General features: G+C 72.1%; 92 protein-coding genes and 10 pseudogenes (2 of these 102 only partly in view). 40 read left to right on the top strand and 62 right to left on the bottom strand.

Annotated features, from left to right (window positions below):
* From rfaE2 to KWI83_RS12435, 9 genes are all read right to left on the bottom strand, one after another.
* Positions 1-1,118, bottom strand: the 5' portion of a protein-coding gene (rfaE2, locus tag KWI83_RS12475; RefSeq protein ID WP_218514389.1) for a D-glycero-beta-D-manno-heptose 1-phosphate adenylyltransferase. Its footprint begins 292 nt before the window's first position; the window shows 1,118 of its 1,410 coding nt (coding positions 1-1,118); the start codon lies at positions 1,116-1,118; its stop codon lies beyond the left edge, outside the window.
* Complete coding sequence (locus KWI83_RS12470; protein ID WP_374106296.1) at positions 1,115-1,777, bottom strand: SIS domain-containing protein; 663 nt, start codon at positions 1,775-1,777, stop codon at positions 1,115-1,117. The genes rfaE2 and KWI83_RS12470 overlap by 4 nt, the downstream gene beginning before the upstream one ends.
* Before the next feature lie 131 nt (positions 1,778-1,908).
* Entirely contained in the window at positions 1,909-3,180 is a 1,272-nt protein-coding gene (locus tag KWI83_RS12465) for a glycosyltransferase (protein WP_218514388.1), read from the bottom strand.
* Positions 3,177-4,142, bottom strand: a complete 966-nt coding sequence (locus KWI83_RS12460) for a glycosyltransferase (RefSeq protein ID WP_218514387.1) — start codon at positions 4,140-4,142, stop codon at positions 3,177-3,179. Before KWI83_RS12460 ends, KWI83_RS12465 begins: the two co-directional genes overlap by 4 nt.
* Positions 4,139-5,305: a glycosyltransferase family 9 protein gene (locus KWI83_RS12455; RefSeq protein WP_218514386.1), complete on the bottom strand. Its 1,167-nt coding sequence runs from the start codon at positions 5,303-5,305 to the stop codon at positions 4,139-4,141. Before KWI83_RS12455 ends, KWI83_RS12460 begins: the two co-directional genes overlap by 4 nt.
* On the bottom strand, positions 5,302-5,934 hold the full coding sequence (locus tag KWI83_RS12450; RefSeq protein ID WP_218514385.1) for an HAD-IIIA family hydrolase: 633 nt from the start codon (positions 5,932-5,934) through the stop codon (positions 5,302-5,304). The genes KWI83_RS12455 and KWI83_RS12450 overlap by 4 nt, the downstream gene beginning before the upstream one ends.
* Complete coding sequence (locus KWI83_RS12445) at positions 5,931-7,022, bottom strand: glycosyltransferase family 2 protein (protein WP_218514384.1); 1,092 nt, start codon at positions 7,020-7,022, stop codon at positions 5,931-5,933. The genes KWI83_RS12450 and KWI83_RS12445 overlap by 4 nt, the downstream gene beginning before the upstream one ends.
* Positions 7,023-7,281: 259 nt before the next feature.
* Entirely contained in the window at positions 7,282-8,943 is a 1,662-nt protein-coding gene (locus tag KWI83_RS12440) for a carbamoyltransferase C-terminal domain-containing protein (RefSeq protein WP_218514383.1), read from the bottom strand.
* A 293-nt stretch (positions 8,944-9,236) separates the two neighbouring features.
* Positions 9,237-10,202: an NAD-dependent epimerase/dehydratase family protein gene (locus KWI83_RS12435; RefSeq protein ID WP_218514382.1), complete on the bottom strand. Its 966-nt coding sequence runs from the start codon at positions 10,200-10,202 to the stop codon at positions 9,237-9,239.
* 571 nt (positions 10,203-10,773) lie between these two features.
* Here KWI83_RS12435 and KWI83_RS12430 point away from each other — a divergent pair.
* The gene (locus KWI83_RS12430) at positions 10,774-11,997 is read left to right on the top strand and encodes a polysaccharide pyruvyl transferase family protein (protein ID WP_218514381.1); all 1,224 of its coding nucleotides are present in this window, start codon (positions 10,774-10,776) and stop codon (positions 11,995-11,997) included.
* A gap of 89 nt (positions 11,998-12,086) precedes the next feature.
* Positions 12,087-13,538: an FAD-dependent oxidoreductase gene (locus tag KWI83_RS12425; RefSeq protein WP_218514380.1), complete on the top strand. Its 1,452-nt coding sequence runs from the start codon at positions 12,087-12,089 to the stop codon at positions 13,536-13,538.
* 440 nt (positions 13,539-13,978) lie between these two features.
* Here KWI83_RS12425 and KWI83_RS12420 read toward each other — a convergent pair whose 3' ends face one another.
* The 4 genes and pseudogenes from KWI83_RS12420 to xylB form a co-directional block, all read right to left on the bottom strand.
* Positions 13,979-14,578 carry an N-acetylmuramoyl-L-alanine amidase gene (locus KWI83_RS12420; RefSeq protein ID WP_218514379.1) on the bottom strand — a complete coding sequence of 200 codons (600 nt, stop codon included), beginning with the start codon at positions 14,576-14,578 and terminating at the stop codon, positions 13,979-13,981.
* A 151-nt stretch (positions 14,579-14,729) separates the two neighbouring features.
* Positions 14,730-14,855, bottom strand: a pseudogene (locus KWI83_RS40250) (acetamidase); the annotation flags it as partial.
* Between the two features lie 364 nt (positions 14,856-15,219).
* A complete protein-coding gene (locus KWI83_RS12415) occupies positions 15,220-16,443 on the bottom strand; it encodes an ROK family transcriptional regulator (RefSeq protein WP_218514378.1) in 1,224 nt (407 codons plus the stop codon).
* Between the two features lie 18 nt (positions 16,444-16,461).
* Entirely contained in the window at positions 16,462-17,907 is a 1,446-nt protein-coding gene (gene xylB, locus KWI83_RS12410) for a xylulokinase (RefSeq protein WP_218514377.1), read from the bottom strand.
* 131 nt (positions 17,908-18,038) lie between these two features.
* Here xylB and xylA point away from each other — a divergent pair, with 131 nt between their 5' ends.
* Both xylA and KWI83_RS12400 read left to right on the top strand, forming a co-directional pair.
* A complete protein-coding gene (xylA, locus tag KWI83_RS12405; RefSeq protein WP_218514376.1) occupies positions 18,039-19,205 on the top strand; it encodes a xylose isomerase in 1,167 nt (388 codons plus the stop codon).
* 67 nt (positions 19,206-19,272) lie between these two features.
* Complete coding sequence (locus tag KWI83_RS12400; protein WP_308122037.1) at positions 19,273-19,743, top strand: hypothetical protein; 471 nt, start codon at positions 19,273-19,275, stop codon at positions 19,741-19,743.
* Between the two features lie 180 nt (positions 19,744-19,923).
* Here the strand turns inward: KWI83_RS12400 and KWI83_RS12395 are convergent.
* From KWI83_RS12395 to KWI83_RS12385, 3 genes and pseudogenes are all read right to left on the bottom strand, one after another.
* Positions 19,924-20,302, bottom strand: a pseudogene (locus tag KWI83_RS12395) (esterase-like activity of phytase family protein); the annotation flags it as partial.
* Between the two features lie 68 nt (positions 20,303-20,370).
* The gene (locus KWI83_RS12390) at positions 20,371-21,636 is read right to left on the bottom strand and encodes an SWF or SNF family helicase (RefSeq protein ID WP_218514375.1); all 1,266 of its coding nucleotides are present in this window, start codon (positions 21,634-21,636) and stop codon (positions 20,371-20,373) included.
* The gene (locus tag KWI83_RS12385; protein WP_218514374.1) at positions 21,633-24,482 is read right to left on the bottom strand and encodes a DEAD/DEAH box helicase; all 2,850 of its coding nucleotides are present in this window, start codon (positions 24,480-24,482) and stop codon (positions 21,633-21,635) included. Before KWI83_RS12385 ends, KWI83_RS12390 begins: the two co-directional genes overlap by 4 nt.
* A 242-nt stretch (positions 24,483-24,724) precedes the next feature.
* On the opposite strand from KWI83_RS12385, the gene KWI83_RS12380 reads away from it, so the two are divergent.
* Positions 24,725-24,904 (top strand): hypothetical protein, encoded by a 180-nt coding sequence (locus KWI83_RS12380; RefSeq protein ID WP_218514373.1) that lies wholly within the window; start codon positions 24,725-24,727, stop codon positions 24,902-24,904.
* A 4-nt stretch (positions 24,905-24,908) separates the two neighbouring features.
* Here KWI83_RS12380 and KWI83_RS12375 read toward each other — a convergent pair whose 3' ends face one another.
* The 4 genes from KWI83_RS12375 to KWI83_RS12360 form a co-directional block, all read right to left on the bottom strand.
* Entirely contained in the window at positions 24,909-26,300 is a 1,392-nt protein-coding gene (locus KWI83_RS12375) for a tannase/feruloyl esterase family alpha/beta hydrolase (protein ID WP_218514372.1), read from the bottom strand.
* Positions 26,301-26,519: 219 nt separating this feature from the next.
* Positions 26,520-27,344, bottom strand: a complete 825-nt coding sequence (locus KWI83_RS12370; protein WP_218514371.1) for a hypothetical protein — start codon at positions 27,342-27,344, stop codon at positions 26,520-26,522.
* 170 nt (positions 27,345-27,514) lie between these two features.
* Positions 27,515-27,811 (bottom strand): hypothetical protein, encoded by a 297-nt coding sequence (locus tag KWI83_RS12365; RefSeq protein WP_218514370.1) that lies wholly within the window; start codon positions 27,809-27,811, stop codon positions 27,515-27,517.
* Positions 27,812-27,927: 116 nt separating this feature from the next.
* Positions 27,928-28,527, bottom strand: coding sequence for a class I SAM-dependent methyltransferase (locus KWI83_RS12360; RefSeq protein WP_218514369.1), 600 nt, complete (start codon positions 28,525-28,527; stop codon positions 27,928-27,930).
* 151 nt (positions 28,528-28,678) lie between these two features.
* On the opposite strand from KWI83_RS12360, the gene KWI83_RS12355 reads away from it, so the two are divergent.
* From KWI83_RS12355 to KWI83_RS12335, 5 genes are all read left to right on the top strand, one after another.
* Positions 28,679-29,452: an MHYT domain-containing protein gene (locus tag KWI83_RS12355; RefSeq protein ID WP_218514368.1), complete on the top strand. Its 774-nt coding sequence runs from the start codon at positions 28,679-28,681 to the stop codon at positions 29,450-29,452.
* Positions 29,453-29,501: 49 nt separating this feature from the next.
* A complete protein-coding gene (locus KWI83_RS12350) occupies positions 29,502-32,015 on the top strand; it encodes a nitrate- and nitrite sensing domain-containing protein (RefSeq protein ID WP_218514367.1) in 2,514 nt (837 codons plus the stop codon).
* Positions 32,012-32,485: a roadblock/LC7 domain-containing protein gene (locus KWI83_RS12345; RefSeq protein WP_218514366.1), complete on the top strand. Its 474-nt coding sequence runs from the start codon at positions 32,012-32,014 to the stop codon at positions 32,483-32,485. Before KWI83_RS12350 ends, KWI83_RS12345 begins: the two co-directional genes overlap by 4 nt.
* Positions 32,486-32,507: 22 nt before the next feature.
* Positions 32,508-32,921 carry a DUF742 domain-containing protein gene (locus KWI83_RS12340; protein WP_218514365.1) on the top strand — a complete coding sequence of 138 codons (414 nt, stop codon included), beginning with the start codon at positions 32,508-32,510 and terminating at the stop codon, positions 32,919-32,921.
* Between the two features lie 249 nt (positions 32,922-33,170).
* Complete coding sequence (locus tag KWI83_RS12335; protein WP_218514364.1) at positions 33,171-33,776, top strand: ATP/GTP-binding protein; 606 nt, start codon at positions 33,171-33,173, stop codon at positions 33,774-33,776.
* Between the two features lie 15 nt (positions 33,777-33,791).
* Here the strand turns inward: KWI83_RS12335 and KWI83_RS12330 are convergent, their stop codons facing one another.
* Complete coding sequence (locus KWI83_RS12330; RefSeq protein WP_218514363.1) at positions 33,792-34,220, bottom strand: PPOX class F420-dependent oxidoreductase; 429 nt, start codon at positions 34,218-34,220, stop codon at positions 33,792-33,794.
* A gap of 94 nt (positions 34,221-34,314) precedes the next feature.
* Between KWI83_RS12330 and KWI83_RS12325 the strand changes: the two genes are divergently transcribed.
* Together KWI83_RS12325 and KWI83_RS12320 are read left to right on the top strand one after the other, a co-directional pair.
* Complete coding sequence (locus tag KWI83_RS12325) at positions 34,315-34,725, top strand: roadblock/LC7 domain-containing protein (RefSeq protein WP_256362138.1); 411 nt, start codon at positions 34,315-34,317, stop codon at positions 34,723-34,725.
* Between the two features lie 132 nt (positions 34,726-34,857).
* On the top strand, positions 34,858-35,802 hold the full coding sequence (locus KWI83_RS12320) for a DUF6397 family protein (RefSeq protein ID WP_218514362.1): 945 nt from the start codon (positions 34,858-34,860) through the stop codon (positions 35,800-35,802).
* A gap of 30 nt (positions 35,803-35,832) precedes the next feature.
* On the opposite strand, the gene KWI83_RS12315 is transcribed toward KWI83_RS12320, so the two are convergent.
* Together KWI83_RS12315 and KWI83_RS12310 are read right to left on the bottom strand one after the other, a co-directional pair.
* On the bottom strand, positions 35,833-36,699 hold the full coding sequence (locus KWI83_RS12315; RefSeq protein ID WP_218514361.1) for an acyl-CoA thioesterase II: 867 nt from the start codon (positions 36,697-36,699) through the stop codon (positions 35,833-35,835).
* A gap of 19 nt (positions 36,700-36,718) precedes the next feature.
* Entirely contained in the window at positions 36,719-39,232 is a 2,514-nt protein-coding gene (locus KWI83_RS12310; RefSeq protein WP_218514360.1) for an RNA helicase, read from the bottom strand.
* A 145-nt stretch (positions 39,233-39,377) separates the two neighbouring features.
* On the opposite strand from KWI83_RS12310, the gene KWI83_RS12305 reads away from it, so the two are divergent.
* Positions 39,378-40,172 carry a metal-dependent hydrolase gene (locus KWI83_RS12305; protein WP_218514359.1) on the top strand — a complete coding sequence of 265 codons (795 nt, stop codon included), beginning with the start codon at positions 39,378-39,380 and terminating at the stop codon, positions 40,170-40,172.
* Positions 40,173-40,204: 32 nt separating this feature from the next.
* Here the strand turns inward: KWI83_RS12305 and KWI83_RS12300 are convergent, their stop codons facing one another.
* The 4 genes from KWI83_RS12300 to KWI83_RS12285 all read right to left on the bottom strand — a co-directional run bounded on the left by KWI83_RS12300 (position 40,205) and on the right by KWI83_RS12285 (position 45,069).
* Positions 40,205-40,468, bottom strand: a complete 264-nt coding sequence (locus KWI83_RS12300; RefSeq protein ID WP_218514358.1) for a type B 50S ribosomal protein L31 — start codon at positions 40,466-40,468, stop codon at positions 40,205-40,207.
* A 45-nt stretch (positions 40,469-40,513) separates the two neighbouring features.
* Entirely contained in the window at positions 40,514-40,984 is a 471-nt protein-coding gene (locus KWI83_RS12295; RefSeq protein ID WP_218514357.1) for a DUF5709 domain-containing protein, read from the bottom strand.
* Positions 40,985-41,389: 405 nt separating this feature from the next.
* Positions 41,390-43,171: an ABC transporter ATP-binding protein gene (locus KWI83_RS12290; RefSeq protein ID WP_218514356.1), complete on the bottom strand. Its 1,782-nt coding sequence runs from the start codon at positions 43,169-43,171 to the stop codon at positions 41,390-41,392.
* On the bottom strand, positions 43,168-45,069 hold the full coding sequence (locus KWI83_RS12285; RefSeq protein ID WP_218514355.1) for an ABC transporter ATP-binding protein: 1,902 nt from the start codon (positions 45,067-45,069) through the stop codon (positions 43,168-43,170). The genes KWI83_RS12290 and KWI83_RS12285 overlap by 4 nt, the downstream gene beginning before the upstream one ends.
* 268 nt (positions 45,070-45,337) lie before the next feature.
* Between KWI83_RS12285 and KWI83_RS12280 the strand changes: the two genes are divergently transcribed.
* On the top strand, positions 45,338-47,002 hold the full coding sequence (locus KWI83_RS12280) for a peptide-N4-asparagine amidase (RefSeq protein ID WP_218514354.1): 1,665 nt from the start codon (positions 45,338-45,340) through the stop codon (positions 47,000-47,002).
* Between the two features lie 159 nt (positions 47,003-47,161).
* Complete coding sequence (locus KWI83_RS12275) at positions 47,162-48,526, top strand: cation:dicarboxylate symporter family transporter (protein WP_218514353.1); 1,365 nt, start codon at positions 47,162-47,164, stop codon at positions 48,524-48,526.
* A gap of 80 nt (positions 48,527-48,606) precedes the next feature.
* On the opposite strand, the gene KWI83_RS12270 is transcribed toward KWI83_RS12275, so the two are convergent.
* Complete coding sequence (locus KWI83_RS12270; RefSeq protein ID WP_218514352.1) at positions 48,607-49,056, bottom strand: MarR family winged helix-turn-helix transcriptional regulator; 450 nt, start codon at positions 49,054-49,056, stop codon at positions 48,607-48,609.
* A 94-nt stretch (positions 49,057-49,150) separates the two neighbouring features.
* On the opposite strand from KWI83_RS12270, the gene KWI83_RS12265 reads away from it, so the two are divergent.
* Positions 49,151-50,953: an ABC transporter ATP-binding protein gene (locus tag KWI83_RS12265; RefSeq protein ID WP_218514351.1), complete on the top strand. Its 1,803-nt coding sequence runs from the start codon at positions 49,151-49,153 to the stop codon at positions 50,951-50,953.
* A gap of 43 nt (positions 50,954-50,996) precedes the next feature.
* Complete coding sequence (gene mltG / locus KWI83_RS12260; RefSeq protein ID WP_218514350.1) at positions 50,997-51,851, top strand: endolytic transglycosylase MltG; 855 nt, start codon at positions 50,997-50,999, stop codon at positions 51,849-51,851.
* 108 nt (positions 51,852-51,959) lie between these two features.
* Here mltG and KWI83_RS12255 read toward each other — a convergent pair.
* A pseudogene (locus tag KWI83_RS12255) lies at positions 51,960-53,059 on the bottom strand (NAD(P)-binding domain-containing protein).
* Between the two features lie 231 nt (positions 53,060-53,290).
* Between KWI83_RS12255 and KWI83_RS12250 the strand changes: the two are divergent.
* Together KWI83_RS12250 and KWI83_RS12245 are read left to right on the top strand one after the other, a co-directional pair.
* A complete protein-coding gene (locus KWI83_RS12250) occupies positions 53,291-53,713 on the top strand; it encodes a secondary thiamine-phosphate synthase enzyme YjbQ (RefSeq protein ID WP_218514349.1) in 423 nt (140 codons plus the stop codon).
* Positions 53,714-54,366: 653 nt separating this feature from the next.
* Complete coding sequence (locus KWI83_RS12245) at positions 54,367-54,867, top strand: tetratricopeptide repeat protein (protein WP_218514348.1); 501 nt, start codon at positions 54,367-54,369, stop codon at positions 54,865-54,867.
* Here KWI83_RS12245 and KWI83_RS38440 read toward each other — a convergent pair.
* The 6 genes and pseudogenes from KWI83_RS38440 to KWI83_RS12225 all read right to left on the bottom strand — a co-directional run.
* Positions 54,768-55,482: pseudogene (locus KWI83_RS38440) on the bottom strand (hypothetical protein); the annotation flags it as partial. The gene KWI83_RS12245 and the pseudogene KWI83_RS38440 sit on opposite strands and share 100 nt — an antisense overlap.
* Before the next feature lie 300 nt (positions 55,483-55,782).
* Entirely contained in the window at positions 55,783-56,085 is a 303-nt protein-coding gene (locus KWI83_RS12240) for a muconolactone Delta-isomerase family protein (protein WP_218514347.1), read from the bottom strand.
* Positions 56,086-56,158: 73 nt separating this feature from the next.
* Positions 56,159-56,524: an SgcJ/EcaC family oxidoreductase gene (locus KWI83_RS12235; RefSeq protein ID WP_218514346.1), complete on the bottom strand. Its 366-nt coding sequence runs from the start codon at positions 56,522-56,524 to the stop codon at positions 56,159-56,161.
* A gap of 151 nt (positions 56,525-56,675) precedes the next feature.
* The gene (locus tag KWI83_RS39950) at positions 56,676-57,059 is read right to left on the bottom strand and encodes a nitronate monooxygenase (RefSeq protein WP_308122036.1); all 384 of its coding nucleotides are present in this window, start codon (positions 57,057-57,059) and stop codon (positions 56,676-56,678) included.
* A gap of 124 nt (positions 57,060-57,183) precedes the next feature.
* Positions 57,184-57,630 (bottom strand): annotated as a pseudogene (locus KWI83_RS39945) (nitronate monooxygenase); the annotation flags it as partial.
* 114 nt (positions 57,631-57,744) lie between these two features.
* Positions 57,745-58,458, bottom strand: a complete 714-nt coding sequence (locus KWI83_RS12225; protein WP_218514345.1) for an SDR family NAD(P)-dependent oxidoreductase — start codon at positions 58,456-58,458, stop codon at positions 57,745-57,747.
* Positions 58,459-58,758: 300 nt separating this feature from the next.
* On the opposite strand from KWI83_RS12225, the gene wrbA reads away from it, so the two are divergent.
* Entirely contained in the window at positions 58,759-59,385 is a 627-nt protein-coding gene (gene wrbA, locus KWI83_RS12220; protein ID WP_256362181.1) for an NAD(P)H:quinone oxidoreductase, read from the top strand.
* A gap of 129 nt (positions 59,386-59,514) precedes the next feature.
* Positions 59,515-60,135 carry a TetR/AcrR family transcriptional regulator gene (locus KWI83_RS12215; protein ID WP_218514344.1) on the top strand — a complete coding sequence of 207 codons (621 nt, stop codon included), beginning with the start codon at positions 59,515-59,517 and terminating at the stop codon, positions 60,133-60,135.
* 277 nt (positions 60,136-60,412) lie between these two features.
* Here KWI83_RS12215 and KWI83_RS38435 read toward each other — a convergent pair.
* Positions 60,413-60,546: pseudogene (locus KWI83_RS38435) on the bottom strand (5,10-methylene tetrahydromethanopterin reductase); the annotation flags it as partial.
* Positions 60,547-60,988: 442 nt separating this feature from the next.
* Here KWI83_RS38435 and msrA point away from each other — a divergent pair.
* Positions 60,989-61,501, top strand: coding sequence for a peptide-methionine (S)-S-oxide reductase MsrA (gene msrA, locus KWI83_RS12205; protein ID WP_218514342.1), 513 nt, complete (start codon positions 60,989-60,991; stop codon positions 61,499-61,501).
* A gap of 362 nt (positions 61,502-61,863) precedes the next feature.
* Here the strand turns inward: msrA and KWI83_RS12200 are convergent, their stop codons facing one another.
* On the bottom strand, positions 61,864-62,112 hold the full coding sequence (locus tag KWI83_RS12200) for a hypothetical protein (protein WP_218514341.1): 249 nt from the start codon (positions 62,110-62,112) through the stop codon (positions 61,864-61,866).
* 396 nt (positions 62,113-62,508) lie between these two features.
* Here KWI83_RS12200 and KWI83_RS12195 point away from each other — a divergent pair, with 396 nt between their 5' ends.
* Positions 62,509-62,982, top strand: coding sequence for a VOC family protein (locus KWI83_RS12195; RefSeq protein ID WP_218514530.1), 474 nt, complete (start codon positions 62,509-62,511; stop codon positions 62,980-62,982).
* A 26-nt stretch (positions 62,983-63,008) separates the two neighbouring features.
* Positions 63,009-64,454, top strand: coding sequence for an NAD(P)/FAD-dependent oxidoreductase (locus tag KWI83_RS12190; protein WP_218514340.1), 1,446 nt, complete (start codon positions 63,009-63,011; stop codon positions 64,452-64,454).
* Between the two features lie 1,363 nt (positions 64,455-65,817).
* On the opposite strand, the gene KWI83_RS12185 is transcribed toward KWI83_RS12190, so the two are convergent.
* A complete protein-coding gene (locus KWI83_RS12185) occupies positions 65,818-66,537 on the bottom strand; it encodes a hypothetical protein (RefSeq protein ID WP_218514339.1) in 720 nt (239 codons plus the stop codon).
* Positions 66,538-66,904: 367 nt separating this feature from the next.
* On the opposite strand from KWI83_RS12185, the gene KWI83_RS12180 reads away from it, so the two are divergent.
* Both KWI83_RS12180 and KWI83_RS12175 read left to right on the top strand, forming a co-directional pair.
* Positions 66,905-67,477: a TetR/AcrR family transcriptional regulator gene (locus KWI83_RS12180; protein ID WP_218514338.1), complete on the top strand. Its 573-nt coding sequence runs from the start codon at positions 66,905-66,907 to the stop codon at positions 67,475-67,477.
* Positions 67,478-68,403: 926 nt separating this feature from the next.
* Positions 68,404-69,840, top strand: coding sequence for a serine/threonine-protein kinase (locus KWI83_RS12175; protein WP_308122035.1), 1,437 nt, complete (start codon positions 68,404-68,406; stop codon positions 69,838-69,840).
* 31 nt (positions 69,841-69,871) lie between these two features.
* On the opposite strand, the gene KWI83_RS12170 is transcribed toward KWI83_RS12175, so the two are convergent.
* The 4 genes and pseudogenes from KWI83_RS12170 to KWI83_RS12155 form a co-directional block, all read right to left on the bottom strand.
* Entirely contained in the window at positions 69,872-72,772 is a 2,901-nt protein-coding gene (locus KWI83_RS12170; RefSeq protein ID WP_218514337.1) for an AAA family ATPase, read from the bottom strand.
* 188 nt (positions 72,773-72,960) lie between these two features.
* A complete protein-coding gene (locus KWI83_RS12165; protein ID WP_218514336.1) occupies positions 72,961-73,968 on the bottom strand; it encodes a (-)-alpha-amorphene synthase in 1,008 nt (335 codons plus the stop codon).
* A gap of 28 nt (positions 73,969-73,996) precedes the next feature.
* Positions 73,997-75,409, bottom strand: a complete 1,413-nt coding sequence (locus KWI83_RS12160; protein WP_218514335.1) for a cytochrome P450 — start codon at positions 75,407-75,409, stop codon at positions 73,997-73,999.
* Positions 75,410-75,634: 225 nt separating this feature from the next.
* Positions 75,635-75,955 (bottom strand): annotated as a pseudogene (locus tag KWI83_RS12155) (TetR/AcrR family transcriptional regulator); the annotation flags it as partial.
* Here KWI83_RS12155 and KWI83_RS12150 point away from each other — a divergent pair.
* Positions 75,954-76,406, top strand: a pseudogene (locus tag KWI83_RS12150) (molybdopterin cofactor-binding domain-containing protein); the annotation flags it as partial. The pseudogenes KWI83_RS12155 and KWI83_RS12150 sit on opposite strands and share 2 nt — an antisense overlap.
* Positions 76,399-76,948, top strand: a pseudogene (locus KWI83_RS12145) (XdhC family protein); the annotation flags it as partial. The pseudogenes KWI83_RS12150 and KWI83_RS12145, both read left to right, overlap by 8 nt.
* A 61-nt stretch (positions 76,949-77,009) precedes the next feature.
* Here KWI83_RS12145 and KWI83_RS12140 read toward each other — a convergent pair.
* Positions 77,010-77,390, bottom strand: coding sequence for a DUF5997 family protein (locus KWI83_RS12140; RefSeq protein ID WP_218514334.1), 381 nt, complete (start codon positions 77,388-77,390; stop codon positions 77,010-77,012).
* Between the two features lie 73 nt (positions 77,391-77,463).
* Here KWI83_RS12140 and KWI83_RS12135 point away from each other — a divergent pair, with 73 nt between their 5' ends.
* Positions 77,464-78,210: a LysR family substrate-binding domain-containing protein gene (locus KWI83_RS12135; RefSeq protein WP_218514333.1), complete on the top strand. Its 747-nt coding sequence runs from the start codon at positions 77,464-77,466 to the stop codon at positions 78,208-78,210.
* Positions 78,211-78,219: 9 nt separating this feature from the next.
* Here KWI83_RS12135 and KWI83_RS12130 read toward each other — a convergent pair whose 3' ends face one another.
* From KWI83_RS12130 to KWI83_RS12120, 3 genes are all read right to left on the bottom strand, one after another.
* Positions 78,220-81,024, bottom strand: coding sequence for a beta-L-arabinofuranosidase domain-containing protein (locus KWI83_RS12130; protein WP_218514332.1), 2,805 nt, complete (start codon positions 81,022-81,024; stop codon positions 78,220-78,222).
* Positions 81,025-81,157: 133 nt separating this feature from the next.
* Positions 81,158-81,844 carry an HAD family phosphatase gene (locus tag KWI83_RS12125; protein WP_218514331.1) on the bottom strand — a complete coding sequence of 229 codons (687 nt, stop codon included), beginning with the start codon at positions 81,842-81,844 and terminating at the stop codon, positions 81,158-81,160.
* A 4-nt stretch (positions 81,845-81,848) separates the two neighbouring features.
* On the bottom strand, positions 81,849-82,340 hold the full coding sequence (locus KWI83_RS12120; RefSeq protein WP_218514330.1) for an Lrp/AsnC family transcriptional regulator: 492 nt from the start codon (positions 82,338-82,340) through the stop codon (positions 81,849-81,851).
* A gap of 257 nt (positions 82,341-82,597) precedes the next feature.
* Here KWI83_RS12120 and KWI83_RS12115 point away from each other — a divergent pair, with 257 nt between their 5' ends.
* Together KWI83_RS12115 and KWI83_RS12110 are read left to right on the top strand one after the other, a co-directional pair.
* Complete coding sequence (locus KWI83_RS12115; protein WP_218514329.1) at positions 82,598-84,094, top strand: FUSC family protein; 1,497 nt, start codon at positions 82,598-82,600, stop codon at positions 84,092-84,094.
* 179 nt (positions 84,095-84,273) lie between these two features.
* A pseudogene (locus tag KWI83_RS12110) lies at positions 84,274-84,718 on the top strand (lactonase family protein); the annotation flags it as partial.
* A 95-nt stretch (positions 84,719-84,813) separates the two neighbouring features.
* Here KWI83_RS12110 and KWI83_RS12105 read toward each other — a convergent pair.
* The 4 genes from KWI83_RS12105 to KWI83_RS12090 all read right to left on the bottom strand — a co-directional run bounded on the left by KWI83_RS12105 (position 84,814) and on the right by KWI83_RS12090 (position 88,797).
* Complete coding sequence (locus KWI83_RS12105; protein ID WP_218514328.1) at positions 84,814-85,737, bottom strand: sirohydrochlorin chelatase; 924 nt, start codon at positions 85,735-85,737, stop codon at positions 84,814-84,816.
* 189 nt (positions 85,738-85,926) lie between these two features.
* The gene (locus KWI83_RS12100) at positions 85,927-86,934 is read right to left on the bottom strand and encodes a BadF/BadG/BcrA/BcrD ATPase family protein (RefSeq protein ID WP_218514327.1); all 1,008 of its coding nucleotides are present in this window, start codon (positions 86,932-86,934) and stop codon (positions 85,927-85,929) included.
* Positions 86,931-87,608: a uracil-DNA glycosylase gene (locus KWI83_RS12095; protein ID WP_218514326.1), complete on the bottom strand. Its 678-nt coding sequence runs from the start codon at positions 87,606-87,608 to the stop codon at positions 86,931-86,933. The genes KWI83_RS12100 and KWI83_RS12095 overlap by 4 nt, the downstream gene beginning before the upstream one ends.
* A gap of 103 nt (positions 87,609-87,711) precedes the next feature.
* Positions 87,712-88,797: a sialidase family protein gene (locus KWI83_RS12090; RefSeq protein ID WP_218514325.1), complete on the bottom strand. Its 1,086-nt coding sequence runs from the start codon at positions 88,795-88,797 to the stop codon at positions 87,712-87,714.
* Between the two features lie 258 nt (positions 88,798-89,055).
* On the opposite strand from KWI83_RS12090, the gene KWI83_RS12085 reads away from it, so the two are divergent.
* Positions 89,056-89,640: a hypothetical protein gene (locus tag KWI83_RS12085; RefSeq protein WP_218514324.1), complete on the top strand. Its 585-nt coding sequence runs from the start codon at positions 89,056-89,058 to the stop codon at positions 89,638-89,640.
* On the opposite strand, the gene KWI83_RS12080 is transcribed toward KWI83_RS12085, so the two are convergent.
* Positions 89,628-91,352, bottom strand: coding sequence for a DNA alkylation response protein (locus KWI83_RS12080; RefSeq protein ID WP_256362134.1), 1,725 nt, complete (start codon positions 91,350-91,352; stop codon positions 89,628-89,630). The genes KWI83_RS12085 and KWI83_RS12080 overlap by 13 nt on opposite strands.
* Before the next feature lie 75 nt (positions 91,353-91,427).
* Between KWI83_RS12080 and KWI83_RS12075 the strand changes: the two genes are divergently transcribed.
* On the top strand, positions 91,428-92,174 hold the full coding sequence (locus KWI83_RS12075; RefSeq protein WP_218514323.1) for a PaaX family transcriptional regulator C-terminal domain-containing protein: 747 nt from the start codon (positions 91,428-91,430) through the stop codon (positions 92,172-92,174).
* A gap of 61 nt (positions 92,175-92,235) precedes the next feature.
* On the opposite strand, the gene KWI83_RS12070 is transcribed toward KWI83_RS12075, so the two are convergent.
* Complete coding sequence (locus KWI83_RS12070; RefSeq protein WP_218514322.1) at positions 92,236-93,024, bottom strand: pectate lyase; 789 nt, start codon at positions 93,022-93,024, stop codon at positions 92,236-92,238.
* Positions 93,025-93,784: 760 nt separating this feature from the next.
* On the opposite strand from KWI83_RS12070, the gene KWI83_RS12065 reads away from it, so the two are divergent.
* Both KWI83_RS12065 and KWI83_RS12060 read left to right on the top strand, forming a co-directional pair.
* Positions 93,785-94,288 carry a hypothetical protein gene (locus KWI83_RS12065; protein WP_218514321.1) on the top strand — a complete coding sequence of 168 codons (504 nt, stop codon included), beginning with the start codon at positions 93,785-93,787 and terminating at the stop codon, positions 94,286-94,288.
* A gap of 60 nt (positions 94,289-94,348) precedes the next feature.
* Positions 94,349-98,671 (top strand): cation-translocating P-type ATPase, encoded by a 4,323-nt coding sequence (locus tag KWI83_RS12060; RefSeq protein WP_218514320.1) that lies wholly within the window; start codon positions 94,349-94,351, stop codon positions 98,669-98,671.
* A 441-nt stretch (positions 98,672-99,112) separates the two neighbouring features.
* Here KWI83_RS12060 and KWI83_RS12055 read toward each other — a convergent pair whose 3' ends face one another.
* Positions 99,113-100,192, bottom strand: a complete 1,080-nt coding sequence (locus tag KWI83_RS12055; protein WP_218514319.1) for an NADH:flavin oxidoreductase/NADH oxidase — start codon at positions 100,190-100,192, stop codon at positions 99,113-99,115.
* Between the two features lie 120 nt (positions 100,193-100,312).
* Between KWI83_RS12055 and KWI83_RS12050 the strand changes: the two genes are divergently transcribed.
* Complete coding sequence (locus KWI83_RS12050; protein WP_218514318.1) at positions 100,313-100,678, top strand: helix-turn-helix transcriptional regulator; 366 nt, start codon at positions 100,313-100,315, stop codon at positions 100,676-100,678.
* Here KWI83_RS12050 and KWI83_RS12045 read toward each other — a convergent pair.
* Both KWI83_RS12045 and KWI83_RS12040 read right to left on the bottom strand, forming a co-directional pair.
* On the bottom strand, positions 100,595-101,986 hold the full coding sequence (locus KWI83_RS12045; protein ID WP_218514317.1) for a nucleobase:cation symporter-2 family protein: 1,392 nt from the start codon (positions 101,984-101,986) through the stop codon (positions 100,595-100,597). The two genes, KWI83_RS12050 and KWI83_RS12045, sit on opposite strands and share 84 nt — an antisense overlap.
* 128 nt (positions 101,987-102,114) lie before the next feature.
* Positions 102,115-103,455, bottom strand: coding sequence for an FAD-dependent oxidoreductase (locus tag KWI83_RS12040; RefSeq protein WP_218514316.1), 1,341 nt, complete (start codon positions 103,453-103,455; stop codon positions 102,115-102,117).
* Positions 103,456-103,677: 222 nt separating this feature from the next.
* Here KWI83_RS12040 and KWI83_RS12035 point away from each other — a divergent pair, with 222 nt between their 5' ends.
* Positions 103,678-104,187: a DUF6214 family protein gene (locus KWI83_RS12035; RefSeq protein WP_218514315.1), complete on the top strand. Its 510-nt coding sequence runs from the start codon at positions 103,678-103,680 to the stop codon at positions 104,185-104,187.
* A gap of 215 nt (positions 104,188-104,402) precedes the next feature.
* Here KWI83_RS12035 and KWI83_RS12030 read toward each other — a convergent pair whose 3' ends face one another.
* Positions 104,403-105,083, bottom strand: a complete 681-nt coding sequence (locus KWI83_RS12030) for a DUF305 domain-containing protein (protein WP_218514314.1) — start codon at positions 105,081-105,083, stop codon at positions 104,403-104,405.
* A 63-nt stretch (positions 105,084-105,146) separates the two neighbouring features.
* Here KWI83_RS12030 and KWI83_RS12025 point away from each other — a divergent pair, with 63 nt between their 5' ends.
* Positions 105,147-106,661 carry an LVIVD repeat-containing protein gene (locus KWI83_RS12025; RefSeq protein ID WP_218514313.1) on the top strand — a complete coding sequence of 505 codons (1,515 nt, stop codon included), beginning with the start codon at positions 105,147-105,149 and terminating at the stop codon, positions 106,659-106,661.
* Here the strand turns inward: KWI83_RS12025 and KWI83_RS12020 are convergent.
* The 4 genes from KWI83_RS12020 to KWI83_RS12005 all read right to left on the bottom strand — a co-directional run bounded on the left by KWI83_RS12020 (position 106,637) and on the right by KWI83_RS12005 (position 109,637).
* Positions 106,637-107,314, bottom strand: coding sequence for a TetR/AcrR family transcriptional regulator (locus tag KWI83_RS12020; RefSeq protein WP_218514312.1), 678 nt, complete (start codon positions 107,312-107,314; stop codon positions 106,637-106,639). The genes KWI83_RS12025 and KWI83_RS12020 overlap by 25 nt on opposite strands.
* 163 nt (positions 107,315-107,477) lie before the next feature.
* Positions 107,478-108,167: an HAD family hydrolase gene (locus KWI83_RS12015; protein WP_218514311.1), complete on the bottom strand. Its 690-nt coding sequence runs from the start codon at positions 108,165-108,167 to the stop codon at positions 107,478-107,480.
* An 82-nt stretch (positions 108,168-108,249) separates the two neighbouring features.
* Complete coding sequence (locus KWI83_RS12010; protein WP_218514310.1) at positions 108,250-108,921, bottom strand: phosphatase PAP2 family protein; 672 nt, start codon at positions 108,919-108,921, stop codon at positions 108,250-108,252.
* Between the two features lie 161 nt (positions 108,922-109,082).
* Complete coding sequence (locus tag KWI83_RS12005; protein WP_218514309.1) at positions 109,083-109,637, bottom strand: DUF5134 domain-containing protein; 555 nt, start codon at positions 109,635-109,637, stop codon at positions 109,083-109,085.
* A gap of 288 nt (positions 109,638-109,925) precedes the next feature.
* Here KWI83_RS12005 and KWI83_RS40245 point away from each other — a divergent pair, with 288 nt between their 5' ends.
* Positions 109,926-110,060, top strand: a complete 135-nt coding sequence (locus KWI83_RS40245; RefSeq protein ID WP_374106295.1) for a hypothetical protein — start codon at positions 109,926-109,928, stop codon at positions 110,058-110,060.
* A 1,193-nt stretch (positions 110,061-111,253) separates the two neighbouring features.
* Positions 111,254-111,925 (top strand): MarR family transcriptional regulator, encoded by a 672-nt coding sequence (locus KWI83_RS11995; RefSeq protein WP_218514528.1) that lies wholly within the window; start codon positions 111,254-111,256, stop codon positions 111,923-111,925.
* 23 nt (positions 111,926-111,948) lie between these two features.
* Here the strand turns inward: KWI83_RS11995 and KWI83_RS11990 are convergent, their stop codons facing one another.
* Positions 111,949-113,001 carry an aldo/keto reductase gene (locus KWI83_RS11990; protein WP_218514308.1) on the bottom strand — a complete coding sequence of 351 codons (1,053 nt, stop codon included), beginning with the start codon at positions 112,999-113,001 and terminating at the stop codon, positions 111,949-111,951.
* A gap of 88 nt (positions 113,002-113,089) precedes the next feature.
* Positions 113,090-113,678, bottom strand: partial view of a VOC family protein gene (locus tag KWI83_RS11985; RefSeq protein ID WP_218514307.1) — the 3' portion only. Its footprint extends 176 nt past the window's final position; only the last 589 of its 765 coding nucleotides appear in the window; its start codon lies beyond the right edge, outside the window — the gene reads right to left on this strand; its stop codon occupies positions 113,090-113,092.

The following is a 113,678-nucleotide window of genomic DNA, read 5'->3' as shown; positions in this document are numbered from 1 at the left end:
GCGACGGAGGCGTCCGAGTTGACGCACACGATGAGGCAGTCGCCGATGCCGCGGGCGCTGTCCAGCAGGCCGACGTGACCGGCGTGCAGCAGGTCGAAGCAGCCGCCGGTGGCCACCACCGTTCCGCCGCGCGCCCGGACCTGCTCGGCGAGGGCAAAGGGATCGGTGCTGGGCGCCTCGGTGGCGGTGGAGGCGGGGACGGTGCGCCACAGCGCCGGGTTTCCCGCCCCGCCCTCCGACACGAAGGCGGCCGCTTCGGCCACCGCCCGCTGGAGGGCCTCCTCCGGGAGCGCGCCGTCCGCCAGCGCGGCGGCGGTCGCGGCGGCGAAGCAGTCACCGGCGCCGCACGGGTCCCCGGTGGCCCGGTAGGGCGGCGGGATCAGCATCGGCGTACCGTCGCCCGGCCGGGCCAGCAGGACCCCCCGGTCGCCGAGCGTCACCGCGACGCCCGCCGCCTGCCAGCGCTCCGCGAGCGCCATCCCGCGCTCGGCGTGGGCGCGCAGGGAGTCGCTCCTTGGGCCTCCCGAGCCCTCGGATGCTCCGGAGGGACACAGGGCGCACGCCTCCGCCACGTTCGGGGTGACCAGCCGCGCTCCCGGGACGGGCTCCTCGCCCTTCGGGTGCGGGTCCCACACCAGCGGGGTACGCGGCACGGCCGCGGCCAGATGCTGCCGGACGGCGCTCGCCGTGTGCCGCCCGTAGTCCGCGACGAGCACGGCGTGGGCCTGCGCGAGCGCCTCCCGCACCGCGTCGTCGGGTTCGCCCGGGGTGCCGCCGCCCCGGTCGATGCGCACCAGCGGGCGTCCGCCCGCCAGCACCCGGGTCTTCACCGGCAGGCTGCCGGTCAGCGGAATCTCCACCAGCCGGACCCGGCCGCGCAGTTCACGGCGTACCGCCTCGCTCGCCTCGTCGTCGCCGAGCGCGGTCACCAGGACCACCTCACGCCCGCCCCGGGCGGCCAGCGCGGCGGCCAGACCCGCTCCGCCGGGATGCGTGCGGTCCTGGGTGACGTCGACGACCGGCGCGGGCGCGTCGGGGGCCAGGCGGGTGGCGACGCCCTCGATGTCCTCGTCCAGCAGCACGTCCCCGACGACCACCAGCGGCTTCGGCCCCGTCACGACGCCCTCCCGTGGGCGGCGACGGCACGGGACGCGGCACGGGGGGCGAGCGCCGCGTCGAACGCCTCGCACAGCAGGTGCACGGCGACCAGATGGGCCTCCTGGACGGTCGCCGCGGTGTCGGCGTCGATGCACAGTGCCTCGTCGGCGGCCTCGGCGAGCGGGTTGGGCCGCGGCCCGGTCATCGCCCACACCCGCAGCCCCGCCGCCCGGCCGGTCACGGCCGCGCTGATCAGGTTGGCGCTGCGGCCCGAGGTGGACAGCAGCACGAGGACGTCCCCGGGCCGGCCGTGGGCGGCCACCTGACGGGCGTACACCTGGTCGAAGCCGTAGTCGTTGCCGAGCGCGGTGAGGCTGGAGGTCTCGGCGTGCAGGGAGATGGCGGAGTAGGCGGGCCGCTCCCTGCGGTACCGGCCCACGAGTTCGGCGGTCAGGTGCTGGGCCTGGGCGGCGCTGCCGCCGTTGCCCGCGGCCAGCAGGCGGCCGCCGGAGGGCAGGACGGCGGCGAGCCGGCCGCCCCAGTCGGCTATCCGGCCCAGCCCGTCCCGGCGCAGCCGGACCAGCGCCTGCTCCAGGGACCGGCAGTGTCCCTGCGCGGCCTCCAGCGCGGCAGGAGCGGGGGACATGGATGACGCGGGGGTTGCGGAGAGTTCGCTCATGCTGGTCGGGCGTACCGCGTCGCACGGGACGGCGGCCGGACCCGCACCTCCTTCGGGCGTCGGTGCTGTGCGATGGGTCGGAACGCTGTCGAAGGCCGGGCGGTCCGCCCGGACCGGCGGGCGTCGATGGCTCACACCACCTCCGTCACGGCGTGGCGGGCCTCCAGGACGGCGCAGTACACCGCCTCCGTCTCGGCCGCGACGCGGTTCCAGCCGTAGCGGCGCAGCGCGCGACGGCGCCCGGCCGCGCCGCACGCCTCCCGCGCCTCGGGCCGGGCCAGCAGATCGGCGACGGCCCGGGCCAGCGCCTCGGGGTCGCGGGGCGGCACCAGCCGTCCGGTGGCCGGGTCGGCGACGGTGTCGAGGTGGCCGCCCACCGCGCTGGCGACGACCGGCCGGCCGCAGGCCATCGCCTCCAGCGGCACGATGCCGAAGGGCTCGTAGTCGGCCGGGCACAGCACCACGTCGGAGCCGCGCAGCAGCGCGGGCACCTGGCGGCTGGGCACCCCGCCGGTGAAGTGGACCCGGTCGGCGACCCCGGCCCGGCGGGCGAGGTCACGCAGGCGCCGTACCTCCGGGTCCTCGTCGAGCCGGTCCTTCGCAGGGCCGCCGACGATGAGGAGTTCGGTGTCCGGCAGCCGGGCCAGCGCGGCGACGGAGACCGCCGCGCCCTTACGGGGCACGAGGCGGCCCAGCTGGAGCAGCCGGTAGCGCTGGGTCCGGCGCTTCGCGGCCGGGCCCCGGGGCGTGAACAGTTCGGTGTCGACGCCGCACGGTACGACGCTGACCTTGTCGGCCGGGATGCCCATCCGGGACAGCTCGTGGACCTCGTCGCGGCAGGTGGCGACGACCCGGTCGCAGCCGAGGCCGACGTCCGTCTCGTGGCCGATCCGCTGCGGCGGGCTGGTGTCCGCGAGCTGCTGGTGGCGCCGCTTCACCGTGCCCAGCGCGTGGTAGGTGTGCAGCAGGGGCAGGTCCAGCGGGCGCACCGCGCGCAGCGAGGCGAGTCCCGACATCCAGAAGTGGGAGTGCACGAGGTCGGGGGGCCGACGCCGCCAGACGCGGGTCAGATGGCGGGCGAAGTCGCCCATGTGGGGCAGCAGTTCGTCCTTGGGTATGGGCTGCGCCGGTCCCGCGGGAACGTGGTGCACCTCCACCCCGTCGCGCAGGGGCACGGTGTCGGGCAGGTCGGGATCGTCGCGGCGGGTGTGCACGGTCACGCGGTGGCCCCGGTCGGCCAGCGCGCTCGCGAGGCAGGCCACGTGGACGTTCTGCCCGCCCGCGTCGACTCCGCCCAGCGCGGCCAGCGGGCTGGCGTGTTCGGAGACGAGCGCGATGGAGAGCGAGCCCGGCCCGTCGGCGTCGAGGTGGGTGTGCGGCAGGGATCCGACCGATGACGTCATGAGCGCACCTCCGTCAGCAGGCGCTCCCAGTCGTCCAGGAAGCGCTTGAGCCCGTACCGTTCGAGGGCCGCCTGACGCGCGCGGGCGCCGTCCTCGGCGGCGGCCCCGGGTTCTTCGAGGTAGCGCCGGGCGGCCCGGGCCAGCACGTCGGGGCGGGTGGACAGCGTGCCCGCGTCCGGCGGGACCGCCTCGACCGCCTCCGTGGTGGCGAGCGCCACGACCGGCATGCCCAGGTGCATGGCCTCAAGGAGCGACAGACCGAGGGACGTCCAGCGCACCGGGTGCAGATACAGCCGGCGTTCGGCCATGGCCGCGTGGAGTGCGCTCTGCGGCAGGTCGGCGGAGCGGCAGCGCTCCTCCGGCAGGTCGAGGTGGTCGGCGAGGCCCTCGGTGCGCATGCCGAACACGTCCAGTGGGGCGGCGCGGGCCAGTTGGGGCAGCAGGTCGGTACCGGTGTAACGGCCGCGCCGCACCGGTTCGTTGACGACGACGGCCGCGCGGGGAAGGCGACCGGTGTACAGGTGGCCCGGGTCGACGATGCCGTGCTCGATCACCTCGGTGCGGGTGCTGCCGCAGTCCCAGAACAGGCGGTTGAAGTGGGTGACGTGCACCAGGGTGAGGTCGTCGCGGTCGGCGAAGGGGTGCCGGGTCGTGGGCACGTCGCCGTCCGGCGCGTTGTGCTCAAGGTAGACGGCGGGCAGGTCACGGCCCGGCCGCCGGCCGCCCAGCCAGCGTTCGGCCAGCCCCATCTCGTGCGGGCGCTGGAGGACCACCAGGTCCACCTCCGCGTCCCGCAGCTGGGCGGGCGTCAGCTCCCGCACCGAAGGGGGCCAGGTGAACGTGCGGGCGCGGCCGAGGCCGTCCGCGTCGCGGTCCGGGGTGACAGGAACGAGGTAGGTGTGCGGTCCCTGGACGAACGCCGTCGTCCAGGAGCCGTGCACATGCCACAACAGGATGTTCATTTGGACGCTCCTCGTTCCGTTTCGGCCCTGCCGCCCGGTCCGTACGGGGCGGCGGGCCTGGGCGACGGGCCCTGGTCCACCACAGGGCCCGCCCGCTTCGTCTTCCTTGTCTGCTTGAAGTCATTCATCCCAACTGGTTGGTTTGCGCAGAGTGCGGTGACCGCGGCCAGCACTTCCGCGTCGCCGATCCCGTCGAGACAGGGGTGGCCCGGCGTGGGGCAGTTCCGCGCCCGGGTGCCCGCGCAGGCGGCCTCCTGGTCCCCCAGCAGCACGTGCGGCACGCCGTACGGCCGCCAGCGCTCCGCCGGTACCACCGGCGCGAACAGGGACACCACCGGTGTGCCGACGGCGGCGGCCAGATGCGCGGGACCGGTGTTGCCGACCACCGCGACCCGCGCCCCGGCGAGCACCCCGGCCAATTGCTCCAAATGGGTGACCCCGCCCAGGTCGAGAGCGTGCGCCCCGGCCACCCGGGCCGTCAGCTCCCGCTCCCCGGGGCCGCCGGTGACCACGACGCGGTACCCGGCGGCGGACAGCGCGGCCGACGCCCGGGCCGCCCGCTCGGGGCTCCACGCCCGCGCGGGCACGGCGGCGCCGGGATGCAGCACCACATACGGCTCGGAACCGGTCAGGTGGGTCATGTCCGGTGGGGGCGTGATGCGCAGCGTGCCGTCGTCGCCCGGCGGCAGCGCGAACCCCGCGTCCCGGGCCAGCTCCAGGGCCGCGAGCACCTCGTGCCGGTGCGCCTGCCGGTGGTGGCGCAGGTCGAGCAGGGCCCCCGGGTAGTCCTCGCTATCGGCCGCCGTCCAGCCGACGCCCGCCAGCTTCAGCAGCAGGGCGGCCGGCAGCGGGCTCTGGTGGTACGACACCAGCACCAGGGCCCGGTCGAAGCGACGGGCCGCCAGCGCGTCCAGCAACCGCCGGGTCGCCTGCCGGGAGACCGGCGCCGGTTCCAGCCCCACCCACGGCGCGTCGTGCACCAGGACCTCGTCCACGCCCGGCAACAGCCGTCCCGCGCTCGCCCCTTGCGGCCCGCACAGCAGCGCCGTGTACGACGATCCGGCGGCCACGGCCCGCACGGCGGGCCCGGCCAGCAGGACGTCGCCGGCGCTGTCCAGGCGTACGACCAGCGAGCGGGGCAGGGTTCGGGAATCGGCCGTCATGACTCTCCCGGGACGAGATCGGGTGCCGGGGCCAGCGCGAGGCGGACCGCCGTGCGCAGGTCGGGGGCGGTGGCCTCGGCCTCGGCGGTCTCCTCGGGGCGGGTCACCGGGGTCGGCACCAGCACGCCCCGGGCGCCGGCGGCGCGGGCGGCGGTCACGTCGGCCCCGATGTCGCCGATGACGACCGTGCGGTCCGCCGGGGCGCCGAGCCGTTCGCACGCGGCCAGCACCAGACCCGGCGCGGGCTTGCGGCAGCCGCAGCCGTCGTCCGGGCCGTGCGGGCAGACCGCCCACACCCCGAACGGGCCGAGCAGCTCCTCCACCCGCCGCCGCACGGCCGCCACCTGGCGGTACGTCAACATGCCCCGGGCGACGCCGGACTGATTGCTCACCACGCCGACGGGGATGCCCCGCGCCCGGAGCGCGTCGACGGCTTCCCGGGCCGTCGGCATCGGCACGACCCGTGCCGGGTCACCGTTGTAGGGGACGTCGACGACGAGGGTGCCGTCCCGGTCGAACAGGACAGCAGCCGGGAAGCCGCCGGGCACGGCCTGCGGAGGACCGTCGAACAGCCACGGTCGCGGTCCCGGTGCCCGGCGCGGCTCGCGGGGCGTCGTGAGCGGCGTCATGAGGGCACCCGCTCCCGGTCCGGCGCCCGCGTGGGCCTCGGCGGCTCACCGGATTCGTGGGCGGTGACGGGCGGCGCGTTCCGGTGCACGATCTGCCCGCGCAGCCAGTGCCAGACGGCGGCGGGCGGGATGGCGACGCTGGTCAGCGCCATCGTGACCACCTCGTCGCGGGTACGCGGCCCCGGCACGATCCGGGCCAGCGCGAACTCGGCCGTCCCGGCCAGCCACAGCCCGGCGCACGCCGATGCCGCGCGGCGTCGGCCCAGGGCCGCGCAGGCCACGGCCGTCACCGCCGCCCCGGTCAGTGCCAGATGCCGGGGCAGCCGCCCGCGCGGCGCCCCCGCCCGGCCCCACCACGTCCGCCCGTGCAGCCGGGTCATCAGCACGTCGTCCGCGTTGCCCGCCTGGAGCCGTACCGAGACCCAGCGGTCGGCGGGCCGCACCGGATGCGTGGTACGGCGGCACCCGGCCGCCACCGTCCAGCCCGCCGCGAGCACCCGCAGGGCCAGGTCCGCGTCCTCCCGGAAGGCTCGCCGGAAGCGTTCGTCGAAGCCGCCGACCGCCTCCAGGGCCGCCCGGCGGTAGGCCATGTCGGCCGTGATCCAGCGGGCGGTGGCGAGTCCGGCGGTGTTGCGCTCCCAGTCGGTGGGGCGGCGGTCCGTCGGCAGCGGGACGTCGATCCGCGCGGTGACCGCGCCCGTCCGGTACGTCGCCCCGGCCAGGTCGAGGGCCAGGTCCTCGCCCCAGGAGGGGCTGGGCACCACGTCGTCGTCCAGGAAGACGATCCAGGGCACGCGTCCCGCCGCCCGCCATCCGGCGTTGCGGGCGGCGGCGGGACCCCGGGCGCCGCCCCGGACGACCGTGGTGAGCGGGCGCAGCTGCTCGGGGACCTCGTCCGTGAGCGCGGCCACCGAGGCGTCGGGGCGGTCGTCGACGAGGACCAGCCGCACGGGGCGGGGGCCGCCGGAGCGGGCCAGGGCGCGCAGGCAGGCGGTCAGGCTGGGGCGGCCCAGGGTGGGGATCACCACCGCGTAGGCGTCGTCGGCGTACTCGGATGCGGTGGCGGCCGACGGTGCTGCCTGGGTCATCGGGGCCTCCGGGGGGCGTGCTCGGGGTGCTCGGTGTGCGCGATGGGGGCGGCATGGGCGGCGGACGGGGCCCTTGGGCCATCGGGGCGGCGGTGGGGCCATTCGTCGGCGGCTGGCTGGTGGACGGCCCCGGCGGGTGCCGCCCGAGACGTGGGGTCCTGCCGTCGCCGTACTCCGTGCGCCGCCCACGGCGTGGTCTCCGGCACGGAGCCCCGCAGGTGTCGTACGTGATGTGCCGCCCGAGCCGTGTGCTCCCGCATCAGGCCCTCCCGTTCCCCGTCGCGCGGAAGAAGTCGCCGCGCCGGACCGCGTACGGGCCGATGGCGAGCAGGTCGACCGGTGAGGAGCCGAAGCACTCCAGGGCGTCGCGTGGATCGTCGACCATCGGCCGGCCGGCCGTGTTGAGGCTGGTGTTGACCACCACCGGCAGCCCGGTGCGGCGCTCGAACGCGGTCAGCATGCGGGCGACCAGCGGCTCCTGCGCCGGGTCCACGGTCTGGATGCGGGCCGTGCCGTCGACGTGCACGACGGCCGGGATGCGTTCCCGCCAGGACTCGGCCACGTCGTGCACGAACAGCATGTACGGACTCGGCAGCGGGCCGTCGAAGATCTCGGCGGCGCGGTCGGCCAGCACCATGGGCGCCACCGGCCGGAACTGCTCACGGCCCTTGACGTCGTTGAGCCGTTCCAGATTGCCCGCGTGCCCGGGATGCGCCAGCAGCGAGCGGTGGCCGAGCGCCCGGGGACCGTACTCGGAGCGGCCCTGGAACCAGGCGACGATCCCGTTGTCGGCGAGGGCCTCGGCCACGGTCTCGGCGATGTCCGCGGGCCGTTCGAAGGGTACGGCCGCCGTCTTCAGCCATGCGCCCAGCTCCGCGTCGGTCCAGTCCCGGCCCAGGTCGGCGCCCGCCATCGGCTCCGGCGCGTCCCCCGCGCCCGCCGCCAGCAGCAGCGCACCGCCCAGCGCCGTGCCCGCGTCACCGGCCGCCGGCTGCACCCACACCTGCGAGAAGGGACCCTCACGGGCGATACGGGAGTTGGCGACACAGTTGAGCGCGACGCCCCCGGCGAGCGTGAGCACGCTGTGATGGGTCCGCCCGTGCAGCCAGCGCACCAGGTCGAGCAGCGTCTCCTCCAGTACGGCCTGCGCGCTCGCGGCCACGTCCGCGTGCTCCTGGGTCCACGGCTCGTCCGCGCCGCGCGGCGGGCAGAACTCGTGCCAGGGGACGCCGGTGGCGTGGAACCCGCCGTCGCCGGTCGGGTACACGTACCGGCGCAGCTCCGGCAGCATCCGCGGGCTGCCGTGCGAGGCCAGGGCCATCACCTTGAACTCGTCCGAGGAGCGCAGGAAACCCAGATGGTCGGTCAGCTCCTCGTAGACCAGGCCCAGGGAGTGCGGCAGCTCCTGCGCGTGCAGCGCCTCCAGCCGGTCCCCGACCCGCCGCGCCGCGAGGTGCGAGGCGCGTTCCCCGCGGCCGTCCAGGACCAGCACGGAGGAGTCGCCGGCGTCGGGTGCCGCGAAGGCGCTGGACGCCGCGTGCGCCATGTGGTGCGGGACGAAACGGACCTTGTCGGCGTCCAGACCCGGCAGCGCGGCCCGCAGGAAGCCGGGGGCCTCACGGGCGTACGTCTGCCGCAGGTGGTCCCAGGGGTCGTCCAGGCCCATCGCCTCGGCGGGGCGGGCCAGCTGCGGGTCGTAGGAGTAGGCGACCGCGTCGAGGTCCTGCGGGCGCAGGCCGGCCCGGCGCAGACACCACGCGGCGGCCTTCTCCGGCAGCTCCCAGGCGGAGAACGGCACCGGCCGCTTGCCGTGCTTGCGGCGGGAGAACCGCTCTTCCTCGGCGGCGGCCACGGTGCGGCCGTCGATCACGAGGGCGGCGGCGGGGTCGTGGAAGAGGGCGTTGATTCCGAGGATGCGCATGGGGGTCCTGGGGGTGCGGTGGGTTGAGTGGGGTTCGGTGGCTGGGTGGCGCTTGGGTGGCCGGGTGGCGCGTGGGCGGTGGGCGGTAGCGGTGGGCGGTGGGTCGGTGACTGGGGGTCGGTGGCCGCGTGGCGCGTGGCCGGTGGGTCGGTGGATGGAGGCCGGTGGCCAGGGCGGTGGGTCGGTGACCCGGGATAGGTGACCGGGGAGCGGTGGGCCGGTGACCCGGGATAGGTGACCGGGGATCGGTGACCGGGCGTTCTGCCTCGGCGCGGCGTCGGACCCGGTGCGCCTCAGCGTTCACCGGCCGTGGCGCGGAACCAGTCGATCGTGCGGCGCAGCCCTTCCTCCGCGTCCACCTCGGGCTCCCAGCCGAGCTTGTCGCGGGCCAGCGTGATGTCGGGGCAGCGGACCGCCGGGTCGTCGGTCGGCCGTTCGACGAAGCGGATCTCCGAGGGGGAACCCGTGAGCCTGATGACCAGGCGAGCGAGGTCCAGCATGGTGATCTCACCCGGATTGCCGATGTTCACGGGGCCGCGCATGCCGTGCGCCGCCGCCGCGAGGATGCCCCGGACGGTGTCCTCGACGTAGCACAGTGAACGCGTCTGGCGGCCGTCGCCCGTGACCGTGAGCGGTTCGCCGTCCAGCGCCTGGCGGACGAAGGTCGGCACCGCCCGGCCGTCGTGGCCGCGCATCCGCGGACCGTAGGTGTTGAACAGCCGCACGATGCAGGTGTCGGTGCCCTCCGCCTCCGCGTGCGCCGTGGTGAGCGCCTCGCCGAACCGCTTGGCCTCGTCGTACACGCTGCGCGGGCCGACCGGGTTGACGTTCCCCCAGTACCGCTCGTCCTGCGGGTTCTGCTGCGGGTCGCCGTACACCTCGGACGTCGACGCGAGCAGGAAGCGGGCGCCGTGGTCATGGGCGAGTTCCAGGGCGTTGCGGGTGCCGAGACTGCCGGTCTCCATCGTGTGCAGGGGCAGCCGCAGATAGTCCGCCGGGGACGCCGGGGAGGCGAAGTGCAGGACGAGATCCGGGGGCCGCTTGACGGGTATCTGCTCGGCGACGTTCGCGTGCACCAGCGTGAATCCGGGGCGGTCGAGCAGCGGGGAGACGTTCTCCGGCCGGCCGGTGCTGAAGTCGTCCACGCAGGTGACCGCCGCGCCGGAGTCCAGCAGGGCGCCGCACAGATGCGAGCCGACGAAGCCCGCGCCACCGGTGACGACGGCGTGCTCCCAGGTACGTGATGATGCGGTGGTCATTCAGGTCTCCTCTGCACATGACGACGACGGCCTGTCGGATGCCTGGCGCCGACCCGGGACCCTGGTTCCTGCCTTGTCGACCCCGCCTTCTCTGCCTTCTCTGCCTTCTCTGCCTTCACTCCGACGCGGGCCGCGGGCGCCGCGAGGGCACCCAGTACCTAGATCAGCGTCCTCCGTCCGAGCCCAGGAGGCTCGGAGGCATACGGCATCCGGGTGATGCACGCAGCGTGAGCCCCTCGGCGCGTGGGGATGGAGAGGTTCGGGCGATGACATGAGACGCCGGTTTCCCAACTGGCAGAGACCCAACCTCCGGAGCCGGCACCTCTGATCACTGCCCGGTGACGCGGCGCTGCGATGGTGGCGGACCCGATCCCGTGAAAGGATGACGCTGCCTGTCGGAACGTACCTGGTCGGGGGTTTCTCCCCGCCCGAGGGTTTCTCCTGCGCGGGGACGGCAACCCGGGCCCAGCCCGCGGCAGCGACCCATGAGGCCCCCACCCGACCCCCGCCGCGCCCGCGCCGCTGTCCCGGACCCCGCACCGCTCGTCAGCTCCTTGGACAGGAGTTCCGGATGACCACCACCACACAGCCTCGCCGGACCGCAGGGCCGGGGCCGCGCATCGGCCTGCTCGGCTCCTACGGCGGCTTCAACCTCGGCGACGAGGCCATCCTGACCTGCGTCCTCGGCTGCCTGCGCGCCCACCGCCCGCAGGCCCGGCTCGTCGTCTTCAGCCGGAACGCCGAGCACACCCGCGCCCACCAGCCCGCCGCCGACCAGGTGGTCGACTGGGAGGGCGTCCCGCAGAAACAGATCCTCGACGTCCTGTCGGGCCTGGACCTGCTGGTGCTCGGGGGTGGCGGCATCCTCTACGACGGTGAGGCGCGCCGCTATCTGCGGCTGGTCGGCGCCGCGCAGGCCCGCGGGGTGCGCACCTTCGCGTACGCCGTCGGCGCGGGCCCGCTGCGTGAGGCGGAGGACCGGGAGGCGGTACGTGCCGTACTGCCGGCGATGGACGAGGTCGTCGTACGGGACGAGGAGTCACGGCTCGTGCTGGAGGAGGCCGGGCTCGACCGCGACCTCACCGTGACCGCCGATCCGGCGCTGCTGCTGCCGCCGGAGCCCTTCACCGACCAGATGATGCGGCAGGAGGGCATCCCCGCCGATACCCGGCTGGTGGGGATGTCGGTCCGCGAACCGGGCCGCGCGGCCGAGAAACTCGACGAGAGCGACTACCACGCCCTGCTCGCCGACGTGGCCGACTTCCTGGTACGGCGGCTGGAGGCCCATGTGGTCTTCGTGCCGATGGAACGCCAGGACGTCCACCACGCCCACGGCGTGCTCTCCCGGATGACCGCACCCGACCGGGGGCGCATCCTGCACAGCGTCTACAGCCCCGGCCAGGTCCTCGGCTTCATGAACCACCTCGACCTCGCCGTCGGGATGCGCCTGCACTTCGTGATCTTCGCCGCGCTCTCCGGGCTGCCCGTGCTGCCGCTGCCGTACTCCGGCAAGGTCTTCGACTTCTCCCGCCGTATCGGGGCGCCGGCGCTGGTCGGCGTGGCGCGCGAGCAGGCCGGGCTGCTGCTGGCCGAGGTGGACCGGTTGTGGGACGAGTTTCCGCAGCGCCGGGACGATCTTGACGCACGCGTGCGGGCGTTGCGAGGCGTCGCCCGGGAGACCTGCGTCCGGTGCGCCGTGGTCCTCGACTCCCTGGAGGAGCAGACCGGCGTCGCGCCCGACACCGAACGCCCGGGCCTGCACCTGCTACGGCCGGGTACCGGAACGGCGACCTGAACGACCGGGCCATGGACCCCGGCAGGGGGGCACGGGTACGGGGCCCGGGAGTCCGACCGCCTTCGGAACACCTCCGACGGGAAGAACCGATGCCGATCCTGCAACGACCTCCACAGTCACGGACCGTCACCCTGCCGCCGCGCGACGCCCACCACGGGGGCCGCACGGAGGTCCTGGTCGTCGGCGGAGGCCCGGCCGGCACCGCGGCCGCGTACGCCGCGGCCGACGCCGGCGCCGATGTGGTGCTCGTGGAGCGGTACGGCTTCCTGGGCGGCAACGCCACCGTGGCGCTCGTCATGCCCCTGATGTCGTTCCACAACGAGCAGAAGCAGGCCGTCTTCACCGGCCCCGGCCAGGAAGGCGACTCGCTGCTGCCCACCGACCACGGCGAGGGCGAAGCGGTGGTCGCCGGTTTTCTGTGGCGCCTGCTGGACCGGCTGAACGAGCGCGGCGGCTGCATCCCGCCCTCCCTCGAAACCGGCTACACCGTCCCCTTCGACCCGGAGATCTACAAACTCGTCCTCCTCGACCTGCTCGACGAGGCCGGCGTCCGCATGCTGTTCCACTCCTTCGCCTCCGCCGCCCTGCCGCTCGACGACGGCTGGCGGGTCGTCTTCGAGACCAAGTCCGGCCCGGTGGTGATCGACGCCGACGTCGTCGTCGACGGCACGGGCGACGGTGATGTGGCCGCCGCCTGCGGAGCGCCGTGCGAGATCGGCCGGCCCGAGGACGGGCTGGTGCAGCCGATGACGCTCATGTTCCGCGTCGTCGACTTCCTGCGGCCCCGGTTCGCCGAGTACGTCCACGAGCACCCCGACCAGTGGCGGGGCGTGCACGGCCTGTGGGACCTCGTCGAGGAGGCCACCAAGGCGGGCGAACTGCGCCTGCCCCGCGAGGACATCCTCTTCTTCGGCACCCCCCACCCCCGTGAGGTCAGCATCAACAGCACCCGCGTCACCCGGGCCCTCGGCATCGATGTGTGGGACCTGAGCCGCGCCGAGTACGTCGCCCGCCGCCAGATGGAACAGATCGATCGCTTCCTGCGCCTGCACGTCCCCGGCTTCGAGGAGTCATATGTGGTGCAGAGCGGCACCCAGATCGGCGTACGGGAGACCCGGCGCATCCTCGGCGACTACCACCTCACCGGTCACGACATCCTGGCGGCACGCTCCTTCCCCGACGTCATCGCGCACGGCGCCTACCCCGTCGACATCCACAACCCCAGGGGCAGCGGCACCGTCCTCAAACGCGTCCCGCGGGGCCGCTTCTACGACATCCCGCTGCGCTGCCTGCTGCCCCGCGACACGGAACACCTGCTCGTCGCGGGCCGCTGCATCTCCGGCTCCCACGTGGCGCACTCCTCCTACCGTGTCATGCCCATCGCCATGGCGACCGGTCAGGCGGCGGGCGTCTGCGCCGCGTTGGCCACCCGGATCAACCGCAGCCCACGGGAGGTGCCGTACGCCCTGGTCCAGCAGGAGCTCACACGCCAGGGGGCGCGGCTGCACCTGGCGGCTGGGGCGGCGGCGGGGCTCGGTTGAGGTCGTCCCAGGTGTCGTTGTCGCGCCACCGGCCGCCGCTGGGCGCGGTGTCGAAGCGGGTGGCCGCCGACGCGTTGCTGCGTCTGTGTCCTCCTCGGCTGCTGGTCGTCCCCATTCGGTTTCCCGTCCACCGGCGGGCGGGAGACAGCGGCCGCGACGGCGATCCCGGCTCGCACCTCCGGGGGATCCCGCAGGTGGTAGGAAGCGCCTGGCTTCGGCGGGCCGTCGCTCCAGGCCGACCGTGCTCACGGGCATCCACCGTCAACGGCATCGACAACGGCATCGACATGGGCAGCTCCTCACTGGAAGGGCGCGCAGGCGGCCGCCCGGACTGTCGGCCGGTGGCACCGTCGAGCACCGAGTGCCAGTGATCGGCTGGGCCCAACCATGGGCCTGTCGGGCGTCGACCTGGGGGGTCTCGCGTGGACGTGGTGTCCCGGTCAGGCGGAGTTGACGAGCCCTATGTAGCGCGTCCAGTCCCAGTGCGGGCCGGGGTCGGTGTGGTCGGTGCCCGGTATCTCGTGATGGCCGATGATGTGCGCGCGGTCCTTGGAGATGCCGTACTTCGTGCAGATCGCCGCGGTGAGCGTGGCCGACCGCTCGTACATGGCGTCCGTGAAGTAGCCGGGCCGGTCGACCCACCCCTCGTGTTCGATGCCGATGCTGCGTGTGTTGTGCTCCCAGCTCCCGGCGTGCCAGGCGATGTCGGACTCGCGGACGCACTGCGCCACATGTCCGTCGGCGGACCGGACGACGTAGTGCGCGGACACCTTCTTGCTGGGGTGCTGGAAGACGGCCAGGGTCCCGGAGTAGTCCGTCTGCGTGACGTGGATGACGACGAGGTCGACGGGGTGGGTGGCCGGACGGTTCGCCGACGTGGAGTTGGCGGGGGTCGCAGGCTGCCATTCCGCGAGCGGGTAGTCGGGAGCCGGTGTCCGCGCGTCGGCCCTGGGGCCGGGCAGCAGTGCGTAAGGGACGGCGGCCAGGGCGGCGCCCTTGAGGACCCGTCGCCGGTCGGGGAGTGGTCTTGCCCGTTGCATGGAGGGTCGCCTCTCAGCTGGAAGGACTTTGAAGGAGGTTGAAGGAGGTTGAAGGAGGATGGAGGACGGGTTGGAGGGGGGAGGGCCGGAGAAGGCCGGGATGGCGGAGGGCGGTCCACGCCCAGATCGGGTCGGGATCAATCCGTAGCGCCGCCGCCGACTCGCGCAGCCGGGCGTGGACCACGGTGTTCATCGCGCACTCGAGGGCGACACCGCAGGTCCCGCCCTCGCCCTGCCGGGCGTGCCCGTCGCCGAGGCTGAGGCGCGCGCCCTCAAGCACGTCCAGGCGTACTCTCCCGGTTGGGGCCGCACGGTCAGGATGTCTGGGTCGCTCATGAGCACACCCCTGCCTTCTGGGCGTCGGCACCTGCGTGGCGCCGACGTAGTTCAGCCGTTTCCACCGACATCGTTCGTCCCCCCTCGAATCATCGGTCCCGCACAGCCGATCGGTCGGTCCAGCTCAGCCGACGTCGTCTCCGCACACCGGCTGCGCCTCGCGTGAATCACGGTACGGCGCTGGGCGTTGGGCTGAAGGTCGTCGCGCCTTTCCGTGGATCACCGAGGAGTTGTGGATAACTCGCTCACCCGAACGGGTGGTGAGCAGGGCTTTCGGAGGGACGCCGGAGGGCTTGCAAACACCTTCAGCCCCGCGCCCTCACCTCAGCCACCCCCGCCGGATCGTCCAACACCCCGCGCACCACCCAATGCGCGGCCCCCAGCAACGGCCCCTCAGGACCGAGCCGTGACACGGACACAGGGCAGGCCCGCCCCGCCGTGCGTCGGGCCAGCTCGGTTCGCAACGACGGCAGCAGCCAGGGTGCGAGCCCGGCCAGCGCACCGCCCAGCACCACGCTCTCGGGGTCCAGCAGATTCACCGCCCCGGTCAGCGCCACACCGAGCGCCTGGCCCGCATCGCTCAGCGCCCGCCGTACGTCCTCGTCACCCTCCGTGGCCCGCCCCGCGAGCAGTCCGACACGGTCCTCGCCCGGCTCCAGACCGGCAGCGCGCAGCACCGCCTCCTCACCGGCGTACTGCTCCAGGCAGCCGCGTCCACCGCAGGCGCACTCCGGCCCGTCCGGCCGGACCGGGACATGCCCCAACTCGCCCGCGAAGCCGCGTGTTCCGCGCAGCAGCCGACCGTCCACGATCACGCCCGCGCCGATACCGATCTCGGCCGACACATGCACGAAGTCCCGCGGGGTGCCCTCGCCGAGCCAGAGCTCGGCCAGCGCGCCGAAGTTGGCCTCGTTGTCCACGGTCAGCGGCAGCTCCGCGGGCAGCAGCGACCCGAGGTCGGTGTCGTGCCAGCCGAGGTTGGGAGCGCGTACGACGGTCCGGGCGTCGCGCGCCACCAGACCGGGAACCGCCACCGCGAGCCCCGCCGGCCACAGCCCCTCACGTTCCGCATCGGTGACGACCCGGCGCACCAGCCCGGTGAGTTCTTCGATCACCGGCTCGGGGGAGCGGCCGCGGTTCGGGCCATGCCGTACGATCCGCGCCCGTACCTCTCCCCGTAGATCGACCGCGCAGACCGCGAGATGGTCGACGCCGACCTCCGCGCCGATCCCCGTGGGGCCGCGCCCGCTGACCGCGAGCGCGGAACCGGGACGGCCCCGGCCCACCCGGCCGGGACGTTCGGGGCCCAGTTCGTCCAGCAGGCCGAAGCGGATGAGTTCGTCGACCAGGGTGGAGACCGCCGCACGGGTCAGTCCGATGCGGGAGGCCACCGCCGCACGGGACAGCGGGCCCTCCGCGCCGACCGTGTGCATCACCCGGGCGAGATTGCGGCGCCGCATGCCCTGCTGGGTGTCCGGCAACGCGCGCCCGGGACCGGCAGGGTGGCCCTTGTGCAGCGGTGCGGTCATGCCTCCGTCCTCGGTGGCTCAGCGGCTCTCGGGGCTCCGCTCCAGCAGCGGGGCCGCGTCGGAGAGTACCCCGGAGATCCTGGCCAGCGTCTCCTCGTCCCGCTCGACCGCGTCCAGCACCGGCCCGCGCGCGGTGTTCCAGCGCCGGGCCACTGCGGCGGGGTCCTCGCCGGTGAGCAGTCCGGCTGCCTGGGCCGCCGCGCCGAGCGCGACCAGTTCCCTGGCCTCGGGGACCTGGACGGGGCGCCCGGAGAGTCGTCGTACGGTCTGCTGCCAGGCCGTTCCCCGGGCGCCGCCACCGATCAGCAGCAGCGGCGCCGAGGGGTCGGCGTCCTCGTCGAGGACCAGGTCCAGCGCGCCCAGCAGCGCGTGCACGGCACCGTCGTACGCCGCCTGGAGGAGCTGACCGGCGGTGGTGTCGTGACGCAGGCCGTGCAGCAGTCCCGAGGCGTTCGGCAGGTCGGGGGTGCGTTCGCCGTCCAGGTACGGCAGCAGGGTCACGCCCGTGCCGGGCTCGACGGCCTCGCGGTCCAGGCCCAGCAGGGCCGCGACGCGGTCGACGGCGAGCGTGCAGTTCAGGGTGCAGGCCAGCGGCAGCCAGTCCCCGCGCGCGTCGGCGAAGCCCGCCACGGTGCCGGTCGGGTCGGCAGGGCGCCGCCGGGACACCGCGTACACCGTGCCGGACGTGCCCAGGCTCATGACGGGAGTGCCGGGGCGCAGCCCGAGGCCCAGCGCGGCGGCGGCGTTGTCGCCGGTGCCGGGTGCGACCAGGGTGCCCTTGGAGAACGGCAGGTCGTGGCTGTCACGGACGGTGCCCGCCACCTCGCCGGGCCGCACCACGCGCGGCAGGAGCGCCGGATCTAGCCCCACGCGCGCGAGGATCTCCTCGTCGTACGACTCGCTGCCGGACGCCCACCAGCCCGTACCGGAGGCGTCGCCGCGGTCGGTCGTGCCCTGCCCGGTGAGGCGTTCGGTGAGGTAGTCGTGGGGGAGCCGCACGGCCTTCGTGGCGCGGACCGCCTCCGGCTCGTGCTCGGCGAGCCAGGCCCACTTGGTGACCGTGAAGGACGCGCCGGGCACGCTGCCCGTGCGGTCCGCCCAGAACTTGGCGCCGCCCAGCTCCTCGACCAGCCGACGCGCCTGCGGCGCCGAGCGCACGTCGTTCCACAGCAGGGCGGGGCGTACCGGCTCGCCCCGGTCGTCCAGCGTGACGAGACCGTGCTGCTGCCCGCCGATGGACACCGCGGCGGCCTCGTGGGCGGGCTCGCCGCACTGGCGCAGCGCCTCGCACAGTGCCTTCCACCACTGCCGCGGGTCGCTCTCCCGCCCGGCCCCGGACGTGACGGTGTGCGGCGCCTGGCCGCTCGCGACGACCTCGCCGGTGGTCGCGTCGACGACCAGCGCCTTGGTGGACTGGGTGGACGTGTCCACGCCGACGACGAGCGGACCCTCGGCTGCTGACATCGGGCTCTCCCTTTTCCGCGGCTCTGCGGGACAGTGGGACAAAGACATCTTGTCTCTTCCCAGACGTGCGACCGCATACTAATTTGTAAACGGCCATGACGAAATAGTCGTACGCAGCAAGGAGCCGCGGCATGAACTACCAGCCCACCCCCGAGGACAGGTTCACCTTCGGCCTGTGGACCGTCGGCTGGCAGGGAAGGGACCCGTTCGGCGACGCCACGCGGCGTGCCCTCGACCCGGTCGAGACGGTGCAGCGCCTGGCCGAGCTCGGTGCCCACGGGGTGACCTTCCACGACGACGACCTGATCCCCTTCGGATCCTCGGACACCGAGCGCGAGTCGCACATCAAGCGCTTCCGCCAGGCCCTGGACGCGACCGGCATGACCGTCCCGATGGCCACCACCAACCTCTTCACGCACCCCGTCTTCAAGGACGGCGCGTTCACCGCCAACGACCGTGACGTACGCCGGTACGCGCTGCGCAAGACCATCCGCAACATCGACCTGGCGGTGGAGCTGGGTGCGAGGACGTACGTCGCCTGGGGCGGGCGCGAGGGCGCCGAGTCCGGTGCCGCCAAGGACGTACGCGCCGCGCTCGACCGCATGAAGGAGGCGTTCGACCTCCTCGGCGAGTACGTCACCTCCCAGGGCTACGATCTGCGCTTCGCGATCGAGCCCAAGCCGAACGAGCCGCGCGGCGACATCCTGCTGCCCACCGTCGGCCACGCCCTGGCGTTCATCGAGCGGCTGGAGCGGCCGGAGCTGTACGGCGTCAACCCCGAGGTCGGGCACGAGCAGATGGCCGGGCTGAACTTCCCGCACGGCATCGCGCAGGCGCTGTGGGCGGGCAAGCTGTTCCACATCGACCTCAACGGCCAGTCCGGCATCAAGTACGACCAGGACCTGCGCTTCGGCGCCGGTGACCTGCGCGCCGCCTTCTGGCTGGTCGACCTCCTGGAGAGCGCCGGCTACGACGGCCCCCGCCACTTCGACTTCAAGCCGCCGCGGACCGAGGACCTCGACGGTGTGTGGGCGTCGGCCGCGGGCTGCATGCGCAACTACCTCATCCTGAAGGAGCGTTCGGCCGCCTTCCGCGCCGACCCCGAGGTCCAGGAGGCCCTGCGCGCCTCCCGCCTCGACGAACTGGCCCGGCCCACGGCGGCGGACGGCCTGCAGGCCCTGCTCGCCGACCGCACGGCGTTCGAGGAGTTCGACGTCGAGGCGGCCGCCGCGCGCGGGATGGCGTTCGAGCGGCTCGACCAGCTGGCGATGGACCATCTGCTGGGTGCGCGCGGCTGAGGCCGTACGCGGCGGCGTGACCTCCGCGTGGAATGCCACGGAATCGTGCGATCCGTGACATGAGTCCGTGCCAACCACCGCGTGGGGGTCGCGGTCCGGCGGCTGTTCCGTGAACCTGGTCGCCATGGCCATGCCGCCCGCACCGCCTCAGCCGCCCGGACCGCCGGGTGACACGCCGCCCCCGGGCGGCGGTTTCGGACCTCCCACCACGGAATTCGGACCCGTACCCCCACGACGGCGGCGCAGCCCCGTCCTGCTCGCCCTGGCCGTGCTCGTTGCCGTCGCGGTCGTCGTCGCTGTGGTGGTCTGGACGGGATCCGCAAGCGACCAGTCACCGGACGGGAAACCGCCCGTCGGTAGCAGCACTTCCGCGGAGCCGAGCTTCGGCATCCCCACCGAGCTGCCCACCAGGCTGCCGAGTGGATTGCCGTCACTGCCGTCGCAGTTCCCCACGGAACTGCCGAGTGAGATGCCCAGCGAGCTACCGAGCGATCTGGAATCCCTGATCCCGGACCTCCCGCTCGACACGCTGCCCTAGGGAACCGGGGCGCCTCAGATGTGTCGTTGATCAGCGCCAGCGTGTCACGGTCCACGCGCGCGATGCCTTCATCGAGCCGGGCACACCGGTGACCGCGCCCCCACTTCGGCATGACGGACGGCGCGGAGGCGTTCGACGCGCAGGGTCGGCTGGTCGACAGCGGGGTCCAGACGACGGTGGTCCACGTGCGGCTGCCGCACGGGACTCGGTGTCCAGCCCGTTCGGGTCGTACGTCAGCGGCGTCCGCACGTCGTAGGAGGACGGTGCCTCGTCGTGCCCCTCATGGTTCGACAGGCCGGTGACGGGCTTACCCGAGGACGTGGTGATCGGTATCGCGTCCAGCACCCGCACGGAGCCGCCGGAGATCCGGATCTTCACGATCGCCGGGCCGAAGCCCGGCACCGGGAAGGGACGGCGGTCCTTGCCATCCACCGTGCCGAGCGGGGTGTCACCCAGGGTCGCCGTGCGGATCACCCGCGCGTCCTGGGAAGGGGCGCCCGTGGCCGGGGGCCGCCGCCAGCAGCGCGGCTACCACCGCGAGGGGACGCCCGCTCACCAGGTCTTGCTCGCGGCCGACCCCGAGGCCGACTCAGCAGGCCTTGGTCGCGGCCGACTCCGACGCCACCTTCAGCGGGCGTCGTCCCCACCCGTTGCCTCCGTCGCGGCCAGCGCCGTCGCCGGGTCCTGGTCCCCGCCTCCCACGGGCACCCAGCGGTCGCCTGCCTCCCGATACGGCCACCAGCGGCCGTCGCGCCCCAGACGCAGCTGGCTCGGTGCGCCGACGACCGTCCACCGGTTGGCCTGCGCGCGCAGTTCCGGCCGCTCGTCGTCGTCCCAAGCCGCCTCCAGGGCAGCACGCGCGCGTGCGAGGGTCTCGGCCTCGACCGTCCACTCCTCTTCGAGTACGGACAGCCCGGCCACACCGCCGTATTGCCAGGCCTGCACCGCCAGAGCCAGCTCCTCCGGGCTGCGTCCCGAGCCCTTGGCGAGCCGGTCGGCCAGGGCCCGTACGGGAGCCCCGGCAGCAAGCCGTACGGCGTCCTGAGCCACCGTCAGCTCCTCCTCGGCAACGCCTCCCCGCAGCGCCTCGGACAGCAGGCGGTGCGCCGCCACCGCCGTCCGTGCAGCCAGGAACTCCAGTGCGGCCGGTTCGACGCCGGGCGCGGGCGGGGCCTCGGTGTCCAGGGAGGGTGGCAGGCCGGGCTCCGCCGGGAGTTCGGGCGGGGCGGGCAGCGGGGGCAGGATGTCCCCAGCCGCATACGCCTCCACGGCGTCCACTCCCTCCGGTTCGGACGGCCCTTCGGCGGGTTCTTCCATGGGCGCCGCGCTGCGGGTCTGGAGGTCGTCCAGCAGGGCGCGTTCACCGCGCCCGCGCAACAGCAGCAGGACGAAGGGATCCTCGTCGAGCAGACGGGCCACCTGGTAGCACAGTGCCGCCGTGTGCCCGCAGTGGTCCCAGGCCCCGCAGTCGCACGTGGGCTCCAGATCGCCCATGCCCGGCAGCAGTTCGACACCGGCCGTCGCCGCGTCCTCGACGAGGTGCGGCGGCATCTCCCGGTCGAGCAGTGCCGCGACATGCCCGGCCCGCTCGACCGCCATCTCCAGGAAGCGGTCCCACCGCTCCGCCGACAGCTCCTCCAGCAGCACATCGGCCCGGTGCGCCGTACCGTCCCGGTCCTGGACGACCGCGGTGAGCCGCCCCGGCCGCACCGACACCGCGCCCACGGCACCCGCGCGCGCGAGCCGACGGCCCGCCTTCACCTGCTCCGCGTCCAGCGCCGTGTCCTCCAGGGCCTTCAGCCAGGCCCGGCCCCACCAGGTGACCGCGAAGCCCCTCCCGCGCGCGGGAGGCAACGCGGCGAACGTGCGCTCTGTCTCGTCGTACGGATTCATCGCGTCGCCCCTCGCAGCTCCACCAGATCGGCCAGTTCGGCATCCGTCAGCTCCGTGAGCGCGGCCTCGCCGGGGCCCAGCACCGCGTCGGCCAGCTCGCGCTTGCGATGCAGCATCTCGGCGATACGGTCCTCGATCGTCCCCTCGGCGATCAGCCGGTGCACCTGCACCGGGCGGTCCTGGCCGATGCGGTAGGCGCGGTCCGTGGCCTGCGCCTCGACGGCGGGGTTCCACCAGCGGTCGTAGTGCACGACATGCTCGGCCCGCGTGAGGTTCAGGCCCGTGCCCGCCGCCTTCAACGACAGCAGGAACACCGGGACCTCACCGTCCTGGAAGCGCCGCACCATCGCCTCGCGCTCGGGGACCGACGTCCCGCCGTGCAGGAACTGCGAGGACACGCCACGGCCCGCCAGATGCCGTTCGATCAGCCTGGCCATGCCCACGTACTGGGTGAAGACCAGAACGCTCGCCCCCTCGGAGAGGATCGTGTCGAGCAACTCGTCGAGCAGCTCCAGCTTTCCGGAGCGCCCGGCGATCACCGGCCGCTTCTCCTTGAGGTACTGCGCCGGGTGGTTGCAGATCTGCTTCAGACCGGTCAGCAGCTTCACGATCAGTCCGCGCCGGGCCATGCTGTCGGCCTCCGCGATCTCCGCGAGCGTCTCGCGCACCACGGCCTCGTACAGCCCCGCCTGTTCCGTGGTGAGGGACACCGCGCGATCGGTCTCGGTCTTCGGCGGCAGCTCGGGCGCGATGCCCGGATCCGACTTGCGCCGGCGCAACAGGAACGGCCGTACGAGCCGGGCGAGCCGCTCCGCGGCGGCCGGGTCCTGGCCGCCCTCGACGGCCTGCGCGTACCGGGTGCGGAACGTGCCGAGGCGACCCAGCAGCCCAGGGGTGGTCCAGTCGAGGATCGCCCACAGCTCCGAGAGGTTGTTCTCCACCGGGGTGCCGCTGAGCGCCACACGCGCGCGTGCGCCGATGGAGCGCAGCTGGCGCGCGGTCGCCGAGTACGGGTTCTTCACGTGCTGGGCCTCGTCGGCCACCACCAGACCCCACGGCACGTCGGCCAGCCGCCGCGCGTCGAGCCGCATCGTGCCGTACGTCGTCAGCACGAACTCCCCGTCGGCCACGCCGTCCAGGTCACGCCGTGATCCGTGGAAGCGGCGCACCGGTGTGCCGGGCGCGAACTTCTCGATCTCGCGCTGCCAGTTGCCCAGCAGGGACGTCGGACAGACCACCAGGGTCGGTCCGGCGGCCGACGGGTCGGTCTGCCGGTGCAGATGCAGGGCGATCAGGGTGATCGTCTTGCCGAGCCCCATGTCGTCGGCGAGACAGCAGCCGAGCCCCAGGGACGTCGTCCGGGCCAGCCAGGACAGGCCCCGCCGCTGGTAGTCGCGCAGTTCGGCGGCGAGCGCGGCGGGCTGTTCGACCGGTTCCTGCGCCTCCGGGTCCGCCAGCCGCTCCCGCAGCGCCGCCAGCCAGCCGGTCGGCTCCACCTCGACCCGGCGGCCGTCGACCTCCGTGGAGCCCGTCAGAGCGGCGCCCAGCGCGTCGAGAGGCGTGATCTTGCGGTCCTGCTGCGCGCGGACGCGGCGCACCTCTTGTGGGTCGATCAGCACCCATTGGTCACGCAGTCGCACCACGGGGCGGTTCGCCTCGGCGAGCCGGTCCAGCTCCTCGCGGGTGAGCTGCCGGCCGCCCAGCGCGAACCGCCAGTCGAACGCGAGCAGCGCGTCTGCCGACAGGAACGACGGCGTGTCCGAGGAGAGCTTCTCGTCGTGCGGTGGGCCGACGACCGCGCGGGCGGTCAGCTCGCGGGCCAGTTCCCTGGGCCAGTGCACGTCGACGCCGGCGCCCGCGAGAGCCGCCGAGCCGTCGCCGAGGAGCTCGGTGACCTCCTCGTCGGCGAGCTCCACGGCGTCCGGCACGGCGGCCGACAACAGGGGAGTGATCGCGGGCCAGGCCCGGGCCGCGCGCCTGAGGGCGAGCAGCGCGTCCACCCGCGCGCGGGGGCCGAACGCCCCGCTGGTGGCGTTCGTCCCGGCCCACACCTCGGCGGCGTCCGCGACGAGCGAGGCATCGTGCACGCTGTGCACCTGGAGCACGGCCCGGAAGGTCGGCGCCGTGTCGTCCCCCGCCGAGGCCGGACCGGGCCCCTCGATCCGCAGCGAGATCCGGACGCCCGCGTCGTGGCCCGCGGCCACATCGGCGGCCCACGCGCGCTGCTCGGGCAGGTGCTGCGGCACTGGTACGGCGTAGGCGGGGCCGCCCGTCACGAGCGACGCGGCGGGGGAGCGGGGCAGCGTGTCGGCGACCGCGTCCAGGAAGGCCCGCAGCAGCCGCTCCGGCTCGGGCAGCCGCAGCGGCCCGGTGCCGCCCAGCGGTACGGCATGCGCCTCGGGGGGCATCGCGGCGGCGAGCCGCCGTACGCTCTCGACGTCCTCGGCGCGCAGCGGTCCCGCACGCCAGGCGTCGTGATCGCCGGGGGACAGGCCGGGCAACAGCAGCCCCCGGGCCACGAACTGCAGGCCCAGCACAGCTGCCGCGCCCCAGAACACGGTCGCCCGGTGTCCTTGCTGGGCGGCACGCGCGCGCGTGAGGATGGGCAGCGCCGCGCGTACGGACAGCAGGACGGCCGGTACGTCGACCAGCTCCACCCCGTCGCCGCCGGGCAGCACGACGGCCAGCTCCTCGACGGTGCCGCCGTGCACGACCGGCGGGGCGGTGCCGTCGGGGCGCCAGAAGGCGACGCTGCCGGTGCGGGCCGGGTCGCCGGGCAGGAACACGGCACCGCAGTGGGTCAGTTCGGAGAGTTCGGAGAGGGTTGCCGTGGGAATCCTCTGCACAGAGATAGCCGCATTCCTCAAATTTGACTACTTGGGTAAGGTCGCCGAGGGTACAGCATCTCTTCGACTCACCCGGCATGATGGGGCTGTGACCTCGATCACCCGATGTCTCTCAGGGGTGGCTCAGGGTCGCGCATCAGGGATGTCTCAGGGTGCGTCTAAGGGGCGCGGCTGGAACCGCCGGGAACGCGGGCCCGTTCTCAGAACACAGAGCGGCAGTGGCCGCGAAGGAGGCGACACACATGTCGAAGAACGCGAAGATCGCCGCAGGAGGTGTGGCGGTCGGGCTCATCCTGTTGATCTGGCTGCCGTGGTGGGCGCTGCTGATAGTGCTGGGCGTCCCGGCCGCCGCGTATCTCGCGCTGGACCCGTCGCAGCGCCGCAGGCTGCGCCGGGCCACGCGCAAGGAGCTCGGCCGCTGACGCTCTACCGACTCGGAGCGGTTCCGCCGTCCAGCGCACACGAGTCGACCACATCGCCGCCCGCAGGCCGGCCGACGGTCCGGTCCGTGGGCGGCCGGGTACCTCGCTCCACCCACGCGACCAGCGCGTCGAAGGCCGATCGATAGCAGGGCAGGATCGGCCGCAGCCGGTCGGGATGGGTGTCGAACAGCCCGTCGACATGCGTACCGCCCTGCACCGTGTAATAGCGGTGCAGGGGCCCCCGCCCCCGGGCGTCGACCATGCGCGCGTACACGTCGGAGTCAGCGGCCTTGGGCAGCAGCGTGTCCATGTCCCCGTGCAGTGTGATCAGCGGCTTGCCGATGCGCCCGGTCAGCGCCACCCGGGCCACGGCGTGATGGACGGAGGACGGGCGCGAGGCGTAGTCGTAGGTCGCGTCGGACGCGCAGGGCGCCAGGATCTCCTCGGGCGTGGTCCCGGCGGACGGTCCGGGGCAGCCGGGGTCGTACGCCGGGTCGAACTCCGCGCGATAGGTCTTCTGTGTGATGCCCCAGTACGCCTTCTCGTGGTACGGCCACAGGAACTCCGAGTCACGCGCGAAACCCACGGCGTACATGTCCTCGTCCGACGCCGAGCCAAACGTCCGCGCCACCGCCGTGGGAAGCGAGGTGAGCAGATTCGGCCCGTCCGCCGTCCAGAGGGCGCCCTCCCAGTCCACTCCGCCGTCGTACAGCTCCGGATGGTTCTCCAGCTGCCAGCGCGTCAGATAGCCGCCGTTGGAGACGCCGGTCATGTAGGTGCGTCGCGGGGCGTGCCCGTAGCGCTGGGTCACGACCCTGCGGGCCGCGCGCGTGAGCTGGGTGGTCCGCGCGTTCCACTCGGCGACCGCGTCCCCGGGCCGGTCGCCGTCACGGTAGAAGTCGGCGCCCGTGTTGCCCTTGTCGGTCGCGGCGTACGCGTAGCCCTGGGCCAGCACCCGGTCGGAGATCGCCTTGTCCGTCGCGTACTGCCTGCGGGTGCCCGGCGCCCCGGTGACGACGAGGCCGCCGTTCCAGCGGTCCGGCAACCGGATCACGAATTGTGCGTCGTGCCGCCAGCCATGCGTGGCGTTGGACCGCGACGAGTCCGGGAAGAACCCGTCGACCTGCACGCCCGGCACCCCGGACGGTACACGGGTGGCCTGGGCGGTCAGCCCCGCCTGGTCGGCCAGGTCGGTGTAGGGCGTACCGGCGAGGCCCGTGGTGGTCAGGTCGTCCAGACAGGCCGTCTGCTGAAACGCCGCGCCCGGAACCCGCACGCGGTCCTGACGAGCGCACTGGGCATCGCCGGTTCCCCTGGCGACGGCGGGAGTCGGCCCCGCGAGGGCCGCGGCCAGCAGAGCGGCGGCGAGCAGGGGAACGCCGGGGGACGGACGCATGCGGGCCTCCAGGGCGGTACGACAGGGCACGGCACGGGGCCGAGCCGAGGGCTGCCCCATCGTGCGGTGGGCGCCGCGCGTCTGCCATGGAGTGGCGCCACATGCCGTTCAGTCGAGGCATGGGCGCCCGCCACAGGCCGTGAAGTCCCTTGGTATGTAAGGGCTCCTTGCTTTCGGCACTACGTCCGCATCAGGAGGCCCAGTGACCGTCGGCCCGTCTCAGCTCGGCCGTACCGCCATCTTGTCCAGCGCCTCCAGCAGAGCCGGCAGCTTGGGCCCCCGGCCCACCGGCAGAACCTCGCCGGGCTTCTCGTCGAGCAGCAGGAACGCCATGTCGTCGGTCCTCGCCACCAGCGACCAGCCCGGACCGTCGGCACGCAGCGTGCGGGCGTCGCCCGGCGCGAAGGACGACCGGACGCGGCCCAGGGGCGGCGGGGTGTCCACATACGCGTGTGCCTCGGCGAGCACGCGCCGGATCACGCTGCGTTCGGGACCCACCTCCTCTTCCCCGGTGGGCTCGGAGCCGGTCCTGGGGCTCACGAACTCCGTGTCGTCGACCTGCTCCCGCCACAAGGTCCACTGCACCGCTATCTCGTCCGCCCCCAGCCGGCGCTGGGCCGATCCCCAGCCGGTGGTGTCCGGCGGCGACAGCGGCGGGCAGCCCGCGACCTCCGGGTCGGGATCGTGCGGCGCGGGCACCCCGGGAGCCGCCACGGCGACCGCCAGCGGCCAGCCCGGCAGGGCGGCGACCACGGAGCGCTCGTCCGGCGACAGGTCGTACTCCATGCCGCAGTCCCAGGAGGCGATGGCGACCGCGACCAGCGACACGTCGTCGGTGACGACCGTCCACCGCGCGCCCTCGCCGTCCTGGCCGAGCACCAGGCCGTACCCGTCGGCCAGCGGCGCGAGACCCAGCGCCGCGCAGGCCTCCGGGTAGTCGTCGCCCAGCACGCTCGGGAACTGCGCCGGCGTCAGCAGTACCGCCGTGAGCACATAGAGCGCATCGTCCGCGGCGGCGACGGCGTCCTCGTCCGTCCCGGCCATCCCAGCCTCCCCAGAGGTTCGTCCAACGGCGCGCACCCTAGTGCGACCGGAAGCCGCTTGTCACGACTCCGCGGCCCACCGGACCTGCGGATGTCCGGCCGGACCGAGCCGGATCGACCGTCCCCTGTCCGGCCGGACAGGGGCGAAACGGCCACCCTGTTGCCCGTGCTTCAGGCCGTCGGCAGCCCCAGCAGCGTGCGTGCCACGGTCCGCGGCGACTCGTCGCGCTCCCGCGCCAGCGCGATGACGGCCCGGCACGCCAGCTCGTTCACCCCGAACGACAACGCCTCCGGCGACACCCACCCCGCCGCCTCGTCGATGCGCTCCTGGTCGTCCTCCGCGCACGCCGACACATACGCGGCGGCGGCCTCGAACAGGTTGTGCGTACGCCGGTCCGGACCGGCCTTCCGCTCCGTGCGTGCGGCCTCGCGGAACCCGGCCCAGGCCTTGCGAACCCTGTCGAACACAGTGATCACCTTCCCCCTCGTCGCTTCTCTCGCCGATCGCTCACCCGCTGCTACTCAACGTAGAGTTGGAGCTGCGGCGGCAGAAGGGGGAAGGTGCGGTGAAGCGCCGGCCTCGCTCAGCTCTCCCGGACAGCCAGGGCGAGGAATCGGTCGTCCTCGTCGACGTATGAGGTCATGGTCCACCCCGAACCGCCCACCAGCGGCCGGAGATTGGGCTCCGCGCGCAGGTCGTCCGAGGTGATCTGCCGCCCTTGGCGGGCGGCGAGCGCCGCGCGACCGATCGGGTGGAAGAGGGCGAGCCTGCCGCCGGGGCGCACCACGCGGGCCAACTCCTGCAGGTTCTCCGCGGGGTTGGGCAGGTGGGCGATCAGGCCCGCCGCGAACACCGCGTCGAGCGACTCCGAGCGCAGCGGCAGCGCCGCCACGTCGGCGAGCAGCAGCCACCCGTCACGGTTCCGTCCGGCCCGTACGGCGGCCTGCAGCATGGCCGGGGTCAGATCGGCCCCGAGGACCACTCCCGAGGCGCCCACGGCCGCACGCAGCGGCGCCAGGGCACGTCCGGTGCCACAGCCGGCGTCGAGGACGCGGTCGCCCTCCCGCAGGACGAGCTCGGCGACCGCGGCCGCGTAGGCGGGGCCGTCATCGGGGAACCGGCTGTCCCAGTCGGCCGCGCGGGCCGTGAAGAACTCCTGGACGTGCGTACGGTCGTCGTTCATGTTCGGCATGATCCCTCACTGACGCGGAGGACGCCCGGCGCGCATGTTCGAGCGGGACGCGATCGTTCAGGTACATCTCTGCGTCATATTCCAGCAGCTTCCGAAATGCGCCCCCTTTGTGCTCCCGTGCCCCGGCTAGCGTCCCGGGGCCATGGGACACCTGGACCACGCCACCTTCGGCTGGCTGACCCCCGTACTGTCGTACGTCATGGCCTGCACAGGCGCCGCACTGGGCCTGCGCTGCACGGTCCGCGCGCTCGGCGCCACCGGCCGCTCGCGCCGCAACTGGCTGATCACGGCCGCCTCGGCCATCGGCACCGGCATCTGGACCATGCACTTCGTGGCCATGCTCGGCTTCAGCGTCAGCGGGACCGAGATCCGCTACGACGTGCCGCTCACCGTCCTCAGCCTGCTCGTGGCCATGATCGTCGTCTGCGCCGGCGTCTTCGCGGTCGGCTACGGCCGCGACCGGGCCCGCGCGCTGCTCCTCGGCGGCCTCACCACCGGGCTGGGCGTCGCGAGCATGCACTACCTGGGCATGGCGGCGGTACGCCTGCACGGTGAGGTGACGTACGACCCGATGCGCGTCGCCCTCTCGGTCGTGATCGCCGTCGTCGCGGCGACCGCGGCCCTGTGGGCGGCGCTCAACATCAAGTCGCCCGTCGCGGTCACCGTCGCCTCCCTCGTCATGGGCGTGGCCGTGAGCAGCATGCACTACACCGGGATGTTCGCGGTGCGTGTGCAGGTCACGTCCTCCGGCGAGGTCCTGCCCGGGGCCACGGCGATGCAGTTCGTCTTCCCCCTCGCCGTCGGCCTCGGGTCCTATCTCTTCCTGACCTCCGCCTTCGTGGCGCTGTCGCCGACGGCGGGGGAGCGCGAGGCGTCCGCATCGGCTCAGCGGCCCGTGGAGAGCGCCGCCCACTGACGGCGCACAGCACCGGCACGCCCCCGAACCCCTTCTGAACGAGGAGGCCATGCGTACACCCCGTAGGAACCCCGGCACAGGCGCCACGACGCCGTCCCCACCCCCTGCGCGCGGTCGCCGTGCCCACGCGGGCCCACCGGCCGACGAAGGTCCCCAGGACCCCTCGGGCGCGGACACGACAGGCCGTCCCACGCGCGCGGGGCAGCGCTGGCACATCCGTCCGCGCACCGTGCGCGCCAAGATCGTCTGCCTGCTGATGGTGCCCGTCGTATCGCTGCTGGCCCTGTGGGCGTACGCCACCGTCAGCACCGTTCAGGACATCGCCCGGCTACGGCAGTTGCAGCGTGTGGACTCCGGTGTCCGCGCCCCCGTCGCGGACACCGTGGCCGCACTCCAGGCCGAGCGCGCCGCCGCCGTACGGCACGCCACCGACCCCACCGCCGAGGCCGGCGCCGACCTTCAGCGCCTCGCGGAACGCACGGACCGCGCGGTGGCGAAACTGCGGCTCGGCGACCGCAACACCGTCGCCGACGGACAGGAACTGCCCGAGGGCGTCGCCCAGCGGCTCGAAACCTTCGTCACCGGCACCGAGCGACTGCGGTTGCTGCGCACCGACGTACTGGACCGGCGCGCCGGATGGGACGAGGCGTACCAGCGGTACACGACGACCATCTCGACGGCCTTCGGCGTGGGCAGCGCCCTCACCGGCATCCAGGACGCCGAACTCGGCTCCGACGCGCGCGTACTGCTGGAGTTCTCCCGCGCGGGCGAAGCCCTGGCCCAGGAGGACGTGCTGCTGTCGAGTGCACGGCTCGCCGGTGGCCTCGACGGCGAGCGGCTGCGACTGTTCACCGGCGCGGTCGACACCCGCCGCGCCCTCACCGACGCCGCGGTCGCCGACCTGCGCGGCGACGAGCGCGCCGCCTGGCGGAACCTCGCCGAGGGCGGTGACTACGCCGCCGTGGTCTCCATCGAGGACAAGGTCCTGGCCGGCCGCCCAGGATCCGCGGCGATCAAGGCCGCGCCCGAAACCGCCTGGGACCCCGCACACGCGCGCGTGCAGGGCGGTATACGCACCATCGAGCAGAACGCCGCCCGGAGCGTGGCCGACCGGGCCGACCCGTTCACCCGCGGTCTGCTCACCCCGGCGGGCGCCGCCGTCCTCCTCGGCCTCGCCGCCGTCGCCGCGTCCCTCGTCATCTCCGTACGCATCGGGCGCGGCCTCGTCGTCGAACTGGTCAGCCTGCGCAACAGCGCCCTGGAGATCGCCCGCCGCAAACTCCCCGAAGCCATGCGCAAACTGCGCGCGGGGGAGGAGATCGACGTCCGGGCCGAGGCCCCGCCCGGGCCGCCCGCCGAGGACGAGGCCGGCCAGGTCGCCGAGGCCCTCGGCACCGTGCACCGGGCCGCGCTGCGCGCCGCCGTGGAGCGCGCCGAACTCGCCAGCGGCATCTCCGGCGTCTTCGTCAACCTCGCCCGCCGCAGCCAGGTCCTCGTCCACCGCCAGCTGAGCCTCCTGGACAGCATGGAACGCCGCTCCGACGACCCGAACGAACTGAGCGACCTCTTCCGGCTCGACCACCTCACCACCCGCATGCGGCGCCACGCCGAAAGCCTGATCATCCTCTCCGGCGCGGCCCCCGGCCGAGCCTGGCGCATGCCGGTCTCCCTGACCAACGTGGTCCGCGCGGCCGTCTCCGAGATCGAGGACTACGCGCGCGTGGAGGTACGACAGCTCCCCGAAGCCCTCGTCATCGGCGCTGCCGTGGCCGACCTCACCCACCTGCTCGCCGAGCTCGTCGAGAACGCCGCCCAGTTCTCACCCCCGCACACGCGCGTGCGCATCACCGGCGAGCCCGTCGGCAACGGCTACGCCATCGAGGTCGAGGACCGCGGCCTCGGCATGGGCAAGGAGACCCTCGCCGAGGCCAACCGCCGTATCGCCCAGTCCGAAGCCCTCGACCTGTTCGACAGCGATCGGCTCGGTCTCTTCGTCGTCAGCAGGCTCGCGGCACGCCACGACATCAAGGTGCACCTGCGCACCTCCCCCTACGGCGGCACCACAGCGGTCGTCCTGCTGCCCACCGCCCTGCTGCACAGCGGCGTGCCGGAACGTTCCGGCGACAAGGCGGCGGACCCGGAACACGAGTACGCACGCATGCCCGGCGGCCCCCTCCACCGGGAGGCCGTCCCCACCACGGGCGACCGGCCCGCCCTGGTGGCCCCCATCCCGGCCGCGACGCAGACCGGCCCCGAACCCCCGCCCCCCGGAGTCGCCACCTTGCGTCTGCACCGTCCCCCCGAGCCCGCCGAAGCCCCCGAAGATCTCCCGCGCCGGGTACGGCAGGCCAGCCTCGCCCCCCAACTGCGGGAACGGCGCCCCTCGGACACCGCCCAGCCGTCCGCTCCGCGGAACGACGACCGGCGCACCCCCGAAGTCGTACGCGACCGCATGGCGGCCTACCGCGACGGATGGGCGCGCGGCGGCGGCCGCCCACCCGGCCGCGGCGCCACCCCCGACCCCGCAGGCGGCAGTGACAGCAGCGAAGGAGACCCCGCATGATCCAGGACCCCAGCATGAGAGCCGCCGTGGGGGTCCCCCCGCTCGAGCGAAGCCGAGAGTGGGGGAGGTCCGGCGAACTCGACTGGCTGCTGGACGACTTGGTGCTGCGCGTGACCGAGGTACGGCACGCCGTGGTGCTCTCCACCGACGGACTCGCCGTGGGCGCCTCGACCGACCTCGGCCGCGAGGACGCCGAGCACCTCGCCGCCGTCGCCTCCGGCTTCCACAGCCTGGCCAAGGGCGCCGGCCGGCACTTCGGCGCCGGCGGAGTGCGCCAGACCATGGTGGAGATGGACGACGCGTTCCTGTTCGTGGCCGCCGCCGGCGACGGCTCCTGCCTGGCCGTCCTCACCGCCGTCACGGCCGACATAGGCCTGGTGGCGTACGAGATGGCACGACTGGTCAAGCGCGTCGGCGAACACCTGTACACGGCGCCGCGCGTGAGCGCGCGGCCGCCCGCCGCCGGATGAGGCGAGAAGGCGGTCCGCACAGATGACCGAGGACATCAAGGGCACCCCGCGCGAGCAGGGCAGCCAGTGGTACGACGGCGAGGCCGGCCCGCTCGTCCGGCCGTACGCCATGACGGGCGGCCGTACCAAACCGGGTCCCACCGGAGTGCGCTTCGACCTCGTCGCCCTGGTTACCCTCGATCCGGGCGCTCCCCACCTCGACGACGACCCCACGCTCGGCCCCGAGCACCGGGCCCTCATCGACCTGTGCCGCATCGAAACCCAGTCGGTGGCCGAACTCGCCGCGGGCGCCGACCTCCCCGTCGGCGTCGTCCGGGTGCTCCTCGGCGACCTTCTGGAACTCGGCTGCGTCACCGTCAGCCGTCCCGTACCGCCCGCGCAGCTGCCCGACGAACGGATTCTGCGCGAGGTCATCGACGGACTGCGGGCGCTGTAGATGAACCCACACGACAACCCGCGCGCGTACGGCCGTGCAGAGCGCCGACTCACGCACCTTTGTGGGCGCGGAACGGACCCGAGCCGGTCACTTCGGGCAAAGAGCGGTCCCACGACCCTTCGGGGTCCGGCCGTTGTCATGATGCTGACTTCGCACACATGCACCGAAGCCGTGCGCGGACGCCGTGCCCGGGCGTGGCATGCGCATGCCGACGTCGACCCTTGCCGGAACTCCCGAGAGAAGTGATCGATGGTCTCCGAGACGTCCGACGCCACCGAGGGTGAGACCACCGCCCTGGCGTTGAAGATACTGGTCGCCGGCGGATTCGGCGTGGGCAAGACCACCCTGGTGGGCGCGGTCAGCGAGATCAGGCCGCTGCGCACCGAGGAACTGCTGAGCGAGGCCGGTCAGTTGGTGGACGACACCGACGGCGTGGACCACAAGGTCACGACGACCGTCGCCATGGACTTCGGCCGCATCACCATCCGCACCGGCCTCTCCCTGTACCTGTTCGGCACGCCGGGACAGGACCGGTTCTGGTTCCTCTGGGACGAGCTGTCGCAGGGAGCGCTGGGGGCGGTCGTCCTGGCCGACACCCGGCGCCTGGAGGACTGCTTCCCCGCGGTGGACTACTTCGAGCACCGGCACATCCCGTTCGTGGTGGCCGTCAACTGCTTCGCCGGCGCCCGCGCCTACGGCGCCCAGGATGTCTCCCGCGCGCTGGACCTGGACCAGGGAACGCCGGTCGTGCTCTGCGACGCACGCGACAAGGACTCGGGGAAGGAGGTGCTGATCCGGCTCGTCGAGTACGCCGGACGGATGCACACCGCCCGACTGCTCGACTCCGTGAGCTGAACGATCGGGCGGACTTCAGTCGGCGACGGCCTTCTGCGCCACCACCTTGTCGACGATGACCCGGACCAGGAGTTCGCCCGGCACGCCGTTGCGCGCCCCGAACTCCTCGGCGCGATCCTCACCCATGTACCGCGCGCCGATACGGGCCGCCCACAGCCGGAGTTCGTCGAGATCCTCCGAAAGCCGGGCCTGCCCCTGCAGGACGACGTAGTCGAACGGCGGACGGTCGTCGTCCACACAAAGAGCGACCCGCCCGTCCCGGGCCAGATTGCGCCCCTTCACGCTGGCCTTGGAGGTGTTGAACACCACCTCGTCCCCGTCGAGCAGAAACCAGATCGGCGTCACATGCGGGCTCCCGTCAGCCTTGACGGTCGACAGCTTTCCGGTGCGGGTGCCCTGCGAGACGAACGCCCGCCATTCCGTGTCGGTCATCTTCTGTGCCATGCCCCCATCCTCCTTGCCCGGCGGCCGGTCGTGGGGAAGGCTGGCGGAGAGATCCTCCGGCCAGGGGGAGTCGTCACACGGGGAGATCGACATCATGGCGCACAAGGGACTGGGCTGGCTACTGGACGACTTGACCGAGCGTGTGGAACACGTGCGGCACGCACTCGTCCTGTCCAACGACGGACTGGTGACAGCGGCGAGCACGGGGCTCAGGCGCGAGGACGCCGAGCACCTCGCCGCCGTCGCGTCCGGACTGCACAGCCTGGCCAAGGGATCGGGACGCCACTTCGGCGCCGGGCAGGTGCGCCAGACGATGGTGGAGTTCGACGACGCGGTGCTGTTCGTCACGGCGGCCGGCAGCGGTAGTTGTCTGTGCGTACTCAGCGCTGCCGAGGCCGACATCGGCCAGATCGCCTACGAGATGACACTGCTCGTCAACCGGGTCGGCGAGCACCTCGGCGTGGACACCCGGCAGCCTGAACGGTCTTCGTCCACAGACCTCTGACCTGCAGGTTCTTCAGCCCCCGCGAAGTTATCCACAGGCTTGCCGCGTGATCGACCGAAACGGCTACGGTGGTGTGACCACGAGCGCACAGACAGTGAGCACGCGACCACGACTCCACGGGGGAGATGCACCATGTCAGGCAACACCATCACGAAAACCGACGGCCTTGCGTACACGCCGAGCCGTGCAGCCCGGGAACTGGGACTGAAGCGGCGGGAGTTCGACCTCGCGGTGAACCTCGGGTGTATCCGCACGGTGCCCGACGAAGGTGGTGGAGGGCGCCGTGTCGCCCGCGCCGAGATCGAGCGGTTGCGCGCCGAGGACGGCTTTCCGGAGGCGCTTCTCGAACGGGTGCGGAGTGTGAGCACGGGCGAGGCCGCGGGCCTCATGGGCGTGACGGGTGACCGGTTCACTCGCCTCGCTCGTGTGGGCCTGGTGGTGCCGGTCGCGTTCTATCTGAACCGTTATCGGACGCTGGTGTGGCTCTATCTGGCGGAGGAACTCCGCCAGTTCTCGGCCGACGAGCAGAACGCACCGCTGGTGAAGGGGCGTTCGCTGCCAGAGCGGCTGCGGGTTCAGCTGGAGGCCGGGCTGGACCTGCGCGCCCGTAACTGGCGGGGACGGCATCTGGGATTCCTGCTGCGCCGGGCCGAGGATCCTTGGGAGCGCGCCGGGGCCCTGGCCGCACTGCTGGACCCCGTCCAGATCGCGGAAATCGTCAAGGATCCGTACGAGCGCGCCCATGTGAACCGGTTCCGGCCGGGGCCGCCCACCCATGGCGCGCCCGGTTCACCGGCGGCGCAACTCGCCGAGAGGATCATGACGGCCGACGATCCGGACGAGATCGGCTGGCTGCGGGCCGACCTCGCCCGGGCACTGGACGAAGCCCGCGCGCACCGCCCTGCCCCGCGTCCGGCACCTCGCGCGGAACGCCGGGCTGAACTCGCCCATAAGTACGCGGCGGAGCATCGAGCTGCCCCCCAGGCAGAGCACCTGGCCGACCCCCGCCACGCACCCGCACCCGAGCCTGAGCGCCCCCGCGGCCTGCTGGGCCGGCTGCGCCGCAGAAGCTCGTGAAAGCCCGTCCTCGCGTGCCCGGGCCTTCGCCTACAGCGCCCTGAACAGCCCTTCCTGGACGACCGACACCAGAAGACGGCCCTCCAGGTCGTAGATCCGCCCGCGGGCGAGCCCTCGCCCGCCGGTCGCGATCGGTGACTCCTGGTCGTACAGGAACCACTCGTCCGCACGGAACGGCCGGTGGAACCACATCGCGTGGTCCAGCGACGCCATGTCGAACCCGCGCGGACCCCACAGGGGCTCGACCGGGATGCGCACGGCGTCCAGCAGAGTCATGTCGCTGGCGTATGTCAGGGCGCAGGTGTGCACCAGCGGGTCGTCGCCGAGCGGTCCGACCGCGCGCATCCACACGGCGCTGCGCGGCTCGGCGTCCTTGACCTCCTCGTGCGTCCAGCGCAGCCGGTCCACATACCGGATGTCGAACGGCTGGCGCCGCGCCATCCGCTCCAACTGCTCGGGCAGCGCACCCAGATGCTTCCGGACCTCGTCGACGACCGTCGGCAGCGACTCCGGATCCGGCACCTCCCGGGCCGGCGGCAGCTGGTGCTCGAAGCTCCCTTCCTCAGGCTTGTGAAAGGAGGCGGTGAGATTGAAGATCGTGCGGCCCTGCTGCACGGCCGTGACCCGGCGGGTCGTGAACGACCGCCCGTCCCGGACCCGTTCGACCTGGTACACGATCGGCACACCCGGCCGTCCGGGGCGCAGGAAGTACGCGTGCAGCGAATGCACCGGGCGCTCGCCCTCCGTGGTGCGCCCGGCGGCGACCAGCGCTTGGCCGGCCACCTGGCCGCCGAAGACCCGCTGCAGGGATTCCTGGGGACTGCGGCCGCGAAATATGTTGACCTCGATCTGCTCCAGGTCGAGCAGGTCGACGAGCCTCTCGGCCGGGTTTGTCATGGCTGTCTGTCTCCTGTACTCACAGCTGGCCGACGTCGGTGACGCGGACCACGGCACGGCCTTCGGCGTCGGAGGCCGCAAGGTCGATCTCGGCACTGATGCCCCAGTCGTGATCGCCGCCCGGGTCGTCGAAGATCTGCCGGACGCGCCACAGCCCGTTCTCCGGCTCCTCCTCGATCAGCAGCAGCTTGGGACCACGCGCATCGGGGCCGGTGCCCAGGTCGTCGTACTCGTCCCAGTACTTGTCCATGGCCTCGCCCCAGGCGTCGGCGCCCCAGCCGGACTCGGCGTCCAGCTCGCCCAGCTCCTCCACCTGGTCGAGGGCGGCCAGCTCGACGCGGCGGAACAGGGCGTTGCGGACCAGGACGCGGAAGGCGCGCGCGTTCGAGGTGACCGGCTTGACCTGGTCGGCCTTCTCCTGGGCCTCCTCGGCCGTCATCTCCTCCGGGTTGGCGAGCTGCTCCCACTCGTCCAGCAGGCTGGAGTCGACCTGGCGCACCATCTCGCCGAGCCACTCGATCAGATCCTGGAGGTCCTCGGACTTCAGGTCGTCCGGGATGTTGTGCTCAAGGGCCTTGTACGCGCTGGCCAGGTAGCGCAGCACGATGCCCTCGGTCCGGGCCAGCTCGTAGAAGGAGACCAACTCCGTGAAGGAAAGCGCCCGTTCGTACATGTCGCGGATGACGGACTTCGGCGACAGCGGATGGTCACCGACCCACGGGTGGCTCTTGCGGTACGTGTTGTACGCGTGGAAGAGCAGCTCCTCCAGCGGCTTGGGGTAGGTGACGTCCTGGAGGCGCTCCATGCGCTCCTCGTACTCGACACCGTCCGCCTTCATCGCGGCCACGGCCTCGCCGCGCGCCTTGTTCTGCTGGGCGACGAGGATCTGCCGCGGATCGTCCAGCGTGGACTCCACGACGGACACCATGTCCAGCGCGTACGACGGCGATTCGGGGTCCAGCAGCTCGAAGGCGGCCAGCGCGAAGGTCGACAGCGGCTGGTTGAGCGCGAAGTCCTGCTGGAGGTCCACGGTGAGACGGACGATACGGCCCTCGGCGTCCGGCTTGTCCAGCTTCTCGACGATGCCGCCGTCCAGCAGCGAGCGGTAGATGGCGATCGCGCGCCGGATGTGCCGCAGCTGCTGCTTGCGCGGCTCGTGGTTGTCCTCCAGGAGGTGCCGCATGGCCTCGAAGGCGTTGCCGGGCCGGGCGATCACGGACAGCAGCATCGTGTGCGTGACCCGGAAGCGGGACGTCAGCGGCTCCGGCTCGGAGGCGATGAGCTTCTCGAAGGTGTCCTCGCTCCAGGCGACGAAGCCCTCCGGCGCCTTCTTGCGGACGACCTTGCGGCGCTTCTTCGGGTCGTCGCCCGCCTTGGCGAGCGCCTTCTCGTTCTCGATGACGTGCTCGGGAGCCTGGGCCACGACGAAGCCCGCCGTGTCGAAGCCCGCCCGCCCGGCCCGCCCGGCGATCTGATGGAACTCACGTGCCCGCAGGGTGCGCACCCGGCTGCCGTCGTACTTGGTCAGGGCGGTGAACAGCACGGTGCGGATGGGCACGTTGACGCCGACGCCCAGCGTGTCCGTGCCGCAGATGACCTTCAGCAGACCGGCCTGGGCGAGTTTCTCCACCAAGCGGCGGTACTTGGGCAGCATGCCGGCGTGGTGCACTCCGATGCCGTGCCGGACGTAACGGGAGAGGTTGCGGCCGAACTTGGTGGTGAAGCGGAAGTTGCCGATCAGCTCGGCGATCTGGTCCTTCTCCTCGCGCGAGCACATGTTGATGCTCATCAGCGCCTGTGCCCGCTCCACCGCCTGCGCCTGCGTGAAGTGCACGATGTAGACCGGTGCCTGCTTGGTCTCCAGCAGCTCCGTCAGCGTCTCCGTGAGCGGGGTGCGCCGGTACTCGTAGGAGAGCGGTACCGGACGCGTCGCCGAGCGGACCACCGAGGTCGGGCGGCCGGTACGCCGGGTGAGGTCCTTCTCGAACATGGAGACGTCGCCGAGGGTGGCCGACATGAGGACGAACTGCGCCTGCGGAAGTTCGAGCAGCGGGATCTGCCAGGCCCAGCCGCGATCCGGCTCCGCGTAGAAGTGGAACTCGTCCATGACGACCTGGCCGATGTCCGCGTGCTTGCCGTCGCGCAGCGCGATCGAGGCCAGCACCTCCGCGGTGCAGCAGATGACCGGGGCGTCGGCGTTGACGGAGGCATCCCCGGTGAGCATGCCGACGTTCTCGGTGCCGAACAGTTTGCACAGCTCGAAGAACTTCTCCGACACCAGTGCCTTGATCGGGGCCGTGTAGAAGGTGACCTCGTCCCGGGCCAGGGCGGCGAAGTGGGCACCCGCGGCGATCATGCTCTTGCCGGAGCCCGTGGGTGTCGACACGATCACGTTCGCGCCGGAGACCACCTCGATCAGCGCCTCCTCCTGGTGGGGGTAGAGCGTGAGACCGCGCTCCTGCGCCCACGACTCGAAGGCTTCGTAGAGGGCGTCGGGGTCGGCGGTCTGCGGCAGCTGATCGATGAGGGTCACGCCCCCATCTTGCCTGGCCTCCTGGCCGATGCGGGAATCGGATGTCCGCCCGAAGATCGCGAACGCTACGCTGTGTCGCCGAAACGACGTCAGCGCACCAAGTCAACTGGACAGCGGCGCACGAGGAATGGGGCGGGCAGCGGCAATGATGGGACCAGCACACTCTCTCTCGGGCGCCGCGGCCTGGCTCGGCGTCGGAGCCGCCGCCACCGCGGCAGGGCATGGGATGCCCTGGCCGGTCCTGCTGTCCGGCGCGCTGATCTGCGCCGGCGCCGCGCTCGCCCCCGACCTCGACCACAAGGCCGCCACCATCTCGCGCTCCTTCGGACCGCTGTCACGCTGGCTCTGCGAGATCGTCGACAAGCTCTCGTACGCCGTCTACAAGGCCACGAAGAAGCAGGGCGACCCACGTCGCTCCGGCGGGCACCGCACGCTCACGCACACCTGGCTGTGGGCGGTCCTGATCGGCGCGGGTACCTCCGTGCTGGCGATCACCGGCGGGCGATGGGCGGTACTGGCGATCCTCTTCGTCCACCTGGTGCTGGCCATCGAGGGCCTGCTGTGGCGGGCCACCCGCGGCGCCAGCGCCGACGTCCTGGTCTGGCTGCTGGCCGCGACGAGCGCCTGGATCCTCGCCGGTGTGCTGGACCAGCCGGGCAATGGGGCGGACTGGCTGTTCACGGCACCGGGCCAGGAGTACCTGTGGCTGGGGCTGCCGATCGTGCTCGGCGCTCTGGTGCACGACATCGGGGACGCTCTCACCGTGTCGGGCTGCCCGATACTGTGGCCGATTCCGGTCGGCCGCAAGCGCTGGTACCCGATCGGGCCGCCGAAGGTCATGCGGTTCCGGGCGGGCAGCTGGGTGGAGCTCAAGGTGCTGATGCCGGCGTTCATGGTGCTCGGGGGAGTGGGCGGCGCGGCGGCACTCAACGTGATCTGAGGCCCCGCCCGGCGGCCACGGCGCGCACGGCCTCAGTCGGAGCCTGGACGCGTGCCTTCCCCGTATCGGCGTTCGAAGCGGGCGACGCGGCCCTCGGTGTCCACCGTGCGGGCCTTGCCGGTGTAGAAGGGGTGGCTCTCGGAGGAGATCTCGACGTCCACGACGGGGTAGGTCTCGCCGTCGTCCCACTCGATGGTCTGGTCGCTGGACGCGGTGGACCGGGTCAGGAAGGCGTACCCGGCGGCGCGGTCCCGGAAGACGACCGGGTGGTAGTCGGGGTGCTTGTTCTGCTGCATGGCTGCTCCTGGTGCGGCGGGGGCGTCGAACGGGCGGGGGCGGCGTCAGCCGGAGATGGCGTCCTCGTCGACGATGTGGATGGCGGCTTCCTCCGCGGAGGCGGCTGCGCCGTCGATGCCGACGTCGGTCGCGATCAGCGCGGCCTCGTCGTCCTCGTGTGCGCCCTCGTCGGGGGCGACGAGTCGCCCGGAGCGGGTGGCGCCGACCTCGTTGTCCAGGAGTTCCCCGTCGGTGCCGTCGCTGTCGCCGATGCCGTCTCCGTCGGGTACGGACAGCTCGGGCAGTTCCTCGGCCAGCCGCTGGTCGAGGGTCTCGCCCTGTACCCGCTCGGCCGCCGTCACACCGGTGTGCTCCACCGCCCACGGCCGCTCCGGAGGGGACCAACCCCGGTCCAGGGGGTCGCTGACACCGTCGTTCTCAAGGGTGTCCTCCCCGTCGAGCAGCCCCGTGTCCTCCCGCTGCTCGGATCCGTCGGGCTGGTAGACGTCGTCTCCCCATCCGTCGGCGCTGTTCACGGGTACCTCCAGGTGGTGAGGACGGGGCCGTTCCCGCCAGGGTCGGCGGCGCGCCGCCCGTGCCGAGGACACAGACTGCGCCCAACGCGGTCCCGCGCACTTCGCGGACGCTCCCCGAGCCTGCGCCGCTTTCCAGCCTTCCACCCCTGTTCGCCCCTGCGCAACGGCACGGGCGCCCACATGGGGCGGGCCGCCGGAGCGGTGGGACCGGCCTTGGGGGCCGCTGCGAGGAGGGTGCTCAGGTTGGCGTGGTGCGTGGCGGTGGCGGGGGGCGTCCGCAGTGGGCAAGGCACTCGGGTTGTCGCGGTGCGCGGCGATCGTACTCGGGCTGTGGCGGCGAGCGGCGCTGGTAGGGACAGCCCCAGGCTGACCGCCGAGGGCCCGCACGCCGCTCCCCGCCACCCCTCACCCGTGCCACGACCTCCACAACGCCGCGTACGCCCCGTCCGCCGCTACCAGCTCCCCATGGCTGCCCAGCTCACTGATGCGGCCGTTCTCGACGACGGCGATGACGTCCGCGTCATGGGCGGTGTGGAGGCGGTGGGCGATCGCGACGACGGTGCGGCCGTCGAGGACACGGGCCAGGGAGCGCTCCAGGTGGCGTGCCGCGCGCGGGTCGAGGAGGGACGTCGCCTCGTCCAGGACCAGGGTGTGCGGGTCGGCCAGCACCAGCCGGGCCAGCGCGATCTGCTGCGCCTGTGCCGGGGTGAGCGCCAGCCCGCCCGAGCCGACCTCGGTGTCCAGCCCCTCGTCCAGCGCACGTGCCCACCCGTCCGCGTCGACCGCGCCGAGCGCCGCCCACAGCTCGGCGTCGACGGCGTCGGGCCGCGCGAGCAGCAGGTTGTCGCGCAGGGAGCCGACGAAGACGTGGTGCTCCTGGTTGACGAGGGCCACTTGGGAGCGGACGCGTTCCGCGGGCATACGGGACAGTTCCGCGCCGCCGAGGGTGATCCGGCCCTCGCGCGGTGCGTAGATCCCGGCGAGCAGCCGGCCCAGGGTCGACTTGCCCGCGCCGGAGGGACCCACCAGCGCCAGCCGGGTGCCGGGCGCGACCTCCAGCGACACCCGGCGCAGCACGTCGACGCCCTCGACGTAGCCGAAGTGCACCCGGTCGGCGTGCACGTCCCGCCCGTCGGGTGCCACCGCCGGGTCCCCGGCGTCCGGCTCGATGTCGCGCACACCGACGAGCCGGGCCAGCGACACGTGGGCCACCTGCAGCTCGTCGTACCAGCGCAGGATCAGACCGACCGGATCGACGAGCATCTGCGCGATCAGCGCGCCCGTGGTCAGCTGCCCGACCCCGAGCCAGCCCTGGAGCACGAACACCCCACCGACCATCAGGACGGAGGCGAGCACGGTCACGTGCGTGACGTTGACGACCGGGAACAGTACCGACCGCAGCCAAAGCGTGTAACGCTCCCAGGCCGTCCACTCCTTGATCCGCCGCTCCGACAGCTCCACCCGGCGGGCACCGAGCCGGTGCGCCTCGACGGTGCGCCCGGCGTCCACGGTCTCGGCGAGCGCGGCGGCCACGGCGGCGTACCCGGCGCCCTCCGAGCGGTAGGCGGCCGGCGCCCGCCGGAAGTACCAGCGGCAGCCGACCACCAGCAGCGGCAGAGCGAGCAACACGGCGGCCGCCAGCGGCGGTGCCGTGACGACCAGGCCGCCCAGCAGCAGAGCCACCCACACGACACCGATCGCCAGCTGGGGCACCGCCTCGCGCATGGCGTTGGCGAGCCGGTCGATGTCGGTGGTGATCCGGGACAGCAGATCGCCCGTCCCGGCCCGCTCCAGGACACCGGGCGGCAGCCCGACCGACCGCACGAGGAAGTCCTCGCGCAGATCGGCCAGCATCCGCTCGCCCAGCATCGCGCCGCGCAGCCGCACCTCGCGCACGAAGACGGCCTGCACGACCAGCGCGAGCAGGAAGAACGCGACCGTGAGGCCCAGATGCAGCTCGTGCGCACCGTCCGACACCCGCTCGACGAGACCGCCCAGCAGATAGGGGCCCGCCATGGAGGAGACCACGGCGACCGTGTTGACGGCGATGAGGAGCAGGAAGGCCCGGCGGTGCCGGCGGAACAGCTCGGTCACGTAGGCGCGTACGGTCGCGGGCGCGCCGACGGGCAGGGTGTGCGCCGTCGTCGGGGCCGCCGGGTCGTACGCCGGTGGCGCCACGCCGATCATGCGGTCTCCTCGATCTCGTCCAGTTCGTCCAGCTCGTTCAGTTCGTCGACGTCGAAGTCGTCGAGTGCGCCGCTCAGCGCGGCCTCCTCCTCGGTCTCACGCGTCACCACGGCCCGGTACCGGGGCTCCATGTGCAGCAGCTCCCGGTGCACGCCGACCGCCGCAACCTCACCCTCGTGCACCAGCACCACCCGGTCCGCGCGGTCCAGCAGCAGCGGCGAGGAGGTGAACACAACCGTCGTGCGCCCGGCCCGCAGCTCGCGCACGCCTTGCGCGATCCGCGCCTCGGTGTGGGAGTCGACGGCGGAGGTCGGTTCGTCCAGGACGAGCACCTCCGGGTCGGTGATCAGCGACCGGGCGAGGGCGAGCCGCTGGCGCTGGCCACCCGAGAGGGAGCGCCCGCGTTCGGTGATCAGGGCGTCCATCGGGTCGTCGACGTCGAGCGAGCCCTGCACGAGCGCCGCCAGCACGTCCTCGCACTGCGCGGCCGCCAGCGCAGCCTCCGCGCGGACCTTTCCGGACGCGGGGACATCGAGCAGTTCGCGCAGGGAGCCCGACAGCAGCACGGGGTCCTTGTCCTGGACCAGGACGGCCGCCCGCGCGCGGTCGAGCGGCAGTTCGTCGAGCGGAACGCCGCCGAGCAACACCGACGCACCCGCTTCCGACGGATGCCCGCCGAGACGCTCGGCCAGGCGCCCCGCCGCATCGGGATCGCCGCACACCACGGCGGTGAGCCGCCCGGACGGCGCGAGCAGGCCCGTGGCCGGGTCGTACAGATCCCCGGAGGGCAGCTCGCCCGCGCCCTCACGCGAGTCCGCGCGCGGGCCCTCACCCGTGCCCCCGTGGGAGCCCGCCCCCGCGCCGCCCGCGCGCGAGCCTCCCCGCGCCCCCTCGGCGTCCATGACCCGCTCCAGAGACAGCACCCGCGCCGCCCGTTTGGCCGAGGGCCGGGAGAAGGAGTACGCCATCGCGATCTCTTCGAAATGCCGCAGCGGATAGGTGAGGATCATGACCGAGCTGTAGACGGTGACGAGTTCGCCGACGGTGATCCGGCCCTGCCGGGCCAACTGCACGCCGTACCAGACGACCGCGATCAGCAGCAGGCCGGGCAGCAGCACCTGGATCGCTGAGATCAGCGACCACATGCGGGCACTGCGCACGGCCGCGTGACGGACCTCCTGGGAGGCGCGGCGGTAGCGGTCGAGGAACAGTTCCTCGCCGCCGATGCCGCGCAGGACGCGCAGCCCGGCGACCGTGTCCGAGGCGAGCTCGGTGGCGTATCCCGCCTTCTCGCGCTGGAAGTCGGCCCGGCGGGTTGCGCGGGGGAGCAGCGGCAGCACCGCCACCGCCAGCACGGGCAGGCCCACGGCGACGACGACGCCGAGGGCGGGCTGGTAGACGACGAGGCCGATGCAGACCAGCACGATCGTGACGGCCGCCGCGGTGAAGCGGGACACGGCCTCCACGAACCAGCCGATCTTCTCGACGTCCCCCGTGGAGACGGCCACGACCTCGCCCGCCGCGACCCGACGGGTCAGCGCGGAGCCCAGTTGCGCGGCCTTGCGGGCCAGGAGCTGCTGGACCCGGGCGGCGGCGGTGATCCAGTTGGTGACGGCGGCCCGGTGCAGGAAGGTGTCGCCGACGGCGTTGCCGGCGCACGCCAGTGCCATCAGCCCGCCCGCGAGGGCGAGACGTGCCCCGGAGCGGTCGACCACGGCCTGGACGGCGAGGCCGACGCAGAACGGCAGCGCGGAGACCGACACGAAGTGCACCAGCCCCCAGGCCAGCGAGACGAGCTGACCGCGCAACTGGTTCCGGCCGAGCCACCACAGGAATCGCGGCCCCGAACGCGCGTCCGGCACACCGGGGTCGGGATACGGAAGGTCTTGAATCTGCATGACGTCCCAGGGGCTCGAGTCAGGGATGGAACGGTGGGCGGAAGAGTCGGCGGAAGGGGTGGGCGGGGGACGGAGACAGTGCCCGGTCGACACGCGGCGGACCCGCCTGTCGGCAACAAGCCGTGAAAGGCTCGCGCCACAGCGTGGTCCGAGGCAACCGGTTTTCCGTCCCGCCGCACAGAACCGGCTACCGCCCGGCCCACCTCGCGCGGCTCCTGTCTCAGAGGCCTCATTGCGGGCCCGCCCAACTCGCCGTAGAACACCGGTCATGACACGTCGGATCATCATGTCCATGCTCACCGGAGCGACCCTCCTGGCGAGCACCCTCCTCGGCGCGAGCCCCGCACAAGCCGCTGGCGTCCCCGCGCAAACCGCCGGTCTCCCCGCACAAGCCGCCCACGTCCCCGCCGAGTTCGGCACCGACTGGCACGACCCGGTCACCGCCGCCCCACCCGTCACCAGGCCGGACACCAGATCGTGCGAGGTCACGGTGGCCGAGGCGCAGTTCCGTGACTTCACGCCGTATCAAGGCACGTACGCCCCGCCGAAGGAGTGTGGCGACCGCTGGAGCAAGGTCGTGCTGCGGCTCGACGGCAAGGTCAAGGGACGGCAGTACGACCGTCTGGGCCACCTGCGCTTCGGCGGCGTCGAGATCCTCCGTACATCGACACCGCAGCCGTCCCCCGACGGCATCGAGTGGTCGGTCGAGAAGGACGTCACGCGTTACAGCCCCACCCTGCGCTCCCCGCAGCCCGTCGAGATGCTCATCGGCAACGTCGTCGACGACACCTACACCGGCATCATCGACGTCAAGGTCACTCTCACCTTCTACACAACCCGGACGCACACGGCCGAAAAACCCACCCCGCCCCCCGCCGACACCCCCGACCGCATCCTCACCCTCACCGACGGAACCACCCTCACCACCCCGCGCAACAGCGAACGCATCGTCGCCGAGGTGTACGCCACCGGCTCGGGCGGCGGCTGCGAGGAGTACTGGTATCTGACGGTGCCCGGCTCCGCCCCGTACTCCTGCCAGGCCGACAACGGCCCCTACCGGGAGGTGCAGATCAAGGTCGACGGCCAACTCGCGGGCATCGCCGCGCCGTTCCCGACGGTGTGGACGGGCGGCTGGTCCAACCCCTTCCTCTGGTACGTCGTTCCGGGCCCCCGCGCCTTCGACATCAAGCCGATCGAGTACGACCTGACCCCCTTCGCCGGTCTCCTCAACGACGGTCGCCCGCACCACGTCGAGGTCTCCGTCGTGGGCCTGCCCGAAGGACGCCCCGGCTGGAGCACCCCCGTCAACGTCCTGGTCTGGCAGGACGACAAACGCGAACGGGTCACCGGCGACCTCACCGTCCACCGCGCGGGCGACCTCGCCAACTCGTCGGCCTACACGCCCGGGTCGCAGCACCGCGTGGACACGGAGGGCGCGCACCGGCTCACGGTCGCCGGATACGTCGACACGTCACACGGACGGGTGACGACCACCATCAGCCGTTCTCTGACCAACTCCTCCGTGCACCGCTGGACCGACGGCGAGACCACCGACTCGCTCGACGCCGCCTGGACGGACACCGAGACGATCACTATCGAGGGACGCGGACCGGCCAAGACCACGCGCGCCCACCGGACGTACACGATGGACGGCACGACCACCCTCGGCGCGGCCGACCGCCTGCGCACGGTGCTGACTCTCGGCGACCGGGCCACCGTCGTCGAGTCGCGCGGCGGGCACCGCACCGCCTGGTCGCGGCTCGACGACACCTACACGGGTGACGCCACGTACACCATCAACGTCCCGCGCGACCAGCGGCACGCGGTGGGTACGACGAGTGAGCGCTACAGGCTGTACGGATCGACCGGCTGCCATGACCACTCGCTGACCGCGGTTCAGGGGGTGCTCACCGAGGACCGGCACCGCTGTTGAGTGACACCTGGCGCGGCGCGTGATTTACACGACTGTCACCCGGAGGTATCAGGTGGGATCAACAGCACCCTGAGAGTGATCGACGACGGAAGCCGCTTTCCGTATCCCAGAAGTCCCCACCGGCTTCTCCGAGTCGATCGATCCCCTCCTGGAGTGCCCGTGCCGCAGTCCGTACCGTCCCCGACGCGTCGCGTCGCACGCATACTGCGTACCTCTCTCTTCGCGCAGGTCGCCTGCGCGCTCGTGCTCGGCGTCCTGGTCGGGAAGCTGTGGCCGGACACGGCCACGGCTTTCCAGCCGCTCGGCGACGGTTTCGTGCGCCTGATCAAGGCGGTCATCGCACCGCTCGTGTTCTGTGTGGTCGTCGTCGGCATCGCCAAGGCCGGTGATCTGAAGGCCTTCGGGCGGATCGGGCTCAAGGCCCTGATCTGGTTCGAGGTCGCCTCCACCGCCGCGCTGTTGCTCGGCCTCGTCGCGGCCAACGTCGTCGGGCCGGGCTCCGGCATGAATGTCGATCCGTCCCAACTGGACACCTCGGCCGTGGACCAGAAGACGGAGGGGGGTGCGCTGCCCTCGACGACGGAGTTCGTGCTGGGCGCCCTGCCGCAGAGTTTTGTCGGCGCCTTCGCCGAGAACTCCCTGCTCCAAGTGCTCGTCCTGGCCTGTCTGGTGGGCGCCGCGCTGCTGCACCTCGGCCACACCAGGGTGCCCGCGATCCTGCCCGCGATCGAGCAGGCGCAGGAGGTCGTCTTCGCCGTCGTCGGCTTTGTGATGCGCCTCGCGCCGCTCGCGGTGTTCGGCGCGATGGTCCACCTGGTGGGCAACTACGGCCTCGGTGTGATCAGGACGTACGCCAAACTGATCATTCTCTGCTACGCCGTGGCCGCCCTGTTCCTCGTGCTGCTGGCCGTCGCGCTGAAGTCGCTCACCGGGCTGAGCCTGTGGAAGTTCGTCCGCTACACGCGCGAGGAGATGCTGCTCGCCCTCGGCACCGCGTCCAGCGAGAGCGTCATGCCGCGCATGATGCAGAAGCTGCGCCAGGCGGGCTGCCGGGACGACGCCGTGGGACTGGTGCTGCCCACCGGGTACTCCTTCAACCTCGACGGCGCGTCGATCTACCTGTCCATCGGCACGGTGTTCATCGCCCAGGCGGTCGGCGTGGACCTGAGCGTCGGTCAGCAGATCACCGTGGTCCTGGTGCTGATGCTGACCAGCAAGGGCATGGCCGGCGTTCCCGGTTCGGCCTTCCTCGCCCTGTCCGCGACGGCCGCGTCCCTCGGCGTCATCCCCGCCGGAGCGGTCGCCCTGCTGCTCGGCGTGGACCGCATCATGGACTCGATGCGCGTCGCCACGAACCTCCTCGGCAACTGCGTCGCCGTCTTCGCGGTGTCCCGCTGGGAGGGGGCGCTGGATGCGGTGCGGGCGAAGGAGGTGCTGGACGGGGAGATCGCGTTCGTGCCGGAGGCCGACGACGAGGTCACAGCCGTTCAGGTCGGCAAGAAGCCCGCCGCCGAGGTCGGTTGATCAACGGCCGATGGGGACCGCGCGCTGCCACTCCCGCAAGGGGCACGGCAGCGCGCGGTCCTTTGCGCAGGCAAAAGGATTCAGCACTGCCCCTCACCGCCACCGTCCACCAAGGTGTCCAGCAACGTCCTCAGCACCCGCCGCTCCACGTCCGTCAACGGCGCCAGAATCTCCTCCGCCGCAGACCTGCGCGCGCCGTGCAGCTCCCGCAGCGTCTCGTACCCGTCGTCCGTGAGCTCGATCCGGATCACACGGCGGTTGGTCGGGTCGGGCACCCTGCGCACCTTGCCGTGCGCCTCCAGCCCGTCCACCAGCGTCGTCACGGCCCGCGGCACGACCTCCAGCCGCTTGGCGAGGTCGGCCATGCGGGGCGGTGTCTCGTACTCGGCGAGGGTGCGCAGCAGCCGGGACTGGGCCGGGGTGATACCGAGGACGCGCTGCTGGAGGTGGCGCTTCTGGATCCGGTGGACCCGGCGGGTGAGCCGCAGCAACTGCTCGGCGAGCAGTCCGTCGGAATCGGGGGTGGTCATACGGGAACAATATCAGGACGCCATTCATTGTGAGTATAGGTAACAATGAGCTATGCTCCCTTCAGTCAGCGTCGACTCACTTCCGTAGGAGCCCATGAAGCCCGACCACGAACCTGCCTGGACGCCGCCCGCCGACAGCAAAGGGCAGCCGCGGCAGGTGCGCCGCATCCTGAAACTCTTCCGTCCCTACCGGGGCCGCCTCGCCGTGGTGGGCCTGCTCGTCGCGGCCTCGTCGGTCGTCTCGGTCGCCACGCCGTTCCTGTTGAAGGCGATCCTCGACACGGCCATCCCCCAGGGCCGCACCGGTCTGCTCACGCTGCTGGCCCTCGGCATGATCCTCAGCGCCGTCCTGACCAGCGTCTTCGGCGTGCTGCAGACGCTCATCTCCACCACCGTCGGCCAACGCGTCATGCATGACCTGCGCACCGCGGTCTACGGCCGTCTGCAGCGCATGTCGCTCGCCTTCTTCACCCGCACCCGCACCGGCGAGGTCCAGTCCCGCATCGCCGACGACATCGGCGGCATGCAGGCGACCGTGACATCCACCGCCACCTCCCTGGTCTCCAACTTCACCAGTGTCGTCGCCACGCTCGTCGCGATGCTCGCCCTCGACTGGCGGCTGACCGTCGTGTCACTGCTCCTGCTGCCGGTGTTCGTGTGGATCAGCCGCCGGGTCGGCGACGAACGCAGAAAGATCACCACCCGGCGTCAGAAACAGATGGCCGCGATGGCGGCGACGGTCACCGAGTCGCTCTCGGTCAGCGGCATCCTGCTCGGCCGCACCATGGGCCGCGCCGAGTCCCTGACGCAGTCCTTCGCCCAGGAGTCGGACCGGCTGGTCGACCTGGAAGTGCGCTCCAACATGGCCGGCCGCTGGCGGATGGCCGTCATCACGATCGTCATGGCCGCCATGCCGGCTGTCATCTACTGGACCGCCGGCCTCGCCCTCCACCTCGGCGGCCCCGGCGTCTCCATCGGCACGATCGTCGCCTTCGTCTCCCTTCAGCAGGGCCTGTTCCGGCCGACCGTCAGCCTGTTGAGCACGGGCGTCCAGATCCAGACGTCACTGGCCCTCTTCCAGCGCATCTTCGAGTACCTCGACCTGCCCGTCGACATCACCGAACGCGAGCGGCCGATCCACCTCGACCGCGTCAAGGGCGAGGTCCGCTTCGAGGGCGTCGAGTTCCGTTACGACGGTGAGGGCGGCCCGATCCTCGACGGCATCGACCTCACCGTCCCGGCGGGCAGCAGCCTCGCGATCGTCGGCCCGACCGGCGCCGGAAAGTCCACGCTGGGCTATCTCGTGCCACGGCTGTACGACGTGACGGGCGGTCGTGTCACCCTCGACGGGATCGACGTCCGCGACCTCGACTTCGACACCCTCGCGCGTGCGGTCGGCGTCGTCTCGCAGGAGACGTACCTCTTCCACGCCTCGGTCGCCGACAACCTCCGCTTCGCCAAGCCCGACGCCACCGACGAGGAGCTGCACGCGGCGGCCCGGGCGGCCCAGATCCACGACCACATCGCGGCCCTGCCCGACGGGTACGACACGGTCGTCGGCGAGCGCGGCCACCGCTTCTCCGGCGGCGAGAAACAGCGCCTGGCCATCGCCCGCACCATCCTGCGCGACCCGCCCGTGCTGATCCTCGACGAGGCGACCAGCGCCCTGGACACCCGCACCGAGCACGCCGTCCAGGAGGCCATCGACGCTCTGTCGGCCAACCGGACGACGCTCACCATCGCCCACCGGCTGTCCACCATTCGGGGTGCCGACCAGATCGTGGTCCTGGACGCCGGACGTGCGGTCGAACGGGGCACGCACGAGGAGCTGTTGGAGCAGGACGGGAGGTATGCGGCGCTGGTCCGCCGGGACGCTCAACTTGAGCCGACAAGATGAAGATATGCCGGGTTTGTGGTGATATGCGGGTTACCGTGCCCGCATGCAGATGAACATGCCGCCACGGAGCACGACTCGCACGATTCGACTGACGCGCCGGGGCCGTGCCGCTCTCATCGCGACCGGAGCCGTCGTGGCCGGTACCGCCGTGGCGGTGCCGCTGCTGACCCTCGGAGGCGAGGAGAAACCGGCCAAGCCCGCCACTCTGGTGATCCCGGAGGGCTGGCGCGCCGGCCAGGTCTACGAGGCCGTCGACAAGGCGCTCGCCCTGCCGCCCGGCACCACGAAGAAAGCCATCCCCAGAGCCAAACTCAAACTGCCGAACGACGCCGAGGGCAACCCGGAGGGCTACCTCTTCCCGGCGACGTATCCGCTGCCGGAGAAGGCGACGCCGGAGCAGGTGCTGTCGACGATGGTCGACACCGCCAACAAGAAGTTCAACGGGGCGCCGATCGCCGCCGGCGCGCAGCGCAACGCCATGAATGTCTATCAGGCGGTCACCATCGCCAGCATCGTCCAGGCAGAGGCCGCCACCAAGGCGGACATGGGGAAGGTGGCCCGGGTCATCTTCAACCGGCTGGAGCGCGGTATGCCACTCCAGATGGACTCCACCCTCAACTACGCCCTGAACCGCACCACGGTCAACACGTCGCTGAGCGACACGCGGATCGACAGCCCCTACAACTCGTACCAGCGCATGGGCCTGCCGCCCACGCCCATCGACAACCCCGGTGAGGAGGCGGTGCGGGCAGCGATCAATCCAACTCCGGGCGACTGGCTGTACTTCGTGACGGTCAAGCCGGGCGACACCCGCTTCACGGCCGACTACGCCCAGCATCAGCGCAACGTCGCCGAGTTCAACGCCCGGAACAGGAGTCAGACCGCCGCGCCACGGTGAGACGACGGGACATCACGACCGGTCTGTGTCCGTTCCGGCCGGTCAGGTGCCCCGTACCGGCGGCGGATGCGCGGCGACCGGCGCGCGGTGTCACGTATCAGCGCCCGATCACGCGGCGACCGCTTCCCCCTCCGCATCGGCCAGCAGCCGCCTGATGTCCCGTACCGCCGCGCGTCCGGCGCGGTTGGCGCCGATGGTGCTGGCCGACGGGCCGTAGCCGACGGGCCGTAGCCGACGAGATGGACGCGCGAATCGGCGACCGCACGCGTCCCGTCCACCCTGATGCCGCCGCCCGGCTCACGCAGCCGCAGTGGGGCGAGGTGCTCGATGGCGGGCCGGAAGCCGGTCGCCCAGAGGATGACGTCGGCTTCGACATGCCGTCCGTCGTTCCACTCCACGCCGTCCGGAGTGATCCGGTCGAACATGGGCTGCCGGTCCAGCACCCCGTCCGCCAGCCCCTGCCGAATGGCGTCGTTCAGCGGCAGCCCCGTCACCGACACCACACTCTTCGGCGGCAGCCCCTGCCGTACCCGCTCCTCCACCAGCGCGACCGCCGCGCGCCCGGCGTTCTCGTCGAAGGGCCCCTCGCGGAAGACCGGCGGCCGGCGGGTCACCCAGGTGGTGGCGGCCGCGTAGGGCGCGATCTCCAGCAGATGCTGGGTACCGGACGCGCCACCGCCCACCACGACCACCCGCTGTCCGGCGAACTCCCCGGGCCCCGGGTACTGCGCGGTGTGCAACTGCCGCCCGTGGAAGGTCTCCTGGCCCGGATAGCGGGGCCAGAACGGCCGGTCCCAGGTCCCGGTCGCGTTGATCAGTGCTCGCGCGGTCCAGTCCCCGGCGGAGGTCTCGACCAGCAGCCGCCCGCCCGAGCCGTCCCGGACGGCCCGTACGTCGACCGGCCGCCGCACCCGCAGGTCGAACTCCCGCTCGTACGCGGCGAAGTACTCCCGGATCACCTCCGACGAGGGCCGCGCCGGATCCGTGCCCGTCAGCTCCATCCCCGGCAGGGCATGCATCCCGTGCACCTTGCCGTACGTCAGCGAGGGCCACCGGAACTGCCAGGCGCCGCCCGGGCCGGGGGAGTGGTCCAGCACCACGAAGTCACGGTCCGGCTCGAACCCGGTCCGCCGCAGGTGATAGGCGCCGGCCAGACCGGCCTGACCAGCGCCTATGACGACTACCTCGACCTCGCGCGTGTTGTTCACGCTTCTACGAACAGCGCGGAGGCCGTGGATCTTCCCTACGCGGAGACGCGGCCATGGGCATCACCGCCCACTCGACCACACGTCGTGAGCAGAGCTGAACGCAACATGCCGCTGAACGTGGCCAGGTCGCGTGTCCCCGGTCGACGGGCGTCTCGCGCAGTGGACCTCTCGTCCCGGCTTCCGGGCGACCGCTCGGGCACGGCCCCCGAGGCATGAGTCAGGATGGGAAGCATGGCAGACGCTTTCACCACCCGAGTGCTCCAGGTCACCTCCGGCCCCGAGGAGACCGTCGTCGACCTCACCCGTGACTGCGAGACCTTTCTGAGGGAGGTGGCCGCGGGCCGCGACGGCCTGCTCAACGTCTTCGTCCCGCACGCAACCGCCGGAATCGCCATCATCGAGACGGGAGCCGGCAGCGACGACGACCTGCTCACCGCCCTGCACACCCTGCTTCCCGCCGACGACCGCTGGCAGCACCGCCACGGCAGCCCCGGCCACGGCCGCGACCACGTCCTCCCGGCGATCGTCCCGCCGCACGCGACCCTGCCGGTGGTGGGCGGGCGGCTGGAGCTGGGGACGTGGCAGTCGGTGTGCCTGGTGGACACCAATAAAGACAATGTCAACCGTCAGGTTCGACTGAGCTTCCTGGGCTGAGCAGGATCGTCCCGGGCGTGGCCGCCAAATCTCCGTACCTGGCGTGCTCGAAACGGGGGGTCTTCCGCGGTACGGACCTGAGCATGATCGAACGCCTCTGCGACGGATGCGGCACGTGCCTGCTCGGCGTACGACGGCTGTCGCGGATGTAGTTCGCCACGTCGTCTCGGGAGCGGCAACGAGAGGACGTGCTGACCCCGCCGCCGCGTCGGTCGGGGGCCACATCATCGGCTGAGCGGACGACTGGGACGGATGGCTGCCGTTCGGCACCTTCGATGCCGGTGTGGCACTCGGTCGTCGCCGACGTCGACACGAGGAGCGCCAAGCGCCTGCTACGGGTCCTGGCGAAGGCGAGCCTGGTGGAACCCATGAGTGATGGCCGCTACCGCATGACGATCTGGTCCGCCTCCATGCCCGGGAGCGGGCGTCCGAGGAGGAGCCGGAGACCGAGCAGACGGCACTGACGGAGCGGGTGGGCAGGCACTGTCTCGTCCTGACCGCGTTCGCCGACCGAGCCCTCAGGAAGGAACGGTTGCGGATCGCCGACCTGTCGGACCTGCTGCGGGACGCCGACAACCCGTTCGCCGCCGCCGACGGGCCACCGCCACTGGAATGGCTGGACACCGAGCACCCTGCCATCCTGGCGGTCCTGCGTGCGGCCGTCCGCTGCGAGCTGTACACCCTGGGCTGGCAACTGGCGGAGACAGGAATTCCTCGGCCGGTACCTGGATGTCGTCGAGCCGTCCGGCGCCGTCGAGGCGTACCGGCGTTCGCTCGCACTCAACGAGCAGGCCGGGGAAACACGCGGTGCCGCGCTCGCCACCTTCGTCCTCGGGTGCGCTCTCGACGTCCGAGGCGATCATGCGGAGGCCATGGTCCTGCTGCGCCGGGCACAGCAGCAGCTGGAGAGCCGTGCGGAGCCCGACCGGCGGATGGCCGCCGGGGTGAGGGCCGCCATCGGCGCCGTGCACGGTCATCTCGGCGACACCGACGCCGCGATCCGTGAACTGCAGGAAGCGGTCCTGGTTCTGGGCAGCGTGGCGAAGGGGATGGTGTCGCAGGGCAGCTGTGCGAGGAGACGCGGCAACAGGTTCGGATGGCTGCCCAGGAGGGATGTGGGCCCCCAGGTGGAACTGACCATGACCAGAGGCTGATGGTCCGCGACACCCAGCGCCTCCCTGTACGCCTTTCTGCGTGTCCGGCTGCCGACCAGCTCGTCGAAGCACGGGTCGCCGACCAGCAGCGTGCGCCCGGCCACCTTCGGGTGGGTGGCCAGCAGTTGCTCCTCCTGCGCCGGATGCGAGACCGCGAGCCAAGCCCGCCCGCTCTCCAACAGGGAGTCCCGCACGACCCCGGAGAGCCTCTCGCGCGCACTCCGCGAATTGGTACGAGCTTTTGGAAGCCGACGCCGTGGGGCAGCACCAGCACCGGGCAGTCGCCCTCTGGAACGTCGATGTTCTCGCTGGCGGACAGGATGAGGTCCGGGGTGATGTCCCTCAGCTGTGCCCAGGGCATGACCCGGCATCCGGCATCGTGGAGGAGGCTGAGAACGCCGTGTTGAACGCGGAAGTGGGGTCGTAGGCGAAGACCACGGTCACACGGTCGTCGCCGCGCAGGAGCGCGGGCAGTGTTTCGAGGACGCGTACGGTCGAAGTGACCGTACGGGCAGCGACGACAAGGGTGCGTTCGCCGTGGAAGGAACAAGGCCGCCGCCTCTGACAAACCCGCGCCTCCAGCCGGTCAGCGGCTCGCGGCTGGAGTGCACGCATCGCCAAGCCGGTGGGCAACCTTTCGGGATGTTTCGTGACGGGTGGACGGACGTGAACTCGTACACGGTAGCGAATCACGTGGGCCCCGCTGCGGGCCAGCTCCGCCCGCGCCGCCTCGATGTCCGAGACCACGAGGTGGAGCCCCTCGGCGGGTCATGGGGCAGCCGCGCTGACCTCGTCACCGAAGATCACCCGCGCGGGTGGTGGACGCGGCGCTACCGCGCTCGGCTGCCCGCCACCACTCGAAGTGCCCGCGCTTCGGAGGCGCCCGGGTCGGGCAGCGGGTGGCGGTGAGAGGTGTCAGGCGGCCGTGCCGGCGCTGCCGGGGTCATTGGGGTGGGGTTGCAGCGGGGTGATGGCCGCGGTCATCCAGGGCCACAGAGGCAGGGTGCCGAGCACCTTCTCCCGTAGCTCGGCTTCGTCGTCGGCGCGCCACAGGCCGATGCTGCGCAGTTCTCCGACCGGGCGCCACAGGCGTACGAGGTGTCCACCGGAGGCCAGTTCCCCGGCACGTACGGATTCCGCGCCGCGGATCCGGTCGACCTCGGCCGGGTCGGTGCCTTCGGGGACGGTCGTGGTGAGTTCGACGAGGAATTCGCGCATGGTCTTTCTCCATTCGAGCCAAGGCGTCCATGGACGCCGGCCATCGAGGGGGAGCGAGGGTGATGTAGGGCCGTCAGTCCTGGGTGATGACCCGGGAGACGTGGTACTGGCGAATCTTCCAGTCGTTGTTCTCGCGGTGCAGGACGAGGGACATGTGGACCTCGGCCTCCCATCCGTCCGCGCCGCTGAAGGTGACGTCCGCGAAGCCGCCGGCGACGTGGCTGCCGAGGGTGTAGGTGTGGAGGACCGCCACATCGGCGCGTCGGTCGGCGTCGACTGCCTCGTAGTACGCGCGTACCGCATCCCGGCCGGCCACGACGGTCGGTCCGAATCCCTGGAAGAGCGCGTCCAGGGTGTACAACTCCGCGATCACGTCCGGCTGGTGGTTGTCGAAGGCGGCCTTCCAACGGTCGAGCACATCGTGCATCGGGTGGCTCATGGTCCTGCTCCTCTTGCTCGTTCGGTAACGGCTCTGACAGTTCACGGTCTGCTCCCGACCCCGACTCCGCGGCGCCAAGCATCGGGCAGTCGTCGACCGCCCTCTGCCTTCAGAGGCGGGAGGCCAGTCTCCGCAGGATCCGGGCCGCTGGTTACGCGGTGGCATGGCGGTAGCCGGTGCCGGCCCACAGGTTGGTCCGCTCCGGATCGTGGGCCGTCACCGCGGCCCTGCGTATCGGGCTGGTCAGGTGGTGCAGCGCGGGGTAGCCGAGAAGTGCCAAGTCGCTGTAGGCGTCGGTGAAGTGGTTGCGCAGGGCCCGTGCCGGACGGCCGGTGAAGGCCTTGGTGACCACGGTTGCGCGGTTTGTCGCGTCTGCCGCGTCGGCCAGTGCCGCCTTGTGCGGGAGTACGGCTCCGGACTCGTCCGCGCGCAGCAGGACCGTGCCGACCATGGCGGCCCTGGCACCGGCCTCCATTACCTGGACGACATCCCCGGGCGTCACCAGCCCGCCCGTGGCGACGAGGGGCAGGGACACGGCTCGCCGCACCTCGCCGCACCTCGCCGAGGAGCCGGGGGAGGGGCACCACGGCCGGAGTCCGCCGCGGGGTGAACGTACCCGAATGTCCTCCGGCCGCCGCGGCCTGGACGACGAGCATGTCGACGCCTGCCTCGACGGCCAGGAGCGCCTCCGCAGGAGAGGTGACCGTCTGGACGACGAGTGTGCCGACGGCCCGCAGCGCAGTGACGACCCCCGCGTCCGGTACGGCGAAGGTGAAGCTGACCACCGGCACTGGCTCGGACAGCAACAGTTCGATCTTGTCGGACCAGTGGTCGTCGTCCTCGACCGGATCGGCGGACAGCAGATCGACACCGTGCACCTGGGCCTCGGGCGCGATGGTCCGGGCATAGCGCCGGAACTCCGCCGGATCGACCCGCAGCGGACCCGGCGCGAAGACGTTGACGCCGAACGCGACGCCGGCGGGGCGCACACCTGCGATCTCCTCGGCGACGGCGCCGACGTCCTTGTAGCCTGCCGCCAGGAAGCCCAGACCATTCGCCCACGCCGCGGCGACGACCAGCTCGGGGGCGCTCGGACCGCCTGCCATGGGCGCGGCCAGGACGGGACTGCTCACGCCGAGAGAAACCAGTGGTGAAGCCACGGAAATCGCCTCCTACCTGATACGGGGGCCAGCGGCGCCTCGTCCATGGAGTCCGCGTGGTCAGTGCCCGGCGGTCTGCCCACCGTCGACGGGCAGGATCACACCGGTGACGAAGGGGGCGTTCTCCAGGTAGACCACCGCGTCGGTGATGTCGCTGGTCTCGCCCATGCGACCCACCGGGTGCAGCTCGGCGAGCGCCGCGTGGTGCTGCTCCGGGTGCATGGGGGTCTTGATCGTGCCCAGGGCGACCGCGTTGGAGCGGATTCCCCGGGAGGCGTACTCGATGGCCAGGGCCTTGGTGGCGGCCTGGAGCCCGCCCTTGGAGAGGGAGGCGAGAATGGAGGGCACGCTGGAGTTGGGGTGCTCGACGAGGCTGGTCGTGATCTGCACGATGTGTCCGCCGCCCTGCTTGAGCATCTGCTCGATCGCGAGCTGGCTCATCCGGAAGAAGCCGCTGACGTTCACTCCCATCACCGCGTCGTAGTCGTCCTCGGTGAACTCGGTGAACGGCTTGGAGATGAAGATCCCCGCGTTGTTGACGAGCGTGTCGATACGACCGAACCGCTCCAGGCCCGCCGCGATGACGCGCTCGGCGGTGGCACGGTCGGAGATGTCCCCCTTGACGGCGAGAACATCGGCGTCCTGCGACTCCTCGATGCTGCGCGAGGTGGCGACGACGGCGTAGCCCAGCTTGCGGTAGGCGCTGACGAGCCCGGCGCCGATGCCCTGCGACGCGCCGGTGATGACGGCGACCTTCTGTCCCTGACTGTTCATGACGGCCTCTCTGAGGGGTGGTGGGTGCGGAAGCGCACTAACCGACCGGTCATGTAAAAGTAGACGACCGGTCGGGGTGCGTCAATTGCGCTGGTCTGTGATGTGGCGCACCGGGTGGGGTGACGCGGGTGTCGCCGCCTCTGTTGCGAAGTGACAGGTCAATGCAGGGGTGTGAGTGAGCGGGGGTGTTGCGACGGCGGATGCGCGGGGGCAGCATTGCCATTTATAGACCGGTCGTCTACCTTTCCGGTTACTAGCCCGTCGGCTATGTCTTCCGAGCTCTTCCCGCTCACCACAAGAATGGAGATCACGGCCGTGGTCACTCCCGTGAACGTCGCAATCGTCTACTACTCCTCCACCGGCACCATCACCGAGATCGCCAAGGAGTTGCGCGATGCCGCAGTCAAGGCCGGCGCCGAAGTGCGTCTGGTCAAGGCGCCGGAACTCGCCCCCTGGGAAGCCATCCAGTCGAACCCGGCGTGGGCCGCCAACCATGCCGCCACTGCCGACATCCCGGAGGCGTCCGTGGCGGACATCGAGTGGGCCAACGTGGTCCTGTTCGGTACCGCGACGCGCTTCGGCAATCTGTCCGCCCAGCTCAAGCAGTTCATGGACACCCTTGGAGGCCTGTGGGCGCAGGGCAAGCTGGCCGACAAGGTCTACAGCGGCTTCACGTCGTCCGCGACCGCCCACGCGGGGCAGGAGACGACGCTCCAGGCGCTGTACACCTCGGTCCACCACTTCGGGGGCATCGTCGTCGCTCCCGGCTTCACCGATCCGGTCAAGTTCGCGGACGGTAACCCCTATGGCACCTCCCACGTGGATGGGCAGGGCACCCGGCCGGTGGACGACACCACGCGCGCGGCCGCACGCCATCAGGCGGAGCGAGTCGTGAAGATCGCCGCGAAGCTGAAGGCCGCCGCGTAGCAGGACGGAACCTCCCCGGCGCGCAGGTCGACGTCGCTGTTCGAGCAGCGGCGCCGACCTGCCTCCGCCTCCGGCGAAGTGGATGACCGGTTTGTTCAGCAGCTAGTCGAATGGTCGTATACTGAAGGCATGGGACGGACGAGCGATGCCAGGAGCAAGATCCTCAGTGCTGCGCAGTCTCTCATCGAACTGCGGGGCTACTCGGCCCTGGGTGTGGCGGAGATCTGCAAGGCGGCAGGCGTGCCCAAGGGCAGCTTCTACTACTTCTTCGAGTCCAAGGAAGCCCTGGCGCTGGCCGTGCTCGCCGAGCAGTGGGCTGCTCAGCGACGCGACTGGGACCGTGTTCTGCGCAGCGACCAGGAACCCCTGCTGCGGCTCCGGCAGCTGTTCGAGGAGACCGCGGCCGCGCAGCGCGCCGGGCAGGCGACGTGCGGAACTGTGTCCGGGTGCATGTTCGGCAACCTCACGCTGGAGCTGAGCAACCAGACGGAAGCCATCCGGGAACGTCTGCAGGAGATCTTCGACGCCCAGGTCGACATGGTCGAAGAGGTGATCTCGGCCGCCCTGGAGCGCGGTGACGTGACGGTCACCGCCACCCGTGACGCCGCTCGTTCCGTCGTTGCCCAGTTGGAGGGGCAGGTGCTGTTCGCGAAGCTCTACAACAACACCGCCCCGCTCGATGCGCTCTGGCTGAACTGTCTCGCCCTCCTGGGAGTGCGCACCCCCGGAGTGGGTGTGGCCGCAGTCTGACCAGGGTCTCCGTCATGGCGCCGACCGCGGAGACCTGGTGCCGCACCCTTGAGGCGTCCGCGTTGGCGCGGTGCGTGCTGAGCGCGTGGGAAGGCGCACTGATCAGTGCTCGGGCCGACGGTTCCAGAACCTCAGTGCGCACGGTGAAATGCAGAACACTTGCTCAATGGCACATGAGAGCGACACCCCAGGTCGCGTGACGCCGCCCCAGCCCGGTCGATACCCGAAACGCGTCCGTGATGCGCCGCCGGTCACGGACTGGCGCTTCATCGCCGCCGACCACCTCTTGCGCACTGCCGACGACCATCGCGGTCTGCGCCATGGTGTCCTCCAGCGACGGACTGTTGCCGTACACGGGGGAGTTGCCGAAGTGGGACGGCCCTCGCGTACGGCGTCCTGGGATTTCTGCCGCGCTAACAGGTGCGTGGGCGCGGTGTGGATCGCCTCATGCACGAGGAAGCGTCCCCCGTTGCCCGCTCGCGTGCCCCTGGCGAGTGTGTCCAGGACCGCCTCCGGCGTCCGCAGGCCGAGCAGTTGCCGTACGGCCCGCTCGTGGCGGGACGTGGCCACGCCCTGGTCCACGATCCGTGTGCGCGTCTGCCTCTTAGCCCCCGGCCGCGGGGCGTCGGCGATCAGTAGACCGCGGCCATGCTCGGTCTCGGCGGTGCGATGGGATCTAGCCAGAATGTCCGTCACCGTTCAAACTGGTGACTTAAAGGCTTACTGAGCGGTGTGGCCGGTGCCGCGTGCCCGCTCGTGATGAGAGACGGCCCACTCGGGTCGTATCGGCACCATGGTGGGCGACGCCCCGCACACGGCTCTGGCGACGACACAGAGGAACAGGTGACACGACATGGCTGACACCGAGCAGAAGGCCCTGCTGGCGGGCGGCTGCTTCTGGGGCATGCAAGAGCTGATCCGGACGCTCCCCGGCGTCCTGTCCACGCGGGTTGGGTACAGCGGAGGCGACATCGAGCGACCGACATACCGCAATCACGAGGGTCACGCCGAGTCGATCGAGATCGTCTTCGATCCGAGCATGACGGACTACCGGACCATCCTGGAGTACTTCTTCCAGATCCACGACCCGACCACGAAGAACCGCCAGGGCAACGATGTGGGACTCAGTTACCGGTCCGCCATCTTCTACCTCGACGACGAGCAGCGACGCGTCGCGGAGGACACGATCGCGGACGTGGACGCGTCGGGGCTGTGGCCGGGACCGGTGGTCACCGAAGTCGTACCCGCCGGGCCGTTCTGGGAGGCCGAGCCCGAGCATCAGGACTACCTTCAGCGCTACCCGGACGGCTACACCTGCCACTTCCCCCGTCCCGGCTGGCGGCTGCCGCAGCGTGCCACCTCCTGACCTCCTGACCTGCTGAGCCTCCGGGGCCATCAAGGCGCTTGGCCCCTGATCGAATAGTGCCGCGGCAGCCACAGGCTGCCGCGGGATCGCGGGCCGACTCGGCTGCGCTGCCGACGCAGCCGAGTCGGCCCGCGACGTGTTTCCGGCCTCAGAGCGTGTGACTTCAGGCGGTGAGGTCCGATGCGGCGTCCTTCAGCGCGGCCTGGTGGCCGAACAGGCCGGGAAGGCCGCCTGTGTGGAGGAAGAACGTGCGTCGGCCGGGAACGACGTGCCACCATCCACCGCCGCGATCAGGAGGCCGACCATGGCCCGACCGGTGTAGACGGGGGCGAGCACGACGCCCTCCGCGCGGGCCGTCCGGTTCAGGGCGGCCGCGGCGGTTCGGTCAACGCGCCGCAGTGGACGCCCAGGACTCGGTCGGTGCCGAGCGCGTGGACCAGACCGGCCATGGTGCCGACGGAACCCAGGGCCACCACGACGGTCTTGAGGTCGGGGGCCTGGGCGAGCAGTTCGCGTCCGCACACGGTGTAGCCGCGGGCGCCGAGCGCGCTGGAGCCTCCGAAGGGGGTCAGCGCCGGTACGGCGCCGTCGGCTCGCAGTCGCGCGGCCACTTCCGCCGCGGCCGCGCTGAGGGCGTCGCCATGGATGGCGCCGGCCTAGACGACGGTGGCGCTGAACAGGGCGTTCAGGCGAGATTGCTCTGCGTCGGCCCACCGGCGTGCCCGCCAGGGTCAGCACGGGACGCAGTCCCAGGCGGGCGCCCGCAGCGGCGGTCAGTCGGGCGTGGTTGCTCTGCGGGGCCCTGGTCGCCATGAGGTGTGTGGCTCCCTCGGCGAGTGCTGCGCCGCACAGTCACTCGACGAGCTTGCGGCTCTTCGAGTGACACCCGAGACCTCCTCCGTCACCTGCTTGACCGGTGACGGATTGAGTGGCATGCTCGTCACCAGTTCAACCGGTGACGACCTTCCGTCCCGGCTCCCCCAGTCCATGGAAAGTGGATGAAGAAGATGCACCTGAAGCTCGAACTCCTCGTTCTCCCCGTCTCCGACGTCGAGCGGGCCAAGGCCTTCTACGAGAGGGCGGGTTTCCGTCTGGACGTCGACGCGTCCCCCATCGAGGACTGGCGCGCGGTCCACCTCACACCGCCCGGATCCGAGGCGTCGATCATCTTCGGCAAGGGCCTCACCTCCGCAGAGCCCGGCTCCGCACAGGGCCTGTACCTGATCGTCTCCGACATCGAGGCGGCCCGCGAGGAACTGCTCGGGCGCGGCATCGACGTGAGCGAGGTGTTCCATGACGCCCGAGGGCTGCTCTTCCACGGCCACACCGGCGGCACGGTCACCCACGACCTGCCGGGCCAGGAACGCCTCGCGGGACGACACCCCGACGGCGCCTCCTACGGCTCCTACGCCACCTTCAGCGACCCCGACGGCAACGGCTGGGTCCTCCAGGAGATCACCGAGCGGCTCCCCGGTCGCTGAACCGCCCCGCAACCTCAGGAGCAGGGATGAATGCATCAGCGGCGAGCGATGCCGTCCGTGACTACGACGTGATCGTCATCGGAGCGGGTCCCGTCGGCGAGAACGTGGCCGAGCGTGCTCGCGCCGCCGGTCTCAGCAGCGTGATTGTCGAGCGTGAACTGCTCGGCGGTGAGTGCTCCTTCTGGGCGTGCGAGCCGAGCAAGGCGCTGTTGCGGCCGGTGGTGGCACGCGCCGACGCGCTCCGCGTCCCTGGGCTGCGCAAGGCGGTGGCCGGCCCACTGGACGTCGACGCGGTTCTGGCCCACCGCGACAAGATGGCCTCCTACTGGAAGGACGAGAGCCAGGTCGACTGGCTGGACTCCGTCGACGTGGACCTGATCCGCGGGCACGGCAGGCTCGACGGCCCCCGGCGGGTGGCGGTGCACACGGAGGACGGCGACGTCGTCCGGCTGGCCGCCCGGCACGCCGTCGTCCTCAGTACGGGCACCAGCGCGGCCCTGCCCCGGATCCCCGGACTGGACACCGTCCGTGCCTGGAGCAGCCGCGAGGCGACCAGCGCGGAGCAGGCGCCCAGCAGGCTGGCCGTCGTTGGCGGCGGTGTGGTCGCCGTCGAGATGGCCACCGCCTGGCAGGCGTTGGGGTCACAGGTGACCCTGCTGGTTCGCGAGGACCGTCTGCTCCAGCGGATGGAGCCGTTCGTCGGCGAGTTGGTCGCGGACGGCTTGCGTGAGGCCGGCGTGGACATCCGGTACGCCACCTCGGTGGCGTCCCTGCGCCGCGCGGACGGCGAGGTGCGGATCGACCTGGCGAACGGTCGGGAACTGGCGGCGGACGAGATCCTGCTGGCCACCGGCCGTGCCCCGCGGACCGCGGACGTGGGCCTGGAGACGGTCGGTCTGACCCCCGGTGACTGGCTGGCCGTGGACGACACGTTCCGGGTGACCGCTGTCCCGGACGGCTGGCTCTACGCCGTCGGCGACGTCAACGGGCGTGCCCTGCTCACGCACCAGGGCAAGTACCAGGCCAGGATCGCCGGTGCTGTCATCGGCGCACGCGCCAAGGGCGAGCCCGTCGACGACTCCCGGTGGGGTGCGCACATCGCGACGGCTGACAGCACGGCCGTACCGCAGGTGGTCTTCACCGTCCCCGAGGTCGCGGCCGTCGGGCTGACCACGCAGGAGGCCGAGCGCACCGGGCGCCGGGTCGATGTCGTCGACTACGACATCGGGCGCGTCGCCGGAGCGCACCAGTACGGCGAGGGCTACCGCGGCAAGGCCCGGATGCTGGTCGATCCGGACCGCGGCACCGTGGTCGGCGTCACCTTCGTCGGGCCCGGAACCGGCGAACTGCTCCACGCCGCCACGATCGCCATCGCCGGCGAGGTCCCGCTGGAACGGCTCTGGCACGCCGTACCCGCCTTCCCGACGATCAGCGAGGTCTGGCTGCGGCTGCTGGAGACCTACCGCGGCTGAAACCGAGGACACAACTGAAAACAGCACAGTGCAGATCGGCCGGGGGCCGCTCCAAAGGGCTGGATCTCCGGCCCGGAGCGGCCCCCGGCCGTCTGCGCGGCCGGTCAGGCAGGCCCAGGTCGCCACCTTGCGCAGGGCCGCGGCCAGCTCCTTGAGGTCCAGACCGACCAGATGGTCGAGGAAGTGCCGACGCACGGCGGCCAGACTGGTCGGCCACGCCTCCTCCAGCCGCCGGAAGCCGGCGTCCGTGAGGGCCGCGTTCCAGCCGCGGGCGTCCTCTGCGCACCGGACCCGCTGAACGAAATCCTGACCTCGGCGAGATCGCTCGTACGCAGCTGGCGACCGGGTGCCTCGGACAGGCGCATCAGGGCCAGGTACTCAGTTCTGAGCAGCCGCTGCTCCCGCACCATGTCGGCGTCGATGGCACGAAGCAGCGCGTGAACGAGACGCGGAAGCGCACGGACGACGGCTTCTTCGTCACCCCGGCTGCGTTGCCTACGAAAACTGCGACGACCCGGAGGAGACGCGGACTCCGTCGGCACCCGGTCGGCCGTGCTGTGCAACGGGTGACGATCCGGCAACCCGATCGGCCCGAGGTATGCGCCCAGGAGCTTGGTGGTGAAGGCGGCTGCCGTTGCCAGGAGTGTGAGGGGGAGGGCCGGCGGGGCCATGGGGGCCGGGACAGCGTCCAGCACTGGGCCAGCGGTGATCGATGCGACCGTGCCGGTGGTGTCAGGGGACGACGTGCTCGCTGGTGACCTGTATGTTCTCCCGTGCGCATAGGCGTTCACGAGGTCCTTCACGGCGGAGGCGGTGGAGCGCGACTGCTCCGGCGACCTGCAATGCGGAGCTCGTCGGGACCGTTCGAGCCGAGCACGGCCACCACGTCATGGCGCCTGAGCCCGTCACGCGCGCACGCCGCATCCCCGTGGCCGGCAGGCGTCCACGCCCTCCCCCGACCCCCGACCCCCGGCGCACATCGCCCGTCAGGTCCGACCCGGTCACCGCACTGGGAACCTGGTGCGGCTGGGGGTCACGCTGCAGGCCGACATAGGAGCTGCAGGCCGAGGGCGATCATGGTTGGCATGAAGCCATGCCCACCGGCGGTCGACGGGCGCCGGGCGATGACCTTGAGGGCGCCTCGGAAGTCGCTGGAGGTGTATGCGCCCGATCAAGCGCCGACCCCATCAGGCATGGTCATCAACGCTCTCCGGACGAGATGCGGTTGTGACGGCGCAGCAGGGCCACACCGCCGCTCTGGCGTGACGACGCGGGCACGAGGGTGGCTGGATCGCCGCGCCCGTCCCGCCCGCCGCCTCCCTCGCTCCACGGCCGCGCGGGGGCTCCCAGCCCGGAGATGACATCAGCTGAACGTGACATGCTCGACGTCGATGGTGACGAGCTCGATGTCGTGCGCCACCGTCCCGTCCGCGCCCAGCGGGTAGACGCGGCGCCTGGTCGGAACCATGATCCCGCCGAAGTCCGCGTGGTCGAAGGAGTAGTGCGCGGCCGGCCCGGCGTTGATGACCTCGGCGGTGTAGTCGTGCCGACGCAGCAGCCCGTCCTTGTCGAAGTAGAAGATCTGTTCCCGGCTGTGCGTGGCGACATCCTCGGGGAAGGTGACCTTCAGCCGGCTCCACTTTTCGCCGTTGTCGGTGACGGCGGGCAGTTCCTCGGTGCGGAAGCCGGGGGAGACGAAGCTGAAGGGCGAGGTCAGGTACGTCCACATCGCGTAACCGGCGAAGTAGGCGACGTGCAGGTCGTCCCACGGGGTTTCGAGGGTGTGGCCCGCGAACGCGTCCCGGGGCGCCAGACGCTCGGCCTGCACCTCGCCGCGGTCATTCACCACGGTCACTCGGTCCGCGGTGAAGGACGTGCGCAGGTCCGGGGCACGGAAGGGGGAGTGGCTGGCGCGCTGTCGGCGAAGGTCGACGCGGACGGTGGCGCTGTCGAAGATGCCCTCGTGCCCCTTCAGCGCCCACAGCGCGCCACCGGAGTGGAAGTCGACGGTGGCCGACTCGTATCGGCCGTAGCGGTCCAGGCCGCCGTGCGCATCGATGACATGGGCCGTGAGATCACTCATGGTGGGTCTCCTGTGTGTATGTCGTTGCCTTGGCGGCGGGTCCTCAGATGGGACGACCTCCTTTTTTCATAATGACCGGTCGTCTTAAAAGGCGCAAGCTCGCGTGCCTGCGTGGCAATCCGCCCCTGCCGACGTAGGAGACCTATGCCTGATGCCCGCATCTCGCCGTCCTCGCCGATGGGCGGCAAATTCCTCGGTACGGAAGCTCTGAGGGCGAAGCCGAAGAGAGGGGCCTGTGAATGCATCCCGGGGCGCACGCCGCCCCGCGTGGCCCCTCGCCGCAGTCTTCACGGCCGTCCGCTCGTATCTGGTAGGGTGAATACGACTGACCGTCTTACAGCCATCCTGTGCAGGAGGAGGTCCAGCCGTGGCGAGAGCCAGTCTGCGTGAGAACCTCGTCGCCGCGGCGGTCCAGCAGTTCCACGCCCACGGTTACGCGGCTACGGGCGTGAAGGACATCACCAACGCCGCCGGCGCCCCGAAGGGCTCCTTCTACAACCACTTCCAGAGCAAGGAAGCCCTGGCCGTGGTGGCCCTGGAACGGTACGGCGCCACTCGGCGGCTGGAGAGCCTGCGCGACTCGTCGGTCGCGCCGCTGACCCGGCTGCGCGAGCACTTCGAGTTCCTGCGTGACGAAAACGTTCGGGCCGACTTCACCCGGGGCTGCCTCGTGGGTGACCTGGCCGTCGAGGTGGCCGATCACAGTGACGCGGTGCGCGCCACCGTGCGGGACAGCTTCGAGGCCTGGACCGATGCGCTCGCCTTCGCCATTGCCGAGGCCCAGCAAGCGGGCGACGTGGCGAAGACCCTGGATGCGTCCACTTTGGCCCGGTTTGTGCTGAGTGCGTGGGAAGGGGCACTGGTCTGCGCCCGAGCCGAGCGCTCTGCGCGGCCGTACGAGGCGTTCTTCACGGCCGTCTTCGGAGTGCTGCTGCGGTAAGTCGCAGGCCGACTGACGAGTACGCGGCACTGCACGCTGCTGGCCCGCTCCTCACGGGCACCCCCATGCACCGAGACCTCACGCACTCGGAGGCACTCATGGTTGGCGTTCAAGACGACTGGCTGTATAAGCACTTGCTCTGTGCCTGTCTTCGAGGTCCTGGAGTGCTGTCCATGACGCACACGCAAGGCGACCGAGCCTACGCCGACGACCAGGCTGGGCTGGGGGGATCAGCGCGGACTACTACGGGCGCCTGGAGATCCGATCCGCGTCAGCGGATAAGGCCCGCTCTTCGACAGCTGCTGAACGCACTGACCGACGCCCCGGCGCTGATCATCGGCCATGGCACCGACCTTCCATCATGGCCAGGTCGGCGAGGTCAGCCTGAAGTACGAGCGTGACGTGCGACTGGGGCAGCCGGGCGGGCCCCCGTACGTGTACTTGTCGCGTTCGTACAACGGTGGCCAGGCCAGCGATGCCGCCACCGGGCGCCAGGATCTTCCTGGCGCTGCCCCCGCTGAGTGTGAACGCTCGTGCCCCGGGCCCGGTACTCGTCGGCCCGCACGTTCCGGCACCGGCGCGAGGTTCAGTGCGCCCATCGCCGAGTAGAGCACCCCCGCGCCGCCCGCGATCCCGACGGACGCAGGAAGTCACGCCGGGATCCCGTGGATCTCTCCGTAGCCACTCACTCCGCCTCACGCATCCGTGCGAGCCGCACCCACGCCCGCCGAGCCGTGGCCCCCTGCCTTAGGGGTCCTTGCACTATGCCCGCCCGGGTCGCGTGGTCTGGCACCGCACCTCGCCGCGTTGCCGAACCGCCCAGGTAGCTCCGCTACCAGGGCGCTCCGGCGCCTTGCGATGCACGGCACCAGACCACGCGACCTGATCGGACGCTCGTAGTGCAAGGACCCCTTAACCTGGGGCACGTGAACGCACCGGGGGACATGGTCGACGGACGCTTCGAGTTGCTGGAGCGGCTGGGCAGCGGCGGAATGGGCACGGTCTGGCGGGCCCGGGACACGGTTCTGCACCGTGAGGTCGCCCTCAAGGCGGTACGTCCGGATGCCGAGGCCTCCGAGGCCGTACGAGAACGGGTCATGCGTGAGGCGAGGGCGCTGGCCCGGCTCAGCAACCCGTATGTGGTGACGGTCCACCAGCTCATCGAGGCGGATCCCCATCCGTGGATCGTGATGGAGCTGGTGCCGGGCGTCTCGCTCCAACAGCGCCTGGCCGACGGCCCGTTGACCCCTGTGGAGGCGGCGCGCATCGGTCGCCAGGTGCTCTCCGGGCTGCGCGCCGCGCACGCGGCCGGTATCCAGCACCGGGACGTCAAGCCCGCCAACGTGCTGCTCCGGCCCGACGGCACCGCCGTCCTCACCGACTTCGGCATCGCCGCCCTCCAGGGCACCACCGCGCTGACGGTCACCGGTGAACTCGTCGGCTCGCCCGAGTACATGGCGCCCGAACGCGTGCGCGGCCACGGCGACGACCCGGCCGCCGACCTGTGGTCCCTCGGGGTCGTGCTGTACGTCTGCGTGGAAGGCGTCAGCCCCCTGCGCCGCGAGACGACTCTCGCCACGCTGGCCGCGGTCCTCGACGACCCGGTGCCCCCGCCCGCCCGATCGGGCCCACTCGCCTCCGTCCTTCAGTCTCTCCTCGTACGCGACCCGGCGGCGCGCCCCGATGCCGAGCAACTGGACGCGCTGCTGGCGCAGGCCGCGTCCGGCACCACACCGCACTGGGCCCGGCCGACGCAGACGGTGACGCCGACACCGACGCAGGTGGACACGCCGCGTCCGGGGCGCCGACCCCGTGGCCGTAGACCGCTCCTCGTCGCCGTCACCGCCCTGCTGGCCGCCGGCGCGATCACCGCAGTCGCCCTCACCCTGTTCACCCCCGACGACGGGCAGAACGACGACAAGCAGACCGTGGGAGCGGAGGGCAGCTCAGCGCCGAGCACGTCCTCGGCGCCCACGCCCAGCGCGACGCCCACCCCGGGCGGGTCCGAGTCGCCCTCCGCCCCGCCCGGGGCCGGCCGATGGATCGCCCAGCTGTACTCCGAACCACTCTCCGCGGGTACCACGGCCCGCGACCGGCGCCTCGCCCGGATCCGCCAGTCCGTCCCCGAGGCCGTCTTCGTCCGCAGCGACGACTACGCCTCGCTCCGTCCGGGCTACTGGGTGATCTACGCCCCGGGCCCGTTCGCCGACGGCCGCGCGGCACTGGCCTTCTGCGCCGAGCGCGGGCATACGACGGCGAACGCCTGCATGGGCCGCTACCTGAGCACCAGCCCGGCCGACTTCGCCCTCCAGTGCCGCCCACCGGCGACGGCCCCGACGGGCCGCTGTACGCGCGGTACGTAGGGGCCGCGGGCCATCGGCGGCGGCCCCGAGGTCACGGCCGAGGCCGCGGAAACGTCTCCAACGCCCGCGCCAGCCCTGCCGCATCCGTACCCACCTTGCGATACACCAGGGACAGCAACCGCCGCACCCCCTGCTCGGTGAGCCGCAGTTCCTTCGCCACGACCGCCACCGGCTTGCCCAGCGCGGTCAGCTCGGCGGCTCGGCGTTCCTGGGCCGTGAGGGTGTCCGTCTGGGCGTAGCGCAGGGGCAGGGGGCGGAGGCCGGCGGCTGAGAGCTCGTCCCGGGCCCGCGCCGCCAGGGCCTCCGCACCGCAGTGCACGGCGCCTTCCAGGCCCTGGTAGAGCCGGTCCGCGGCCTCCGGGACCCGGCCGTTGCGGGACAGCGCGGCGCCGTGACCGACGAGCGCACGGGCCAGTTCGTAGGCCGCGGGCGACCGCTGCAGTTCGGTCACGGCCTCGTCGTACAGGTCCAGTGCGGCCGTCCCGCCGGTCACCTCGGCCTCGGTGTGCAGCGCCTGGCCGATCGCGGAGGCCGCGCCGAAGTCGCGGGCCCGCTTGACGGCGTCCCGCGCGAGCCGGACCGCACGGTCGGGCGCGGTCGGCGCGAGGGCGTACGCCAGGTTCAGCTGCCACGGGCACCAGGCGGGGTTGCGCCAGGCCCGCGCCTCCAGCCGGTCCCCCACGGCGGTCAGCAGACGCCGCGCCTCGGCGTGCCGGCCCTCGGCGAGGAGCAGTTCGGAGTAGACCGTGCGAGGGTCCGGGTAGATGACGGCGTTCGGGACGACGTCGCCGTAGTGGTACGAGTCGGCGAGCTTGCGGGCGTCGGCGGTGCGGCCGCGGGCGAGGAGGGTCTGGATGAGGATGCCGATGGCGAACCACTGGGCGGGTACGGCGCCCTCCACCCGCTCGGCGGTGCGCAGACCCTCCCATGCCCAGTGCTCCGCCTCGGTCAGCAGTCCCCGGCGGTAGCGGATGTAGCCGAAGAGGGTCTGGCCGACGGCCAGGTGCGAGCCGCGCCAGCCCTTGCGCTCGCACTCGGCCATGCCCTTGGTGAACAGCTCTTCGGCGCGGCCCGGCTGGTCGCCGTACATGAAGACCAGGGCGACGGAGACGGGAACCTCGAAGCCCCGGTTCTCCTCGGTCCAGCTCATGCCGTCGCGCAGGGCCACCTCGGCGCAGGTGAGGGCGGTGTGCCGTGGCTCCCCGCGGACCAGGGCGTCCCAGCCCCGAAGACCCAGGATGTAACGCTCCTCCAGGCCCCGGCCGGTCAGTCGCTCGGCGAGCCGGGTCAGCTTGCGGGAACGGGCGGGTGAGTCGGGCTCGTCGGCACGGAACATGCTCCAGACGAAGTGATCGGCCTGCATGCGCAGCTTGACCCGCGCGTTGGTGGCCTGGCGCGCTTCCAGTTCGGCCACGGCCGCGGCCTCCGCCATCTGGTCCGTGTGGGCCAGCGCCTGGGTCAGCCGGTAGACGATGGAGGCACGCAGGTCGGGGTCGATGTCCGGCTCGGTGAGCGCCTCCCGAAGATGCCTGACCGTGGCCGTGGGCTCGATCAGGAAGGTGGAGCAGGCGAGATCATGGAGGAGCGCGGCGCGATCTTCCGGAAGCGGCGGCTCCTGCAGGGCTCGGGTGAGCAGTCGGCGGGCGGCTTCCGGGGCACCGGCGCGAAGGTATTCGCGGGCGGCGTCCCAGAGGCAGGCAACCGCCTCGGCGTTGCCGTCGCAGGGCACCTCCAGCAGGTGCCGTGCTGCGGCGGTCGGGCCGAGTCCCGCCGCACGGACGGCCACGGCGGCCGCGTTGTGCATGCCGACCCGGAAGGGCGTGCGGATCGAGCGGTAGATCGTGGTGGCGATCAGCGGGTGTACGAATTCCAGACCGCCCCCCGGCCCGTGGCCCTCGGCCAGGATGCGGGCCGCGCGCAACTGCTCGGTCGCCTCGGCGGCCTGCTCACTGCCGATGCACGCGATGGTGGCGGCGATGTCGGGTCGGAACGGGGCACCCAGCACGGCTCCGGCCTCGGCGAAGTGGATGGTGCCGGTGCTGAGCCGTCCGAGGCACTCGATGAGGCCCGGCCCCTTGACCGCCGCCGCGAGGTCTCGCATGGCCGCCAGCTCGTCCGGTGCGCCCTTGACCTTGCGTTCGCCGAGCCTGATGGCGAGTTCGACGGCCTCGAACGGACTTCCGCCGGTGACTTCCCAGCATTCCTTGCAGAACTCGTCGTCGGCCGCCTCTCCCACTTCCTTGCGGACGATCCGCGCCACGGCGTCGCAGGTGAGCGGTGCCAGGGAATAGGGGCGAGTCCCCTGACCGGTCACGAGCGCACGGAAGGAGGCGGCTTCGGGCGGCAGTTCGTTCGGCCGGTAGGCGACGACGATGAGCAGGGGAAGGCCTTCGGCCCGCGCCGCGAAGGAGGTGAGCCAGCCGAGGGACTCGACGTCGGCCCAGTGCAGGTCGTCCAGGAGCAGAACCACGGGCGCCTTCATCACCGTCAGGCGCGTCATGACCCAGTCGAGCCCGTCACGCACTCCGGTCGGGTCCGGCATCTGGCCGGTGTCCGTCGCCTCCAGCCCCAGCGCCACGGCGACGATGTCGTACCAGCTTCCGAGAAACGTACGCAGTTGCTGCTGTTCCATGGCAGCCAGGGCTGGTTGAACGAGCTGGCGCACCACGTGGAACGCCAGCTCCTGTTCGTTCTCGCCGCCTCGGCCCGAGAGAACGGTGAACCCTTGTGCGACGGCCCGGGCGCGTGCCTCCGCGAGGAGCCTCGTCTTGCCCATGCCCGCCGAGCCGGTGAAGGCGAGCAGCCGGCCCTGCCCGGCGCGTGGCGTACCGTCGGCGGCGCCACGGAGGTCCGACAACGCGGCCTCAAGCCCCTGAAGTTCCCGGTCGCGTTCGAACAACGACCGGGGCTCCGTGATCGGTTGTCGCGACATTTGCGCCATGTGCGCTACCGCTTCCTGTCATTGATCCTCGGAGGACAGCGCCGAGAGTACGCCCCGGTGGACGCTCCGTGGCCGAATTGAGGAATGAGGATGACAGGGAAGGATGAATCATCCGACGGCGTGGTTTGATTGTCTGTTCTTCGGGTACGGCTCTTCGGTCGCCGCGTCATGCGCTCGGGTCACGGACGGACGGGCGCCACGGTTGCGTCCGCGTAGCGCGGGACGATGCGGGACCAGTAGTAGCAGCCGCGGATCCAGCCGACCATGCCCTCCACATAGCCGACGCCGGCGGGGCTCAACTCCGGTTCGATCTCCTCGTAGAGCTTCTCGAACTCGCGGATCGTGTCGTTGATCTGCCGGATGGCCAGCCTCACCGCCACCGGCAGGGAGCACTGCTGCGCGCGCTGGTGGGCCAGGGCCAGATTGATCACTCCGCCCGCCCGTTGTTCCTTCACCGCGGAGAAGAGGTCGGCCGTCCACACGGCCGCGTCGACCGACAGCCGCCTCAGACGCTCCATGACGGGGTGGTGGAACTCCTCCGTCGTCAGCTCGTGGGCCTGCGCGGCCTCGTAGAGCGGGTAGAAGGGTTCGACGCCCGCGGTGAGCGAACGTATGGTCGTGCATACTCCGGTCGATATGGGGACTGAGTCCGTCTGGGCCACCGATTCGTACAGCAGACCGTGTACGTACTCGCGGCTCAGCCAGCTCCATCGCGCAGCCTGCGCGGGCGTGCACCGCTCCTGGACCTGATGGCGGAGGTCGGTCAGCGCGGAGCCGAGGGGAGTGCTGGGCGGTCGGCCGTCGCGCAGAATTCCGATGCTCTCGCACACCATGGGCAGCAGCCGGCCCGGCCACCGGCGACCGACGTCTTCGGCGCGGTCGTCGAAAATGAATTGATAGGCGATCTGGTTCGCCACGATCTGGAGAATGTCCCGGTCCACCGCCGGGCTGTTGTAGGACGCGAGCTGCGCGGGCCGAGTGCGGACAATCATGTCCGCCACGGCCGGGTCGTCGGTCAGTCCCCATGTGCGCAACCACGCGTCGACTCCTGCCGCCACCTCGGACTCATGCGGATTGCTCAGAAACGGGAAGGGCATGTAGAGGGAGGCGTCTATGAGTTCCTTGAGAGTGCCTCCGGGCAGTCTGCTGTGCGATGCGATCGGGATGTCCTGATGCACCGTGGGCATCGTTGTCACCTGCCGTTCGGAGAAGCTGTCATGGCTGACGCGGCTCGCAGATCATCACCAGCGCCCTCGGCCCCAAGGTCGCCGCCGGACGCAGCTTTCCGTCATGCCCCGACACCGGCCGCAGACGCCAGTGAGCGGCAACCGTCGCGACCCCCACCATCGCCTCCGCCATGGCGAACCTGTCGCCGATGCATTTGCGGTTCCCCGCGGCGAAAGGCAGCATCGCGCCCTTCCGTACGGCCGTCTCCCCTTCCGGAAGCCAGCGTTCCGGAAGAAAACGCTCGGGCTCGGGGAAAGACGCGGGGTCGTGGTGCAGGAGATAGGGGCTGTACAGGATCATCGCCCCCTGCGGCAGCCGATGCCCGCCGAGCTCCGTCTCCCGGGTGGTGACCCGGGTGAACAGCCAGCCGGGCGGACGCACGCGCAGCGTCTCGGTGACCACGCACCGGGTGTACTCCAGACGCTCCAGCTCCTCCTGGCCCGGCGCGCGGCCGTCGGGGAGTACCGCATCGACCTCACGGTGCAGTGCCCGCTCCGCCTCCGGGTGCACCGCCAGCAGGCTGAACGCCGAGGCAAGGCACATCGCCGTGGTCTCCACGCCGGTGAGCAGGAGCGTGATGAGCTGGTCGTGGATCTCCCGGTCGGTGATCCCTCGCGGTTTCCCGGCGCCGCCGTCCGCGTCGCCCTCCGCCGCACCGCCCCCGGCGCCCTCTCCGTCGCGCGCCGCGAGCAGGGTGCCCAGGAGATCCTCGCGCGCAGGAGCTTCCCGGCGCTCCGCGATGATCGCGTCGATCAGCGCGTGCAGACGGCGAAGCGCCCCCTGATACCGCCGGTTCGCGGGCGTGGGTATGCGGAAGACGGCGTCGACCGGCACGACCGTACGGACGAACAGGCCCCGCACGACCGCGGCGAGGCTCTCCCGCACGAGGGCCGCCCGCTCGGCGTCCAGCGAGCCGGAGAACAGCACCCGGCTGGTCACCCGCGTCGTCAGCGCCATCATCGCCCCGGTGACGTCGACCTTCTCGCCCGCCCGCCACCCACGGCACAGCGCCTCGGCCTCCGCGGCCATCAGCTCGGTGTACGCGGCGAGGCGGGACGGGTGGAAGCCGGGTTGCAGGAGCACGCGTTGGCGGCGGTGCTCGGACTGCGGGCAGGTGACGATGCCGTTGCCCATCAGCGCGCCGAGCCGGTCGTACTGCGTGCCGCCCTTGTCGAAGGTGTGCGGGTCCCTGAGCATCTGATGGACCAGCCGCGGATCGCAGATCATCCAGGCACGCCGCGGGCCCAGGCGTAACTCGACCAGGTCTCCTTCTGCGGGGAGGGAATTCAGAAAGTCCAGCGGGCGCCGGAACAAGGCGATAGCATGGCTGATGGGCGGGAATATGCCCGGCGCAGTACCCACAGTCGATACTCGCGTCGGTTCGGTCACAGCACCATTCATCGAATACCCCTTGCCTCAGCGGAACATGGAAACTCGGTGACTGCTCACGGGCCGTGCGCTTGAGTCATTGTTCTGCCCAGTTCAACCTGTGGTCGGCCCCTCGCATCCTCTCTCCCCGGGGGCGCACGGGAGCACAAAGAAGCATCGCTGAACGGCAGTTGATGGGGCCTGCACAGAACGACTATTGACTTCCGTGGAACGCGGTGCCCCGTGCGAAGGCGTGCCTCACCGGCCCGGAGCGCCCACCCGCAGTCCGTCCATCACAAGATCCAGCAACCGGGCCGCCCGCGGTTGCCAGTCGCTGTCTGGATTGATCTGGCAGAGGCCGGAGATGGCGAGGACGAAGTCCTCCGCGGTCACGCCGGGACGGATGGTGCCGGCCTCCTCGTTCGCGCGCAGCAGGAGTTCGGCGGCGGAGATCAGCGGGGTGTGTCCGGGCTTCTGCGCCCCCGGCCCGCCGGTGGCCTGCCGGATCGCCTCGGCGAGCCCCGCCTTGGTCATGGCGAACCGGGCGAGGCGGTCCATCCACTCCCGCGGCGCCGTGTCCGAACGGCACTCCTACGGGGCGCAGTTCGCCGAGGTCGCCGTGGACGTCACCACCGGCGAGGTATGCGTCCGGCGCATGCTCGGCGTCTTCGCCGCGGGCCGGACCGTCAACCCGTTGACCGCGCGCAACCAGCTCGTCGGCGGCATGATCTGGGGCATCTCCATGGCCCTGCACGAGGAAGCCCTCCGTGACCGCGCCTCCGGCGGCACCATCGGCGCCGCCCTCACCGGCTACCACGTCGCCGCGCACGCCGACGTACCCCCTGTCGAGGCGGACTGGGTGGACGACCCCGACCCCGACGACCCCGTCGGCATCAAGGGCATCGGCGAGATCGGCATCGTCGGCGCCGCGGCGGCCATCGCCAACGCCGTCTGGCACGCGACCGGCCTACGCCACCGCACCCTGCCCATCCGGCCCGACCGGGTCCTGCTCGCGGCCACCGATGCTTGACATCGCCGAGGAACTGCACCGCTGGGCCGAGGAGCGCCGCGACTCGGCCGTGGCCACGGTCATCGCCGTCTCCGGCAGCGCACCACGCGCCCCCGGCGCCGCCCTCGCCGTCGACACGGACGGCGAGGCCGTCGGCTCGGTGCGGCGAACCCATCCTCCAACGCTTCGGCTCCAGGGACGAGGACGCCTTCGCGGTGGGCCTGACATGCGGCGGCGAGATCGAGGTCCTGATCACACCGCCCACACAGGACAGAGAGGTCGTGGCAAGCGCGCTGAGGGCGGCTTCGCAGGGGGAGACGCCGGCCTGGCGTCACCGATGGAACGCATCGCGGCCGAGCCCCACGCCCTGCTGGAAGCAGGCCGCACCGGCACCATCGAACTGTGCGACCTGCGCCCGCTTCCCCGAGGCCGACGAGATCGTCGTCGACTGGCCGTACCGTGAGCTGCGCCGCACCCGGACCGACGCGCGCACGGTTCCGTGCGTCCTCACGCACGACGCCAAGTTCGACGTACCCCTCCTGACCGAAACCCTGCGGCTGCCGCGGGGACGCCGATCCACCGGGCGTTCGCCGTGCCCTGAGCAGGCCTGTTCCCTTAGGGCGCCTAGGAACGCTCGGCCTTCTTCTGCTTCAGCCGGGCAGCTTCCCTGCGCACCTCGGCCTGTGTGGCCTGCTCCCTCTCCAGCCAGTCGGGACGCTCCTGCTTCAGCGTCTCGATCTGCTCGGTGGTGAGCGGCTCGGTCACCCCGCCGCGTGCGAGGCCCGCGATGGAGACGCCCAGCTTCGCCGCGACCACCGGGCGCGGGTGCGGACCGTTGCGTCGCAGTTCCCGCAGCCACTCGGGCGGGTCGGCCTGGAGCTCGTTCAGCTCGGCGCGCGAGACGACGCCCTCCTGGAACTCGGCGGGGGTGGCGGGGAGGTACACACCCAGCTTCTTCGCCGCGGTGGCGGGCTTCATCGTCTGGGCGGTCTGGTGCGACTTCATGCCGTCCAGACTATCCGCCGGACGGGAGACGTCCGAATGCGAGACATCGGACCACAGCCGGTAGCCTGGCGGGGTGACAGGCTCGGAAGCACCCCCCACGTTCCGGCTCGCGTACGTCCCTGGGGCGACACCCGGCAAGTGGGTGCGGATCTGGAACGAGCGCCTGCCCGACGTCCCCCTCACCCTCGTCTCCGTGACGGCCCCCGAGGCATCCGATGTGTTGCGCGACGGCGGCGCGGACGCGGGGATCGTACGGCTGCCCGTGGACCGTACGGTCTTCAGCGCCATCCCCCTCTACACCGAGACGACGGTCGTCGTGGTCCCCAAGGACCACCTGATCACGGCGGCCGACGAGGTGACGGTCGAGGACCTGGCCGACGAGGTCGTCCTCCACCCCCTCGACGACGTCCTCGGCTGGGAGCAGCCGCCCGGCGAGCCCGCCTTCGAGCGCCCCGCCACCACCGCCGCCGCCGTCGAACTCGTCGCCGCGGGCATCGGCGTCCTGGCCGTCCCCCAGTCGCTCGCCCGGCTTCACCACCGCAGGGACCTCACCTACCGGCCGCTGGTGAACGCGCCCCAGTCCAGCGTGGCCCTGGCCTGGCCCGAGGACGCGCACACCGACCTGGTGGAGGACTTCATCGGCATCGTGCGCGGCCGGACGGCCAACAGCACCCGCGGCCGCACCCCGGCGCAGGCCGCCCAGCCGAAGGAGCGCCGCCGAGCCGAGCCCGCCGCCCGCCGGAAGCCGACGGCGAGGCAGAACCCACGGTCGGGCACCGCCAAGGGCGGCCGCCGCGGCAAGCCCCGCCGCCGTTCCTAGTCGCGCGAGTCAGCGGACGTACGACGCCTGTTCCGCCGTGCGCACCACCCTGTCACCGTCGGCCCGCGCGAACAGCCCCGCCGCCACCCAGGCGTTCACCGCCGACCGCACCCGCGCGACCAGCGCGCCCTTGCCGCCGAACGGCGCCCCCGCCCACACCTCGTCGAGCAGTGTGGTGCCGTCGGCCTTGGCGGGGTTGGCGACACCGGAGTCCCGGTTGCCGAAGACGACGCGGGGTTCCACGCGCCGGAAGTAGGCGTGCGTGGGGTCCTCCGTGCCCTCGAAGAACGGGGCGAACTCCGTGCCGTCGAGGGTGTAGTGGAGGGGTTTGCCCGTCACCGGCGTGAGGGTGGGCAGCAGGTCGCCGGAGAGGGCGGCGTTGCGGTACAGCCCGAACTCCAGGTAGCTGGTCGCCGAGTTGCGGCCGACCAGGTTGACCGGGCCGTAGAAGAGGGTCTGCAGGGACGGGTCGTCGAGCGCCTTCTCGACCCGGAGCCGGAAGGGCATCGCGATCCGCACCACATCGCCGTCCCGCCAGGTCCGGGACACGGTGACGTAGCTGCCGGGCCGCGGAGTCCCGCCGACCGTACGGCCGTTGACGGTCACCCGGAAACCGGCCGTCGCCCACGACGGCACCCGAAGCCGCAGGTCGAAGCGGGTGCGGCGGCCCCGGATGGTGAGCGTGCTGCCCTGCTCGCGCGGATAGTCGGTGGTCTGGGTGACGGTGACGCCCTTCTCCGCCCAGTCCAGGGTCGACGGGCTGTAGAGATTGACGTACAGGGCGCTGCCGTCGGCCTGCTGGAAGTACACCGAGTCCTGGTACTTGGTGGCGCTCTCCAGGCCCGTGCCCTCGCAGCAGGTGGTGCCCTGCTTGGGCGTGTAGTCGCGGACATGGCCGGGCGCCAGCCCGATGAAGTACGTGACGAGCGGCTTCTCGGCGTCGGGTTTGTCCTGCTTGGAGCCGAGGACCTGGTTGTAGAGGGCCCGCTCGTAGTAGTCCATGTACGCCGGGCGCTGCTCGTGGAAGAACAGCGTGCGGCTGAGCTTGAGCATGTTGTACGCGCAGCACGTCTCGGCGGTGGTGGCGCTGATCGTCCCCGCGATGATGTCCCGCGCCCGCCAGAACTCACTCGTGCTGGTGCCGCCGATGCCGTACATGCGGTGCGGTACGACCATGTTCCAGAAGTTCTTCGCGGCGGTGAGGTAGCGCTGCTCGCCCGTCGCGTCGTACAGCCGGACGTATCCGGTGAAGATCGGGATGTGCTGGTTGGCGTGCAGTCCGTCGAGGATGTCGGTGTCGGCGGCGCAGGCGTCGATGAGCCGGTCCAGGTCGAACAGGCGGGCCAGCGCGAGGTGTTCGGCCTTCCCGGTGAGCGCGTGCAGGTCGACGATGGCCTCGACGATGCCGCCGAACTCGCCGCTGGAGAAGATTCCCCACATGCGCTGCAGGGTGGCGTCGGGCAGCTTCGACAGCCGCGAGTACATCCAGTCGCACATCCCGGACGCGAGGTCGAGCGCCTGCTCGTCGTCGGTGGCGAGGTACGCGTCCAGCAGGCCGCGCAGAATCTTGTGTGCGGTGTAGTACGGCGCCCAGACGCGCGTGTAGTCGCCGCTGGTCATCGACTCCAACTGGATGAACTGCGTCTCCGGGTACGCCGCGAGGAACCCGGGGTGGCTGGGCCCGCCCCAGGTGCGGCGCAGGGTGGCGGTGAGGTCGCGGCCGGAGGCGTCCGCGAAGGTGGAGCCCGCCGTCTCGTCGAAGGCGTACGACGCCAGATCGCCCCGCCCGGCCGGGGAGTCGGCGGCGCGGCTGCTCTGCAGGGCGCCGATCTCGTCGGCGGTCAGGGCGCGCGACCAGACGTTGAACTCCTCGAAGGCGCCCGCGAAGGCCGGGTCGGCGGCGAAGTGGGAGCGGCCGAGCCAGAAGTTCGCCAGGGTGCCGAGGGCGGCCGGCGTCAGGGTCATGCCCGCATTGCGGGCCACCGCCGTGCCGTTGACGTACAGCGTGCCCGTGCCCTCCGCGATGGTGACCGCGAGGTGGCTCCACTGGTTCAGCGGCAGCGCGGCGGTGCCGTTGAGGCCCTGTTCGCCGCCGGGCCCGTTGGTGGTGATGGCGAAGCGGGGCACACCGGAGGCGTTGCGTGCCGCGAGGTACAGGTAGCGGGTCGTGTTGTCGCCGAAGTCGAAGACGCGGGCCCAGTTGCTCTCGTGGGTGGGTTTGACCCAAGCCGAGAGGGTGATCGCGGGGGCGCCGCCGAGGACTCCGGCGGGCAGATCGACGTACTGATGGGAACCACGGACGTTCTCCGCGGCCGAGCTAAATCTCCCGGCCACGCTGAGCACGGCCGGGTCGCGGCGCAGCGCCTCGCGCACCTCGGCGAGGGCGCCCACCATGGTGCGGATGCGGTCCGCGTAGACCTGCTCGCCGGTGCCCGCGTAGGCCTGGGAGAGCAGGGTGAGGAAGTGACCGGTGTAGTGGCCGCGCAGATTGCCGTTGGCCTCGCCGTCCAGCCCCTCCCAGCCGCCGGGGGCGACCGCGCCGCCGGTGGAGAGGCCCGCGTTGGCGCGGAACACCTGCAACAGGCGGTTCACGTCGTAGCCCCGGGCGTGATCGAGCATCAACTGCCGTTTGGCCGCGAAGATTCCGTTCCCGAGTGTCACGTCCTTGAGGTGGAAGGGGCGCAGGGTCCAGGACGCGGGCGGCGGCAGCGTCGCCGCCGAGGCCCGCCCGGACGCCGTCATGGCGAGTCCGGGTACGGCCGCGGCGGCGATCGCCGTCTGCAGGAGGGTCCTTCGGGAGAGGGGCGGTGCCATGTGCTCCTCCACGGTGTTCGATATAACGAACAATGTACGGGCAGTCGGCCAGACCGTAGAGGTGCGGCAGGTGGGCGTCAATGGTTCCGGTGCGTGCGACCGTGCTTTCCCGTTGGGCTGTGTGCTGTTGGGGTCAGGCCGTGCGCGTGAGCCAGTCGTACGCCCCCCGTGCCGTGAACTCCGCCTGGCCGCCCCGCACCAGCAGGTCCGCGCTCGCGAACTCGGGGCCGTCCGCCTGCTCGGGGACGTAAGGGAGGGCGATGCAGCGCATGCCGGCCGCGTGGGCGGCGGCCGCGCCCGGAGCCGCGTCCTCGACGACCACGCAGTCCGCGGGCTGCGCGCCGAGCCGGCGGGCGGCCTCCAGGAAGACGTCGGGGGCGGGCTTGCCGTGCGCGACCTCGTCGGCCGAGACCTGGGTGCGCAGGTGGCCGTCCAGGCCCGTACCGGCCAGGACGGCCGCGATGGCCTCCGGCGACGAACCCGACGCCACGGCCATCGGTACGCCCTCGGTGGCCAGCAGCTCCACGAACTTCCACATCTCCGGGTACGCGCGCGTGGAGGCGCGGGCCAGTTCCAGATAGCGGCGGTTCTTGGCGGCGAGGAGCTCGGCCACCGGGGTGCGCAGGTCGTAGCGCTGCCGCCAGTCGACGATCGTGTCCAGCGTGCTGATGCCGACGTACCGCTCGTGCTCGGCCCAGGTGTAGTCCGGCACGCCGTGCTCGGCGAGGGTCAGCCGACCCGCCTCGTAGTAGTTCGGCTCGCTGTCCACGAGCGTTCCGTCGAGATCGAAGATGACCGAGAGACCGGCGAGACTGCTCATGGCGTCATGATGTCAAGGACTGCTTCCGCGCCGTCCGCCCGATCGACTCCACCAGCGGCAGCAGCCGGTGCGGGACACGTTCGCGCAGCGCCACCTCGGTGCGGGTGCGGACCACTCCCGGCAGGCTGATCAGCTTCTGGATCACGTCCTCCAGGTGCTCGTTGTCGCGCGCCACGACCCGGGTGAGCAGATCGCCGCCGCCCGTGATCGAGAACGCCTCGACGATCTCGGGTACGGCGGCCAGGGCGTCGCCCACCTCGTCCAGGTGGCCCTGGGTGACCTCGATGTGCACGAACGCCAGCACCGGGTGGCCGAGGGCGGCGGCGGAGAGTGCCGGACCCGTGCCGGTGATCACACCGTCCCGCTCCAGCCGGTCCAGACGGGCCTGGAGGGTGCCGCGGGCGATGCCGAGGATGCGGGCGTACTCACGCACGCTCGTCCGCGGCTGCTCCAGCAGCAGGCGCAGGATGCGGGTGTCCAGCTCGTCCACGGCCATGGTGCCCGGCCTCCTCCGTCGGTGATCGCCGTCGACTGTACCAATGGCTCAACCAAGCTCTCCGTGCGTGGGCCGTCTGACGTGGTCCGTTGGCCCGGTGGCGGCTCGGCGGTGGCGGTCGGTGCTGTGCCAATGGCCCAGTGAATCAAGGCCCACTTGAGCCAGTGGCGGAACTGATGCTGTCATGGAGGCGTCGATGGCGCTGCGGATCCCGCGGCGCCTTTCTCATGCCGGTCTCAGCAGGGGGGCGGGAAGCAGTGCTGAAGAGGGTGTTCGTGGCGCCGGACCCGGGGCGGGCGCGGCTGCGCTTCGCCGCGCGGGCCGTGCTCGGCATCGGTCTCGCGGTCGTCGTCTGCGGGCTCGCGGGCCACTCCCTCGTCGGCGTCGTCACCGGGGGACTGGCCGCGCTGCTCGCCCTGTTCACGGTCACGGACGCCACCGTGCGGGGTCAGGCGGTCACGACCGCGCTGCTGCCCGTCGCCGGGCTGCCGGTGCTGGCCGCCGCGGCCGAGCTGCACGACCACCCCGTCGCCCGCGACCTCACCTTCCTCACCGTGGTCGGCGTGGGTGTCTACGTCCGCCGCTGGGGACCGCGCGGGCACAGCCTCGGCGTGTTCGCGTTCATGACCTTCTTCATCGCGCAGTTCCTGCAGGCCACGCCCGGGCAGCTGCCCGAGCTGTCGGCCGCCGTCCTGCTGTCCGTGCTCTGCGCTGCCGCGGTGCGCTTCGGGCTGTGGTGCTACGAGCGCCGTACGCCCCCGGCTCCGGCGGTCGCCCCGCCGGACGGCATCGGTCTCGCCCGGACCACCACCCGGCAGGCCATCCAGGCCACCGCCGGCGCGGGCTTCGCGCTCGTCGTGGGCCAGCTGGTGTCGGCGGAACGCTGGTACTGGGCCGTCGGCGCCACCTGGTGGATCTTCGTCAACACCACCTCGCGCGGCGAGACCCTGGTCCGCGGCTTCCGCCGCCTCCTCGGCACGGTGCTCGGCATCGGCCTCGGCCTGCTGGTCGCCGTCCCGCTGGACGGCGCAGCCGTGCCGTCGGCCGTGCTCGTCGCCGCCTGCGTGTTCGGCATCTTCTACACGGCCGCCGTGTCGTACACCTGGATGATGCTGTGCGTCACCCTGCTCGCCGAGCTGCTCTACGGCCTGCTGGACCTGCTCCAGCCCGCCCTGCTCGCCCTGCGTCTGGCCGAGACCGGCATCGGGGCGCTGGGTGCCGTGCTGGCCGTGCTGCTCGTGCTGCCGGTCACCACCCACACCGTCAACAACGCCTGGATCCAGCACGCCCTGCGCTGCGTCCACGCCTGCACCGCCGAGGCCGCGGCACGCCTCGCCGGGGACTCCGCCGCCGACCCCTCCCCGCGTGTGGCCGAACTGGAGCAGCTCCTCGGCCGGGTCCGGCTCGCCTTGGCCCCGCTCGTCCACCCGCTGAACCCGATGCGGGACCGCAAGCGGCGCGCCCGGCAGGTGATCGCCCTGCTCGACGACTGCGCCCGGGAAATCCGCGGCCTGGTCGCCGTCGCCGCCGACCCGGAGGCCTCCCACGACGTCCGCCTGACCGCCGCCTGCTGGCGCGTGCAGGCCGCGGTGGAGGCGCTGACGGACGGTACGTCGGAACAGGCCGTGACCCTCGCACCCGAGCCGCCCGCGACCGAACCGGCCCTCGCCCACCTGCACGGCCTGGAGCGTGCCCTGGCGGAACTCGCCACGCCGCTGCGCACGCCGCCCGGGTCGCCGCTGGTCGGGGCGTGAGCCACCCGGCCTTTTGGTCCAGACCGCAGGTGATCGACTGCTGGCGTCGGCTGCGACACCGGACAGAACCGAGAGGGGGACAGCGGGCGGGCGTTTCGGGTCGTTCACGGCGGCCGCGGCCGCGCCCCCGGTGTGGTGAGGCGGCCGTGGACCCGGCGAGCGGCGACCTGCCGGTGCTGGGCAGCCTGAACGGCGTACCCGAACCGGTCGGCGGCCCGTCCTCGTCGACGGCAACGGGCCAGCAGGGACCGCACGCCCTCCAGGCGCAGCCCGACCCGAGCGGGCGCTGGGTCGTCAGCGTCGACCTGGGCACGGACTCCGTGCCGTGTGCACGCTGAAGGAGGGCGGCCTCGTGCGGCACCGCGAGACCGCCCAGCACCCCGGCCCCCGCCACCTGGCCTTCCGCAGGACCGGCGTCCCGGTGAGCGGACCCGCTGCGGCTGACCGGGACGGTGCCGTGCGGAGGTCACTGGCCGCGGGCGCTCGCGGAATCGGGCGGGTTCCGCTACGTGGCGAACGAGCGCTCCGGTGACGTGACGGTTCGCGGTCGGCCGGGACAGCGGGCCGCCGCGGCGGGGCGGCTCAGTCAAGATGGCCGCGGCGTCCTGCGTGGTGTTCGGCTGACCGGCGCCGCCACGGCAGGCTGTCGCCCCAAGGCCGAGGGCCCGCTCCGGTGTGCGGAGCGGGCCCTCGGCGGTACGACTGTGCGGGCGACGAACTCAGCGCACCGGCGCACCCTGCGGCTGCTGCGGGGCGATACCCAGCGCCGTCGTGTACTTGGCCAGCGCGAGCTTGCCGATCGCCGGGTACGGGCCGAGCGCCTCGGCGGCGGGGCAGCCCGCCTCTTTTGCGGCCTCCTCGATCAGGCCCGGGTCGATCTCCGGGCCGATCAGGTACGGGGCGAGTGCCAGCTGCTGCGAGCCCGAGGAACGCAGCTGCTCGGCGACGGAGGCGATCGAGCCCTCCTGGTCGAGGGCCGCCGCCATCACCGGCACAGCGAGCCGCGCGGCGAGCAGCATGCCGGTGATCCCGGCTGCCTGCACGGCCTCCTCGCCGCCCACGGAGGCCAGGATGATGCCGTCCGCGGCCGTGGCCACGGTGAACAGCCGGGCGCGGTCGGCGCGGGCCAGACCCGCCTCCGACAGCCGCACGTGCAGGGCCTCGGCGAGCAGCGGGTGCGGGCCCAGCACGTCGGTCAGTTCGGCGGCGACCCGGCTGTCCATGACGGCCTGGCGGACCTGACGCAGCAGCGCGCTGTCCGGACCGGCCAGCAGCGGCACCACGACGGCGACGGGGCCGTCCGGCTCCTTGGCTTCCACCCCGGCGGCCAGCGCCTGCTCGTAGCGGGCGGTGCGCTCGTCGGCGGCGCGCGCCAGCACGGCCTGGAGGGTGGGGAACTCCGAGCCGTCCCCGTCGACATAGCCGATCCGGGCGTCGAGGCCGGGGAGCTCGGAGCGGGCGATGCTCACGACCTCCTCGGCGAGACCGCGCGTGGCGGCGCTGGGCGTGCCGGGCACCGCGAGGACGAGCGCGGGCGCGCCCTCGGGAGCCGCCAGCGGCTCGGGTCGGCGGTGCCGCCCGGGCTGGCGGGGGCGCGGCATTCGTACTGGCAGGCCGGACGCGGGCCCAGTGGGGGAGCTCATGGCGCCGCATGTTACTGGCTTACTGGGTTCCCCTGTTCGGGGAGGGGGCAGGTGAGCGGTATCCGTCCGGTTTTGTCTGATGAGTTACGTACGGATCGGAAGTGATCAGCGGTTTTCTGCGCGGTGAGCGGCGGCTTTTGCGGAGGGAACACCCGGCGAACATGGAGCGAACGGGGACAAGTCGGAGCATCAGTCGCCCTGTCCGGTCACCACGTACAGCATCTTCTCGTCACGCGGCAGAGTGAGCGTCCCGGTCGCCAACTCGGTCGCGATCCGCACCGAGCCGTGCAGCGGATCGCCCTCGGCGGTGACCCGTTGTGCGTGCGGCAGTAGTGCGGCCAGTTCCTCGTCCAGGGGTGAGAGGAGCGGGGCGCCCATCCGGAACACTCCGCCGGTGAGGGCCACTTGCGGCTCGCCCTCTGTCGGGCAGACGGCGGCCGCGGAGTCGGCCATGTGCCGGGCCGCCGCGCGCAGGACGGCCACGGCGACCGGGTCACCTTCGTCGGCGCAGGCCGCCACCCGGGGTGCGAAGGAGGCGAGGACGGCGGGGCGGTCCGGGCGTGGGTACAGCTTGCCGGGCAGTTCCCGGATCGGGCCGAACAACTCCTCGGCGTGCGCCAGCAGTCCGGCCGAGCCGCCCTCCCGCCCGTCGTGCGCGCGCAGCGCGGCCTCCAGCCCGGCCCGCCCGATCCAGGCGCCACTGCCGCAGTCGCCCAGCAGATGCCCCCAGCCGTCCGCCCGCCGCCAGCGCGTCAGGTCGGTGCCGACGGCGATCAGTCCCGTACCGGCGGCGACGACGGCACCGGCCCGCGATCCCAGCGCGCCCGCATACGCGGTGACCGCGTCGGCGGCGAGGGCCACCGTCCGGATCCCGCACTCCCGGCGCAGCGCACCGGGAAGTTCGGCCCGCAGGTGATCCCCGAGCGTGCTGAAACCGGCGGCACCGACAGCAGCGGTGCCGAGTTCCGGGACGTCGGCCTCGGCGCTCAAGGCCCGCACGAGCGGCACCAGTTGCTCCATCAGGTGCCCGGCATCGATGCCCCGAGCACCCGTCCGCACCGGCACCCCTGATTCACGCACGGCCAGCGGGCCCCGCTCGACGTCCCCGGCAACGGCCCGAAGCCCGGAACCACCGGAGTCAACGGCGAGGAAACCACCGGCACTCGCGGGCGCGGGGCCGCGTCCCGCGTCCGTCACGGCAGACGCCAGTCCACCGGCTGACCCCCCTGGCGCATGAGCAGGTCGTTGGCGCGGCTGAACGGGCGCGAGCCGAAGAAGCCGCGGTCGGCCGACATGGGGGAGGGGTGGGCGGACTCCACCGAGGGGAGGTCGCCGAGCAGGGGGCGGAGATTGCGGGCGTCGCGGCCCCAGAGGATGGACACCAGCGGCTTGCCGCGCGCGGCCAGTGCCCGTATGGCCTGCTCGGTGACCTCCTCCCAGCCCTTGCCCCGGTGCGCGCCCGGCCGTCTCGGGGCCGTGGTGAGCGCCCGGTTGAGGAGCAGTACGCCCTGCCGGGTCCACGGAGTGAGGTCGCCGTTGGACGGCTGGGGCAGCCCCAGGTCGGCGTTCAGCTCCCGGAAGATGTTGATCAGGCTGCCGGGCAGCGGGCGCACATCGGGTGCGACGGAGAAGGACAACCCCACCGCGTGCCCCGGAGTCGGATACGGGTCCTGGCCGACGATCAGGACCCGTACCTCGTCGAAGGGCTGCTGGAAGGCCCGTAGGACATTCGGCCCGGCCGGGAGATAGGTGCGTCCCGCGGCGATCTCCGCGCGCAGGAAGTCACCCATCTCCGCGATCCGCCCGGCCACGGGTTCCAGGGCCTGCGCCCAGCCCGCTTCGACGATTTCATTCAAGGGTCGTGGTGCCACGGGCGTCACCCTACTGCCGTACAGGCAGCGGCGATCAACCAGTGGCCAAGGCAGGCCGACCGCAAGCCCGCCCGCAACCCCGACCGCAAGCCCCCCGTTCGCCTCATCCGATCACCGCGGCCCGCACGCACAGCACGTCCGGCAGATGCGACGCCAACTGCCGCCAGCTGTCACCGTCGTCGGCCGACGCGTACACCTCGCCGTTGCGGTTGCCGAAGTACACGCCCGCCGGGTCCGCGTCGTCCGTGCACATCGCGTCGCGCAACACCGTGCCGTAGTGGTCCTCCTGGGGCAGCCCCGCCGTGAGCGGCTCCCACGACTTGCCCGCGTCCGCCGTGCGGAAGACCCGGCAGCGCCGGTCGGCGGGCACGCGGTCGGAATCCGCGTTGATGGGGAAGACGTACGCCGTCTCCGCGCGGCGCGGATGGGTCGCGGCGGCGAAACCGAAGGTCGAGGGCAGGCCCTCGCCGATGTCGGTCCAGTGCGCGCCCGCGTCGTCGCTGCGGTACACACCCCAGTGGTTCTGCAGATACAGCCGGTCCGGCGTCCCCGCGTCCTGCGCGATCTTGTGCACGCACTGGCCGAACTCCGGGTTGGGGTCCGGCAGGAACACCGCGGAGACACCGGAGTTGGACGGGGCCCAGCTCGCGCCGCCGTCGGTCGAGCGGAACACACCGGCCGTCGACACCGCGACCGTCACCGCCTGCGGGTCCCGCTCGTCGGTGATCACGGTGTGCAGGCCCTCGCCGCCGCCGCCCGGCTGCCACTGCGAGCGCGTGGGGTGCTCCCACAGCGGGCGGACCAGCTCGAACGTCTCCCCTCTGTCCTCCGAGCGGTACAGCGCGGCCGGTTCCGTGCCCGCGTAGACCACGTCCGGCTCCGCGGCCGCCGGGTGCAGCTGCCACACCCGCTCCAGTGAAGCGCCCGTGTCCTTGGGGAACTTCACGGCCGGCCGAGCAGGTTCGGTCCATGTGCGGCCCAGGTCGTCGGAGTGGAACACCGACGGTCCCCAGTGCGCGCTGTCGCCACCGGCCAGCAGCCGCGGGGTGGCGCCGCGGGTGTCGATGGCGACCGAGTACACGGCCTGTGCGTTGAAGTAGGGGCTTTCGTCGAACTCCCAGGCGCTCCCGCGCCGGCGGCCGATGAACAGTCCTTTGCGTGTGCCCACGGCGAGCAGTACCTCGGTCATGCCGATCTCCTCCGCGACGTCTTTGTCTCAGACATCGGCCAGTCTGCACCCCACCACTGACAGTCACCCCTTCAAGCCGCTTCACCGCAGGTCAGCGCGGTGTCGTCGGACAGACGCGGAACGTGTGCGAAGCCGTCCGACCGGCCCGCCGGGCCTGCGGGACCGTCCCGTCGTGACTCGTCCTGAGCAGCGACGAGCCGTCCGCCGTATGGGAGGGCGGTCGGGGATGTTCCTGTGCTCACGAGGAGGAAGCCTGCGATGGCGTTCCGTGGTCCGAGGGTGTGGCTGTGGCGCTGGCGGCGCAACCCGCTCAAGCGCCGCTCCGACAGGGTGGAGGCCTGGGTCCTGCTCGCAGCCTGGGCGCTCACCGCTCTGGTCGGGGTGCTCGCCGGTCATACGGTGAGCCGGACCGTCGAAGGGGAGCTGGCCCGGGAACGCGTCGAGTGGCGCCCGGTCGAGGCACGGCTGACCGAGCCGGCGCCCGGACCGTCCCCCACCAGGTCCGACGCCCCGAACACCGAGCGGGTGTGGGCCGAGGTGCGCTGGTCCGCGCCGGACGGCTCCGACCGCACCGGCCAGGCCCGGGTCCGGCCCGGCAGCCCCGCCGGCACGCCGGTCACCGTCTGGACGGACCGGCAGGGTCGCCTGATGACCGAACCCACCACCCCGTCCGAGGCCCGGGTTCGTGCCCACCTGATCGGCACCCTGGCGGGCGTCGGCGCGGCCGCCGTACCGTTCGCCGGTGGCCGTGTCCTGCGCGGTCGGCTGGAACGCCGGCGCCTGGACCAGTGGGAGGCCGACTGGGCCCGGTTCGACGCGCTGAGGCGGCGTCAGACGGGCTGAGCGGCGTCAACGGGCCGAGTGGCGTCAGACGGGCCGAGCGCGGGCGCGCCCGCCGGATCGGACACGGGCAGCGCCCTGCCCAGGATCGCGTCCAGGTCGGCCCCGTCGGGCAGCGTGCCGAAGGCGTACCCCCAGTCGCCGCCCAGCCGCGTCGCGCAGAACGCGTCGGCGACCGCGGGCGGTGCGTGCCGGACCAGCAGCGACGCCTGCAGCGTGAGCGCCATCAGCTCCACCAACCGGCGGGCACTCGACGGCGAGCCCTCCGTCAGCCTGCCCTTGAGCCGGTTCACGGCCGCGTCCAGCCGGGCGTCCGCCCCCTGTGCCAAAGCCAGTTCGGCGAACAGCGCCTCCGCCGTGCCCGGCTCGCGGCCCACAGCTCGTAGCACATCAAGGGCGTTGACGTTTCCGGAGCCCTCCCAGATGGACAGCAGGGGCGCCTCGCGGTAGTGGCGGGGCATGCCCGAGTCCTCCACGTAGCCGTTGCCGCCGAGGCACTCCAGGGCCTCCGCGGTGAAGGCCGGGCCCCGCTTGGTGACCCAGTACTTGCCCACGGCGGTGGCGATCCGGCGGAACGCCGCCTCGCCCGTGTCCCCGCGCACCGCCCGGTCGGCCGCCCCCGCCAGCCGCAGCGTGAGGGTCGTGGCGGCCTCCGACTCCAGCGCCAGATCGGCCAGGACGTTGCGCATCAGCGGCTGGTCCACCAGCCGCGCCCCGAACGCACTGCGGTGCCGCACGTGATGCCCCGCCTCGACCAGCGTCTTGCGCATCAGCGTCGCCGAGGCCATCACGCAGTCCAGCCGGGTGCAGTTCACCATCTCGATGATGGTCTTCACGCCCTGTCCCTCGGGGCCGACCAGCCAGGCGACGGTCCCGTCGAACTCCGGCTCGGACGACGCGTTCGAACGGTTGCCGAGCTTGTCCTTCAGACGCTGGATGCGGAAGGTGTTGCGGCTGCCGTCGGGCAGCACGCGCGGCACCAGGAAGCAGGACAGCCCGTCGGGAGCCTGCGCCAGCACCAGGAACACGTCGCACATGGGTGCCGACGTGAACCACTTGTGCCCGCGCAGGGTGTACACGCCGGGCTCGGCGGTGGGCGTGGCGGTCGTGGTGTTCGTACGGACGTCGGAGCCGCCCTGCTTCTCGGTCATCCCCATGCCGGCCAGCAGACCGCGCTTCCGCGTCGGAACGCCGAGCTCCGGGTCGTACTCGCGGCTGGTCAGCAGCGGTTCGTAGACCTTCGCGAGGTCCGGCTGGCGGCGCAGCGCGGGGACGGCGGCGTACGTCATCGACGTCGGACAGCCGTGTCCGGCCTCGGTGTGTCCCCACACCAACCCGCCCGCCGTACGTGCCACATGGGCCCCCGGCCGGTCGTCCGCCCACGGGGCGCCCGCCAGGCCCTCGGCGACCGCTACCCGCATCAGGTGGTGCCAGCTCGGGTGGAAGTCGACCTCGTCGACGCGGTTGCCGTACCGGTCGTGGGTGCGCAGCACCGGCTCGTGCCGGTTGGCCAGCTCACCCCACTCCTGTGCCTCCTCGCTGCCCGCCCGGCGGCCAAGCCGCCTCACGCCCTCCTCGGCCCACCCGGCACCCTCGCGCCGCAGCCCCTCCAGCAGGGCCCGGTCGTCGGACGCGTCGTACGGGGCGAGGGGAGGGGCCTGGTTGAAGACGACATGGGTGGCGCCGCCGGAAGCACCTTCGGGTGTCGAGGTCATACAGCGAGTGTTGCACTGCCGCTACGACCGCAGCAATCCTGCAACAAAAGATTCCGCCGCGTACAGTACGTGCCCATGCGCACCGACGAGACCGTCCAGCCCGGCGAGGCCGCACTGCGCCCGCTGTCGGCCCGGTCCGTCGTGCTGAGCCTGCTGCTCGGCGCCCACCCGCCCGAGTTGCCGGTGCGGGACCTCGCCCGTGCCGTGGAGCCCTTCGGCGTCGGCGGCTCCACCCTGCGGGCCGCGCTGAGCCGGATGACGGCCGCCGGGGATCTGCTGCGCACGGACACCGGCTACCGGATCGGCGAACGACTGCTGGAGCGCCGGCGACGGCAGGAGGACGCCCTGCACCCCCGCACGCGCGCGTGGGACGGCGACTGGGAGATGGCCGTGATCACCGCGACCGGCCGCGGCCCCGCCGAACGCGCCGACCTGCGTACCCGGCTGACCGCCCTGCGGCTCGCCGAGCTCCGCGAGGGCGTCTGGCTCCGCCCCGCCAACCTGCGCCGTTCCCTGCCGGACGACCTGGCGGTCGTACTCCAGTCCTTCACGGCCCGGCCCGCCGGGCCCGCGGGCGACCTGGCGGCGACTCTGTGGCCGCTCGACACCTGGACCGCCACCGGCCGCGCACTGCTCGACCACATCGCGCGCGTGCAGCGCCCCGTCGACCGCCTGACAGCCTTCGCGGCCGTCGTGCGCCACCTGCTCGCCGACCCGGTGCTGCCCCCCGAACTCCTGCCCGCCGACTGGCCGGGGACCGCGCTGCGCACCGCGTACGCCGACTATCAGCGGGAGTTGACGCGGGCGGTGCGCCGGACATGACCCGGCGGCCGTACGAAGCGTCCCGCCGGAGACGCTTCGTACGGCCGCCTTCCCGTGGGGGCTACCGATAGGTGATGTCCGAGCTGCTGTACAGGCAGTTCCTGCTGTCGGGGCCGGTCCCGACAGCGGAGTTGTTGTTGTACTTCTGGCAGGGGATGACCTTGCGGCTCGCGTCGTTCAGGATCGTGATCTTCCGCAGGGTCGCCACGTCGTTGCGGTTGGTGTTGATGCCGACGATGCGCGCGGTGCTCCCCGTGCCGGTCACCTCGATCGAGTTGAGGTTCACCTTGCGGGTGTACTGGGTGGAGCAGTCGCCGCAGGAGCGGTACAGGGTCTTGAACTCCTGCACGGCGAAGTTGGAGATGTTCACCGTGCCGCCGCCGTTGTGCTGGAAGACCTTGTCCGCGGCCTTCTTGGCGCCGCCGCCGATCACGTGGTACGTCGCGCCGGTGCCGCCCCGGAAGGTGGCGGCGTCCTCGCCGACGTCCTCCCACCAGACGTTCTGCAGCGTGCAGCTGCCCATGCAGTGGATGCCGTCGGCGGCCGGGGCGCCGAGGATGACGTTCTTCAGCACCGCGCCGTTCGACAGCCGGAGGATCGGGTCCTGGCTCTCGTCCTGGCCGCCACCGCCCAGGTTCCCGGTGCCGTAGAGGCGCTTCATCCCGTAGTCCTTGGTGCCGGAGATCGGGATGGTCGAGGAGACCCCTTGGCTGCCGTTGGGGGTCGGCCAGGTGGCGGCGCTCGCCGACTGGGCGCCTGTGGTCATGATCATGCCAATCGATAGCCCGAGGGTGGCCAGTGCGCCGGTCAGCGCGCGCCCGCGGGCGCGCGGTCGTGTCGCAGAAGACATGTCCCGATTCCTTCTGTCGTGGTGTGGGGGTGTCGGAGCTTGTCCGCGCCCGCACCGGACGTCACCGGGGTGACGACCGACGGGGCGGGCTCCGCCGTGTCCTTGAACGTGTTCCAGGGCGTGGTGACGTGGTCGGGGTCGTGGACCACGAACCGATGCCCAGGACCGTCGTGAACTTCGTACGCCATGCTGAACGCATTGCGCGGGCAGAGTGCCGCCTTCGCCCCGATAAGGCGTCGGTCGGTCAGACTGCTGAACGGAACGTAGGGGGCAAGCGCTTTCTAGTCAACGCTTCGCGCCGAACATATTCGGTCACCGTTGGGGATGCCGAGAGTGGCCCGGAGGTGCGCGCGGGAGCGCTTCCATCGTGAAGGCGGCCTACGGCGCCGATCCGGGCCCGGCGGCCACCGACTCGTCCGCGACGGCTGGACGCGCACCCGACGACCGGCGCCTGGAACACCGGCCTCACGGCCTCGGTGACGATCACCGCAGCGTCAGCATCGGCTACCGGGCGAGCCGCACCGGGGCCGATGGGCCACCGGCCTCCTTCACGCTCACCGGCACCGCCTGTACGGCTGGCTGACCCCGGGCGCGGCACGGCGGCCGAAGGGTCCAGGAAGGGTCCATGCCCGGCTGCCCGAGTCTGTCGCGGGATCCCATGTCCCTGTTTGCCCTGGTTTCCGTCATTCCCGCGGGTGACACCTCGTATCAAGGGAACACGGCGGGGTGAAAGACGGACCTGCCAGGGAGCGTGAGTGTCATGGCACGGCAGATGACCCTGACCGACCTCCCGGGACCGCTGCGCGCACCGGTGACGGCGCTGCGCAGGATGCCCGGAGCCGGGATGGTGACCAAGGCGGCCGGTGGTGCGCTGGACGCGGTCGGCGCCGTGTCGCCGCGCAGGCGTCGAGTGGCGGTGTACACCGGGGCCGGGCTCCTCGGAGTCGCGGGCGTGGTGGAGTGGCCTGTCGCCCTCACGGTGGCGGGCGTGACCTGGCTGACCCAGCCGAAGCCGAAGCCGAAGCCGGAGCCGGAGCACGAGGGCAACGGGGCCGCCACCACGACGGACGGCGGCAAGACGACGTCCGCCAAGCCGTCCCCGGCCAGGCGTACGACGTCCAGCGGTGGGAAGTCGGCGACCCCGAGTCGGCGTACGACCTCCACGAGCAGGCGTACGACGTCCAGCGGTGGGAAGTCGGGAACAGCCGGTAAGCGGAGTTCGACCAGCAGCAGCCGGCGCAAGGCGACCACCAGCGGCGGATGAGGAACGGCGGGCCGGAGGCCGGCCGTCCGGCCCGCCGGACATACGAGCAAAGGGCATGACATGGGGCTTTGGTTGACGGGCTCATCGGCGGCCGTCTCCGGCATCGTCATGGCCGGGCCGCGCCTGCTGGTGCGCGGCACCGCGCCCGCGGTCGGAGCGGCCGCCGGAGCTGTGGCCGGAACCGCGCGCGCCGGAGTGCGCGGCGCGGAGGCCGTGGTGAGGGTGTCGCGGGTGGCGCGTGGGGCGCTGCCCGGAGGGGCGCGCCACTGGCGGGCCGGTCGCCGGGTGCATCTCGCGCTGCGGGCGGCCTCCGAGCCGGAGCAGGCGGACCAGGCCGCACGGGCCGGGGCCACCGCGCGGGCGGCGCGGCGGATGGCGGAGGCCCTCGCCGAACACCCGGACGTGGCCTACGCCTACTGGGACGGCGGCCTGGCCCGGCTGGTGGTGGCCGCGACCGAGGCGGCCCTGACCGACCGGGTGCTGGAGCGGGCCAACGAACTCGCCGACCGGCACGGCCTGGCGCCCGCCGACGACGCGATCGAGGAGTTCTCGCACCCGGGCGATCCGGCCGAGATGCGGACCGTGTCGGCGGCGCTCGTGGCCGACGCGGCGGGCATCGTCGCCGCGGTCACCGGATCCATGATGCGGCTGCCGCCCTCGCCCCGGTTCGTCACCGCGGGCGTGACCCTGCTGCGCGAGAACCCCCGCTTCCGCGGCTGGCTGCGCACCCGTTTCGGCGCCTCCCGTACGGACCTGATCCTGGCGGTCGCCAACGCGGCCGCCCACGGCGCCGGACAGACCCCGACGTCCCTGGTGCTCGACGGCGCCCTGCGGTCCCTCCAACTCGCGGAGGTGGTGGCGCGCGCGGCCGCGTTCGACTGGGTGCACGACCAGGTGTGCCGGCCCGGACGGGACGACGTGGCCGCACACCGCTTCCCGCGCCCGCCGCTGCGCACCTCACCGGCCCAGCAGTACGCCGTCCACGCCGAGACCGGCAGTGTGGTGGGCGCCGCCGTGACGCTGCTGGTCAAGCACAGCGGCGCCGAGGCGGCCGAAGCGGTCCTCGCGGGCTCGCCGAAGGCCGCCCGCTACGGCCCCGCCGCCTTCCACGCGGTGCTGGGCTGTGCGCTGGCCCGCAACGGGGTGCTGGTGCGCAACATGGAACGGCTGCGCCAACTGGAGACGGCCGGCACGGTCTTCCTGCATCCGAGCGCCCTGCACAGCGCGGACGGCAGCGCCGACCCGTGGGCGGAGGCCGTCCTGGACGCGGCGCGCCGCGCCGGGCTGCGGGTCGTGGTGGTGGCCGATCCGGCGCTGGGCGAGTTCACCGCCCTCGCGGACCACATCGTCCCCGCCGACCGGCCAGCCGGCGAGGTGGTGGAGGGGCTGCGTGGCCGCGGCGGTGTCATCACGGTGGCCCGGCCGTCCTCCTCCGACGACACCGACGCGCTGTCCGGGCTGCTCGCCGGGGACGTGGCCGTCGCGCTCGCCGACGGGGACGCCGCCGTCGCGTGGGGCGCCGACCTGGTCGCGCCGGGCGGACTGGCCGACGTGTGGCGGTTGCTCAGGGCGGTGCCCGTGGCCCGCGGGGTCGGCCGGCGCTCGCAGGTCCTGGCCCGCTCCGGCGCCGCTCTGTCCGGACTGCTGGTCGCCGTCGGCGAGTCGGGCGCCGGCCGGATGCCGCTGATCGGCCTGCGGCACGCGCCCGTCGACATCGGCGCGGCCCTCGCCCTGCTGAGCGGGGCTCGATCCGCCGTCGGCGTGGCGGTGGCCCGCGCGCCGCACCCCCGGCCGCGGGTGCCCTGGCACGCCCTGAAGGTGAGCGACGTACAAAAGCGGCTGGAACGCCGGACGGAGGAACCGGCGACGCCTGCCGCAGCGGCCACCGGCCGGGTCCGCAGGGCGGCGCGCAGCGTCGTACGCGCCCCGGGCATGCAGCCGGTCCGCTGGACGCTCCAGCTCGGCCGGGCGGTACGCGGCGAACTGGACGATCCGCTCACGCCCGTGCTGGCGGTCGGCTCGGCCGCGTCGGCGATCCTCGGCTCCGTGGTGGACGCCCTGCTGGTCGTCGGCGCCCTCGACCTGAACGCGCTGGTCGGCGGTGTGCAGCGGCTGCGCGCCGAACGGGCGCTGTCCGGGCTGGTCGCCGAGCAGAAACAGAAGGCCCGCGTCACCGACGGCGACGCGACGGGCGCGCGGACCGTGGACGCCACCCGGCTGCACCCCGGCGATGTGATCGAGCTGAAGGCCGACGACGTCGTACCGGCCGACGCGCGCCTGCTGTGGGAGGACGGCCTGGAAGTGGACGAGTCGGCGCTGACCGGCGAGTCCCTGCCCGTCGACAAGCAGACGGAGCCCACGCCGACTGCCGCTGTCGCCGACCGCCGCTGCATGGTGTTCGAGGGCACGACCGTGGTCGCCGGACAGGCGCGGGCCGTGGTGGTGGAGACCGGCGAGCGCACCGAGGCGGCCCGGGCCGTCCACCTCGCCGCCCGCAAACCCCCGGCCGCGGGCGTCCAGGCCCGGCTGCAGGAACTCACCAGCAAGGCACTGCCGTTGACCATGGCGGGCGGCGCCGCGGTGACCGGCCTGTCGCTGCTGCGCGGCACGCCGATCCGGGAGGCCGTCAGCGGGGGCGTGGCGGTGGCGGTGGCCGCGGTTCCCGAGGGGCTGCCGCTGGTGGCCACGGTGGCGCAACTGGCGGCCGCCCGCCGGCTCAGCCACCGGGGCGTCCTGGTGCGGGCACCGCGCACGCTGGAGGCGCTCGGCCGGATGGACACGGTCTGCTTCGACAAGACCGGCACCCTGACCGAGAACAAGCTGCGCCTGGTGCGCGTGACCGACGCCGACGGAAAGGCCCGTACGCCTCAGGAGGCCGCGGACACCGAGACCATGCTGGTCGCGGTACGGGCCTGTCCGCAGCCGGAGGAGGGCCCCGACAAGCCGGTGCACGCCACCGACGAGGCCGTCCTGGCCGCGGCCGGGCGGGACCCCGAGTGGGTGCAGACCGAGGGCCGGCCGTTCGAGGCGGGCCGCGGATACGCCGGTGCCGTGGGCCACGTGGGCGGCGGGAAGCGGGTGTTCGTGGTCAAGGGCGCGCCGGAGACCGTGCTGCCGGCCTGCCGTGACGTGCCCGAGCACGCCCACGAGAAGGCTCATGAACTGGCCCGGGACGGGCTGCGGGTGCTGGCGGTCGCCCAACGGCCGCTGGACGACGGGGAGAAGGACGCCGAGGTCTGCGAAGAGCCCCTGGAAGGGCTGGAGTTCACCGGGCTGCTGGCGCTGGCCGACGTACCGCGCGAGTCGTCCACCGCGCTGGTGCACGGGCTGCGCGAGGCGGGCGTACGACCGGTCATGCTGACCGGCGACCACCCGCAGACCGCCCGTGCGATCGCCGTCCAGCTGGGCTGGCCCGAGGACACGGCCGTGGTCACCGGTGACGAACTGGCCGCCGCGGACCGCTCCGAGCGGGCCCGGATGCTGCACGACGTGGGTGTGGTCGCCCGGGTCGCGCCCGAGCAGAAGCTCCAGGTCATCGAGGCGCTGATGGACTCCGGCCGGGTGGTCGGCATGGTGGGCGACGGCGCCAACGACGCGGCCGCCATCCGCGCCGCCGACATCGGTGTGGGCATCAGCGCCCGTGGTTCGGCGGCCGCCCGCAACGCCGCCGACCTGGTGCTCACCAACGGTGACATGACGGTCCTCGTCGAGGCGGTCTCCGAGGGCCGCGCGCTGTGGCACAGCGTCGCCGACGCCGTCGCCATCCTGATCGGCGGCAACGCGGGCGAGGTCGGCTTCGGGATCGTCGGCAGCCTGCTCGGTGGGGCCGCGCCGCTGTCGACCCGTCAGATGCTGCTGGTGAACCTGTTCACGGACCTGTTCCCGGCGATGGCGGTGGCGGTCACCCCGCAGCGGGACGTGCGCGAGGAGGCGAGCGCGGGCAGTGCGCCGCTGGGTACGACGCTGCTCGGTACGCCGCTGATGCGGCAGATCCGGCACCGGGCGCTGACCACGTGCCTCGGCGCGGTCGCGGCCTGGCTGATCGGTCGCTTCACCCCCGGGTCGGCGCGCCGCACCACCACGATGGCCCTGTGCGCCGTGGTCGGCACCCAACTCGCCCAGACCCTCGCCGACCGCCGCGAGAGCCCTCTGGTCCGCCTGACGGTCCTCGGCTCCGCCGTTGCCCTGGTCGCCCTGGTCGAAACCCCGGGCGTCAGCCAGGCCCTCGGCTGCACCCCGCTCGGCCCGATCGCATGGGTGGGGGTCCTGGCAGCCATCGCGCTGGCGGTGACGGGCCAGCGGGCGCTGCCGCAGTTGGAGCGGGCGGTTGTGCGGTTGGGGCAGCGCGGGGGCGCACTGCAGGTGACAGGGGCGGGCGGCTGAACTCCGGACGACCTCAGCGTCTCGTCCCGGTCGGGAACGCGCGGCGGACGGGCCGGCCGTCCGCCGCCGGTCGGACCGCACTCACCCTCCGGAAACGCGGGCCGGGGCCGACGCCGACCGAAACACCGCGCCGCCGTCCGGCGCACGGGGGTCGTGTGGCGGGTCCGGGTCGGTCGGGTTCGTTGCGGTTGTGTCGTCCTGGTCCTGGGCGGGGTCGCGTGGTGGCCCCGGCGGATCCAGTCCGCTGCCGTTGCATCGCCCTACCCCGGCCGGGGTTCGCGCGGTGGCCCCGGCCCGACCGAGCCCCCTCCCGGTCGCATCGCCCTACCCGGTCAGGGGTCGCCTGGCGGCCCCGCCGACTGAGCGGCTACGGTCTGCATCGCCTCACCCCGGTCACGGATCACGCGGCGGCCGCACGGCGGCCGAGCCCGGTGCCCCGCCTCACACCGACCGGTGATACTGCTCCGGCACCCGCACCTCGCCCCCCAGCTCCCGTGCCGCATGTCGTGCCCACGACGGGTTGCGGAGGAGTTCGCGGCCCAGCAGGACCGCGTCCGCCTCGCCGTTGGTGATGATCTTCTCGGCCTGTTCGGGCTCGGTGATCAGACCGACCGCGGCGACCGGGAGGGACGTCTCGGCCTTCACCCGGGCCGCGAACGGGACCTGGTAGCAGGGGCCCGTCGGGATGTGGACGCCGGAGGCGTTGCCGCCGGTGGAGACGTCCAGGAGGTCCACGCCGTGGGCCTGGAGGCCGCGGGCGAGGCGGACCGTGTCGTCCGCGGTCCAGCCGCCCTCCTCAAGCCACTCCGTCGCCGAGATACGGAAGAACAGCGGCTTGTCGTCCGGCCACACCTCCCGTACGGCGTCGACGACTTCGAGGGCGAACCGGGTGCGGTTCTCGTACGAGCCGCCGTACGCGTCGGTGCGGTGGTTGGAGTGCGGCGAGAGGAACTCGTTGATCAGGTAGCCGTGCGCGCCATGGATCTCCACGATCTCGAAACCGGCCGCGAGTGCCCGCCGCGCCGCATCCGCGAACTGGCCGACGACCTCCTGAATCTGCGCCACCGTCAGCTCACTCGGCACCGGATGCCGCTCGTCGAAAGCCACCGCGCTCGGCGCCACCGGCCGCCACCCGTACGCCTCCGGCCCGACCGGCGCCCCGCCCTTCCACGGCTGGCCGGTCGACGCCTTGCGCCCGGCGTGCGCGAGCTGGATCGCCGGTACCGTCCCCTGCGAGACGAGGAACCGCGTGATCCTGCGGAACGCCTCGACCTGCCGGTCGTTCCAGATGCCGAGGTCCTGCGGCGAGATCCGCCCCTCGGGGCTCACCCCCGTGGCCTCGACGATGATCAGCCCCGTGCCGCCGGCCGCCCGGGCGGCGTAGTGCGCGAAGTGCCAGTCGCCCGGCACACCGGTCTCAGGCCCTTCCGGCGCGGCCGAGTACTGGCACATGGGCGGCATCCACACCCGGTTGGGGATCGTCACATCGCGCAGGGTGTAGGGCTCGAAGAGCGCACTCACGGCGGACTCCATTCATCACGGGACCGGTGGTCGACTCGTACGATAGACCTCGTAGTACGGCGGATGTCAAACTACGAGGGTTCTCGTACAATGGGGAGTCCCGGACGAAGTGGAGCCGCCGTGACGCCCGCCGCCCCCACCACCAACAGCCGAGCCCTGCCGCACCCGGCGCGCGAGGACATCCGGCTGGAAGACGTGCTGCACGCGCTCTCCGACCCGATGCGGCTGCGCATCGTGCGCGAGCTCGCCGCCGGCGCAGGCGACGAGCTCTCCTGTTCGCACTTCGACCTGCCGGTCACCAAGTCCACGACCACGCACCACTTCCGGGTGCTGCGCGAGAGCGGCGTGATCCGGCAGGTCTACCGCGGCACGGCCAAGATGAACGGCCTGCGCCGCGACGACCTAGACGCTCTCTTCCCGGGACTTCTCGACAGCCTGCTCGCCGCCGCCGACCGGCAGGCCGCCCGACTGGGTGTCGCCGACTGAACCGCCCTGCGCGGGAAGGTGGTTGAAGAGCAGGTTGAGGACGATCGCGGTGAGGCAGCCCGCGCTGATCCCGCTGTGCATGACGGTCTGGAACCAGTCCGGGAACCGGTCGTAGATCGTCGGCACCCCGACCGGCAGCACACCCACCGCCACCGACACGGCCACCACGGTGAGGTTGTGGTTGCCCCTGAAGTCGACCTCGGCCAGCGTCCTCAGGCCGCTCGCCGCGACCGTCCCGAACATCACCAGCCCCGCGCCGCCGAGCACCGGCGCCGGAATCGCCGCCACCACCGCGCCCAGCTTGGGCAGCAGCCCGAGCAGCACCAGCATGCCGCCCGCCGCCGCGACGACCCAGCGACTGCGCACCCGGGTCATACCGACCAGGCCCACGTTCTGCGCGTACGCCGTGTACGGGAAGGTGTTGAAGACCCCGCCCAGCACGGTGGACAGCCCGTCGGCCCGCAGTCCGTCCGCCAGTGAGCGCGGCTCGACTTTCCGCCCGGTCATCTCGCCGACCGCGATGAAGTCACCCGTCGTCTCGGTCATGCAGACCAGGGCCACCACCAGCATCGACACGATCGCCGACACCTCGAACGTGGGCGCACCGAAGTGGAACGGCGTGCTGATCCCCACCCAGTCGGCATCCTTGACGCCACCGAAGTCCGTGAAGCCGAACGGCACCGCCACCGCCAACCCCACCGCGATCCCGACCAGCACCGCGATCCGGCTCAGGAACACCGGCGCGAACCGCTGCACACCCAGAACCACCGCCAGTACGAAGGCGGCCAGCGCCAGGTTCTTCGGCGCCCCGAAGTCCGCGGAACCCGCGCCACCGGCCGCCCAGTTGCCCGCGACCGGCAGCAGCGAGACACCGATGATCAGGATCACCGTGCCCGTGACCAGCGGCGGAAAGAAGCGCAGCAGTTTCCCGAACACGGGCGCCAGCAGCACGATCGCCAGTCCCGCGACGATCACCGAGCCGTAGATCGCGGGCAGTCCGCCGCCCGTCGTCCCGATCAGCACCATGGGCGACACCGCCGCGAACGTACAGCCCTGCATGATCGGCAGCCGCACGCCGAACCGCCAGAAACCGACGCACTGGATGAGCGTGGCCATGCCGCACACCAGCAGATCCGCGGTGATCAGATACGCCAGGTCCGCGGGCGGCAGCCGCATCGCACCGCCCACGATCAGCGGCACGGCCACCGCGCCCGCGTACATCGCGAGCACATGCTGCAACCCGAAGGCGGCCAACTGCCGTGCGCGTGGGACCTCGTCGACGGGATGGACGGGCGCGGTCGATGCCATGGGCACTCCAGAGCGGCGGGTGAGCGGGAACATCCGAACAGCCCCAGACCGTATGCGTCTTGAACAGTTTGTTGATTTCCGGTGTGTTGCCGCCCTGTGTCACGGCCACCTGCCGCGGCACGGCTCTGCTACGACGCGCCGCGCGCCGCCGCCAGCAGGGACTCCCAGTCCGGCAGCTTGACCACACCGCGCCCGAGCGAGGCCCCGAGCTCCGCCTCCGCCCGCTCGATGGCCCGCCACCCCGACCACTCGACCGGCTCGACCCCCTCGGCCCGCAGTGCGACCAGCGGATCGTCCCGGACGTCCTTCCGTACGAGGACGGCGGCGTCCTCCAGCAGCGACAGCACCGTCTCCTTGGCGCACGGGCGGTTGGTGCCGATGACGCCGGTCGGGCCGCGCTTGATCCAGCCCGCCACGTACTCGCCCGGCGCGACGACACCGCCGCGCATCACGCGCCCGGCCAGATGCGGCACGGTGCCGGTCGCCGGATCGAACGGCAGCCCCTCCAGCGGCACCCCGCGATAGCCCACCGACCGCAGCACCAGCTGGGCCTCGATGTCCTCGTACCGGCCCGTCCCCGTCACCCCGCCCCGCCCGTCCGGCAGCGTCCGCTCGAACCGCACCGCGCCGACCCGCCCGCCGTCGGCCAGCAACTCCACCGGGCGCAGGAAGAACCGCAGCCGGATCCGGCGCGGCAGGCCCTTCGGCGGCTCGGCCGCCCAGCCGCGCAGCACCTCCACGTTGCGGCGCTGCACGGCCGGCAGCGCGGACGGGTCGACGTACGCCGGATCGAGGGCCAACTCGTCCGGGGCCACGCTCACTTCGGCACCCGGCAGGGCGCCCAGCTCACGCAGCTCCTTGGTGGTGAACCGGGCCTGCGAAGAGCCGCGCCGCCCCACCATGTGGATGGCGTTCACCCGGCTCGCCGTCAGCGCGGTGAGCGCCGCCTGCGGCATGTCCGTGGGGCTCAGCTCGGCCGGGCCGCGCGCCAGGATCCGGGTGACGTCCACGGCGACGTTCCCCACGCCGATGACCACGGCCGACCGCGCGCCGAGCACGAAACCGTCCGCCACGGCGTCCGGATGGGCGCTGTACCAGGACACGAACTCGGTCGCCGAGAAGCTGCCCGGCAGGTCCTCGCCCGGGATCCCGAGATGCCGGTCGGTGGCGGCGCCCACGCAGTACACGACGGCGTGGTACAGCTCCCGCAGCCGGGCGGCCGGCACCCCGCCGGCGCCGACCCGGACGCCGCCGAGGAACCGCACCCGCTCGTGCTCCAGCACCGTCCGCAGGTTGTTCTGCAGCGACTTGATCTTCTCGTGGTCGGGTGCCACGCCGTAGCGCACCAGCCCGTACGGGCAGGGCAGCCGGTCCAGGACGTCGACCAGCACGGCGGGGTCCTGCTGGACGAGGGTCTGGGCGGAGTAGACCCCGCTCGGTCCGGAGCCGACGACGGCGACACGCAGCACGGCGGAACTCCTTCGTCCGGTGGGACACCGGGAATCGTCCGGTGCGTCACAGGAGGTCGCTGATGGCTCCAGCATTGCACTGCCGCGGCTCCGCTGACAGGGTGCCGGGCGCAGAACGGGACGCGTGTCCCACCGAATGGAGTGTGATCATGCGGTTACGTTCCGCGTGTGCTCGAAGCATCCTTTCTTAATCTTTCTGATCGCCGTCCCGAGGACGGTGCGGTGTCCGTGTGGCCCGCGTGGAAGGTGCGGGACGGCGACGGGGTGACGGCGTGGTTCCAGGTGCGGCTGGCCTTCGCCGACGGCGCCACGGTCGACGCGCTCGCCGTCATGGCGGCCGGATACGTGCGCATCGAGGACGTCCAGGCGCGGCCCGCGCTGTCGCTGGCCGATCTGACGGTGCTGGCCGAGTGGATCGAGAGGCCGCTGTTCGACGCGTGCGGGGTGGAGCCCTGTGGGGAGACCGCGCCAAGTCAGACCTGTGAACCGTATACCTGGAGCTGTGAACCAGGTGACGAGCAGGCAGGCACCCGTCGTGCCCGGCCCGCCTGGCCCCGGGGCGTCGAGGGGCGGCGGCTGGTCGCGCAGGAGTACCGCGCCGCGCAGGCGGAGGGCGTCGACCCGGTCCTCGCGGTGATGTGCGCGACCGGCCACAGCCGCCGCCGGTCGCTGCGGCTGATCGCGCAGGCTCGCGACGCCGGTTTCCTGACCCCACGTCACGCACGCCGCTGACCGGGTCGGTTACCGCGCGCAGCACCCCGCGCACCGCTGGCAGCATCCCGCGCACCGCGTGCACCGCGCACCGCTCGCAGCACCCTGCGCACCCCGCATCCCGCGCACCGCTCGCAGCACCCTGCGCACCGCTGGCAGCGTCCCGCGCATCCCGCGCGTGCACCGCTTGCAGCACCCCGCGCACCCCACGCACCGAGCCGCTCACCCCTCACCGCTCACAGCATCCCGCGCATCCGTGTGATCTCGCTGGTCTGCTGGGCGATCACGTCGTCGGCCATTTCTTCGATCCGCACGTTGTTGCCCTGCGCCTTCACCTCGGCGGCCATGGTGATCGCCCCCTCGTGGTGAGTGATCATCAGCCTGAGGAAGAGCTGGTCGAACGCCTTTCCCCGCGCCGCCCGCAGCTTGTCCAGCTGCGCCTCGGTCGCCATGCCCGGCATCCCCGCGTGATCGTGACCGCCGCTCTCCTCGGCCTTCCCGTGCTCCTTCAGCCAGCTGCGCATCACCTCGATCTCCGGCTGCTGCGCGGCCTCGATCCGCTCGGCCACCTTCCTCACCTGCGACGACTCGGCGCGGTCCGGGACGAGTTCGGTCATCTCCAGGGCTTGTGCGTGATGCTCGATCATCATGCGCGCGTAGTCGACGTCGGCGGAGTTGGGGGAGTCGTCGTCGGCGCGCTGCTTGGCGGCGTCCTCGGCGGACAGGGTCCGGTTCGCCTCTCCGGGCCCGCCGGGCACGATCACCGATGGGCCCCTGCTGCCGTCCGGCTCGGGGGCCGCGCCGGAGTCGCAGGCCGTCAGCCCCAGGACGGCCAGCACGGCCAGTGACGCCGTGACGCGGAGCCCGCGGGCGAAAAACTGCGTGACATATCGGTTTCCCTCTGTTGATCTGTGCATGGCGAAGACGATACTGCGGGGGTCCGTGAACCGTTCCTGGCGAACGGAAGAAGGGAAGACGCAGTGATCCTGTCGAACGATCCCCGAACGCGGCTCAGACGTCTCGGCGTTGCCACCGCCGCGGCCGGACTCCTGGCCGCGCTGCTGACGGCCCATCCGGCGACCGCGGTCCCCGACCCGGGGGACAGCCCGCCGGCCGGAAAGGAGGTCTCCCGCAGCACCCAGGCCGAAGTGCGCAAGGCGCTGGAATCCGGGGAGATACCCGGCCAGGACGAGATCGTCCACTCCGCCAACGTCGAGCACCTGACCAACATCCCCAAGGACGTACTGCCCGGCACCAACTCGGATCTGGCGTTCCAGGGCCGATACGCCTTCGCCGGCAACTACGACGGCTTCCGCATCTTCGACATCAGCAACCCGAGGGCGCCGAGGACGGTCGCCCAGGTGCTGTGCCCCGGCGCGCAGAACGACATCTCCGTCTCCGGCGACCTGCTGTTCCTGTCCACCGACTCCTCGCGCAGCGACAGCAGTTGCAGCAGCACCACGCAGCCGGTGACCGAGAAGTCCTCCTGGGAGGGCATGAAGGTCTTCGACATCAGCGACAAGCGCAACCCGCGGTACGTCGCCGCCGTCGAGACCGCCTGCGGCTCGCACACCCACACGCTGGTGCCCGAGCGCCGCAACGTCTACGTCTACGTCTCCTCGTACTCGCCCAACGCCGCCTACCCCGACTGCCAGCCGCCGCACGACGGCATCTCGGTCATCAAGGTGCCGCGCCGCGCCCCCGAGAAGGCGGCGGTCGTCGGATTCCCGGTGCTCTTCCCGGGCGAGGGCCCCGACGGCGGCGGCAACCCGGGCGGACCCACCAACCCGGGTGTCTCCAAGACCACCGGCTGCCACGACATCACCGTGCTGCCCTCGAAGGACCTCGCGGCGGGTGCCTGCATGGGTGACGGCATCCTGCTCTCCATCAAGGACCCGGAGCGTCCGAAGGTCATCGACCAGGTGCAGGACAACGTCAACTTCGCGTTCTGGCACTCGGCGACCTTCAACCAGAAGGCCAACAAGGTCGTCTTCACCGACGAGCTGGGTGGCGGCGGCGCGGCCACCTGCAACGCGGAGATCGGCCCGAACCGCGGCGCCGACGGCATCTACGACATCGTCGGCAAGGGCGACAAGCGCAAGCTCGTCTTCCGTAGCTACTACAAGATCCCCCGGCACCAGGCGGACACCGAGAACTGCGTCGCCCACAACGGCTCGCTGATCCCGGTCAGGGGCAGGGACATCATGGTCCAGGGCTGGTACCAGGGCGGCGTGTCGGTCTGGGACTTCACCGACTCCGCGCGCCCGAAGGAGATCGCCTACTTCGAGCGCGGCCCGATCAGCACCGAGCGCCTCACGGGCGGCGGCTCCTGGTCGGCGTACTACTACAACGGCTACATCTACTCGAACGACATGGTGAAGGGCTTCGACGTCCTGAAGCTCAACGACCGGCGCACGGATCCCGCGCGGTGGGTCAAGCTGCGCGAGCTCAATGTGCAGACGCAGCCGGACTACCGCGGCTTCGACGACGACTGATCGTCGCCCGTCGCGAAGAAGCGGGACACATCCGCGTCGCACGTCCCGCCGGGCGCCTCGGTGTCCGGCGGGACCCCCAGCTCCCAGTCGAGCTGGTAGCGCCGGAACAACTCGGCGCGCAGGGGAGTGATCGGCATCCCCACGTTCGGCAGCACCATCGCGTAGACCGCGCCCATGAGCAGTGCGCGCAGCATCGGATAGTCGGTCCCGGTGTCGCACGAGCCGTGCCGGGCGACGGTGTCCCGCAGCAGTTCCGCGAGCCGCTGCTGCTCGGGGCACTGCACGAAACCCTCGGTGTCGAGCAGCCCCGCCATGTGCTGGCGCATCAGCACGGGCCGGTCCCGGGCCAGCCCCAGGATCGCGTCGATGGCGCGCGCCATCCGCTCCCGGCCGTCCTCGGTGCGCGGCTCGCGCTCCAGCGCCTCCTCCAGGGTGCGGTGCATCAGCCGGTGCACGGCGGACTGCACCAGCCGGCGCTTGCCCGGGAAGTAGTACGACACCAGTCCACGCGCCGATCCGGCCCGGTCCGCGATGTCCGCGAGCGTCGTCGCTTCGTACCCCCGCTCGCTCACCAGCTCGACCGCCGCCTGCAGAAGCCGCTCCCGGGAACGCCGCCGCAACTCTTCATTGACCGAGGCGCTACGGGGGGTCATGCTGTAACTCCTGCGTTGACTGGCTGCCAGCCAACTATACTCAGCACGTCCGGACCGGCCCATGAGCGGCCGGTGCCGGTGGTGCCGTCCTGCCCCGGGCGACGCGGGGGATCGTCCGGGGTGGGCGGTGGTCCCTGGATCGGCGCACCGGCCGAGTCGGGATTCAGTTCACCAGGTCGAGCACCGGGCGCAGCCCGTCCGGCCGCCGGTCGGCCGGCAGATGGTCCACGAAGTGCACCGCGCAGCCCAGTGCCACCGCGCCGCCGTCCGCCCGCCGGTCGTCACCCACCATCAGCACCTCCCGAGGGTCGGCGCCGAGATCGGCGCAGGCCGCCGCGAACAGGCGCGGGTCCGGCTTGCGGATGCCGTGCTCGTACGACAGGGCGTATGTGTGCACGTACTCGTCGAGCCCGTGCGCACGGAAGACCGGGCGCAGGTCCCAGCCGATGTTGCTGACGACGCCGACGCCGATCCCGCGCTCCCGCAGCGTGCCCAGTACCTCGGCGGCGTCCGGGTACGGCCGCCACGCGTCCGGCGACATGTGGCGCTCGTAGAGGGCGTCGTGCAACCGGGGGTCGGGCAGCGGAACCTGGCGGGAGAGACCGGTGTAGGCGGCCCGGTGCTCCTCAGGGGTCCGGTCGCGGACCTCCCAGACGTCCGCGAGCTCGGCGGGGATGTGCTCGGGGAACGCTCCGCCGGGCAGCGCGCCCGCCGCCTGCAGCGCCTGCGCCGTCTTGGTGAACTCGGGCTCGGTCAGTGCCACTTCCGCCTCGGCGAGTACGGCACGCAGCCAGGCCTCGGTGGACTCGACACGGAAGAGGGTTCCGGAGAAGTCGAACAGCACGGCGGTCATGCGGTGATCCTATGGGCCGACGCGCGACGCCGGGCGTGGAACGGGGCCGCACACGAAGGTGCTGTGGCGCAGGGACCTCCGGTCAGGGACGCAGGCGCCTGTGGGCCGTCACCGCCAGGGCCACCATCATCGCCCCGAGCGACCAGCCGGCGACCACGTCCGTCGGCCAGTGCACGCCGAGCCACACCCGGGTCAGGCCGACGCCGACCACCGACACCACGGCCACGGTGAGGGCCGTACGGAACAGGGCACGACCGGCCCCGTGGTGGTGCAGAAGCCACAGCAGCAGGCCCAGTACCACCGTGGCGGTCATGGCGTGGCCGGACGGGAAGGCCGCGTAGTGGGCCGAGTCGACGGGGTCGGGCCAGTCCGGCCGTTCGCGGCCGACCGCGGCCTTCACGGTCTGCTGCACCCCGGTGCTCGCCGCCACGGCGACCACCAGCCACGCCGCCGTCCACCATGCCGAGCGCCGCCACACCAGCCACAGCACGGCAACCGCGCACAGGATGCGCATCGTCACCGGATCCCAGACCCAGTCCGTGAGGATCCGGCACACCTGCGTGAGCCCGGACTCCTCGACGGCCCAGCGGTGGGTGGTCCAGGAGACCTCGCGGTCCAGGACGATCACCGGCCCCCACTCGGCGGCGACCAGCACCAGGAGCAGCACCGAGATCGACGCCAGCGCGATCCCGGCACGGAGGGCCGTGTGATGGTCGGACGGACGGGGCGGGGACTCGACGGATGGGGTGTGCATGCTGCGATCTTTGCCGACTCCTGTGGCGGAAGGCCAATGGCCGAGGGTGCTGGGGCGCGGGAAGGCTTGATATGCGCGCCGGCGGAGCGTGCGGTGGCGCTCCGCCGAGCACACCTGGCGGGGCGGCAGTTGGACGCCGTACTCGTGCATGGGACGAGTGTTCAGAGCGTGATGAGCATCGCGACCATGGCGATGCCCATCGACACGCGGCAGGCCCGCGCCAGTTCGGGCCGGTCGCCCCACCCGGTGGGGCGCGGCGTGCCCGCCACCGCGGGTACCGGGATCAGCCTCGCCCCGCTCATCAGGACGTATCCGGCGAAGTAGAGCAGCAGCGCGCCGGTCACCAACGGGAGTCCGGAGCCGCCGTGTCCGTGTCCCTGCGCGGCGGCGGGGGAGTCGGCCATCGCCAACGCCATGTAGACCATGGCCGACGCACCCACCAGGTGGTGCAGATGGTGCCGGTCGCTGCGCGCCGCCCACAGGGCGCGCAGTGCCGCCGCGCCGAACACGACGGCGTAGACGGGCCAGGCCCACTGCGGTGGCGTGTACACCGCCGCCGGTACGGCCATCGCGGCCATGCCGAACCCCATCAGCGCCTCGTCCCCCGCGGTACGGCGCTGCTCCTCGACTCCGCTGCGCAGGCGCAGCAGGCAGTAGGCGCCGGTCGCCGCGCACACCGCGACCAGCAGCCAGCCCGACGCGGCCGGTCCGTGCACCCGCACCTCCCCGCTCGACGGTCGGTCAAGGGATGCCCGGTTGATAAGGGATGCCCGGTTCTGAGGAATGCCCGATTCATGCGGCGCGCACGCGAGCGCATGGGTGTACGCGGGGAGCGCTCGGGGGCGAGTGCATTTGGGGGAATGTTCACGCCCGCGCTGAGCGTGGTGGTCGCGCTCGCCCCGCCCAACTGCCCCTGCTCGCCATGGACGGCCTCGACCTGGCGATGTACACGCGGTCGTGCTGGTCACCGTCGGCGCCCTGCTGGCCGCCGTGCACAAGGTGGTGTGCGACGCCACCCGGCTCGGGCCCCCGGCAACGTCGTCCACACCTTCGTCAGCTCCGCCGCGCTGTTCGCCCCGCAGTCCCTGGACCAGGTGGCCCGCACGGCCCCGATCGCCGCGCCACCGCACAGCCCTTGAACGCCGCCGCCGCGTACGCCGGCACACGCGGCACCGGGGGAGGACACACGCGAGCTGCGCGGCACCCGGCCCGTGCCGTACGCGGGCGACCCGGACGCCGACGAACTGCTCGGCGTGGACTCGAACTGGCCGCACCCTACCGGCCGTTGCGGCGCGCTCTCGCATCCCTCGGCCCGATCGCCGCCCCGCACCGCCCTCGCCGGATGCGCTCCTGGCGGTCGGCATCGGGCCGCCCGTACTGGGCCCTGGTCACCACCACCCTCAACCAGGCCGACTTCACGCTCACCTGGAGCCGTGGTGTGCAGCGCGTCGTCGGCAACCTCGCGGGAGTCCTCGTCTTCGCCGCCCTCATCCCGCTCGCCCACCTCGGCGGGGCGGCGCTCGTGCTGTGCGGAGGCGCTGACCAGCCGGAACTACTGGCTCGGCAGCGTCGGCGTCACGCCGATGGCGTTGCTCATCGCCGAGTTCACCGGCTTCCAGGAGTCCGGTGTGCTGATGCCGAGCGGGTCGTGGACACCTTCGTCGCCGCGGTCGCCGTCACCAACCGGAGTGCGGGCACCCGCCTCGAACAGGCCCTGACCGCCGCCGAACGGGCCCGCGAGCGCATGGCCCGCCTGCTGGCCGGGCCGCAGCCCGCCGCCGACGTGCTGGGGGCCGCCCGCGCGCCCTCACCACCGCCCTCGTCGACCTGCGCGCCACCGCCGACGCCGCGTCCGGCGAGTGGTGGCAGCGGGCCTGCCCCAGGAGCGGGTCGTCCACGCCGAACAGGCAGGACACCGTACGCTCGCGGCAACGGTACGACGCCAGGGGCTGCTCCTGGACCGGGACGCGGACAGGACGACGGAGGACGCACGGCCATGACGGGGACGAACCGGCGGGGGGCCGACGGGGGAGACGCGGCGGATGCGGCGGGGCGGCGCGGCGCCGGTGGCGCGGGCCGCCGTGACGTCACCGGCGGCACGGATCCGACGGGCGGGGTGGGTCGCCGTGGCGGCATGGATCCGGCTGGCGGTGCGGGTCAGCGCGGTGACGTGGATCCGACGGGCGGGGTGGGTCGCCGTGGCGGCATGGATCCGGCTGGCGGTGCGGGTCAGCGCGGTGACGTGGATTCGACCGGCGGGGTGGGTCGCCGTGGCGGCATGGATCCGGCTGGCGGTGCGGGTCAGCGCGGTGACGTGGATTCGACCGGCGGGGTGGGTCGCCGTGGCGGCACGGATCCGACCGGCGGTGCGGGTCAGCGCCGCGACGCGGGCGCCTCCAGCGGCACGTCGGCCACCACCCGCTCGTCGGCCACCACCCGCTCGTCGGCCACCACCGGCACGTCGGCCACCAGCGGCACCGCCCGCCCCGGCGCCACCGGCCGTCCTGACACCGTCGCCGCCGTCGTCAGTCAGTGGCAGGCCGTGCACCCCGATCTCGACACCGGTCCCATGGAGATCATCGGCCGGGTCAACCGCTGTGCCGCCCTCCTCCAGCAGGCCGAGGACGCCCCGCTGCGGCGGGCCGGGCTCAGTCGGCCGGAGTTCGACCTGCTCGCCGCGCTGCGCCGGACCGGGCACGAGCTGACCCCCAGCGAACTTGCCCGGGAGACCTTCTCCTCCGGTGCCGCCGTCACCAAACGCCTCAAGCAGCTCACCGAACGGGCCCTGGTCGAGCGGCGCGGGGACGACCGTGACCGCCGTGTCGCCCACGTCCGGCTCACGGACGCCGGACGGGACCTCGTCGACGCCGTCCTGCCGGAGCAGCTCACCTACGAGGGTGCCGTACTGTCCGGACTCGACGCGCCGCAGCAGGGTGAACTCGCCGCCCTGCTGGGGGAGTTGCTCGTCCAGCTGGAGGGGCGCCTGGGGGCGCTGCGGGGGTGAGCATCCCTCGACGCCCCGCGACGTCACAGCACGTCGTGCACCGTCCGCCGGTGCGTGGAGCGCCGGTCGTCGATCTCCGTCCAGCGGTCGCCGTAGATGTTCCGGGTGATGCCCGGCTCCCGGACGAAGTCGTGCGGGAAGCCCAGCGGCAGCGCGCTCACCTCGTCGAGGCGGGCGACGGCGTCCGCGTCGAGCCGGACGTCGACCGCCCCGAGATTGTCGGCGAGCTGGCCCTCCTTGGTGGCGGCGATGATGGGGACGATGGTGCCGGGCCGCCCGAGCAGCCACGCCAGCGCCACCTGCGCCGGGCTCCAGCCGCCCTGCTCGGCGATCTGAAGAACCGCCGTCACGACGGCCTCCTCGCGCGCGTCGACCGTGCCGCCCGTGACGTCCAGCCGCCCTGCCTCGCCGCGCCGGTACTTCCCGGTGAGCTTCCCGGACGCGAGCGGCCCCCATGCCGGCACGGCCAGGTCGAAGGCCCGCGCCTGCGGCAGCAGTTCACGCTCGGGCGTCCGTTCCAGCAGGTTGTACAGCAGCTGCGACCCCGCGAACGCCGTCCAGCCCCGCAGCTCGGCCAGCGTGTTGGCCTGTGCGATCTCCCAGGCGGGCCAGTCGGAGACACCGACGTACAGCACCTTCCCGGTCCGTACCAGGTCGTCCAGCGCCCGCATCACCTCCTGGACCGGGGTGAAGTTGTCCCGCGCGTGCACCCACAGCACGTCGAGCCGGTCGGTGCGCAGCCGCTCCAGGCTGGCCTCCACCGACTGCACCAGGTTCTTGCGGTGGTTGCCCGCGGCGTTGACGTCACCGTCGCGGATACCGCACGTGTACTTGCTGGCCAGCACGAACGCGTCGCGCCGCCCCTGGAGCAGGCCGCCCAGGATGCGCTCCGAGCTGCCGTCCGTGTAGATGTTGGCGGTGTCGATGAAGTTGCCGCCCGCGTCCGCGTAGGCGTTCACGATCCGCTCGCTGGTGTCCTGGTCGGCGCCCCAGCCCCAGTCGTCGCCGATGGTCATCGCGCCGAGACACAGCTCACTCACGCGCAGACCGGTCTTGCCGAACAGTGTGTAACGCACGGTGCGTTCCCCTTCGGGACGTCGGGCAGGTCGTGCGGACGACGCCAGGAGCTGGAGCGCGCTCCAGCGCAAACCGCCGTGCCGCGGCTCACCCCTCGTCACCCGCCAGGTAGACACCGAACATGGCACCCTGCGGGTCACGCAGCACGGCGATGCGCGGACCGTCCGGCAGGGAGGTGGGCTCCATCAGGGCCGTGCCGCCCGAACCGATCGCCGTCGCGGCGGTGGCGTCGACGTCGGCCACCGCGAAGTACGGCAGCCAGTGCGGCGGCACCTCGTGCGGGAACTTGTCGTCCATGGTCATCAGGCCGCCGAAGTCCTGGCCGGCGATTCCCCACTGGGCGTAGTGCTCCGAGGCGTTGACGGTCCAGCCGAAGACGGTCGTGTAGAAGTCCCGGGCGCGTGCGGGCTCCCGGGTGAGCAGTTCCACCCAGCCCAGCGCGCCGGGCGCGTTGAACAGTCCGGCGCCCTCGAAGGCCCGTGGCTGCCACAGCGTGAACGCGGCGCCGGACGGGTCGGCGGCCACCGCGAAGCGGCCCATGTCGAACACGTCCATCGGGCCCATCAGCACCGTCCCACCGGCCGCGGTGATCTGCCGCGCGGTCTCGTCGGCGTCCCGGACGGCGAACGACACGGTCCACGCGACCGGCTGCCCCTCCTGGTACAGCGGTGTCAGC

This window comes from Streptomyces sp. TRM70350 (assembly GCF_019219825.1).
In the GTDB taxonomy this organism is placed as follows: domain Bacteria; phylum Actinomycetota; class Actinomycetes; order Streptomycetales; family Streptomycetaceae; genus Streptomyces.
Note: the sequence above shows the minus strand (reverse complement) of the source record. Positions and strands in the feature narration are given on the sequence as shown.

Excerpts from the sequence above, each read along its gene's own strand:
- KWI83_RS12315 (WP_218514361.1), bottom strand. The coding sequence starts at position 36,699 with ATGACAAACCCGGCCGAGAGGCTCGTCGACCTGCTCGACCTGGAGCAG.
- KWI83_RS12250 (WP_218514349.1), top strand. The coding sequence starts at position 53,291 with ATGGCAGACGCTTTCACCACCCGAGTGCTCCAGGTCACCTCCGGCCCC.
- KWI83_RS12085 (WP_218514324.1), top strand. The coding sequence starts at position 89,056 with ATGGCGTTCCGTGGTCCGAGGGTGTGGCTGTGGCGCTGGCGGCGCAAC.
- KWI83_RS12420 (WP_218514379.1), bottom strand. The coding sequence starts at position 14,578 with ATGCAACGGGCAAGACCACTCCCCGACCGGCGACGGGTCCTCAAGGGC.
- msrA (WP_218514342.1), top strand. The coding sequence starts at position 60,989 with ATGGCTGACACCGAGCAGAAGGCCCTGCTGGCGGGCGGCTGCTTCTGG.
- KWI83_RS12470 (WP_374106296.1), bottom strand. The coding sequence starts at position 1,777 with ATGAGCGAACTCTCCGCAACCCCCGCGTCATCCATGTCCCCCGCTCCT.
- KWI83_RS12130 (WP_218514332.1), bottom strand. The coding sequence starts at position 81,024 with ATGGCACCGCCCCTCTCCCGAAGGACCCTCCTGCAGACGGCGATCGCC.
- KWI83_RS12070 (WP_218514322.1), bottom strand. The coding sequence starts at position 93,024 with ATGTCTTCTGCGACACGACCGCGCGCCCGCGGGCGCGCGCTGACCGGC.
- KWI83_RS12445 (WP_218514384.1), bottom strand. The coding sequence starts at position 7,022 with ATGACCCAGGCAGCACCGTCGGCCGCCACCGCATCCGAGTACGCCGAC.
- KWI83_RS12065 (WP_218514321.1), top strand. The coding sequence starts at position 93,785 with ATGGCACGGCAGATGACCCTGACCGACCTCCCGGGACCGCTGCGCGCA.
- xylA (WP_218514376.1), top strand. The coding sequence starts at position 18,039 with ATGAACTACCAGCCCACCCCCGAGGACAGGTTCACCTTCGGCCTGTGG.
- KWI83_RS12170 (WP_218514337.1), bottom strand. The coding sequence starts at position 72,772 with ATGTCGCGACAACCGATCACGGAGCCCCGGTCGTTGTTCGAACGCGAC.
- KWI83_RS12460 (WP_218514387.1), bottom strand. The coding sequence starts at position 4,142 with ATGAACATCCTGTTGTGGCATGTGCACGGCTCCTGGACGACGGCGTTC.
- KWI83_RS12160 (WP_218514335.1), bottom strand. The coding sequence starts at position 75,409 with ATGAATGGTGCTGTGACCGAACCGACGCGAGTATCGACTGTGGGTACT.
- KWI83_RS12270 (WP_218514352.1), bottom strand. The coding sequence starts at position 49,056 with ATGACCACCCCCGATTCCGACGGACTGCTCGCCGAGCAGTTGCTGCGG.
- KWI83_RS12090 (WP_218514325.1), bottom strand. The coding sequence starts at position 88,797 with ATGACCGAGGTACTGCTCGCCGTGGGCACACGCAAAGGACTGTTCATC.
- KWI83_RS12265 (WP_218514351.1), top strand. The coding sequence starts at position 49,151 with ATGAAGCCCGACCACGAACCTGCCTGGACGCCGCCCGCCGACAGCAAA.
- KWI83_RS12425 (WP_218514380.1), top strand. The coding sequence starts at position 12,087 with ATGCCGATCCTGCAACGACCTCCACAGTCACGGACCGTCACCCTGCCG.
- KWI83_RS12105 (WP_218514328.1), bottom strand. The coding sequence starts at position 85,737 with ATGAGCTCCCCCACTGGGCCCGCGTCCGGCCTGCCAGTACGAATGCCG.
- KWI83_RS12015 (WP_218514311.1), bottom strand. The coding sequence starts at position 108,167 with ATGACCGCCGTGCTGTTCGACTTCTCCGGAACCCTCTTCCGTGTCGAG.
- KWI83_RS12185 (WP_218514339.1), bottom strand. The coding sequence starts at position 66,537 with ATGAGTGATCTCACGGCCCATGTCATCGATGCGCACGGCGGCCTGGAC.
- KWI83_RS12240 (WP_218514347.1), bottom strand. The coding sequence starts at position 56,085 with ATGCGCGAATTCCTCGTCGAACTCACCACGACCGTCCCCGAAGGCACC.
- KWI83_RS12330 (WP_218514363.1), bottom strand. The coding sequence starts at position 34,220 with ATGGCACAGAAGATGACCGACACGGAATGGCGGGCGTTCGTCTCGCAG.
- xylB (WP_218514377.1), bottom strand. The coding sequence starts at position 17,907 with ATGTCAGCAGCCGAGGGTCCGCTCGTCGTCGGCGTGGACACGTCCACC.
- KWI83_RS12380 (WP_218514373.1), top strand. The coding sequence starts at position 24,725 with ATGTCGAAGAACGCGAAGATCGCCGCAGGAGGTGTGGCGGTCGGGCTC.
- KWI83_RS12325 (WP_256362138.1), top strand. The coding sequence starts at position 34,315 with ATGGCGCACAAGGGACTGGGCTGGCTACTGGACGACTTGACCGAGCGT.
- KWI83_RS12390 (WP_218514375.1), bottom strand. The coding sequence starts at position 21,636 with ATGAATCCGTACGACGAGACAGAGCGCACGTTCGCCGCGTTGCCTCCC.
- KWI83_RS12455 (WP_218514386.1), bottom strand. The coding sequence starts at position 5,305 with ATGACGGCCGATTCCCGAACCCTGCCCCGCTCGCTGGTCGTACGCCTG.
- KWI83_RS12450 (WP_218514385.1), bottom strand. The coding sequence starts at position 5,934 with ATGACGCCGCTCACGACGCCCCGCGAGCCGCGCCGGGCACCGGGACCG.
- KWI83_RS12350 (WP_218514367.1), top strand. The coding sequence starts at position 29,502 with ATGCGTACACCCCGTAGGAACCCCGGCACAGGCGCCACGACGCCGTCC.
- KWI83_RS12360 (WP_218514369.1), bottom strand. The coding sequence starts at position 28,527 with ATGAACGACGACCGTACGCACGTCCAGGAGTTCTTCACGGCCCGCGCG.
- wrbA (WP_256362181.1), top strand. The coding sequence starts at position 58,759 with ATGGAGATCACGGCCGTGGTCACTCCCGTGAACGTCGCAATCGTCTAC.
- KWI83_RS12165 (WP_218514336.1), bottom strand. The coding sequence starts at position 73,968 with ATGCCCACGGTGCATCAGGACATCCCGATCGCATCGCACAGCAGACTG.
- KWI83_RS12320 (WP_218514362.1), top strand. The coding sequence starts at position 34,858 with ATGTCAGGCAACACCATCACGAAAACCGACGGCCTTGCGTACACGCCG.
- KWI83_RS12075 (WP_218514323.1), top strand. The coding sequence starts at position 91,428 with ATGCGCACCGACGAGACCGTCCAGCCCGGCGAGGCCGCACTGCGCCCG.
- KWI83_RS12140 (WP_218514334.1), bottom strand. The coding sequence starts at position 77,390 with ATGAAGTCGCACCAGACCGCCCAGACGATGAAGCCCGCCACCGCGGCG.
- KWI83_RS12225 (WP_218514345.1), bottom strand. The coding sequence starts at position 58,458 with ATGAACAGTCAGGGACAGAAGGTCGCCGTCATCACCGGCGCGTCGCAG.
- KWI83_RS12285 (WP_218514355.1), bottom strand. The coding sequence starts at position 45,069 with ATGCAGATTCAAGACCTTCCGTATCCCGACCCCGGTGTGCCGGACGCG.
- KWI83_RS12235 (WP_218514346.1), bottom strand. The coding sequence starts at position 56,524 with ATGAGCCACCCGATGCACGATGTGCTCGACCGTTGGAAGGCCGCCTTC.
- KWI83_RS12030 (WP_218514314.1), bottom strand. The coding sequence starts at position 105,083 with ATGCACAGATCAACAGAGGGAAACCGATATGTCACGCAGTTTTTCGCC.
- KWI83_RS12280 (WP_218514354.1), top strand. The coding sequence starts at position 45,338 with ATGACACGTCGGATCATCATGTCCATGCTCACCGGAGCGACCCTCCTG.
- KWI83_RS12430 (WP_218514381.1), top strand. The coding sequence starts at position 10,774 with ATGACCACCACCACACAGCCTCGCCGGACCGCAGGGCCGGGGCCGCGC.
- KWI83_RS12010 (WP_218514310.1), bottom strand. The coding sequence starts at position 108,921 with ATGCACACCCCATCCGTCGAGTCCCCGCCCCGTCCGTCCGACCATCAC.
- KWI83_RS12435 (WP_218514382.1), bottom strand. The coding sequence starts at position 10,202 with ATGACCACCGCATCATCACGTACCTGGGAGCACGCCGTCGTCACCGGT.
- KWI83_RS12415 (WP_218514378.1), bottom strand. The coding sequence starts at position 16,443 with ATGACCGCACCGCTGCACAAGGGCCACCCTGCCGGTCCCGGGCGCGCG.
- KWI83_RS12370 (WP_218514371.1), bottom strand. The coding sequence starts at position 27,344 with ATGGCCGGGACGGACGAGGACGCCGTCGCCGCCGCGGACGATGCGCTC.
- KWI83_RS12305 (WP_218514359.1), top strand. The coding sequence starts at position 39,378 with ATGATGGGACCAGCACACTCTCTCTCGGGCGCCGCGGCCTGGCTCGGC.
- KWI83_RS12345 (WP_218514366.1), top strand. The coding sequence starts at position 32,012 with ATGATCCAGGACCCCAGCATGAGAGCCGCCGTGGGGGTCCCCCCGCTC.
- KWI83_RS12465 (WP_218514388.1), bottom strand. The coding sequence starts at position 3,180 with ATGACGTCATCGGTCGGATCCCTGCCGCACACCCACCTCGACGCCGAC.
- KWI83_RS12080 (WP_256362134.1), bottom strand. The coding sequence starts at position 91,352 with ATGACCTCGACACCCGAAGGTGCTTCCGGCGGCGCCACCCATGTCGTC.
- KWI83_RS12335 (WP_218514364.1), top strand. The coding sequence starts at position 33,171 with ATGGTCTCCGAGACGTCCGACGCCACCGAGGGTGAGACCACCGCCCTG.
- KWI83_RS12045 (WP_218514317.1), bottom strand. The coding sequence starts at position 101,986 with ATGGCATCGACCGCGCCCGTCCATCCCGTCGACGAGGTCCCACGCGCA.
- KWI83_RS12060 (WP_218514320.1), top strand. The coding sequence starts at position 94,349 with ATGGGGCTTTGGTTGACGGGCTCATCGGCGGCCGTCTCCGGCATCGTC.
- KWI83_RS12190 (WP_218514340.1), top strand. The coding sequence starts at position 63,009 with ATGAATGCATCAGCGGCGAGCGATGCCGTCCGTGACTACGACGTGATC.
- KWI83_RS12195 (WP_218514530.1), top strand. The coding sequence starts at position 62,509 with ATGCACCTGAAGCTCGAACTCCTCGTTCTCCCCGTCTCCGACGTCGAG.
- KWI83_RS12440 (WP_218514383.1), bottom strand. The coding sequence starts at position 8,943 with ATGCGCATCCTCGGAATCAACGCCCTCTTCCACGACCCCGCCGCCGCC.
- KWI83_RS12375 (WP_218514372.1), bottom strand. The coding sequence starts at position 26,300 with ATGCGTCCGTCCCCCGGCGTTCCCCTGCTCGCCGCCGCTCTGCTGGCC.
- KWI83_RS12340 (WP_218514365.1), top strand. The coding sequence starts at position 32,508 with ATGACCGAGGACATCAAGGGCACCCCGCGCGAGCAGGGCAGCCAGTGG.
- KWI83_RS12215 (WP_218514344.1), top strand. The coding sequence starts at position 59,515 with ATGGGACGGACGAGCGATGCCAGGAGCAAGATCCTCAGTGCTGCGCAG.
- mltG (WP_218514350.1), top strand. The coding sequence starts at position 50,997 with ATGCAGATGAACATGCCGCCACGGAGCACGACTCGCACGATTCGACTG.
- KWI83_RS12355 (WP_218514368.1), top strand. The coding sequence starts at position 28,679 with ATGGGACACCTGGACCACGCCACCTTCGGCTGGCTGACCCCCGTACTG.
- KWI83_RS12290 (WP_218514356.1), bottom strand. The coding sequence starts at position 43,171 with ATGATCGGCGTGGCGCCACCGGCGTACGACCCGGCGGCCCCGACGACG.
- KWI83_RS12020 (WP_218514312.1), bottom strand. The coding sequence starts at position 107,314 with ATGACCCCCCGTAGCGCCTCGGTCAATGAAGAGTTGCGGCGGCGTTCC.
- KWI83_RS12120 (WP_218514330.1), bottom strand. The coding sequence starts at position 82,340 with ATGGCCGTGGACGAGCTGGACACCCGCATCCTGCGCCTGCTGCTGGAG.
- KWI83_RS12300 (WP_218514358.1), bottom strand. The coding sequence starts at position 40,468 with ATGCAGCAGAACAAGCACCCCGACTACCACCCGGTCGTCTTCCGGGAC.
- KWI83_RS12125 (WP_218514331.1), bottom strand. The coding sequence starts at position 81,844 with ATGAGCAGTCTCGCCGGTCTCTCGGTCATCTTCGATCTCGACGGAACG.